At 45.3% G+C, this 115,343-nt stretch carries 100 protein-coding genes (2 of these 100 running past the window's edge); 47 read left to right on the top strand and 53 right to left on the bottom strand.

What is annotated here, in order from left to right; genetic code table 11:
- The 3 genes from FN124_RS12105 to FN124_RS12095 form a co-directional block, all read left to right on the top strand.
- Positions 1-908 carry the 3' portion of a serine hydrolase domain-containing protein gene (locus FN124_RS12105; RefSeq protein WP_142684974.1) on the top strand. The gene continues 229 nt to the left of window position 1, outside the view, so the window shows 908 of its 1,137 coding nt (coding positions 230-1,137); the start codon falls outside the window, past its left edge; its stop codon occupies positions 906-908.
- A 118-nt stretch (positions 909-1,026) separates the two neighbouring features.
- On the top strand, positions 1,027-1,485 hold the full coding sequence (locus tag FN124_RS12100) for a helix-turn-helix domain-containing protein (protein ID WP_142684973.1): 459 nt from the start codon (positions 1,027-1,029) through the stop codon (positions 1,483-1,485).
- Positions 1,482-2,057: a VapC50 family PIN domain-containing toxin gene (locus FN124_RS12095; protein ID WP_142684972.1), complete on the top strand. Its 576-nt coding sequence runs from the start codon at positions 1,482-1,484 to the stop codon at positions 2,055-2,057. The genes FN124_RS12100 and FN124_RS12095 overlap by 4 nt, the downstream gene beginning before the upstream one ends.
- A 247-nt stretch (positions 2,058-2,304) precedes the next feature.
- On the opposite strand, the gene FN124_RS12090 is transcribed toward FN124_RS12095, so the two are convergent.
- The 4 genes from FN124_RS12090 to FN124_RS12075 are packed head-to-tail and all read right to left on the bottom strand — an operon-like array spanning position 2,305 to position 7,342.
- Positions 2,305-3,321 (bottom strand): zinc-binding alcohol dehydrogenase family protein, encoded by a 1,017-nt coding sequence (locus FN124_RS12090; protein WP_142684971.1) that lies wholly within the window; start codon positions 3,319-3,321, stop codon positions 2,305-2,307.
- Positions 3,322-3,358: 37 nt separating this feature from the next.
- Positions 3,359-4,618 carry an L-fucose:H+ symporter permease gene (fucP, locus tag FN124_RS12085; RefSeq protein WP_142684970.1) on the bottom strand — a complete coding sequence of 420 codons (1,260 nt, stop codon included), beginning with the start codon at positions 4,616-4,618 and terminating at the stop codon, positions 3,359-3,361.
- A gap of 22 nt (positions 4,619-4,640) precedes the next feature.
- The gene (locus FN124_RS12080; protein ID WP_142684969.1) at positions 4,641-5,657 is read right to left on the bottom strand and encodes an aldo/keto reductase; all 1,017 of its coding nucleotides are present in this window, start codon (positions 5,655-5,657) and stop codon (positions 4,641-4,643) included.
- A 38-nt stretch (positions 5,658-5,695) separates the two neighbouring features.
- Positions 5,696-7,342: an alpha-L-fucosidase gene (locus tag FN124_RS12075; protein WP_142684968.1), complete on the bottom strand. Its 1,647-nt coding sequence runs from the start codon at positions 7,340-7,342 to the stop codon at positions 5,696-5,698.
- Between the two features lie 531 nt (positions 7,343-7,873).
- Between FN124_RS12075 and FN124_RS12070 the strand changes: the two genes are divergently transcribed.
- A complete protein-coding gene (locus FN124_RS12070) occupies positions 7,874-8,212 on the top strand; it encodes a glycoside hydrolase family 97 C-terminal domain-containing protein (RefSeq protein WP_142684967.1) in 339 nt (112 codons plus the stop codon).
- A gap of 1 nt (position 8,213) precedes the next feature.
- On the opposite strand, the gene FN124_RS12065 is transcribed toward FN124_RS12070, so the two are convergent.
- Complete coding sequence (locus FN124_RS12065) at positions 8,214-10,652, bottom strand: outer membrane beta-barrel family protein (protein WP_142684966.1); 2,439 nt, start codon at positions 10,650-10,652, stop codon at positions 8,214-8,216.
- A gap of 181 nt (positions 10,653-10,833) precedes the next feature.
- On the opposite strand from FN124_RS12065, the gene FN124_RS12060 reads away from it, so the two are divergent.
- The 4 genes from FN124_RS12060 to FN124_RS12045 all read left to right on the top strand — a co-directional run bounded on the left by FN124_RS12060 (position 10,834) and on the right by FN124_RS12045 (position 17,582).
- Positions 10,834-11,862, top strand: coding sequence for a sensor histidine kinase (locus tag FN124_RS12060; protein ID WP_142684965.1), 1,029 nt, complete (start codon positions 10,834-10,836; stop codon positions 11,860-11,862).
- Between the two features lie 3 nt (positions 11,863-11,865).
- Positions 11,866-12,588: a LytR/AlgR family response regulator transcription factor gene (locus tag FN124_RS12055; protein WP_142684964.1), complete on the top strand. Its 723-nt coding sequence runs from the start codon at positions 11,866-11,868 to the stop codon at positions 12,586-12,588.
- Between the two features lie 634 nt (positions 12,589-13,222).
- The gene (locus FN124_RS12050) at positions 13,223-15,649 is read left to right on the top strand and encodes a glycoside hydrolase family 2 TIM barrel-domain containing protein (RefSeq protein WP_142684963.1); all 2,427 of its coding nucleotides are present in this window, start codon (positions 13,223-13,225) and stop codon (positions 15,647-15,649) included.
- A 7-nt stretch (positions 15,650-15,656) separates the two neighbouring features.
- Positions 15,657-17,582, top strand: coding sequence for a glycoside hydrolase family 97 protein (locus tag FN124_RS12045; protein WP_221887759.1), 1,926 nt, complete (start codon positions 15,657-15,659; stop codon positions 17,580-17,582).
- Between the two features lie 92 nt (positions 17,583-17,674).
- On the opposite strand, the gene FN124_RS12040 is transcribed toward FN124_RS12045, so the two are convergent.
- The 3 genes from FN124_RS12040 to FN124_RS12030 form a co-directional block, all read right to left on the bottom strand.
- On the bottom strand, positions 17,675-17,959 hold the full coding sequence (locus FN124_RS12040) for a hypothetical protein (protein ID WP_142684961.1): 285 nt from the start codon (positions 17,957-17,959) through the stop codon (positions 17,675-17,677).
- A 315-nt stretch (positions 17,960-18,274) separates the two neighbouring features.
- The gene (locus FN124_RS12035) at positions 18,275-18,793 is read right to left on the bottom strand and encodes a hypothetical protein (protein WP_142684960.1); all 519 of its coding nucleotides are present in this window, start codon (positions 18,791-18,793) and stop codon (positions 18,275-18,277) included.
- A gap of 21 nt (positions 18,794-18,814) precedes the next feature.
- On the bottom strand, positions 18,815-19,246 hold the full coding sequence (locus tag FN124_RS12030; protein ID WP_142684959.1) for a chorismate mutase: 432 nt from the start codon (positions 19,244-19,246) through the stop codon (positions 18,815-18,817).
- Positions 19,247-19,363: 117 nt separating this feature from the next.
- Between FN124_RS12030 and FN124_RS12025 the strand changes: the two genes are divergently transcribed.
- From FN124_RS12025 to FN124_RS12005, 5 genes are all read left to right on the top strand, one after another.
- Positions 19,364-19,939 carry an RNA polymerase sigma factor gene (locus FN124_RS12025; RefSeq protein WP_185937171.1) on the top strand — a complete coding sequence of 192 codons (576 nt, stop codon included), beginning with the start codon at positions 19,364-19,366 and terminating at the stop codon, positions 19,937-19,939.
- A gap of 42 nt (positions 19,940-19,981) precedes the next feature.
- Positions 19,982-21,127 carry a FecR domain-containing protein gene (locus FN124_RS12020; protein ID WP_142684957.1) on the top strand — a complete coding sequence of 382 codons (1,146 nt, stop codon included), beginning with the start codon at positions 19,982-19,984 and terminating at the stop codon, positions 21,125-21,127.
- 101 nt (positions 21,128-21,228) lie between these two features.
- Entirely contained in the window at positions 21,229-24,564 is a 3,336-nt protein-coding gene (locus FN124_RS12015) for a TonB-dependent receptor (protein ID WP_142684956.1), read from the top strand.
- 11 nt (positions 24,565-24,575) lie between these two features.
- Positions 24,576-26,225, top strand: coding sequence for a RagB/SusD family nutrient uptake outer membrane protein (locus FN124_RS12010; protein WP_142684955.1), 1,650 nt, complete (start codon positions 24,576-24,578; stop codon positions 26,223-26,225).
- 60 nt (positions 26,226-26,285) lie between these two features.
- Entirely contained in the window at positions 26,286-27,443 is a 1,158-nt protein-coding gene (locus tag FN124_RS12005; RefSeq protein ID WP_142684954.1) for a beta-1,2-mannosidase, read from the top strand.
- 86 nt (positions 27,444-27,529) lie between these two features.
- Here the strand turns inward: FN124_RS12005 and FN124_RS12000 are convergent, their stop codons facing one another.
- Positions 27,530-27,736 (bottom strand): hypothetical protein, encoded by a 207-nt coding sequence (locus FN124_RS12000; protein ID WP_142684953.1) that lies wholly within the window; start codon positions 27,734-27,736, stop codon positions 27,530-27,532.
- A gap of 498 nt (positions 27,737-28,234) precedes the next feature.
- On the opposite strand from FN124_RS12000, the gene FN124_RS11995 reads away from it, so the two are divergent.
- The 4 genes from FN124_RS11995 (at position 28,235) to FN124_RS11980 (ending at position 32,566) form a co-directional block, all read left to right on the top strand.
- Positions 28,235-28,822 carry an AraC family transcriptional regulator gene (locus tag FN124_RS11995; protein ID WP_142684952.1) on the top strand — a complete coding sequence of 196 codons (588 nt, stop codon included), beginning with the start codon at positions 28,235-28,237 and terminating at the stop codon, positions 28,820-28,822.
- A gap of 77 nt (positions 28,823-28,899) precedes the next feature.
- Positions 28,900-31,167: a heavy metal translocating P-type ATPase gene (locus FN124_RS11990; RefSeq protein ID WP_142684951.1), complete on the top strand. Its 2,268-nt coding sequence runs from the start codon at positions 28,900-28,902 to the stop codon at positions 31,165-31,167.
- A 27-nt stretch (positions 31,168-31,194) separates the two neighbouring features.
- Positions 31,195-32,253: a flavin reductase family protein gene (locus tag FN124_RS11985; protein WP_142684950.1), complete on the top strand. Its 1,059-nt coding sequence runs from the start codon at positions 31,195-31,197 to the stop codon at positions 32,251-32,253.
- A gap of 100 nt (positions 32,254-32,353) precedes the next feature.
- Positions 32,354-32,566, top strand: coding sequence for a heavy-metal-associated domain-containing protein (locus FN124_RS11980; RefSeq protein ID WP_142684949.1), 213 nt, complete (start codon positions 32,354-32,356; stop codon positions 32,564-32,566).
- A gap of 72 nt (positions 32,567-32,638) precedes the next feature.
- On the opposite strand, the gene FN124_RS11975 is transcribed toward FN124_RS11980, so the two are convergent.
- The gene (locus tag FN124_RS11975; RefSeq protein WP_142684948.1) at positions 32,639-33,598 is read right to left on the bottom strand and encodes a tryptophan 2,3-dioxygenase family protein; all 960 of its coding nucleotides are present in this window, start codon (positions 33,596-33,598) and stop codon (positions 32,639-32,641) included.
- A gap of 8 nt (positions 33,599-33,606) precedes the next feature.
- Complete coding sequence (gene kynU / locus FN124_RS11970; protein ID WP_142684947.1) at positions 33,607-34,905, bottom strand: kynureninase; 1,299 nt, start codon at positions 34,903-34,905, stop codon at positions 33,607-33,609.
- Positions 34,906-35,168: 263 nt separating this feature from the next.
- Here kynU and FN124_RS11965 point away from each other — a divergent pair, with 263 nt between their 5' ends.
- Positions 35,169-35,594 (top strand): hypothetical protein, encoded by a 426-nt coding sequence (locus tag FN124_RS11965; protein ID WP_142684946.1) that lies wholly within the window; start codon positions 35,169-35,171, stop codon positions 35,592-35,594.
- Positions 35,595-35,756: 162 nt separating this feature from the next.
- On the opposite strand, the gene FN124_RS11960 is transcribed toward FN124_RS11965, so the two are convergent.
- From FN124_RS11960 to FN124_RS11915, 10 genes are all read right to left on the bottom strand, one after another.
- The gene (locus tag FN124_RS11960) at positions 35,757-39,059 is read right to left on the bottom strand and encodes a TonB-dependent receptor (RefSeq protein ID WP_142684945.1); all 3,303 of its coding nucleotides are present in this window, start codon (positions 39,057-39,059) and stop codon (positions 35,757-35,759) included.
- 11 nt (positions 39,060-39,070) lie between these two features.
- Complete coding sequence (locus FN124_RS11955; protein ID WP_142684944.1) at positions 39,071-40,003, bottom strand: fasciclin domain-containing protein; 933 nt, start codon at positions 40,001-40,003, stop codon at positions 39,071-39,073.
- A gap of 11 nt (positions 40,004-40,014) precedes the next feature.
- Complete coding sequence (locus tag FN124_RS11950; protein ID WP_142684943.1) at positions 40,015-41,049, bottom strand: fasciclin domain-containing protein; 1,035 nt, start codon at positions 41,047-41,049, stop codon at positions 40,015-40,017.
- Positions 41,050-41,056: 7 nt separating this feature from the next.
- Positions 41,057-42,268, bottom strand: a complete 1,212-nt coding sequence (locus tag FN124_RS11945) for a fasciclin domain-containing protein (RefSeq protein ID WP_142684942.1) — start codon at positions 42,266-42,268, stop codon at positions 41,057-41,059.
- Between the two features lie 18 nt (positions 42,269-42,286).
- Positions 42,287-43,330 carry a fasciclin domain-containing protein gene (locus FN124_RS11940; protein ID WP_185937169.1) on the bottom strand — a complete coding sequence of 348 codons (1,044 nt, stop codon included), beginning with the start codon at positions 43,328-43,330 and terminating at the stop codon, positions 42,287-42,289.
- 11 nt (positions 43,331-43,341) lie between these two features.
- A complete protein-coding gene (locus FN124_RS11935) occupies positions 43,342-44,607 on the bottom strand; it encodes a hypothetical protein (RefSeq protein ID WP_142684940.1) in 1,266 nt (421 codons plus the stop codon).
- Between the two features lie 5 nt (positions 44,608-44,612).
- Positions 44,613-46,430, bottom strand: a complete 1,818-nt coding sequence (locus tag FN124_RS11930; RefSeq protein ID WP_142684939.1) for a DUF4397 domain-containing protein — start codon at positions 46,428-46,430, stop codon at positions 44,613-44,615.
- A gap of 5 nt (positions 46,431-46,435) precedes the next feature.
- Entirely contained in the window at positions 46,436-49,876 is a 3,441-nt protein-coding gene (locus FN124_RS11925) for a TonB-dependent receptor domain-containing protein (protein ID WP_142684938.1), read from the bottom strand.
- Between the two features lie 77 nt (positions 49,877-49,953).
- Positions 49,954-50,934, bottom strand: a complete 981-nt coding sequence (locus FN124_RS11920) for a FecR family protein (protein ID WP_142684937.1) — start codon at positions 50,932-50,934, stop codon at positions 49,954-49,956.
- 130 nt (positions 50,935-51,064) lie between these two features.
- Entirely contained in the window at positions 51,065-51,631 is a 567-nt protein-coding gene (locus tag FN124_RS11915; protein ID WP_142684936.1) for an RNA polymerase sigma factor, read from the bottom strand.
- A 349-nt stretch (positions 51,632-51,980) separates the two neighbouring features.
- Between FN124_RS11915 and FN124_RS11910 the strand changes: the two genes are divergently transcribed.
- From FN124_RS11910 to FN124_RS11900, 3 genes are all read left to right on the top strand, one after another.
- Positions 51,981-53,084 carry a glycoside hydrolase family 88/105 protein gene (locus tag FN124_RS11910; RefSeq protein ID WP_142684935.1) on the top strand — a complete coding sequence of 368 codons (1,104 nt, stop codon included), beginning with the start codon at positions 51,981-51,983 and terminating at the stop codon, positions 53,082-53,084.
- 422 nt (positions 53,085-53,506) lie between these two features.
- Positions 53,507-56,797 (top strand): SusC/RagA family TonB-linked outer membrane protein, encoded by a 3,291-nt coding sequence (locus FN124_RS11905; protein WP_142684934.1) that lies wholly within the window; start codon positions 53,507-53,509, stop codon positions 56,795-56,797.
- Between the two features lie 10 nt (positions 56,798-56,807).
- On the top strand, positions 56,808-58,730 hold the full coding sequence (locus tag FN124_RS11900) for a RagB/SusD family nutrient uptake outer membrane protein (protein ID WP_142684933.1): 1,923 nt from the start codon (positions 56,808-56,810) through the stop codon (positions 58,728-58,730).
- A gap of 29 nt (positions 58,731-58,759) precedes the next feature.
- Here the strand turns inward: FN124_RS11900 and FN124_RS11895 are convergent, their stop codons facing one another.
- Positions 58,760-59,524: a response regulator transcription factor gene (locus FN124_RS11895; RefSeq protein ID WP_142684932.1), complete on the bottom strand. Its 765-nt coding sequence runs from the start codon at positions 59,522-59,524 to the stop codon at positions 58,760-58,762.
- A 1-nt stretch (position 59,525) separates the two neighbouring features.
- Entirely contained in the window at positions 59,526-62,711 is a 3,186-nt protein-coding gene (locus tag FN124_RS11890; RefSeq protein ID WP_142684931.1) for a ligand-binding sensor domain-containing protein, read from the bottom strand.
- 326 nt (positions 62,712-63,037) lie between these two features.
- Between FN124_RS11890 and FN124_RS11885 the strand changes: the two genes are divergently transcribed.
- Positions 63,038-63,334, top strand: coding sequence for a hypothetical protein (locus FN124_RS11885; RefSeq protein WP_142684930.1), 297 nt, complete (start codon positions 63,038-63,040; stop codon positions 63,332-63,334).
- A 169-nt stretch (positions 63,335-63,503) separates the two neighbouring features.
- Here FN124_RS11885 and FN124_RS11880 read toward each other — a convergent pair whose 3' ends face one another.
- The 3 genes from FN124_RS11880 to FN124_RS11870 form a co-directional block, all read right to left on the bottom strand.
- Complete coding sequence (locus tag FN124_RS11880; protein ID WP_142684929.1) at positions 63,504-64,919, bottom strand: serine hydrolase domain-containing protein; 1,416 nt, start codon at positions 64,917-64,919, stop codon at positions 63,504-63,506.
- A 320-nt stretch (positions 64,920-65,239) separates the two neighbouring features.
- Positions 65,240-67,609, bottom strand: a complete 2,370-nt coding sequence (locus FN124_RS11875) for an ABC transporter permease (RefSeq protein WP_142684928.1) — start codon at positions 67,607-67,609, stop codon at positions 65,240-65,242.
- 268 nt (positions 67,610-67,877) lie between these two features.
- Positions 67,878-68,198, bottom strand: a complete 321-nt coding sequence (locus FN124_RS11870) for a TolB family protein (protein WP_142684927.1) — start codon at positions 68,196-68,198, stop codon at positions 67,878-67,880.
- Positions 68,199-68,454: 256 nt separating this feature from the next.
- Between FN124_RS11870 and FN124_RS11865 the strand changes: the two genes are divergently transcribed.
- A complete protein-coding gene (locus FN124_RS11865; RefSeq protein ID WP_142684926.1) occupies positions 68,455-69,345 on the top strand; it encodes an AraC family transcriptional regulator in 891 nt (296 codons plus the stop codon).
- Between the two features lie 91 nt (positions 69,346-69,436).
- Positions 69,437-70,336 (top strand): NAD(P)-dependent oxidoreductase, encoded by a 900-nt coding sequence (locus FN124_RS11860; RefSeq protein ID WP_142684925.1) that lies wholly within the window; start codon positions 69,437-69,439, stop codon positions 70,334-70,336.
- Between the two features lie 73 nt (positions 70,337-70,409).
- Here the strand turns inward: FN124_RS11860 and FN124_RS11855 are convergent, their stop codons facing one another.
- From FN124_RS11855 to FN124_RS11845, 3 genes are all read right to left on the bottom strand, one after another.
- The gene (locus FN124_RS11855; RefSeq protein WP_221887758.1) at positions 70,410-71,618 is read right to left on the bottom strand and encodes a cation:proton antiporter domain-containing protein; all 1,209 of its coding nucleotides are present in this window, start codon (positions 71,616-71,618) and stop codon (positions 70,410-70,412) included.
- A 6-nt stretch (positions 71,619-71,624) separates the two neighbouring features.
- On the bottom strand, positions 71,625-72,122 hold the full coding sequence (locus tag FN124_RS11850) for a hypothetical protein (protein WP_142684924.1): 498 nt from the start codon (positions 72,120-72,122) through the stop codon (positions 71,625-71,627).
- A 116-nt stretch (positions 72,123-72,238) separates the two neighbouring features.
- Positions 72,239-72,691 carry an Hsp20/alpha crystallin family protein gene (locus FN124_RS11845; protein WP_142684923.1) on the bottom strand — a complete coding sequence of 151 codons (453 nt, stop codon included), beginning with the start codon at positions 72,689-72,691 and terminating at the stop codon, positions 72,239-72,241.
- 626 nt (positions 72,692-73,317) lie between these two features.
- On the opposite strand from FN124_RS11845, the gene FN124_RS11840 reads away from it, so the two are divergent.
- Entirely contained in the window at positions 73,318-73,707 is a 390-nt protein-coding gene (locus tag FN124_RS11840) for a hypothetical protein (RefSeq protein WP_142684922.1), read from the top strand.
- A gap of 936 nt (positions 73,708-74,643) precedes the next feature.
- Here the strand turns inward: FN124_RS11840 and FN124_RS11835 are convergent.
- The 3 genes from FN124_RS11835 to FN124_RS11825 form a co-directional block, all read right to left on the bottom strand.
- Entirely contained in the window at positions 74,644-75,000 is a 357-nt protein-coding gene (locus FN124_RS11835; protein ID WP_142684921.1) for a hypothetical protein, read from the bottom strand.
- A 119-nt stretch (positions 75,001-75,119) separates the two neighbouring features.
- Positions 75,120-76,040: a helix-turn-helix domain-containing protein gene (locus FN124_RS11830; RefSeq protein WP_142684920.1), complete on the bottom strand. Its 921-nt coding sequence runs from the start codon at positions 76,038-76,040 to the stop codon at positions 75,120-75,122.
- A 100-nt stretch (positions 76,041-76,140) separates the two neighbouring features.
- Positions 76,141-76,992: an SDR family oxidoreductase gene (locus tag FN124_RS11825; RefSeq protein WP_142684919.1), complete on the bottom strand. Its 852-nt coding sequence runs from the start codon at positions 76,990-76,992 to the stop codon at positions 76,141-76,143.
- Positions 76,993-77,265: 273 nt separating this feature from the next.
- Here FN124_RS11825 and FN124_RS11820 point away from each other — a divergent pair, with 273 nt between their 5' ends.
- The 11 genes from FN124_RS11820 to FN124_RS11770 all read left to right on the top strand — a co-directional run bounded on the left by FN124_RS11820 (position 77,266) and on the right by FN124_RS11770 (position 86,663).
- Entirely contained in the window at positions 77,266-78,249 is a 984-nt protein-coding gene (locus tag FN124_RS11820; RefSeq protein ID WP_142685543.1) for a helix-turn-helix transcriptional regulator, read from the top strand.
- Between the two features lie 95 nt (positions 78,250-78,344).
- Positions 78,345-79,412, top strand: coding sequence for an alkene reductase (locus tag FN124_RS11815; RefSeq protein WP_142684918.1), 1,068 nt, complete (start codon positions 78,345-78,347; stop codon positions 79,410-79,412).
- Between the two features lie 24 nt (positions 79,413-79,436).
- A complete protein-coding gene (locus FN124_RS11810; RefSeq protein ID WP_142684917.1) occupies positions 79,437-80,324 on the top strand; it encodes an NmrA family NAD(P)-binding protein in 888 nt (295 codons plus the stop codon).
- Positions 80,325-80,509: 185 nt separating this feature from the next.
- Positions 80,510-81,085 carry a ligand-binding sensor domain-containing protein gene (locus FN124_RS11805; protein ID WP_260607401.1) on the top strand — a complete coding sequence of 192 codons (576 nt, stop codon included), beginning with the start codon at positions 80,510-80,512 and terminating at the stop codon, positions 81,083-81,085.
- A 147-nt stretch (positions 81,086-81,232) separates the two neighbouring features.
- The gene (locus FN124_RS11800; protein ID WP_142684916.1) at positions 81,233-81,550 is read left to right on the top strand and encodes a hypothetical protein; all 318 of its coding nucleotides are present in this window, start codon (positions 81,233-81,235) and stop codon (positions 81,548-81,550) included.
- Positions 81,551-81,571: 21 nt separating this feature from the next.
- A complete protein-coding gene (locus FN124_RS11795) occupies positions 81,572-82,696 on the top strand; it encodes a hypothetical protein (RefSeq protein WP_221887757.1) in 1,125 nt (374 codons plus the stop codon).
- Between the two features lie 42 nt (positions 82,697-82,738).
- Positions 82,739-83,167 carry a carboxypeptidase-like regulatory domain-containing protein gene (locus FN124_RS11790; protein WP_142684914.1) on the top strand — a complete coding sequence of 143 codons (429 nt, stop codon included), beginning with the start codon at positions 82,739-82,741 and terminating at the stop codon, positions 83,165-83,167.
- A gap of 205 nt (positions 83,168-83,372) precedes the next feature.
- The gene (locus FN124_RS11785; RefSeq protein ID WP_142684913.1) at positions 83,373-84,758 is read left to right on the top strand and encodes a hypothetical protein; all 1,386 of its coding nucleotides are present in this window, start codon (positions 83,373-83,375) and stop codon (positions 84,756-84,758) included.
- Positions 84,759-84,791: 33 nt separating this feature from the next.
- The gene (locus FN124_RS11780; RefSeq protein WP_142684912.1) at positions 84,792-85,310 is read left to right on the top strand and encodes a hypothetical protein; all 519 of its coding nucleotides are present in this window, start codon (positions 84,792-84,794) and stop codon (positions 85,308-85,310) included.
- A 233-nt stretch (positions 85,311-85,543) separates the two neighbouring features.
- On the top strand, positions 85,544-85,891 hold the full coding sequence (locus FN124_RS11775) for a hypothetical protein (protein WP_142684911.1): 348 nt from the start codon (positions 85,544-85,546) through the stop codon (positions 85,889-85,891).
- Between the two features lie 217 nt (positions 85,892-86,108).
- Positions 86,109-86,663 (top strand): hypothetical protein, encoded by a 555-nt coding sequence (locus FN124_RS11770; RefSeq protein WP_142684910.1) that lies wholly within the window; start codon positions 86,109-86,111, stop codon positions 86,661-86,663.
- Between the two features lie 827 nt (positions 86,664-87,490).
- Here the strand turns inward: FN124_RS11770 and FN124_RS11765 are convergent.
- The 5 genes from FN124_RS11765 to FN124_RS11745 form a co-directional block, all read right to left on the bottom strand.
- Positions 87,491-87,982 (bottom strand): hypothetical protein, encoded by a 492-nt coding sequence (locus tag FN124_RS11765; protein ID WP_142684909.1) that lies wholly within the window; start codon positions 87,980-87,982, stop codon positions 87,491-87,493.
- A 29-nt stretch (positions 87,983-88,011) separates the two neighbouring features.
- Entirely contained in the window at positions 88,012-89,403 is a 1,392-nt protein-coding gene (locus tag FN124_RS11760; protein WP_142684908.1) for a hypothetical protein, read from the bottom strand.
- A 351-nt stretch (positions 89,404-89,754) separates the two neighbouring features.
- On the bottom strand, positions 89,755-90,642 hold the full coding sequence (locus tag FN124_RS11755; protein ID WP_260607400.1) for a HipA domain-containing protein: 888 nt from the start codon (positions 90,640-90,642) through the stop codon (positions 89,755-89,757).
- 43 nt (positions 90,643-90,685) lie between these two features.
- Positions 90,686-91,012, bottom strand: a complete 327-nt coding sequence (locus FN124_RS11750) for a HipA N-terminal domain-containing protein (protein WP_142684906.1) — start codon at positions 91,010-91,012, stop codon at positions 90,686-90,688.
- Complete coding sequence (locus tag FN124_RS11745; RefSeq protein WP_142684905.1) at positions 91,005-91,214, bottom strand: helix-turn-helix transcriptional regulator; 210 nt, start codon at positions 91,212-91,214, stop codon at positions 91,005-91,007. Before FN124_RS11745 ends, FN124_RS11750 begins: the two co-directional genes overlap by 8 nt.
- Positions 91,215-91,630: 416 nt before the next feature.
- Here FN124_RS11745 and FN124_RS11740 point away from each other — a divergent pair, with 416 nt between their 5' ends.
- Positions 91,631-92,224 carry a 2'-5' RNA ligase family protein gene (locus FN124_RS11740; protein ID WP_142684904.1) on the top strand — a complete coding sequence of 198 codons (594 nt, stop codon included), beginning with the start codon at positions 91,631-91,633 and terminating at the stop codon, positions 92,222-92,224.
- Here FN124_RS11740 and FN124_RS11735 read toward each other — a convergent pair.
- The 7 genes from FN124_RS11735 to FN124_RS11705 all read right to left on the bottom strand — a co-directional run bounded on the left by FN124_RS11735 (position 92,221) and on the right by FN124_RS11705 (position 97,002).
- Entirely contained in the window at positions 92,221-92,544 is a 324-nt protein-coding gene (locus tag FN124_RS11735) for a hypothetical protein (RefSeq protein WP_142684903.1), read from the bottom strand. The genes FN124_RS11740 and FN124_RS11735 overlap by 4 nt on opposite strands.
- Before the next feature lie 53 nt (positions 92,545-92,597).
- Positions 92,598-92,945 (bottom strand): DoxX family protein, encoded by a 348-nt coding sequence (locus tag FN124_RS11730; RefSeq protein ID WP_142684902.1) that lies wholly within the window; start codon positions 92,943-92,945, stop codon positions 92,598-92,600.
- Positions 92,946-92,957: 12 nt separating this feature from the next.
- Positions 92,958-93,710 (bottom strand): SDR family oxidoreductase, encoded by a 753-nt coding sequence (locus FN124_RS11725; protein WP_142684901.1) that lies wholly within the window; start codon positions 93,708-93,710, stop codon positions 92,958-92,960.
- A 40-nt stretch (positions 93,711-93,750) separates the two neighbouring features.
- A complete protein-coding gene (locus tag FN124_RS11720; RefSeq protein ID WP_142684900.1) occupies positions 93,751-94,491 on the bottom strand; it encodes an SDR family oxidoreductase in 741 nt (246 codons plus the stop codon).
- Positions 94,492-94,576: 85 nt separating this feature from the next.
- Positions 94,577-95,515 carry an AraC family transcriptional regulator gene (locus FN124_RS11715; protein ID WP_142684899.1) on the bottom strand — a complete coding sequence of 313 codons (939 nt, stop codon included), beginning with the start codon at positions 95,513-95,515 and terminating at the stop codon, positions 94,577-94,579.
- Positions 95,516-95,590: 75 nt separating this feature from the next.
- Positions 95,591-96,535 carry a polysaccharide deacetylase family protein gene (locus FN124_RS11710; protein ID WP_142684898.1) on the bottom strand — a complete coding sequence of 315 codons (945 nt, stop codon included), beginning with the start codon at positions 96,533-96,535 and terminating at the stop codon, positions 95,591-95,593.
- Positions 96,535-97,002 carry a DoxX family membrane protein gene (locus FN124_RS11705; protein WP_260607399.1) on the bottom strand — a complete coding sequence of 156 codons (468 nt, stop codon included), beginning with the start codon at positions 97,000-97,002 and terminating at the stop codon, positions 96,535-96,537. The genes FN124_RS11710 and FN124_RS11705 overlap by 1 nt, the downstream gene beginning before the upstream one ends.
- A gap of 17 nt (positions 97,003-97,019) precedes the next feature.
- Here FN124_RS11705 and FN124_RS11700 point away from each other — a divergent pair, with 17 nt between their 5' ends.
- Positions 97,020-97,865, top strand: a complete 846-nt coding sequence (locus tag FN124_RS11700) for an AraC family transcriptional regulator (RefSeq protein ID WP_142684897.1) — start codon at positions 97,020-97,022, stop codon at positions 97,863-97,865.
- A 51-nt stretch (positions 97,866-97,916) separates the two neighbouring features.
- On the opposite strand, the gene FN124_RS11695 is transcribed toward FN124_RS11700, so the two are convergent.
- The gene (locus tag FN124_RS11695; protein WP_142684896.1) at positions 97,917-98,198 is read right to left on the bottom strand and encodes a hypothetical protein; all 282 of its coding nucleotides are present in this window, start codon (positions 98,196-98,198) and stop codon (positions 97,917-97,919) included.
- 147 nt (positions 98,199-98,345) lie between these two features.
- On the opposite strand from FN124_RS11695, the gene FN124_RS11690 reads away from it, so the two are divergent.
- Positions 98,346-98,933, top strand: a complete 588-nt coding sequence (locus tag FN124_RS11690) for an SMI1/KNR4 family protein (RefSeq protein ID WP_142684895.1) — start codon at positions 98,346-98,348, stop codon at positions 98,931-98,933.
- Here the strand turns inward: FN124_RS11690 and FN124_RS11685 are convergent.
- Entirely contained in the window at positions 98,921-99,919 is a 999-nt protein-coding gene (locus FN124_RS11685; RefSeq protein ID WP_142684894.1) for an AraC family transcriptional regulator, read from the bottom strand. The two genes, FN124_RS11690 and FN124_RS11685, sit on opposite strands and share 13 nt — an antisense overlap.
- Positions 99,920-100,061: 142 nt before the next feature.
- On the opposite strand from FN124_RS11685, the gene FN124_RS11680 reads away from it, so the two are divergent.
- The 3 genes from FN124_RS11680 (at position 100,062) to FN124_RS11670 (ending at position 101,577) form a co-directional block, all read left to right on the top strand.
- Positions 100,062-100,457: a nuclear transport factor 2 family protein gene (locus FN124_RS11680; protein WP_142684893.1), complete on the top strand. Its 396-nt coding sequence runs from the start codon at positions 100,062-100,064 to the stop codon at positions 100,455-100,457.
- Between the two features lie 421 nt (positions 100,458-100,878).
- Positions 100,879-101,172, top strand: a complete 294-nt coding sequence (locus FN124_RS11675) for a hypothetical protein (protein ID WP_142684892.1) — start codon at positions 100,879-100,881, stop codon at positions 101,170-101,172.
- A 78-nt stretch (positions 101,173-101,250) separates the two neighbouring features.
- Entirely contained in the window at positions 101,251-101,577 is a 327-nt protein-coding gene (locus FN124_RS11670) for a hypothetical protein (RefSeq protein ID WP_142684891.1), read from the top strand.
- Between the two features lie 4 nt (positions 101,578-101,581).
- Here the strand turns inward: FN124_RS11670 and FN124_RS11665 are convergent, their stop codons facing one another.
- The 7 genes from FN124_RS11665 to FN124_RS11635 all read right to left on the bottom strand — a co-directional run bounded on the left by FN124_RS11665 (position 101,582) and on the right by FN124_RS11635 (position 110,426).
- Positions 101,582-102,802 carry an ABC transporter permease gene (locus tag FN124_RS11665; protein ID WP_142684890.1) on the bottom strand — a complete coding sequence of 407 codons (1,221 nt, stop codon included), beginning with the start codon at positions 102,800-102,802 and terminating at the stop codon, positions 101,582-101,584.
- A gap of 12 nt (positions 102,803-102,814) precedes the next feature.
- Positions 102,815-103,564, bottom strand: a complete 750-nt coding sequence (locus tag FN124_RS11660; protein ID WP_142684889.1) for an ABC transporter ATP-binding protein — start codon at positions 103,562-103,564, stop codon at positions 102,815-102,817.
- Positions 103,561-104,796, bottom strand: a complete 1,236-nt coding sequence (locus FN124_RS11655; RefSeq protein ID WP_142684888.1) for an efflux RND transporter periplasmic adaptor subunit — start codon at positions 104,794-104,796, stop codon at positions 103,561-103,563. Before FN124_RS11655 ends, FN124_RS11660 begins: the two co-directional genes overlap by 4 nt.
- A gap of 13 nt (positions 104,797-104,809) precedes the next feature.
- Positions 104,810-106,105, bottom strand: coding sequence for a TolC family protein (locus FN124_RS11650; protein ID WP_260607453.1), 1,296 nt, complete (start codon positions 106,103-106,105; stop codon positions 104,810-104,812).
- Between the two features lie 439 nt (positions 106,106-106,544).
- Positions 106,545-107,006 carry a DUF983 domain-containing protein gene (locus FN124_RS11645; protein ID WP_142684886.1) on the bottom strand — a complete coding sequence of 154 codons (462 nt, stop codon included), beginning with the start codon at positions 107,004-107,006 and terminating at the stop codon, positions 106,545-106,547.
- A 15-nt stretch (positions 107,007-107,021) separates the two neighbouring features.
- On the bottom strand, positions 107,022-107,900 hold the full coding sequence (locus FN124_RS11640) for a helix-turn-helix transcriptional regulator (protein WP_142684885.1): 879 nt from the start codon (positions 107,898-107,900) through the stop codon (positions 107,022-107,024).
- Positions 107,901-108,029: 129 nt separating this feature from the next.
- Positions 108,030-110,426 (bottom strand): S9 family peptidase, encoded by a 2,397-nt coding sequence (locus FN124_RS11635; protein ID WP_142684884.1) that lies wholly within the window; start codon positions 110,424-110,426, stop codon positions 108,030-108,032.
- Between the two features lie 487 nt (positions 110,427-110,913).
- Between FN124_RS11635 and FN124_RS11630 the strand changes: the two genes are divergently transcribed.
- The 5 genes from FN124_RS11630 to FN124_RS11610 form a co-directional block, all read left to right on the top strand.
- The gene (locus FN124_RS11630) at positions 110,914-111,588 is read left to right on the top strand and encodes a FadR/GntR family transcriptional regulator (RefSeq protein ID WP_260607398.1); all 675 of its coding nucleotides are present in this window, start codon (positions 110,914-110,916) and stop codon (positions 111,586-111,588) included.
- 47 nt (positions 111,589-111,635) lie between these two features.
- Positions 111,636-112,856, top strand: coding sequence for an MFS transporter (locus tag FN124_RS11625; protein WP_142684883.1), 1,221 nt, complete (start codon positions 111,636-111,638; stop codon positions 112,854-112,856).
- A 66-nt stretch (positions 112,857-112,922) separates the two neighbouring features.
- Positions 112,923-113,795, top strand: a complete 873-nt coding sequence (locus FN124_RS11620; protein ID WP_142684882.1) for an EamA family transporter — start codon at positions 112,923-112,925, stop codon at positions 113,793-113,795.
- 66 nt (positions 113,796-113,861) lie between these two features.
- Complete coding sequence (locus FN124_RS11615) at positions 113,862-114,512, top strand: tetratricopeptide repeat protein (RefSeq protein WP_142684881.1); 651 nt, start codon at positions 113,862-113,864, stop codon at positions 114,510-114,512.
- A gap of 109 nt (positions 114,513-114,621) precedes the next feature.
- On the top strand, positions 114,622-115,343 hold the beginning of the coding sequence (locus tag FN124_RS11610; protein ID WP_142684880.1) for a TonB-dependent receptor plug domain-containing protein. 1,225 nt of this gene lie beyond the right edge of the window; the window shows 722 of its 1,947 coding nt (coding positions 1-722); it begins with the start codon at positions 114,622-114,624; the stop codon falls past the right edge of the window.

Here is a 115,343-nt window from a genome sequence, read left to right as displayed (position 1 = left end):
AAGCAGGGAACAATAAACTCCCCCGGAACAACACGCTTTACGAGATTGGCTCAACCACAAAAACCTTTACCGGCATCTTACTCGGACAAGCGGTACTGGATAAAAAGATAAGGCCGGACGATGATATACGTAAGTACCTGAAAGGCGCCTATCCGAATCTTGAGTATAAAGGCATTCCTATCCGGGTAAAAGACCTGAGCAATCATACTTCAAGGATCACCCGTATCTTTCCGAATATGTGGGAGCGGCCGGAGTACGACTCGCTCAATCCACTGCATGACTATACCCGGCAATTATTGTACGAGGGCCTGCACAATATGAAAATGGACACCTTCCCAGGAAAGATATCTTCCTATTCCAACATGGCAGTAGCATTACTTGGCACCCTGCTGGAAGATGCGTATGGTCTGTCTTATTTTTCGCTCATTTCAAAAAATATCCTGGAACCGCTTTCTATGAAGGACACCCGGATAGATATTACCGCGTTACCGGCAGATGCAATTGCCTGGCCACACAATGAAAACCGCCAGGTGGTGCCCTTATGGGACCTGCACCACCTGCCTGCAATGGGGGCATTGCGATCAACCACACGCGACCTGATCTCCTTTATCAAAGCCAATAACACGGATACTTCACCGGCCATAGCTCTCTCTCACCAGCCTACTTTTGGAACAAAGCAGGAAGGTATGGGAATGAACTGGTTTATACATACATCGCACGAAGGCTACCGGATACTTGAACATGGCGGAGGTACGGGCGGCTCACGCAGTTCCCTGGAATGTTTTCCTGGTCTTCATTCAGGATTTGTTATTCTTACTAATAGTCTTGCTAATCGTAACAGGCTGGAAAAAGAGCTGGCTGCTATTGTGGTTGCGGAAGCGGAGAGATCTCTCCTCATTTCAAAATAGATAGTTTAAAAAAATTCATATTTGATTGATTATATTTCACTTATAACATAATCTATTTAAATTATTGTTTCGTTTATTTCGTTTACGTATCTTTGATCTATTAAAAATATAAAGGATTATGGAAGCCATCATAGAAAAAACCAACAAGAAAGATCAGAAATTAGCGAAATCTTTCCTGATGGAACTGCAAGAAACCTTCCAAATGATCATAAAGACTAAACGTGAAAGTGTAACTATTAGAATAGACGATACAAAAGGAACCCGGCAGATTCCTAAAAAAGCATTTGCGTTGCTTTACAACATACTCGATCTTATGGCAGAGGGGAAATCTGTTACGCTGTTTCCCAGTGATGCAGAAATCAGTACCCAGGAGGCGGCAGATTTGTTAAACGTATCCAGACCTTATGTAGTAAGTCTGTTGAAAAAGGGAGACATCCCATTTACTAAAGTGGGCACACACAGAAGAATTCTCCTGAGCGATATTATTGCCTACGATAAACAGCTGCAAAAGAATCGAAACAGCAAGCTGAACTTCCTGGCCAAACAGGCACAGGAGCTTAACCTCGGATACGAATGACCAATACGACAGGGCTAATAGCTGTATTAGATGCGAATGTTTTATACCCCGCCCCGATAAGGGATATCCTATTGCATTTGGCAGATGCTAAACTATTTCAACCTAAATGGACTGACCTGATACACGATGAATGGATCAGGAACCTGTTAATAAATAGACCCGACATCAAGTCTGACAGCCTGAAAAAAGCACGTACCGCTATGGAAAGTGCCTTTCCGGATGCCCATGTATCTTCATATGAATCACTGATAGATGAAATAACATTGCCTGACGTAGATGACAGACATGTATTGGCTGCAGCCATCAAAAGCAGAGCTACGATAATTGTCACCAATAATGTGAAAGATTTTCCCGCAAAAAACCTACGGTCATATCATATAATGGCTATGACAGCAGATCATTTTGTCAAAAAACTAATAATGCTCGACGAAAGCCGGGCGCTTAATGCATTTCATTCACAGGTGCGTAATATGAAAAACCCACCCTTGTCAGCAAACCAGGTATTAATTTCGCTGGAAAAATGCAGGTTAACTGATAGTGTATCAGCACTAAAATCATTACTAAAACTTTAATGCTATTTGCTCCGGAATAAATGGTTATTGTACGCCAGGCCCATCGCCAACCGGCGCCGCTAAATATGCCGGAAGCGCAAAGCTTCCGGCCGGGGCAATCATTCTCAAATTGTAATAAGAAACTGTTGTAGGAATAAATAGTACATCTGGAACAGCATACAAAGCTATAGCCAAACCCCCGTATTGATGACGCTCTATTGTTTCAAATAAGGGGCCGGTTTGTTACCAGGCCTATTCAGGGAAAACATTAATCCATGCTTACCATTGCCTTTATCACTCCACTGGAAGGATCCAGCCAACTTTCAAACGTGTCTTTTACCTGTTCCAGTTTAACACGGTGGGTGATATACGTTTTAGGATCAATCAATCCTTTTTTCATGGAGTCAATTACATGTTCAAAGTCGGCCGTAGTAGCATTGCGGCTGCTCATTAAAGTTGCCTCACGCTTATGGAATTCCGGGTGGCTAAAGCTGATGGACTCTTTTTGTAAACCGATCAGCACATACCTGGCCCCGTGCGCCATATAGTTGAAAGCATTGTTGATGGCTTTCAGGTTGCCCGTTGCATCCATCACTACTGTTGGCATGTCTCCATTGGTTATCGTCATTAATGCTTCACTCACATTATCTTTCAGTGCATTGATCACATGCGTGATCCCTAACTTTGCCCTGCAGAAATTAAGGCGGAGATCATTTACATCCAGGGCAATAACCTTTGCACCGGCAATTTGTGCAAGCTGCATGGTTCCCAAACCGATAGGACCAGCGCCTACTACCAGCACATACTCTCCCGGCAGGATACCTGCCCGTTTTACCGCATGTGCGCCAATAGCCAGCGGCTCCACCAGTGCAAGCTCATCGAAGCTCAGTCCCTGTCCATGCACCAGCGAGTACGATGGCACTGCCAGGTAATCAACCATCCCTCCATCCTGGTGAACGCCACATACCTTAATACGGCTGCAACAATTCTGTTTACCATTGCGGCAGGCTATGCAGGCTCCGCAATAGAAATAGGGTATAATAGTGACCGGCTCGCCGGCAGTGAAACCAGGTGCGTTATCAAATTCCACCAGCTCCCCGGCCAGTTCATGACCAAGGATCCTGGGATATTCAAAAAAAGGCTGCGTTCCTTCAAAAGCATGCAGATCGGTGCCGCAAATGCCCACCCGCCTGATCTTCAGTATGGCATGCGATTGTTTTAGCTCCGGGGTTATACCATCCAAATATTCAAAATTTCCCGGTTGCGTACATACAAGTGTTCTCATCTCTACTTTTTTATAAAACCTTAAAGTTTACTGGCTTTTAGTGTGAGGCAGATAAATCTACTTTAGTGACTGCAATATTCTTTATTCCAAAATACAATACTGCAATAAAGCAAACTACCGGAACAATATATGCCTGCTGTATATTACTGGCGTCTGATACGCGTCCCATAACCACCGGTAAAATTGCTCCCCCAACAATAGCCATGATCACCAGGGAAGATCCCTTCTTCGTTTTTGCGCCAAGATCTTTTACGCTTAAAGCAAAAATGGTGGGGAACATAATAGACATAAAAAACTCCACCGCCATCAACGCGTATACAGCGGTGATGCCTGTTGTTGAGATGGCAACAGCAAGCAGCAGCATTACCAGTATACTGTAAATGACCAGTAGCCTGGGCGGCGCCATAAATCTCATTAATAAAGTTCCTGCAAAACGCCCTACCATAAACATCAGCAAAGCCGCAGATAAAAGATAGGCCGCCTGCACTTCTTCAATACCTGCTACCCGTTGTGAAAAGCGGATAAAGAAACTGCTGATACAAACCTGTGCGCCCACATAAAAGAACTGTGCGCCCACACCCAACAGAAGATTTTTCTCATTCAAAACAGAGCCGTTGGCGTTACCGGTCTCTTCTTCCTTGATCTCTGGCAAATAAGTTTTCCATACCAGTACCGCCACGCTCAACACTACCAGGGCTATAATCAGGAAAGGCAGCTGCACGGAGGAAGCTTCTGCTTTCAGGTAGTCATCCAGCTGACGGGCAGACATACCGGCCTCCTGTGATGCCGTTAATGCTTTCCCCGACAATATATAACGCCCGCCTATGAGCGGCGCCATGAATGCGGCAAGGCCATTGAACGACTGTGCAAGATTCAACCGGTAGGCGCCTTTAGCGGGGTCGCCCAATACGGTGATATATGAATTGGCAGCCGTTTCCAAGAATGTAAGCCCGCTGGCAATAATAAATAGCGCACAAAGAAAAAAGAGATAGGAGCGCGTAGCCGCCGCGGGGTAAAATAAAACGGCGCCTGCAGCGAACAATAATAATCCTAAGAGAATGCCTCCTTTGTAACCATATTTATACATGAACCTTCCGGCTGGCAAAGCAAGCAAAAAATAGGCGATGTAAGATGCCGAATCAATAAAGGCGGATTGAACATCACTGAGACGGCAGGCTTTTTTCAGGTGAGGAATTAAGATGGGATTCAGGTTCAGTGCAAAACCCCATAAAAAAAACAAGGCGGTGATAAGCCCTATGGCAAGGGTTGTTTTATTGGCTGATAATGCTTTATTCATATAGCGTTAGTTCTTACGTGGATTAATAATGAACAGTGGCTTCTCCCGTTAAATTTATCAGCTGTTTTTCCTTCATCTCGTCCCAGAATGCAGGTGGTATAGGCACATTGGCAAGTTCCAGGTTTTCAGCTACCCTTTGCGGGTGAGTAGTATTCAATGCTACGCTTACCACTCCCGGCGCTTTTAAGGCAAACTGCACACAGGCGGCAGCTGGTTTAACTGCATGCGCATGGCAAACTGAAAAAAACTCATCCCGCCATTTCAAATGCTGCTGATGTGTTTCATCAGCAGCATTGATCAATTGATAATCGTAATAATTCCCACCGGTAAGAAAGCCCGAGTGAAAAACTGCAGAGTTAATTACCTGCACTCCTTGCTGTTGCAATTGTTCCAGGAAAGTATGTAAGGGCCTGGGATGTACTTTGATGGTAAAACTGTTGGCAATCATTACCCAGTCCAACGCCACTTCCCTGCTGATGCGCTCTATCACCCGCCAGTTTTTGGCGCCGATACCTACAGATTGCACCCTGCCCGACAGCTTCAGCTCACGCAGCGCTTGATAGGCGCCCATAATATCCGAAAGCAGTTGTTCCTCTTCCTCTTTATTACGGGCTTTGGCCAGGTATTCGTCGGGATCATGTACGGATACCATTTGCGCGGTGTAATTTCCCAGGAGGGAATTTCCCTGCTCAAAACATTCCAGTATGCCATCGTAACTGATACGTTGTACCGCATCGTAGCGCAGGTTTTTCCATACGCCCGGTTCAAAAGTAGGTTCCGGTGTGGTAAGTGGCACGCGTAACCATCCCAGTTTGTTACTGATCAGTACTTTTTCAGGAGCAATATCCGCCTTGCGCAAAGCCGCGCCCAATGCTTCCAGCGCCAATCCGGCGCCGTATTTACCGGCAGTATCAAATACAACCTGTGATTGAGAGCGAACCAGGCATTCCTTTACAATCGCCTCTTTTGTAGCTTCCTCCAGAACGGTAAACAAATTTCCCAACCCGCTGGTGCCAAATACAATCTTTGGGAATGTCATATTTTTTTTATTCAGGTCTTAACTTCTTTGATAAATACTTATGCGGGCAGTACTTTCAATACCAGGGCATCTGCATTGAGCTTCTGCTCCGGCAGCTTTACCAGTAATCCCTTATCGCCACGTTCCACCTGCAGTGATTTGCTTCCTCCCAGTAATTCCACCTGTCCTATCCTGCCGGGATAATGGCCGCTACCGGATGATAGCGATCTGATATTCACTTCACCGTTTTCAGGCCAGCCCATTACAATGCAATACAACGCATCGCCTTTCACCGTAAAACGGATATCCTCCGCTCCCATTGGCTTGCCTTTGCCTTCATTGAAGCCCGGCCCGTTTAACGGCGCCACGGATTCCACTGCCGGTCCTTCCCCGAATATTTTCCAGGGCCTTGTGTCGTAGATCGCTTCCTTGTTGATGTCCATCCATGCCGTAATGCCGGCCACTATGTTGCGTTCTTCACTGTCGATAGTACCATCTCCTCTTACCGGGATATTCAGCAACAGGTTCCCGTTCTTGCTTACCACATCGGCCAGTGTGTGGATCACGGTTCCGGCTGTTTTATAACGACGGTTGTTGTAAATGCCCCGATCGTAATGCCAGCTGCCTATACAGGTATCGGTTTGCCACACGAAAGGTTCTATCTCGTTGCTTTGCCCGCGTTCTATATCCCATACCATACATTTCCGCTGTTCTTCGTTCAGTATTTTTCCATTCAATACCGCTTCCAGCTTACCATGCTTTTTGATGCTGCTGTTGTACAGGTGTGCGGCGATCCTGAGCCCTGCATCACTGATGGGCCATAAGGGAAGCGCTGTGTCATCGAAATACACCAGGTCGGGCCCGTACTTATTGATCAGGTCCATTGTGCGGTTAAAGAACTGCTCACAGTAGGCTTTATCGGGAACGGTACATCCTTTGGTGGCATCCCAGTCCCACACTTTACTAATATCCCTGGAACCGGGAACATGGCTTTGTGCATATAATACCTGCGGATCGAGGCCTTCCCACCAGGTACCTTTTCCATCGGCTTTGGTTAGTTTACCATCATAAGGCACGCCTGCCAGCGGGCCGTTCTTATCTGCGCCCTGGGCGGTTTCATAAAATGTCCACGCATGTGCAGCATGAACGCTCACGCCAAAGGGAAGCCCCTGGCTACGTGCCGCTTTCTCCCATCCTCCGATGATATCTTTCTTCGGTCCCAGTTTCGTGGAATTCCAGGGGTGATATTTACTGTTGTAGTTATCAAAATTATCGTGGTGATTGGCCATTGCCACGAAGTATTGGGCGCCTGCTTTTTTATATAAGGCCACCAGCTCTTCAGGGTTCCAGTTCTCTGCCTTCCATTCACGGATCACCTCTTTGAAGCCTGATTTAGAAGGATGACCATACTCTTTCACATGAAAATTATATTGCCAGCCGCCCTCTTCATACATACCCCTCGCGTACCAGTCGCCATGCTCCGGCTGGCATTGCGGCCCCCAGTGCGCCCATATACCGAATTTGGCATTGCGGTACCAATCCGGTACTGTATATTGTTTGAGTGATTCCCATGATGCTTTAAACGGGCCTTTGGCAACCGGTTCCCCGGGTGCTGCTATTTCAGCCAGTCCATTACCCATTGCCTTTGATATCCAGAGTGCAGGCAATGCTCCTGCCAATCCTTTTATTACGGTTCTGCGCTTCATAAAGTATGAAAGTTATTTAGGAAGATGAATAAGTTTTATTTTATAGCAGGGATTTATTCCTGTAAAGGGTACTCCATGCGCCAACGGAAAACATGAATTCTTTGTGGCAGGTTCCCCGTGAACGGACCTGTATAATTTTTCTGCCGGAATTTATTAAATAGTCAATATGACACTTATAAATGAAACATGACGACAGGCAGCAATTCGATCATAACGTGATAAGAACTCTCCTGCTGACTCTTTGCCTGTCATTTTTTTGGTTTAGCAAATATAGAAATTTGAAATCGATTTCAAAATTTATTTTACTAAAACGGGGAAATAAATGCAAACAATCTATAAATTACCTGCCTGTATAAGCAACCTGGCATTCAAAATTTAGTTTTGCAATCGTTTTCAATATTTCAGACTGAAAATAACCGTGCCACCTATGTTTCTCTGATAAAAATTCCGGAAACAACAATTGCTCTGATGTTATGATCTTTAAAAATAATCAGGCATCATAGCATTAAAATCCAAAAAAGCATTCCCCGTATGAAATCGACTATTGTCCTTATTTTATTTTTTGCACTTAGCGCCTCTTCTTTATTTGCCCGGCTGGTCGACGGATACCCCGGCCTGGATGTTGTCATGGCCCGCCGCAAAGGCAGTTCATGGTACATTGGCGGTATTAATGCGGAAAGAAAGGAAAAGAAGAAGAATATACAACTGGACTTTCTTCCGGAAGACGTAAAATTCAGACTGGTGCTGATTACAGATGGCCAGCATGATAAAAGCTTTGCCACCCGGTATATGGTAGTAGATAAATCTGATACAATAGAAGTGAAACTGCTCCGTTGCGGTGGTTTTGCAGGGTATTTAACGCCGATGTAAATTACCTGCTTCTTCTCCGCCGGCCCGGATACTCTGCCTGTCCTGCTTTCTTTTCTTCTTCATTTTTATGCGCTCTTCCAAACTGCCAGTTAAATGCAATGGATAAAGACTGGTTATAATAACGGGTAACTGCATGGCTTTGAAATGTTGGAGCAGTGGCTACGCTCTGCTGTTTTAGATAGTTCCGGAAAGGATTGTTAAATGAAAGCGTAATACTTGCTTTCTTCTGCATAATTTCTTTCTGAACAACCAGCCGGTAGGTATAGTCCGCGGTGTTTTTACCTTGCAGGGTGATAAAACCATTACTGTAATCGCCGGATAATTCAAATATATAACCACCGGGAGCAGTATAGGAGGTGTTGATATTAAAAGCGTGAAAGGACCCGCTATTACCAATTTGCAACGCCGGGCTTTTAAACCATACCTGGTATAATTCCAGGCCGCCACTGATGGCCCAGTTATCGTTCACAGCAGTATACATATTGATATTTGCGCCTAAACGCCTGTTGGATGCAATATTCTGAGGCATGGTCCTGGAAATGCCATTACTGTCGGCCGCAGCGAGGGATTCTATTGAATTTGAATTGAAGCTGAAGTAAACACTACTGATCAAAGTAAAACCTGAGGGCATATTGTATGCGTGGGAAACTTCCAGTAGACGCGTAACTTCCGGGCGTAAGCGGGGATTGCCTGTTGTTAAATTACGGGGATCACTGGCATCCGTATAAGGATTAAGATCCCATATAAAAGGCCGGCGGATGCGTTCTGTATAATTGAATTTAAGCTCCTGTTCTTCATTTATATCTTTTGCCACCAGGATACCCGGCACCAGGTTGCTGAAATGAGTGGCAAAGGACGGTGCTGTTCCCCTGAAGCGGGCGCCCAGCCTTGTGTACTCGTAACGGGCGCCCAGCCGGAAACGCCACCTGCTTTGGGTTTCAAACGATGTACTTACATATGCAGCTGTAATATCCTGGAAATAATTCATCGAATCACTGCGCTCAAGGTCCTGCTTCAGATCACTGCTACCTGGATTATGAAGGTTATTAAATACGGTATAGTTGCTGGCCGCATTATTCTTACTCCAACGCATACCTGTTTCCAGGAAGCTTTTGCCTTTTTTGCTGAGCGGATGGGTATAATCCAGCTGGAAACTATAATCCCCGGACCGCCCTTTGTTAGGGCTCAGCTCCCGGAAAAAATGACGGCCGTCAGGGCTGAACTGATCTGTGGTATAGTCGGACCTGTCTGCCGAACGGCTAAGATTGCCCAACAACTGCAGCTCCTGTTTTTTACGCTTAAAACGTTTCACATAGCTGAGCGTAAGATCATAGTAGTGATACCCACCCTTCTGATCTGCAAGCTGGTTGTATTCAGCAATACCTTTGGCATCTTTATAATAATTATACAGGCTGCTTTTTACGGGCCATTGCTCCTGCCAGTAAGAGAGTGTAGCGCCTATCTTTTGTGATGAATCGGGGCGGTATTCAGTGCCCAGCTCTATACCTGTGCCCTTTGTTTTCTGTGTAACATCGGAACGCTGGATAAGATTGCCTGTGTTTTGCACGTTGTGCAGCAAGCTCCTGTCCAGGTTATTTTTCTGTTGTTCCTTTTCAAAACTGCCGCTTGCCATGAGCGTAACATCAAACTTTTCCCTGGACAGGCTGAGGCCCAGGTTGGCCGACTGCTCCAGGTTGCCTGCGCTCAGGTCCAGGTTGCCCGATGTTTGTTTTACTTTTCTTCCTGTAATGATATTAATGACGCCAGCCGCACCTTCTGCTTCATACCTGGCCGAAGGCGCAGTGATCACTTCTATAGACTGTATAGAACTGGCCGGGATCATTTTCAACGCCTCTTTGAGATTTTTGGCGAAGATGCCGGATGGGATACCGTTGAGCAATACCTTAACACTGGCGTCCCCCCGGAGCTTTACAACACCATCGGAGCCCACGGTTACCATAGGCGCCCTGCGCAAAACATCCGCAGCCGATCCGCTTTTATTTCCAATATCAGCAGAGGCATTGTACACCAGTTTATCACCCTTGTTCTGAAGCAAGGCTTTGCGGTGCTGTATCACTACCTCGTTTAACTGTTTGCTTTGCCTGGTAAGAATAAATTTTCCCATGTCCGTTTCCGGCACATTCATCTCTATAACCCTGGAATATGGTTCATAACCGGTATGTGAAATACTCAGTACATAAGTTCCCTTTACAGGCGTCGTTAAAACAAACCTGCCCTCATTACCGCTTACAGCGGTTTTAACCATGGCGCTGTCTTTACTCCGCAAAAGAACGGTTGCCCGCTCCAGTGGCTTTCCGGAAGTATCCACCACCAACCCTTTCACTTGAAAGGAAGCCTTTTCAGCGGAAACAACAGATTGGGCATTAACTGCCAACGGGAATACAGTCACTAATAATAAAGCAAGAAATTTTCCAGCCATCAGACATACCTGTTTTTAATATTAAAGTTTTATCTGCCGGCAAAGGAAAATGTTTAATTTTCCAACAGGAAAAGAGAATGAGCAACACTGCTATCCAAATGACGAACGACGTTCGTCATTTGAATTTTTCCTTTCTATATGGAAAAATGATCTTTGGGTTTCCCGGAAAATCTAACAGAAAATGGCACATACGATCAATTGGTTCAGCAAACATTACCTGCAGGAAATTGGAATTTTTGCAGCCATGTTCATTCTGACCATGGTGAACCAATGGTTCCAGCTGGATTCATTCATTGCAGTTGTAAAAGGGTTGGTTTTCTTTGTGGTGTTGTATGCACAGGCAAAATTCCACTGGCACTTTATATTGCCGTTATTCTGGAGCAGGCAATACGGGAAATATGCCATAGCAACGCTCTGCGCTTTAATCATAGGAACGCTGGTGCTTTTTCCCATAGATAGCTTTTGGATAGAGCCGGATATTTTCCAGCAGGAAAGCGTCATTTCTATATTACTTTATCATTTTGTTATCAGCATTGCCAGTATAATCACTATCATGTTCCTGTTCCTGGTAAGGCAGCATGCTTCGCAGATCCGGAAGCGGACGGAAGATAAGCTGCTCCTCGCTGAAATGAATATAAGGTTGCTTCATGCCCGGTTGAACCCGCATTTTCTTTTCAACATGTTCAACAATCTGTATGGCGTGAGCTTAACGGAGCCTGAACGCGCCCCTGATTTAATTTTGAAGTTATCTAACCTGATCAGGTATCAGCTTGAAGAAGGGCGCAAGCCGCTCGTTTCCCTGAAGGAAGAAATAGCTTTTATAGAAAACTATATAGCGATAGAAAAGGAACGGATCGGGAAGCGCTGTGAAATATCCTATACTGTACAGTGCGGAGACGGGGAACCGGAACAGCTTTCCATTGCTCCCCTGATCCTTGTCACGTTAATTGAAAATGCTTTCAAACATAGTATTACCACTGCCCGGAAATGGTACGTACATATAAACATCCGGCTGGAACAAAGGACATTGCTGGTTGATATTGTAAATTCCTCAGGAGATAGCCTGCCGGGCAGGAGCTCTACAGGTATTGGGCTGGCCACCATCCGTGAACGCCTGGAATTGTTGTATGCCGGGGATTACCAGCTCGGTATTTCCCGGGATGAGAACGAATTCAGGGCTGTTTTAGAAATACTATTAAATCGCCGGTAGTTTATGGGATCACTACGTTGCATAATTGTTGATGATGAAGAAGGAGCGCACCTGGTGCTTGGTCATTATATAAAAGGAACCGGCAGCCTCGTGCTGACAGGAAATTTTTATAACGCTGCAGACGCCATGGATTTCATGTTTAAGAACCCGGTAGACCTGCTATTCCTTGACATCAACATGCCGGGTCTTTCCGGGATGGAAATGCTGGAGGCAATGTCGCATCCGCCTTTAATTGTACTGACCACCGCTTATACGCAGTATGCGCTGGATGGATATAAGTACCAGGTGGTGGACTATCTTGTGAAGCCTTTTGAATTTGCCAGATTTATGGCTGCCGTAGATAAAGTATTTACCCGTTATAAACCGCCTGTTGCCAGCAATGCGGCTCCGGCAACAGGACAGCAGGCAAACAACTTCCTGATGCTGAAAGTTGATACCGGGATAACCAGGATCATCACCAGTTCCATCTCGCATATACAGAGCTATGGTAATTATGTCAAGGTATTTACAAACGAAAAAATGTACCTGAGCGCATCAACTACTATCGAGATAGAACAACAGCTGGACAAACGGTACTTCAGGCGGATACACCGGTCCTATATCGTTGCGCTGTCGGGGATACAAAAGCTGGAAGGCGCCCGGGTACACTTGGAAAATGGGTTGATACTGCCTGTAGGGAACACCTATAAGCGGGAGCTCATGGAGCATTTTCTGAACAGAAGCTAGAAACACTGTGAACTATACCCAATAGGTGCTTTATGTAGTGGCAGCCTATATTGGAGCGAATTAACCACCTGCTTTGCAACTCAGTACTGCCTTTATGTCCGCCTGGAAGCTGGCTTTCATATGGCTGCCTTTTTTCAGGTGCAGCATCAGCACAGATATAAAAAAGAACAACGGGAGTATATAACCGCACCGGAATAGCAACAAGGTAGGCGCATTACCTAACCTGCCCTCCGGAGATACATAAACAATTGATCCCGGTTTTTACAACAACCTCCTCCTGCAATTGCAACATTTTATACCCTAATTCAAAACATCCGCACCCCCTTATTCTTCCGGAAGCTGTGTAAATTTGATACATTGTTCCACATTAATAATTCTTCGTTATGAATGCATTAATACGGTTATCCATACTTCCTGTTGCCTCTTCTTTTAACTGTCATTTTGACACTATTAAAATTCAGGAGTGATCAGTAATAACAACCCGGACATCTATTCCTGTTAAATGACTTTGCCCAGGCAGGCCCGGCCGGATAATTTGTTACCGCAGTGAAAGATCTGTTACCGGCAAAGGGTAATAATAAGTACAAACCATAGATCTGTGTCCTTTAGCAATCAATTTGATAAATTATAGAAAATGATCAGAACTTTATACCTCCCGTTGCTGGTGGTGTTTTTTGCAATAATAACATGCAAAGCAGAGCAGAAGATCCCTTTCGATTTTGACTGGAGGTTTGCTTTAAATGATCACCCCGGCGCTGAGCAGGCTGGCTTTGATGATTCCGGATGGCGTTTGCTGGATGTTCCCCACGATTATAGCATTGAGCATCCTTTTGATTCCACCTACACTTCAGGTGCAGGCGGAGGCTATACCTACAGCGGCATCGCCTGGTACAGGAAACACTTTAAAACAGCGGCAAAATTTTCAGACAGGAAGGTTTGGATGTTGTTCGACGGTGTTTACCGTAACAGCGAAGTATGGATCAACGGGCATTACCTGGGTATTCGTCCATATGGCTACTCTTCTTTTTATTATGACCTCACACAGTACCTGAATCCTGCAGGACAGGAAAATATTATCGCCGTAAGAGTGAATACCAGCGAACAGCCTAATTCCAGGTGGTACACCGGCTCGGGTATTTACCGGCATGTATGGCTGGTTACAAAAAGCAAACTGCATATTGATCAATGGGGGGTTTTCGCCCGCACGGTGAAAGCAGACAATGATGAGGCCAGTGTAAACATCTCCATAGATCTTCGCAATGAAAATAATGCTGATCAGTCCTGCACGGTAATAACAAAACTCATAGATGCTGCCGGTAAGGAAGCAGGAAGGGCGGAGTCGAATGTGAAAGCCACACCCGGTGAGCCACAGAAAATCGAACAACATATCAGGATCAGCAGGCCCGTGCTATGGTCTGTAGAACATCCTGCTTTATACCAGTTAAAAGTAGAAGTAAGATCAGGCGGAAAGATAACCGATAATTATGCGGCGGCTTTTGGTGTAAGAACATTCCGCTTCGATCCTGATAAAGGATTTTCGTTAAACGGGAAACATGTAAAGCTGAAAGGGATCAACATGCATCATGATGGAGGCCCCCTGGGCGCTGCCGTATTGGATGACGCGTATAAACGCAGGCTGGAAATTTTAAAAGGTATGGGCTGTAATGCGCTGCGGATGAGCCACAATCCCCCATCGCCGGAGTTGCTTGATTATGCAGACCGCCTTGGTTTTGTGGTGATCGACGAAATATTTGATGAATGGATGGATGGAAAAACACCGGGAGGATATGCTCCTCAGTTTGCAAACTGGTGGGAGAAAGATGTTGAAAACTGGATCAGGCGCGACCGGAACCATGCCTGTGTAATTGCCTGGAGTATTGGGAATGAAGTAAGAGAACAGTACAACAAAGAGAACGCCTTAAAAATAACCCGCATGCTGGTGGACGCTTCGCGTAAATACGATAATACCCGTCCTTTTACCGCAGCCTGTAACGAAATCCTCAAGGTCAATTCCTTTGGGATGGGAGAATTACTTGATATGGTTGGTTACAACTACCAGGAAGCCTGGTATAAAGCGGATCATGAAAAATATCCCAACCGGGTGATCTTTGGCTCCGAAACGGTGATCTATCCCTATCACCCTGGCAAGTGCTGGCAACTGCGCTCTTATGAACAATGGCTGGAAGGGCAACAGGAAGATTATGTGGCAGGGGAATTCCTCTGGACAGGGTTTGATTACCTGGGTGAAGCTGGCATAGGTGAAGTAGGTAGCGGTTGCGAGTTCTGGAAAACATGGCCTACATGGCCATCCCGTGGCGCCTCCTGTGGCGTGATTGATATGTGCAATTTTCCGAAAACGGGGTACTGGTTCAGGAAAGCGCTCTGGAATGATACCCCTATGGTGCATATTGCCGTACAAACCGATACCTCCGCCAGGAACAGGGAGCTGTGCTCTTTCTGGAACTGGCCCAAAGTGGAAACCCACTGGAACCATCACAAAAAAGGCGATACCCTGGCCGTGCATGTGTATACCAATGTACCGGAAGTGGAGCTGAGATTAAATGGCAGATCGCTGGGAACCCGTAAATGGGATCTAAAAAATGAAGCCTTCCTTTTCTGGGAAGTACCGTATGAACCAGGTAAGCTGGAGGCCATCGGGAAAACCCGGGATGGCAAAACAGTATCCTTTGCAGTTCAAACCGCTGGTGAACCCGCTAAAATAGCATTGTCGGCCGATAAGAAAGTGCTTACAGCCAACCGACAGGACCTCAGTTATGTTGCCGTGCAACTGCTTGATGCCAATGGTATACCTCTGCCTTTTGCCGGCAATAAGATCACTTTTGAAGTAACCGGGGCAGGTAAACTGGCAGCTGTGGGCAACGGTAACCAGCAAAGCCATACGCCGTTAAAAGGCGTGCAGATGGAAGCCTGGCAGGGAAAGTGTCTGGCCATCATTCAATCGACCAGCAGGGAAGGCAGTATCACCATTACTGCCAGGAGCGGCTCACTTCCCGTGGCAACTACTACTTTACGTTCAATAGCTATTAATGTTACTAAATAATAAACTGATGAGAAGAATCACAATACTGATGGCATTGTCCATATTACTTTGCCTGCAGTCATTCGCTGTAAACCGTATCTCCAGTCCTGATGGAAAGATTAGCGTTACTGTATTTGCAGATAATAACGGTATTCCCAAATACGCTGTTACCTACAATAAGTTAACTGTACTGGAGCCATCGTCCCTTGGAATTGAGCTGGACGGGATCAATTTCTCCAATGGTTTACAATTGATCAATGTATCTGCTGCCACCAGTGTGCACGATCATTACAATATGCTGAGCGGTAAAAAGCTATCCATTCAGTATGATGCAAGAAAGAGCAGCTTTACATTTCAGAATAAAGACGGCAAAAAGTTTTCCGTGGTTTTCCAGGTATCAAATGATGGAATTGCCTTCAGGTACCAGTTTTTGGATGGCCGGGAAACAAAGATTGTCCGTTCGGAAAATACTTCCTTTCAACTTCCTTCTTCCGCCAAAGCATTTATACAACCCATTGCCGTTACCCAATCCGGCTGGGAAAAAGCAAATCCGTCTTACGAAGAGCATTACGACCAGGATGTTCCTGCAGGCACGCCCTCAAAATTCGGCGCCGGCTTCATTTACCCGGCCTTGTTCAAGGTGAACAATACCTGGTTGCTGATCACAGAAGCCGCAGTAGGTGCCGATTGGTGCGCCACCCGTCTCAATTGTGAAGCAGGCAGCCCTCTGTACCAGGTAAAGTTCCCTGATCCCAGGGAAGTGATGTATAAGGATGGCTTGTTGCCACAACAGCAGATGAATGGTTTTTCTCCCTGGCGCGTTATCACCATCGGCTCATTAAAAACCATCGTGGAATCAACGCTGGGCACTGATGTGGCCGCCCCTTCTGTTATTGCCAATACTTCGTTTATAAAGCCCGGAAAATCAAGCTGGAGCTGGATCAATAGTAAAGATGATTTTATTGTTTACGATGAGCAGAAGAAATACATTGACTTTGCCTCCTATATGCATTGGCCGTATTGCCTGGTAGATGCAAGCTGGGATCGGAAGATAGGCTATGAGAAGATAAAGGAGCTGGCGGATTATGCCAGGCAAAAAAATATTGGATTGATCCTTTGGTACAATTCTGCCGGCGACTGGAATACGGTAAAATATACTCCCCGGAATATACTGCTTACCAAAGAAGCAAGGGAAAAGGAATTCTCCAGAATACAGGCAATGGGCATCAAGGGAATTAAGGTTGATTTCTTCGGCGGCGACGGGCAATCAATGATAAAGTACTACCACGATATCCTGCAGGATGCGGCCCGTTATAACCTGATGGTCAACTTTCACGGGGCCACATTGCCAAGAGGGCTGTCGCGCACCTATCCCAACCTGGTGACTGCCGAGGCAGTGAGGGGTTTCGAGTACATCACCTTCAGCCAGGATGATGCCAACCTGGAAGCAAACCATGCCACCATGCTGCCTTTCACCCGGAATGTGTTCGACCCGATGGACTTCACGCCCATGAATCTTTACAAGATAGGATCTGCAAGTATCCGTAAAACCACCACTGCGTTTGAATTAGCGACTACTGTTGTGTTCCTGTCGGGCATTCAGCATGTGGCGGAGTCGCCGGAAGGCATGGAGCATGTACCGGAGTTTGCTAAAAACTACCTGCGCACCTTACCCGATACATGGGATGAAACCCGCTTTATAGATGGCTATCCAGGCAAGCTGGTGGTGATTGCAAGACGGAAAGGCACGAAATGGTTTATTGCAGGAATGAATGGCGAGCCTGTAGCAAAAGACCTTTCGCTTAATTTATCTTTCCTGAAAAATAAAAATGTAACACTGATCTCAGATGATGATACAAACCTCTTAAAAGAAACGAAAACAGATATACCGAAGAAAGGCATACTTCCCGTTTCCATCAATGCAAACGGAGGATTTGTTATAGTAGCTGGATAATAGATAACCGGCAAGCCCGGTTCCCTGAGAGGATCAGTTTTTATCTCCTTATCATCTCAGGGAACCGGGCTTGTTTATGAGTACCTTTCCCGCTACTTCTCTGCCCAATCCTTTTTCAGGTAATAATCCAGGTAAATATCTATCAAACGCGTGCCTCCATATGCCGGGTAAGCCGCCAGCAGTTTGGCCTTATACTCCGCTTTGGATCTGGATGCCGCCAGTGTTTTATTCACAACATCCAGGTATTCCAGGTTTTCTTTAATAACGGAGCGATCAGCAGGGTTTCCATGCCCCGGAAGTATGATTGTATACTCCTTTTCCTCCCCTGCTTTTTCTAGCGCCCTACGCCAGCCATCTGTATTCCCTGATATAAACAAATGTATTTTATTATAAATGATATCCTGGGCGATGTAGGCGTACAAAATTGGAAGGGGCGGAAAAGTTATGCTCATAGCCGATTTCAGCTATGGTTTTATTGCTTCCCAGCAGTTCGTTTTTACAGGACTGCAGAAGTTCACCACGTATAATTATATGGGCGTCTTTGCCGAATGTATCATGGCATAGCTGGTTTAACCGGTTGCGGTTCATCTTTAGTAAGTCCGCGTACTCTTTGACCGTTTGCTTTTCCCTTATATATTTTTTGAGGAAATCCCTGAATTTCAGCATATCCGTGTTCTGGTAGAGATTCCCTTTTAGCTGATAGAAACCGGTATAGTGGCGGTTAAGCTGTATAAGCAGCCGGTATAGATATGCCTTAACAGCTGCTGGCTGTCGAACGACTGGTTTTTTATTTCTTCCCTTATATTATCCGTCAGCTGCTGAAAAATGTTTACATCGTTCTTTTGCAATGGTAGTATAGGTGGACAATCATAGTTGCCGAAATAATGCAAGCGGTGAAGGAACAGGTGGTCTTTCAGGAAGGTTTCCATAAACTCTCCTTCAAATATGACCATGCCGCAATCGGGCCGGGTATGAAGATCCCATTGCCGAGGGCGGGCCGGCGGCAGCAGCACAATGGGGCTTTTAAAATCCAGCCGGCTGCCTTCAAAAATGATAGCACCCTCGCCTTCAAGAAAGAGAAAGATTTCATAAAAGGTGGTAGCATGCAGCTCCTTCAGTGAAATACTCCGACCGGCTATTTCCGAAATTTTGAAGCGGTCGACCAGCAGCTCTTTTCCATATTTATACTTATGAAAATGAAATTTCAACATAAAACAGGCTGGGATCAGCAGTTAGTTACCGGGCAAAATAAGATATAATTTTGTACCCCCCGCTAAGGATTTGTCATCCGAGATCGCCTCTTCTATTCTCAGGCTTTCCTTATGAATAGCATTGAGCATTTCAGTGACAAATTCTGCCGACAATCCTTCTTTCTTACCTGCCTCAATCCCTCTTTCCAGCACCTTCTGAAAGCGTGCTGCCTGTAATGGGGCGATATGATGCTGCGCTTTGTAAACGCCTATTTCACGGACAACCCTTTCTCTTGCGCCCAGTACCTCGAAGAGCTTTCTATCGAGCGAGTCAATTACCTTCCGCTTGTTTTCCAGGGTAGTATCGGTGGCACTTGCCACAGGCTGTTGTCCGTTTGCTTTGCCAACAGTGGCCGTGGCAGCCAAAGCAATAATAAGGAGCATTTTTCTTTTCATAGCCGGAGACGCCTCCATTTTAATGCCATTTTTCAGGCAGACAGCATTTCACTGCATGATATCTCTCCCCAAAACGCGAATTTTTAAGGGGTAGAAATTTTTATCTATTTTTAGCAGTCAAAGCTTGCACTTATATTGCCAGAGAGTTTCCTACATACAGAGAAAGATATTTTCCAACAGATTGCCAACGGCGATCATGATGCCTTTACCCGGTTGGCAGATCAATATTGGAATAACCTGTATGGACAGGCGATGGCCTACCTGAAAGACTCTCACAAAGCCCAGGATGTAGTCCAGGAAGTATTTCTTACCATCTGGAAAAACCGCAGCTCCCTACCGGATATAGAACGGCCGCAGCACTACCTATATACAATGGCAAAGAACAGGATCCTGAGTGAATTCAGAAAGAAGCTGATGATCCCGATCCCCGATGATGTGGAGCAGCTGCAACCAGCAACCGACTTACCGGCCGATGAACGGCTGGCGACCAAGCAGCTCCGGGAACTGGTGCAGGCAGCAGTGAACCAGATGCCGCCGCAACGCCGGGCCGTTTTTGAACTGAGCCGGCAGGAAGGGTTAAAGTATGAGGAGATTGCTGCAAGACTGGGAATTTCCCGGGAAACGGTGAAAGGCCATATGATAAAGGCCCTGGCACAGGTACGGACCTTTATACGGCATGCACTGCGGCTCCTGTTCCAAATTTTTTTTTAAAGGGAGCAACCCTCTTTTTACGTTGGTGCGTCTTTATAGTATATGCATATCGACGAATTCAAGGATCTGTTGGAAAAATACCTGGATGACAGGATCTCCGCGGAGGAACGCCGCCGGCTGGCGACTGCGCTGGAAGATCCCGCGTGCGCACAGCTGCTGGATGAAACCATCTACGGGGAACTGGTGGCCCGGGCCTATGAAGGCACTCCCGATGAAGGGATCAGGCAATTGATTATGCAGCGGCTCGACCAGGAAGCGGTCCCTGTTCGTACCATCAGGCTGCGGAAATACCGGTGGGCTGCAGCTGCCGCCATACTCGCGCTTGTGGCGGGAACCTACTTCTGGCTGCAACGGCCGGCCAAACATCCGGCGGCGCAGCAAACCATTGCCAATGCAATACCAGGCTCCAACAAGGCCATCCTGACCTTATCGGATGGGTCTATCATAACATTGGACAGCACCGGCAACCAGGTGATCCGGCAGGGCGCAACGGCTATCCACCAACAGGGCGGCCAGCTAAAGTATGATGCCCAAAGCCCCTCTGCCGCTGTTCAGTATAATACGCTGGCAACTCCAAGGGGAGGCCAGTTCCGGGTTACACTCCCCGATGGCACACAGGTTTGGCTGAACGCGGCTTCCACGTTGCGCTACCCTACCGCTTTTACAGGTCCGGAAAGACTTGTAGAGGTTAACGGGGAGGCTTATTTTGAAGTAGCAGCCAATGCTGCTCAGCCGTTCAAAGTGAAGATCAGGAATGCAGAAATACAGGTACTGGGAACCAGTTTTAATGTGAATGCCTATGCTGATGAACCAATCACACAAACTACGCTGCTGGAAGGCTCCATTAAATTATCTGCCAATAACAACCAGGTATTGCTTAAACCGGGACAGCAGGCAACTTTAGCCGCTAACAGGGAGCTCCATATCAATGAAGTGAATTCCAACGATGCCATTGCCTGGAAAAACGGCTATTTCCTTTTCAGGAATGAGAGCATCGAAAGCGTTATGCGAACCATAGCACGCTGGTATGATGTAGACGTTAGCTACCAGGGCGATGTAATGAAGCAACGCCTTGGCGGAACCGTTTCCCGTTACGAAAAACTGGAAGATCTGTTAAAAACAATTGAATTAACCAAAAGCTTAAAATTTAAAATTGAGGGAAGGAAGGTGACAATTATGCCTAACTAACCCGCCAGCTAGTTTATAAAACCAAACATTTATTTGTACGATATCCCCAATGTATATACGTGCAGGGGGTATTCTATGCGCTCTTTAAACATTCCTCAGTTATGAAACTTACAATGATTCTATTGCTTGCAACAGTTTTGCAGGTCAGAGCGGCAACATTCGCTCAATCGATTAATCTGAAAGTTAAAAATGCATCCCTCGAAGAAATATTTACCCAGATAAGGCTGCAGACCGGGTTTAATTTCTTATACAATCCCAGTGCACTGGAGGAAACAAAAAAAGTTTCAATAACAGTCACCAACGCATCGCTGAAAGCGGTGCTTGATCAATGTTTCAAAGATCAGCCGGTAGTATATGTGATCACCCAGAACAATGTGGTGATCAGCCGTAAAACCCCGGCGCCGGAAACACATGCCGCCCCGGTGGCAGACATCAGAATAACCGGGCAGGTAAACGACAGCAAAGGCTCACCTGTTCCCGGTGTATCCGTAACCGTTAAAGGCGCTGCTACCGGCGCCATTGCGGATGGTAATGGCAGGTACAGCATTTCGGTGCCGGATAAATCTGCTATCCTGGTATTCCGCTCTGTTGGATTTATCAGCCAGGAAATAGCGGTGAATGACCAAACGGTGATCAATGTAACCTTAGCCGAAAAGCCATCGGCTTTGAACGAGGTAATTGTAGTGGGTTATGGCTCACAAAAGAAAGCGGATGTTACCGGCTCCATCGCATCTATAGATGAAGAAGCGATAAAAAGCGTGCCTGCAAGCAACCTGGTAAGCGCGCTGCAAAGCCAGGCGCCGGGCCTTGATATACAAAAAACCGGCGGCAACAGTCATCCCGGCGCCACCCCATCTATCTCTATCAGGGGACAACGTTCCCTGGGCGCCGCCAATGATGTGCTTTATGTGGTAGATGGTATACCGTTCAACGGCACCTATATCAATGACCTCAACCAGGATGATGTAGTAGCCGTACAAATATTAAAAGACGCATCCGCCACCGCCATTTATGGCTCAAGAGGTGCAAACGGCGTAATACTGATCACTACCAAACGCGGCAAAACAGGCGCACCGGTAATTACCTACAGCGGTTATGCCGGCGTGGTAAGCCCGCTTGGTTACTACGATGTGATGGATCCCCAAACCTATGAAACCTACAAGAAATGGGGTAACTACAATGCAAACAACCCAAACACCATAGGCACACCCAATCCTTATAACGGAATAGATGATCCAAAATTCTATACGGATGGTATCACCTTCCTGCCTGCTGAACTGGCCGGTATGAAAAACAGAACTGCTACCGACTGGCAAAAGCTGATTTTTAAGAACGGTTTTAAAACCAATCATCAGCTTGGTATATCCGGTGGTACACCATCAACAAAATATGCGGCTTCCGCCGGTTTTTATGACGAAACCGGCCTGTTTCCCGGCCAGTCATTCAGGCGTTATACCTTCAAAGTAAGTATTGACCAGCAACTGGGTAAGATATTTAAGATTGGCTTAAGCTCACTGAATACCGTGAGTAAAATTAACGGGGAGAGTATCAACCCCGTGGGCCAGGCGCTTACCTCCAGCCCGCTTACCGTTCCCTACGACGAAAAAGGCAATCTTATTCCATTCCCCGGAGGCGGTTCCCTGGTGTATAATCCCCTGGCCAACCTGGTACCGGGCGCGGTTGTTCAAAAACGTTCCAGGTATAATACTTTTACAACAGCTTATGCGGAGGCACAGATCACCCCACACCTTAAATACCGTTTTAACGGGGGCGTGGAAATTACGCCGGAAACCTATGGCGAATTTTATGGCAGCGCTACCTACCAGAACCTGAGCGGCCCTTCCACTGCCAAAAACACCAATTATGACTACTACGACTATACGCTGGAAAACCTGTTGATATATGAAAACACGTTTGCCAAAAATCATCACTTAACAGCTACCGGCCTGTTTAGCTACCAGGAGGATTATAAAGCTTCTACCAGCTTCAGCTACAACAATATCCTGGCAGATTATATCCAGTATTTCAACCCCGCATTAGCCGCCAATCTCAAGGGCGAAGGCAGTTATTCGAAATTTAGCATCGTTTCATTCATGGGACGTGTGAACTACGACTATAAGAGCAAATACCTGTTAACCCTCACCATGAGATCCGACGGTTCCTCTACGCTGGCGCCGGGGAATAAATATCATGTATTCCCTTCTGCAGCGGTTGGCTGGAACATTACACAGGAAGACTTCATGAAAAACATTCCCGCGATATCCAACCTGAAACTGCGCGCCGGTTACGGAACAGTAGGAAATGCTGCTGTAAATCCCTACCAGACGCTTGGCGGGCTAACATCGATCAATTATAATTACGGCTCCACAAATGTTACCGGTACTTATCCCAATAATGTACCCAATCCCAAACTGGGCTGGGAGTATACCGCTACATTGAACCTGGCCGTGGACTTCAGCTTGTTTAATGACCGTATCAGCGGATCTGTGGATGCTTACCAGCAGCGCACCAGTAATCTTATCCTTCCGCAAAACCTGCCTATTACAACGGGCTACACCTCACAGTTCCTTGCCAACGTAGGTAAAACCGAAAATAAAGGCCTGGAGATCAATATTGCATCTATCAATATCAGGGCCGCAGACCGGAAAGATTTTGGCTGGACCACCAACTTTAACATCACCTTTAACCGCAATAAAATTACCGCGCTGCAAAATGGGGTAACACAGGACATTGGTAATAACCGCTTTGTAGGAGCTCCTATTAATGCGCTTTATAACTATGTACGACTGGGCATCTGGCAAAATACAGCAGCCGATTCTGCCCTGGCCAGGAAGCTGAACCTCACAATGGTCGGATCCGGCTCCGTGATCGGTACCATAAAAGTGGCCGACCTTAATGGGGACGGCGTAATCAATTCAAACGACCGCACAATTGTTGGCTCACGCCAGCCAAAGTTCTTCGGCGGCCTCACCAACCGCTTTAGTTATCGTGGCGTTGACCTGACCGTAGTAACTACCTATCGTGTAGGAGGCACGCAGATCGCTTACTGGCTCCAACCAGGCAGCAATGTAAACGCGTTAAACGGGAAAATGAATAATCTGAATGTTAATTACTGGACTCCTTATAATAACGAAAACACTTACCCTAAACCTAATTTTAACGTAGGCACGCCCACCTATGGCGATCTCCTGGGCTATTATGATGCCACTTACCTTAAAATAAGGACTATCAATCTTGGCTACACGCTGCCGTCTCATATTATCCGTAAAGCCGGCATACAGGCACTCCGGGTTTATAGCAGTTTAAATGATGCCATCATTTTATTTTCCCCGTTACACAATCGATTTCCGGGTGTAGATCCTGAATCGGCTGGCACCCTGGGCGTGGATACACCACCGAATAAATCTATACTGTTTGGTTTAAATGTTACATTTTAATTTTTATCACGATGAGATCTATCATATATAAATCTATTCCACTGGCAGCCATCATTTTTTTAAGTTTGAGCTGTAACAAACAATTAATTGAAGAACCCCATTCAGGGCTGATCCCTCAATACTTCAATACCGCACAGGGCTTTCAGTCGGGCCTGGATGCAGCATATGCCGGTAACCGGAATATATGGGGGACCGAAAACTTTATGACCATGACCGTGCCCGGTACCGATGAGTTCAAATCCGGTGGGGGCGGCAACAATGATTTCAATATTTATTCAAGCAGCTTCGACGCCAGCAGCGGCTGGGTAAACGGCATCTGGAATGCCTGCTATACCTTCATCAACAATTGCAATGGTATCATCGACAACGGAAGCGTAGTGACAGGCCTTGATCCGGCCACTGTTAAACAAAAAGTTGCTGAAGCAAAATTTCTGCGTGCGAATTACTATTTCGTACTCGTCCGTTTCTGGGGCCCTGTTACACTTAACACGCATTTTATTACAGAGCCAAGTACAAGCGCTACCAGGGCGCCTCTCGCGGATGTTTACAATTTTATTATCCAGGATTTAAAAGATGCCATTGCCGGGTTACCGCCAAGCCCTGTGCAAAACGGCGTATTGCCAGGTAAGGCTACCGCGGCGGCAGCATCGCACCTGCTGGCAAAAGTATACCTCACCAGGGCATACTCTGATGCTAAACAACCTGACGATTTTCAGAATGCATATTCCACCGCGAAAGGCCTGATTGATAATAGCGCAGGCCTGGGTCTTGCCCTGCTGCCGGATTTTGCATCCGTATACGCGGAAGGCAACGAGGCAAGCAAGGAGGTATTATGGAGTGTGCAACATACTTCCAACCTGACTTATAACAACAACAGCAACGAATTAAACTTTCACTATGTAATGGGGTATGAGAATTTCCCGGGCCTGGTTCGCTCCATGGCCTACGGACGGCCGTTTGCACGCGTGGAGCCCACCCGCTGGATGAGCGATACCTGCTTTGCCGATAAAACCAACGACACCCGCTATTACAAAACATTTCAATCAGTATGGCTGTCTAATTCTGCCGATAAGATCCCCAAGGTAAATGGGGTTCCCAAATATGCACTTGGCGATACGGCTATTTATATGCCGGGAGTGGATGTGAGCGATGCTGAGATTAACTCAACACGCTACCTGCTGGTGCCGCCAAGAAAGTACACCCTGCAGTTATTTCCCACCATGCTCAAATACCAGGATACTAAAAGGGCAAGTATAAATGATCCATCAGTAAGACCGGTGATTGCCTATCGCCTGGCCGAAACCTACCTGCTGGCTGCAGAAGCGGCTTTCAATATTGGTGATAATGCCAGTGCCGCACAATATATTAATGTTGTACGCGGGCGCGCGGCATATCCTACCGGGAACGCCGCAGCCATGGCTATTACGCCGGCTGATGTAACACTGGACTTTATCCTTGACGAACGCGCACGCGAGTTGGTAGGTGAACAAACCCGCTGGCTGGATTTGGTGAGAACAAAGAAACTGATAGAGCGTGTAAAATTACATAACCCCGATGCAGGGGCGAATATTAAAGACAAGCATATGCTGAGGCCAATTCCTCAAAGCCAGATAGACAGGACCATTACCGGCGACAAGTATCCGCAAAATACAGGTTACTGATCAGAAAATCCCGGCACTGGCCACTGCCGCATTTAATTCAAAAAGTATAAAGATTCAGTTATGATTAAAAGATATTTCAGCAGCATACTTTGTTTGTCGTTTTTCATCACTCAAATAACATTTGCACAGTCTGCCTCTCCCCTGCCGGATTGGGCTCTGGGAGGTTTTGTAAGACCGCCCGGGAAGAATCCCATCATCTCGCCCGACTCTACTACCCGGTTCACAGATCCAATGAGTAAGTCAGTAATTAAATGGGAGATCAACGATACCTTTAATCCCGGGGCTGCGGTTAAAGAGGGCAAAATAGTGGTCCTTTACCGTGCTGAAGATAACTCGGGGGTAAAGATCGGCAGCCGTACATCCCGCCTCGGCTATGCCGAAAGTAAGGACGGGGTACATTTCAAACGGAAAAAAGAGCCCGTTCTTTTCCCGGCAGAGGATGAGCAAAGAACATTTGAATGGCCCGGAGGTTGTGAAGATCCGCGAATAGCAGTAACTGAAGACGGTACATACGTAATGTTGTATACCCAATGGAACCGCAAGGTGCCCCGTTTGGCGGCAGCCACTTCAAAAGACCTGGTGCATTGGACAAAGCACGGGCCTGTTTTCCAGGACGCTTATAACGGGAAATTCTTTGACATGGCTACCAAATCGGCATCCATCCTCACGCAGGTGAAGGATAACAGGCAGGTGATTGCCAGGATAAACGGCCAGTATTTTATGTATTGGGGCGAGCGGCATGTGTATGCTGCCAGCTCAACTAATCTCACCGACTGGCGCCCTTTAGTGGACGATAAGGGAGAGCTGCTGATCCTGGCATCTCCACGCAAAGGTTATTTCGACAGCGACATGACCGAATGCGGCCCTCCTGCCCTGCTTACAGATAAGGGCATCGTTTTGTTATACAATGGCAGGAACATTGCCGCCAAAGGCGATAAACGTTTCCCGGATGGAATATACAGCGCCGGGCAGATGCTGTTTGACAAAACCGACCCCACCAAATTAATTGCGCGACTTGACCTGCCATTTTTCAGGCCCCGGGAAGCTTTCGAGAAACGGGGCCAGTATTCAAGCGGAACCGTTTTTATTGAAGGCCTGGTATGGTTTAAAAAGAAATGGCACCTCTATTATGGCTGTGCCGATTCCAGGGTAGGGGTAGCCATTTATGATCCAAAGCACCCGGCAAACCCGGATCCTGTAGAAGACACTGCGCGGTAAATCGCTAATGATAACAACAAGGATGATTATAAACAGACGCTCCCCTTAAAGGGGAGCGCCGTTCTAAGCATGGTTGGCGAAGGTGGTCATCCGGCCACCCCGCCAACATCTTTTTTCATTCTCCTGAAAATCCCGCCAATACTATATGCTACACTCATAGTAATACACAGAGGGCATACGCCTAAACGGAAAAATGTTAAGACTATTTCCTTATACCAGGGCAGATGAGCGGGAATAACAGGGCAGCTCTTACCATCTCCCTTATATCCCCGGATATTGAGAGCTGTTTTCATTTTAACTGTTTTTATCAACCAAAGAAATGATAAAGGCAAATGCCCGCTAATACAACAGAGACAATACAAAGAATGATTTTTGTTCTTGCAGACATAATGAAACGGTTTTAAAAGTGGTTTCCAGTTAATACCGGTCCATAAAATTTATCACCCTTCTTCCCTTGCCTTTATTTTCTTAACCTGCTGAATGCATTTATATTGCTGGTTGGCAGCTGTATGCCTGTTCCCCCCCCCATTTTCTTCATTACTGTCTCCATGGGTTCCCGGTAAAAGAAGATACCTCAAAAGAAGCGCTGTCCTCACTTCTGAGCATATTAAGCAGGGTATTGTCTGATATTGTTTGCATACAATTGTAAACTTAGTCAATATTATATACCGGGAAAAGCGTTTTATCACCCGTCACCATTGCTGATAATTATGTAAATTTTCTCCATAATTGTATAACAGCATCTCCCATGGGTTACCAGACTTTTGTATAAGTTCAAATAACTGTGCTTTATGCTGAATAATTATAAGATCTTAATAAAAGGAATGGTTTGCGACAGGTGCATTCTGGCCATCAGGGAGGTGTTCCGGGAGCTTAACATCCCGGTGACGCGCATCCATCTGGGGGAGGTTACCACTGTGTCTGCCTTATCGGCCCCGGATATTGCCATGCTCAGTAAAAAACTGGCGGACCTTGGGTTCACGCTGCTGGAAGATAAAAAGACCAGGCTTGTTCTCGATATAAAATCATTGATTGAACAGGTTTATTCAGGCAATTATGATTTCCCTGATAATTTCCGTTTCTCCGACCTCGTAGTAAATAAGCTGAATAAAGATTATAACACCGCCAGCAGCATTTTTTCAGCCGCTGAAGATGTGACCCTGGAAAAATACATCATGGAGTACCGGATTGAGAAAACAAAGGAACTGCTGGTGTATACCGATGCCACCCTGGCGGATATTGCATTTAAGCTGGGATTCAGCAGCGCAGCGCACCTGTCGCGGCAGTTCAAATCTACCACTGGCCTGAACCCATCCTATTTCAGGGAGATCCGGAAAACCAAGCTGTCCCTTTCCCATGACCAGGGCCCCCGGTCTTAAAATTATATACAATTCACAGGTAATAGTATAACATCCCTGCCTCAGGCCTGGTGTAGCTTTGTAAAAAATCAGGAAATATGTCAGCAGCTATATCAGCACAGCAGGAAACAACTGCTGTTAAAAAGAAGAAAACAGGAAGTATAAAAGAAACCTTTCCTGTACTGGAAATGACCTGCGCAGCTTGTGCCGTTAGCGTGGAATCGATGTTGAAATCGGTGCCTGGTGTACAAGATGCCGGTGTTAATTTTGCCAATCAAACCGCCTGGGTACAATATAACCATGAAAGCGTTACCCCTGAAGCCCTGCAAAATGCTATCCGCTCCATAGGCTATGATTTGCTGATCGAAAAAGAAAACCAGGAAGCGGCTAAAGAGGAAGCGCAGCACAGGCATTACCAGGAGATCAAAAGGAGAACGGTCTGGTCGTCTGTGTTGTCCCTGCCGGTTGTTATCATTGGTATGTTCTTTATGAATATGCCTTATGGTAACTGGATCATGATGGCATTGGCTACCCCGGTGGTGTTCATCCTGGGCCGCAGCTTTTTTGTGAATGCCTGGAAACAGGCCAGGCATGGAAAAGCCAATATGGACACGCTTGTAGCGCTCAGTACCGGTATAGCCTGGCTTTTCAGCGCATTTAATACAATATACCCACAGTTCTGGCACCAGCGCGGTTTGCACCCGCATGTTTACTTTGAAGCTGCCGCAGTTGTGATTGCCTTCATTTCACTGGGTAAACTGCTGGAAGAAAGGGCCAAATCCAATACTTCTTCTGCCATAAAAAAACTCATCGGGCTTCAGCCTAAAACAGTATTGTTAGTTGGCCCCAACGGGAATACCAGCGAGGTGCCCATTGCAGGCGTTAAAGCAGGTGATCTGCTGCTGGTAAAACCTGGTGAAAAGATCCCTGTAGACGGTAAGCTGGCTGCCGGCGAATCTTATGTAGATGAAAGCATGATTACAGGCGAACCTGTGCCTGTAGCCAAGAAAGAGGGAGATAGCGTATTTGCAGGTACCATCAACCAGAAAGGCAGCTTCCGTTTTACGGCAGAAAAAGTAGGTACTGATACGCTCCTGGCGCAGATCATCAAAATGGTACAGGAAGCGCAGGGCAGTAAAGCCCCGGTACAGAAACTGGTGGACAGGATCGCGGGAATATTCGTTCCCGTAGTAATTGGTATTGCTATCCTGACCTTTATCTGCTGGATGATATCTGGTGGAGATAACGCATTTACCCATGCATTGCTGACTTCCGTTACTGTGCTTGTTATAGCCTGTCCCTGCGCGCTTGGCCTGGCTACGCCAACAGCCATTATGGTAGGTGTAGGCAAGGGAGCGGAAAACAATATTCTTATCAGGGATGCCGAAAGTCTGGAGCTTGCACATAAAGTGGACGCCATCATTTTGGATAAAACAGGTACCATTACTGAAGGCAAACCGGTAGTTACCAACATCATCTGGAATAGCGGGGATACTGATCGCCAGGTTCAGCAATCTATCCTCTACGCGCTTGAGCACCATTCCGAACATCCGCTGGCGGAAGCGGTAACGGGGTATTTATCAGGCGCCGGGCCGGTTGCATTAAAAGGCTTTGAAAGTATTACCGGGCAAGGTGTAACAGGCATTTATAACGGGCAGTCCTATTTTGTGGGCAATAAACGCCTGCTTGAAGAAAACAATATTGTTGCAGACAGCGGGATGGCCGCCCAGGCTGCCGGTTTACAGGAAGAGGCCAAAACGGTTATTTATTTTGCCGATACTAAAAAGCTGCTGGCTATTATTGCTATTGCTGATAAAATAAAAGAAACTTCCAGGCAGGCTATCCATACCCTGCAGCGTGATGGCATTGCAGTGTATATGCTTACTGGCGATAACCAGCATACTGCTGCAGCCGTGGCGAGAGAGGTAGGCATACAAACCTATAAAGCGGAAGTATTGCCTTCTCATAAAGCAGCCTTTGTAAAAGAACTGCAGCAGGCAGGTAAAGTGGTGGCAATGGTGGGAGATGGCATTAACGATTCTCAGGCGCTGGCCCAGGCCGATGTAAGCATTGCCATGGGAAAGGGCTCAGACATAGCCATGGATGTTGCAAAAATGACGCTGATCACTTCCGATCTTAACAGCATTCCAAAAGCGCTCCGGCTTTCCACGAAAACTGTGAGCACAATTAAACAGAATCTTTTCTGGGCCTTTATATATAATGTTATCGGTATTCCCATTGCTGCCGGTGTTTTATTCCCGGTAAACGGGTTCCTGCTGGATCCTATGATAGCCGGTGCTGCCATGGCTCTCAGCTCTGTGAGCGTGGTGAGCAACAGCCTGCGGCTGAAGGCTGCAAAATTGTAATACAGAAAATAAAAAAATGTACGGAGAATGAGTTCACAGATATGGAGCACTGCAGCAATTATCCCTGAAACCGGTAGTGCAGTAACTATAGTATTTAATACAAATGGTTATCCTTTTGAGTATAAACCAGGACAGTTCATCAATATTACATTGGAGATCAACGGTGCTCCTGTTACCCGGTCCTATTCCCTCAGTTCATTGCCCGGTGAAGATGCCAGGCCGTCTGTTACCGTCAAAAAAATAAAGGGAGGCGTAATGAGCAGCTATATTGTTGATAATGCCAGCCTGATTCAGCACTGGCAGGTAACGGGCCCTTTTGGCTCATTTACGCCGGCGCCGGGAACTTATCATAAAGATCATGTTGTATTGCTGGCAGGCGGTAGTGGTATTTCACCATTATTTTCCATAGCCCGTTCGGTGATCAATACGTCTCAACATACTGCTGTTACGCTTATTTATTCCAGTCGCACAAAAGAAGAAATCATATTCCGGGAGACAATTGAAAAATGGGCCACCCGGCACCAGGGAAGAGTGAATGTTTACCATGCTATTTCGCAGCCCGGTGATAATGATGTTACACATCCTGCTGTTATTAAAGGAAGAATAAACAAGCTTGTTACCAGGAAGCTCATAAAATCAATTGTGGGAGATGCAATTGATGCCGCTCATTATTTCCTTTGCGGCCCTGCTGAATTGATGAAAATGCATAAAGATATGCTGGAAGCTCAACAGGTGCAGGACGATAATATTTACATGGAGTGGTTTGCGCCGGGGCAGGAGGCCGATCATGATTCCCTACCAGGTAATATGCAGGAGGTACTGCTGCATTTCTTTGAACAATCCAACCTGCTGGAAGTACACCCAGGGAAGTCTATCCTGGCTGCTGCCCTGGAAGAAAAAATCCCGCTCCCCTACTCCTGCAAATCCGGCACCTGCGGGAGATGTGCTGCCAGGCTAACATCCGGGAAGGTGAACATGACCGGTAATTACGCGCTCAGGAAGCCGGACCTGGAAGCGGGGCTTATCCTGCTTTGCCAGAGCTATCCCGTAACAGACGATGTAACAGTGGAAATTGACTGGGAATAATTATATAAAAGTTACAGGCAATTGTATAAGGCACAACACCGGTACCTGCAATAACTTTACATCATCAAACTAAGAATAATTAACTTTTAAAGAAATAAACATGGAAACAGTTCAGTTCAAAACAAACATTAAATGCTCAGGTTGCATTGCCGCCGTTACGCCTGTATTAAATGAAGTAGCAGGACAGGATAATTGGGAAGTAGATCTCCTCAGCCCGGATAAATTATTGGTTGTTTCTACAGATAAGGCAGGAAAAGAGCAGATACAGCAGGCCATAGAAAAGGCGGGGTATAAAGCGGAAGCAATAGCATAAATAAATATTGCTTTAATTTTAAGCAACCAGCCCGGTAGCGGACCAGGGAACGTATACCGGGCTTCCTGGTTGCTAAATCCTGTAAGTCTTCAATACGTTCATCACCCAGGATTTCCCCCATTGTTCCACCTGTTCTTCCGTCCACAGGTACGGGTAAAAAATTCTTTTCTGAAATCTTGGCGGCAGGTATTTCTGCCAGTTGGTGCCGCCTGTAGCGGCAATGTCTACCGGGTCGCGCTCCAGGTATCTTACGGCGGATTTATAATGCGATAAGGGCCATTCCACGTTTACGAACAGGTCCAGTTTCCTGAGTTCTTCTTCCACAGCGCTCATGTCTTCCCCCCGTTGTTGCAATGTTTTGTACAGGGAGGAAAAATTACGGTCTGTATTGTTTTGCGCCAGCTGCAGAAGTTGCCCGGCATATTTTGCAATAAACTGTTGCAGGGTAAGCGTCTGTTTGCCGGTAGATAATTCTGAAGCACCGTATTTCCAGTAAATGTATTCAAACTGCTCCGCCAGTGAGGCATGTTTTAATGCGTCTCTTTTACCCGCTGTTGCAAGTTGAATAAGCTCGGTTGAATAAATCTCGATCATACGGTATTGCGCAGACTGGAAGCCGCTTGCAGGAAGCAGCGACATCCTGAATTTCAGGAATTGTTCTTTGTCCATTCCGTCTACCATGATATCGAAAGACGATACCAATGCCGTGAAATAGGCATTGATCCTTTTAAGCCTGGATGCAAAAAAAGCAGGGGTCAGTGAGGTATGGTTGCTTATCTGTTTGCATTCATGCAGGGCCAGTTTAAAATAGAGTTCGGTGATTTGATGATACATGATAAAGATCTCCTCATCCGGATAGGAAGTTTTCGGATGCTGGAGGCTCAGTAGTGTATCCAGGTGGATATAATCCCAATAAGTGAGGTAATCGGCATACAGCAGGCCATCGAGATATGCGGTGATGTCCTGTCCCATCGCGGCATACTTTTCCTGCAACAGGGACAGTCTGTCTTTAATTTCAGCTGTTATTTCCATACTGGTAGTTATTGTTTTGGCGTGATCAGTTCTTTACTTATGGTCAGCAGCTGCGCTGCCACCAGGAAAACATCTTCAAAACTGTTATACAGCGGCACGGGACTAAGCCTGATTACATCCGGCTCCCGCCAGTCGCCCAGGACATTGCCGGCTACTAACGCGTGAAAGATCTCTTTGGCTTTGTATCTGGCTACGACAGACAGCTGTGCGCCTCTTTCCGTTTCGGCCGCCGGGGTGATGATCCTGTATTGTTCAAAGCCCAGCGTTTTATTTACGTCATTGATAAGATGATGCAGATAAGCGGTTAGTTTCGTGCTTTTTTCCCGGAGCGGGCCAATGAAACCGGCTTTTTCAAAGATCTTGAGTGAGGCATGATACAACGCCATTGGTATCACCTGTGTGCAGCTTACCTGCCAGCCATCGGCGCCTGCTTCGGCAATGAACCCTTTTTCCATTTTAAATCGCTGCTGTTCCTGGTATCCCCACCAGCCTGCAAAACGGTGGAGCGAGGTATCGGAAAAGTGCTTTTCATGTACGAAGATCCCGCTGATTCCTCCAGGGCCTGCGTTCTGGTATTTATAAGAGCACCAGCATGCAAAATCAATATCCCAGTCGTGCAATTGCAGTGGTACATTACCAGCAGCATGCGCCAGGTCGAACCCCACCACTGCGCCGGCGCTATGCCCTGCTTTGGTGATAGCCGGCATATCGAACCACTGGCCCGTAAAATAATTTATACCGCCAAATAACACGAGTGCAAGCTGATCGCCGTGATGGGCAATAGCAGCCAGTATATCTTCTGTCCGCAAAGTTGCCTCACCTGCACGTGGCCGCACTTCAATAATGGCTTCTTCCGGATCATAGCCGTGGAACCTGACCTGGCTTTCCATTGCATACTGATCGGAAGGAAAAGCGCCGGCTTCCATAATGATCTTAAACCGGTTTGCAGTGGGCCGGTAGAAGCTTACCATCAGCAGGTGCAGGTTTACCGTGAGTGTGTTCATGGGGCATACTTCCCTGGGACTGGCGCCAACGATACGGGCCATCAGATCCTTGAGTTCTTTGTGATAGTACATCCAGGGAGTTTTCCCTTCAAACCATCCCTCAACGGCCAGATTTTCCCAGTTGTTCATTTGCTGATCAACATAACTACGGGCAGCCCGCGGCTGTAATCCGAGCGAATTACCGCACATATAAATGAACGGCGTGCCGTTCTGCTTCGGGAAAAGGAATTCGTCTCTCAGGTGATGTAACGGATCTTGCCTGTCCAGGCCCTGTGCGAAGGCCAGATTGTTTTCTAAAATCATACAGATAAGTATGTTAATGATTGGAAATCGCGTACACAGACATGGCTGTCAATGACGTCGGAAAATACATGCTGATAAGGTGGATAATGGCAGCGGAATGCTACCGGCAGGAGGAATGCCTGCTAAGAAGGTCGATTGATAATATTTTTATAAATATTCTCCATTAGTTGTAACGATGGGGCAAAACAAATATAAATTGCCTACACTACCAAATAAATTTGGAAATGCTATAATTTCACCCACATTACCGGAATAAACCGCTTATGTACGATATAAAAATACAATCGCCATTTACCCGTTACCCTGTAGCCTATGCAGGTTGCAACAGCGAAGAAGCCATCAGGCTTTACCAGGAGATCAATTGGGAGGATCTTTACCAGCAGATCGAAGCGAGTGGAAGCAGTCCTGAAAATTCGTTTTATTTTTTTGAAATAACCCGGCAGAATAATCTTGGCGAACAGGAAACCCTTTGCATTTCAGGAGGCCTGTGGGGGTGTGTTGGGATAGGATATATGCGGCCTAAAATGGAACGTAAAGGATTTTTTAAAAAGAAAGATGTGCTCAATCCCCAATTCAGTACACAGATGGATGGCATGGATACCTCTTTCGCACGGTCATGCCTCGACGCTTTTATGAAAGGGAATAGCAGTTTCCTGGAACAAAGACTGTATAATAAGGAGGAAGACTGAAGAAATTAGCAGTTACTTAAAAAAGGGAGGCTTCTTTTTTGAAATGAAATGTCCTCAAAAAGTTAAACACTTTTTGAGGACATTTCATTTCAAAAAAAGGTGTCTTTTTTCTATTGCCCCTCAACTGATTTATCACCTCTTATCACTATGCTGCGCGATCTGTTAAAATGAGTAACGGGCGCTCACCTGCATTTGCCACCTGGAAGCAAATGGATCAACGGAATATGGCTTCCCTGGGTCTACGAACTGGTATAACGGATAACTCTGGGAGGATTTGGCAGGTACATAAGGCAACAACCCTACGCTTGCCGTTGAGTTATAGGTATTGGGAGAAAAATAGGCTTTACCCCAGTTCGTATTCAACAGGTTGGTGACGTTCATAATATCCAGACCCAGGGTAATGGTTTTGATTTTGGAGGCATCATCAATTCCTGCATTCAAATGAAGATCCTGCGCAAAATGGAAGTCTGCATTGGTATTCCACGGTGTTCTGGCTGCATTGCGTTCAGTGAATGATCCTCTTCTTGAGTGGAGATATTTGTTACCGTCAATAAACGCATCAAAAGCAACTGCCTGCTCCTGGGCGGTTTGTGTTGCGGTGGGCGCGAAGAAGTTTATGGTTTCTCCTTTTGCCGGTATATAAGCGAGGGAAATCTGCTGTGGCGTATTTTGCGGCGTATAGTTCACAAAGCCGTAGGTAAAGGGAGAGCCGGACTGGGCAGATACAAACAGTGAAAAGGAGCTTACCCATGTTTCACTCCATGCCTTGCGGTAACTGACATTGCCCACAATACGATGGCGGATATCAAAGTTGGAATAAGCCAGCTGCGGGTCGTTGGGATTCAGTGCCTGGTTCAGCTGCCAGTTGGATTCAAAGGAGTTGCGGATGCCGTTGGCCACATCTTTAGACTGGCCATAAGTGTATGCAATGGAAAAACCGAAGCCGGATTGAAAGGCACGGGACATCTGACCCGTGATACTATAGCGGTAGCCGGCCGTGGTATTAGACATTTCATACACATTGGCAAATTGCGGGTTCAGGCCATTCTGCCCGGGGAATACAGGCTGGTACTGATGATTTACGGCTGAATCAAAAACGGCATAGGCAGGACGGTCTGTAAGATTGATCTGACGGAACATTACATCCCTGATGGTTTTGGTGTAGATGCCTTCAAGGGTATATTTAAATCCGTATTTGTCTTTAAAGTCGATGGCAATGCTGCCGCGTAATACTTTTGGCATTACGAAGTTATTATCTACTACGTCCACTTGTGTTTTACCGGCATTCTTATCTGTGATCACCTGTCCGTTCTGACCGGCGAAATAGCCGATTCCTCGCCCCGGCTGATGTTGCAGGGGATTGCCCTGGAATACATAGGGTGGATTGCCATCTGTTTTCTGATCGTAAGCACCGTAGGTATCACCGTTGTTATAGAAGGCGTAACCCAGCCAGGCGAATGGAATACGGGAAGTGAACATACCCAGGCCGCCTCTCAGCACCAGTGCCTGATCGCCATGGGCATCAAAGCGGAAGCCTATCCTGGGAGATATCTGGATCTTCCCAAGATAATTGCCGGTGATCTGGTTCAGCGGCGTGTAGGTATAGGTAGTGCCAAAAGCAGGATCTGTGAAAGCATTGCGCGTCTTATCGCTCAGGATCTGCTTAGTGGGCACGTCTGCCAGGTCAAACCGGATACCCTTGGTAAAAGTAAAACGATCTGTGAGCTGTACTTCGTCCTGCAGATAGAGGCTGTAGAAATTGATATTAAATACAGCTGTGGGATTAGCCAGGATGTAATCCCGGTTGTTATTGAAATAGTTGTAGCTGCCTTGTACACGCTCAGGATTGTTGTTCAGGAAATCGTTTATACCCAGGTAAGTGACCCTGCCATTCCATGAATTTACAAAGCCGTAGTTGATCTTGTATAATTCATTGTGTGTGCCCAGGGTTAGTGTGTGCCTGCCCAGGTTCCATACCAGGTTATCTGTTATTTCGACGGTGCGCTGACGTTGATTAAAAATAGAGGCTTCCCTGTCTGTGCCGAAGAAGATGGTTGTGCCGGGAGTGCGGCCCACTATCTGTACCTGTGGAAAAGAAGGATCGCTGAGCGGGTTTCGATAATCATGGATGCTGGTAAAACCTATCATAGCGCTGTTGGAGAAGTTGTTACTAAAGCGGGTTTTCAACTCCGCTACGGTGGAGCTCTGGTTATTAAACTGCTGGTAAGCAATACTGCCAAAGCGGAAGTCGAACTGATCACGTTCCATGTTGATAGCTTTGGAGCGGATGGTATTGTTGCGGATAGCCAGCTGATTCCTGTCATTAATGTTCCAGTCCAGGCGATTAAAAAACTTCTCAGAGTTGGAGTAAGCATAATACAGGCCTGCTGTGCCGGGATTAAAACCGTAATTCTTTATGGAGTAGTCGATAATGGCCTGTGCATCTTCCGCATTGAGAATACCGGCCGTTGAAGGGCTGCCGGCCACCTGCTGCACAGGATCCTGGCGCCGGGTGATCTCTTCATTTGTAAAGAAGAACAGTTTGTCCTTTATAATGGGAAAGCCTACACGAAAACCTGCCTGATAGTCGTGAAAACCGGAAGGCATTTTTTTTGTAAGCTCAGCACCTGTATGGTCTGGTCCAACCAGGGATGCATTCCTGCCATAAACATATACAGAACCATGCACCTCATTGCTGCCGGAGCGGCTAACAGCGTTGATGCTGCCGCCGGTAAAGTTACCGATCTTCACATCATAGGGCGCCAGATACACCTGCATATCTTCGATAGCATCCAGGGAGATAGCATTGGTACGGGTAGATGAACCGGGCATACCGGAGGCGCCGGTTTGACCGCCAATTGAAGGGCTGAAGCCAATTGCATCGTTATTAACAGCACCATCGATGGTCACGTTGTTATAGCGGAAAGAGGTGCCTGCAAAAGAGTTATCCTTGTTGCTTTGTGGCACTGCCTTCGTGATATCTGTGATGCTCCGTGAGATGGTAGGTTGATTACGGATCTGGTCACGGCTGATATTCTGGCCTGCACCAAAATTACTGGCTTTGGGCCCGGCCTTCTGACCTTTAACGGTAATGCCAGACAGGTTACGGGTATTGTCCGATAGCACAAAATTGAGCGTCATGATCTCACCCAGGGCGATTTGCGCAATGTTACGGGTTTCCGTATTCATGCCGAGGAATTTCACTTCAACAGCATAAGGCCCTCCTACCCTCAGGCCGGGTAGGTTATAACGGCCGTCATTACTGGTAGTGGTGCCATATTTTGTACCGGAAGCGGTATGTACTGCGATAACAGTAGCGCCGGGGAGTGGCTGACCTGAAGCATCTTTGATCTGTCCGCGTAAGCCTGCGCTGGTTTCCTGGGCAGCTACCCGGCTGCCTGTAAAGCAGAGCAGCATACAGAAGCAGCTGAATAAAAAATATTTTATGATGTAGTTGTGTTTCATTTCAATCATTATTATCTAAGTAAAATAACCTGGTCCACCTCCTGTATTACACCATTGACACCCATAATATCCGGGCGTATGATGTGAACAGGCGCTATGTTGCCAATGGCAGTGATGGTGAATCCATCAGCGTTCACGTAGAAGTAATCATAGTTAAATGAATATCCTCCTAAAAAATCGGCGGTAAACAGGCGGGGGCTCCGCACCATTTCCTGCATTGGCGCCTGAAGTATAAAGAGGTCCGCGTTATTAATGGCATCCAGATCAGTATATCCCAGTTTTTTATACGCCTCATTTACCGGTGCGAACACCAGCTTCCCCAGCGGATCTGTATTGGCTACCTGTGATGCATAACCGGTACGGTCCAGCACTGCAGCAAAGAAGGTGAGCTCCGGCTGCCGGCGGATCCAATCCATAAGATTAGCAGATTGTGGAAAAGGCACTCTTGCGAGTTCGTGTAAAACACCGTCTGCCAGCGTAGCGCTCTTTTCAGGCAGCAAGGGTATACCATTAAAGAAAATGCCATAGTAGTTCTTGTTAAGCCTTGGTTTTAACGAAGGATGCCTGCTCACCATATCCTGCGAATAAAATCCCATGAGCGTGCTGCTGCTGATGCGGCCATAAAGCATACCGTATTTAAGCACCAGGGCCAGGGAATCGGGGTTGTATTTATTAATGCTGTCCAGGGTAAGACCTGCATTCATAAAGGCGGAATCCACCGGCGCAAACACCGTATAGGGGCCACTGTTAGCAAACGTAGCGGCATCCAGCATACCTGCCCGTTTGAGGGCCGCCTGGTACAGGCTAAGCTCTTTCTTTCCAAGTATTGTCTCAAACAGGGAGGCCCCGGGGTTGTTGGTATATACCGGTTCATCTTTGGTGCAGGAAATTGCAATCAGCAGGAACAGGCAGCATAGCAAACGTTGTATATGTTTAGGTTGCATATTGGACTGATTTAAGGGATAAGCACCTGGTTAATGATGTGAATGACGCCATTGCCAACGGGTATGTTAGCATTGTTTGAAGCGGGCGAATACTGGGAAGGCACTGATATCCCGGCGGGTAGCCCGTTATTGCCGGCGCCCAGGAAGGTGATCCCTTTAAATTGGGAAGGATTACCTCCAATCATCAGTTTAGCACCGTTCATTGTGGTAATGCCTTCCGGGAAAGCGCTGGCATAACGGTACAGGTCTCCTTCAAAATACCGTCCCCTGATGATATGATATTGCAACAGGGTTGCCAGCTTTGCAGGATCGGCATTTAATATACCATCCAGGCTGCTGAGGTCAAGGCCATTAATGGAAGCCTGTATAAAAGCGGTGTTGGAGGGCGCCAGCACAGTATATTCATCTTTACCGGAAAGCAATGCTGTAAGCCCGGCGCGTTGCATGGCGGCGGCAAATAAGGCGGTGGTGGTATCGCTGCGCACTTCTGAAGCAGAGGTGCTATACAGCTCCGGGTTCAGTAACTGGGGCAATACCTGGATAAAACCATTTGAAGCCGCATTATCCCGGCTAACAAGTTTGAAACCGTTTACCATTGTTATCGTATCTCCCGCTTCTACCAATGTTTTTATATAAACATTGCCGCCGCTGATGGTTTTATATGCCCGTACAGTATTCAAGGGAAGGCTTCCCAGGGCAAGGCCTTGCGGGATGACCGCATAACGCATTGCCTGCCGGAACCAATCAGGCGCAAAAAACTGAAAGCTATATGCGTTTGTGGGATAGCTGATTCCCTGCAGGCTGAAAGCATCATTATTGGGCGCCAGTACGGTATACGGTCCATGTGCAGCCAGCGTGTCCAGCAAGCTGACCATATTAAAACCTGCATATAGCACGCCGAAGCTAAAGTTATCTTTCAATACAAAGTTGATCGTGCTGCCATCTGTTTCCATACCGGGAGCGTCTTCTTTACCGCAGCCAGCGGTCCCCAATGCCAGAAGCAGGATAAAGATCACCTGCCGGCGTAAACTGTTCTCCATAGTCATAAGCTGCTTATTTTACAATGGGATAAAAAAGTTTATTGATCTTGAACAATGAACCGTTCACTGCTACGTAAGCTGCATTACGCGGCAAGGGATAGGAAGGCGCCGCAGTGCCACCATAACTCACATGGGCTTCTCCGTTTACATCTGAAAAACTTAGTGGCAGGCTATATCTTACAACGGCGTCAATGATGTTGCCTGAACCTGCTGCATAGGTATTCAGCTTACCATTATTGAATGCAGGATTCAGCAGGTCGTTATAAAAAACCCTTACGGTGCTGTGGGTGTAGTAGAAACTACCTGCTACCTGCCCGTTGAAGATGATATGCCGTTTGAGCACGGTGTCCAGCGGCGAAAAATAGAAGGTTACAAAGCCGTTGGGATCAAACCCTACATAGCTGCTGGTAGCATAAGTCCTCAGATCATCCAGGGTATGAAAACCAGCATCTTCAAACGCTTTGTTAGTGGGCGACAGAACAGCAGGATACATGCCGGTCTGGGTCCTGTCGTTAAAAAAGCTGATATCCCCCGACAGGTAATTGACGGACAGTATGCTGTCTTCCAGTAACAGCGCCTGATAGTACATGCTAAGATCCGGGTCGTCCTTGATAAGATCCAGCAGCGTGTTGCCGGTTGTAATTTCTATGGCAAGGGCGCTTACGGGGTAAATATAGCCGTTGGTGGCGGGTATTGCGTCGCCTTCCTTTTTCACGGGCACACCATTAAAATACAGCTTATCACCTTCTTTCACATATAGTGCAGCGTACTGGTAAGATGCAAACCCTCCGGGCTTTGTGACGAGGGTTCTTTTAAGTGTGGTCAGATAAGTGGCAGTTACCGGTTGCGAAAGGGATTGATCGTCCAGTGCGCCGGTAACCACCTGGTAGCCTACCAGGCTGCGCAGGCTATCGATATTCATCTTATCGATAGTTGCTTCGTTAAGGCCGGCTGCTTTCATAGCAGCATCAGTAGGTGCGAAGATCGTATAGCCTGCTCCGTTATTTATGTCCTGCTCCATTGAAGCACGTTTGAAAGCGCGGTTAAACAACTGCAGGGAACTTTCCTGCGCCAGGGTGCCTGCGAGGTCTGCTCCCTTAAATGGAAGGGAACTGGCCGGTGTTACCGGTGCATCAGAAGCTTTGAGGCAGGCATGTAACATAACAACAGCACTGCAGGCCAGTAATGCCAGCGATCGTTTTATGGGAGTAGATAGATATTTCATCGTGTTTTTTCCGATTGTTTAAGGATTTATTCTTGCGCTGTCCGGCCTCATTGGCAGATCACTCAGGCCGTGTACTATACCATTCCCCGTGAGATGATCACTGTTAACTAAACTTGCGGCCGGGCCATAGATGTATGGGTCACCCCAGTAAGGCGGTCCTACGAGGTCGGTTATCTGTTTGTAGTAAAGTGGCCAAACGCCAAAAGTCTGATTATAGCAGTTTATTGTCTGAAGGAATTCCGGTGTGAGGATACCTGGCTGCGCGTTATCCAGCGGGGCATCCAGCAAGTCTGTAGAAAAAAAACGGTGTCCGTTCACGATATAGGGAGTAACCATCATCTTCCGGTAGTGGGCGGGATCCAGCCCTGCTTCCGTAACGCCATATTGATCAAACAGTTGATTAGCCGGCGCCATTACGGTAAAAACACCCGGTTTTCCCAGCTGGTCCCACAAACCAAATTCCTTGAGGGCATGCACAAAATAGCTGTATTGTGGATCCTTGTCCAGCGCATCCTGCACGGAGGCGGCGGGGAGTCGCAGCACCCGGCTAAGGGCATGTATGACCCCATTACCTGCCAGTATATCAGTTTTACTAACGGATACGCCATTGATGTGCAGTATATTTATAGTAAGGTTTTGAAATTGCCTGGGCCCGGGTATGGGCACGCCTGTATATACCGGAAGTCCGGCCAGCGTTTCATAGGGAAAATCAATAGCCTGTGGTACCGCGGCATACCTGATCTGCTCCGGAATGATGTGGTAACGCAGCAGCTTTGCCAACGAAGCAGTGTCCATAGCAGCGAGACTGTCTGCAGTGATCCCGGAGGTTGTAAATGCAGTGTTATCCGGCACCAGCACGGTGAACGGCCCCTTGCCCTCCAGTGTTTTATCCAGGCCGGTACGTTGCACAGCGTTATAGAACATACTGAAGTTATAGTTGTTCTTCAGAATGGTGAGGAGCGGCCTGTCATCTCCGTTCTCCTGCGGCACATCCACCGGCTCTTTTACGCAGGCGCTTATCAAAAGCAGTAAGGGCAGGATATATAATTTATTAAGCTTCATGTTCATTCGTTTTAAGGTAATTGTTCAAACCCGCGCGCTATCTGCATCATAAACACACGGTCATAAACGATCTCCATAATGTTCACAGTGGGATATACATGGTAAGCGCCCTTGTTGTTTACCACCAGGTTCAGATTAGGCGCATAACTCCTGACACTTGTAGTGAGGGGATTATAGTTGTTATACACGACAGGATCTGCAGAACAGTTCGTTAAAAACACGCTTCCGGTTGACGCATCGGGCGCCGGCACATCCGCATCCAGGTATTGGAATTTGAAGTAAGGTAAAGTTCCCTGCTTCGAAGGTTCCGGCGTCATAACGTTGACATATGTACGTAGTAATCCCTGGAAAAAAAAGTCGCTTTGCGGCAGCATAGGCAGCGGGTGGTAAGATATAGTGGTATCCATCCTGGTGCTGAGGGTAGTTAAATAAGTGTTATTATAACCCGGCACCGGTGTATAAAACACATTACCACCCAACCCTGATGCGGGGTCATTATAGCGAAAGTAGGATGCCGTTATTTTGATCTTATCCGGGAACACCTTCACGAAACCGTTTTTAGCATCTTCTGTTCTTTCGCCTGACAGGTTCACAAAGCCCACATACAGCTTATTTGCATCAAATGGCTGGTGAATGAACTGTTCTTTCCTGATATAGAGGCCGTATTTGCCATTGTCCAGGTCGCGGGACACTACTTCCAACGTATATACTTCTCCTTTTTCCAGGGTAATAGTAGTATCCAGCAGGATACCGCTGCGGATAGAAGAAGACAGGTCTGTGAATACGATCCCGTTCTGCGGCCGGATCACAAACATAATGCGGTGTTTACCGGAAGGCACCTGCGCCCAGGCAGAGAGGTCAAATCCATTGATCACCGGGGCAGTGAGCACGTGCGCATTGCCCGGATATTCATATTTAATTGGCGTAAGGTTCGGCGGATCAGGATGAGGCAGCGGCCCGCCGGTGGTGTTATTACCCACAGAGCTGTTAGCTTCATTGGCGGCATAGGATAAGCTGAACAGTTGCCGGGTACCCAGGAAATCCCCTACCACCGCAGCATCTACAGGGATGCCCGCGGCATCTGTTTCCGGGTCCATTAAAAAAGTAAGGAATGGCGTAACCTGCTGTCCGTGGGCAAGATCTGTGGTAGATGTAAGATCATTGAACACCCGGATGTAGGCGGGATCTTTTACCAGCGGTTCGATCTCATATTTCTTGCACCCTGACCATGCAGCCATACATAAGCCTGCGAAGAGTATGGAGATATATCTTTTCATATGCACTACTTGTTATGTTTGATGACAATGATCCTGGCCTTTTCCGCGGCAGGAGCAGTTTTGGATGTTCTCCCCACCACGGCCACCGTGTATACGCCTGTTTCCGGGTTTTTAAACCGGGGGTCTGTATACAGGTTATCATTGGCAATAAAGGCCTGTTTGGTATCCAGCGGTATTATATCCGGTATTACTGCGCCGGGTATTTCCGGTGCAGGGCCGGAAACGGATTGGTAAACCCGGATCTGGCGCGGGAAATAGCTGATTTCTGAATTACCGTTAACAGCGTCCGGCTGAAATGGCCCGATGAAGGGCAGTGAGTAGATCATGGATACATCCTGGAGCGGTTGCACACATGAGGGCAGGTTCACATAAGCAGCGGTATACCTCATTGTGTCCTCAAAACCGGCTCTGGCAGCGGGCAAAAAGAGCTGATAGCTGTTGGTGAAGGTTGCATAGGGCAGATCCGGGCTGAGGTTCAGGAACCTTGATTCCCAGGCATAGGGATATCTTGTACGCCGTGGACCGCCATTGGTGCCATCATCCGGGATAACGCCGCCTCCCGGGCCATCGGGATGATAGCTGGAGGTATAGAGGGTGCCTGTCATTTCATTGGCTTCAAACAAAATGCCCGGCCTACCGTCTGGCTGTTCACAGGCCCATATCGTATAATGATCTCCCGGATACAGAGTGATATTTTTATTCACCAGCTCCTTACCGGATGCATCTGTTACCTGTACATGATGATTGCCCTGTACATACATATCTCCCGGAGGCTGCACCAATTTTCCCGGACTGGTTTGCCCTATGTAAGCCAGTTGTCCGCCCAGCGGGTGGCCGTCCACCGATATGGTTACCTGTTTGCCGGGCATTGCATTCACCGCCTGCATACGTGCAAAAACGTAGTTGGGAGCAGGACTTAGCTCTGTTATTACCCTGTAACCGTTTACGATGGCTCCGCCACTCTGTTTGTCGCAGGTAAGGCTTTTGTAATAGTTCTCTGTAACAACAATGCTGTATACCCCGCCAGCCTTGAATGTACGCAGCTGTGGCAGGATTCCCTGCTGTATAATATCTGAGGGATCGCAGGAGTTAATATAGGGATACAACGGCTTTTCCGCCAGTTGTTTTCTTACATCTACAGCGCTGCCATTGGCAAGGAACATCTTGAACTGGTAAGCACCAAATGGCAGCTCTATATAGGAGCCGATGCTGCCGGGCATAATATTGCTGAGTAACGGATCTACCAGGCTACCGTCGGCATAGGTTAAGGAAACAGGACCATTGAGGCCTAAAATACCGGGCAGGGGATTGCCGAAATTGATCACGCGCAATTTGAAATAACCTGCGCGGGCAGATGGAATATTGTCTCTTTCCAGCACTTTAAGGCTATTATCTCTCAGCAGATAATAATCTTTAGGATGCACCACATCATCTGCAATAACGGTATCCAGCAACACACTGCCACCCAGGCTACTAAACACAATATGCGCCTTCCCTTCTTTATCCAGTAAGCTGGCAGGTACGGAAAAAGGATTACCATTATCACCGCTGGTCCATATACCCGATGGGAAAAGCGACAGCCCCAGGGGCGTGCCGCTACCGGTGTTGTTATTTTGTCCTTTGTAGGACGTTAACGGTACATTACTGATAGTTACTTCCGTTCCGTCAAAAACTCCGCTGGCGAAATTAAACATACGGATACCGGAAGCGGTAGTATTAGTGACATCCAGGAAAGGGATCCTGGCATCTTCTTTTTTCTTCATACAGCCTCCTGCCAGTAAACTTCCCAGTAGTAAGGCTACGAACGTAAAATTCTTCTTCATATACATCAGAATAATTTATAGGTAAGGCCCAGTGAAAATTCAGCCCCTTTGTGATATTGACGGTAGATATATTCAGTGCCGTAGTACTTGCCGTTGTTACCCGGGTTCGTATATACCTGTTTGAATGCGGGATCGAAGAGGTTCTTGGCAAAACCCTTTGCCAGCCATTTCTTACCCAGGTGCTGGCTGAATACCAGATCCAGAACGGGCGCCGGCCGGTCATATAAATCCGGTGTGCCATCCAGTTGCACCTGTATAAGCCTGGCTCCAACGATATTGAAACTGGCAGTAACGTTGGTGCCTGAACGTGTATTGGCATAGTCCAGGTAAGCATTCAGTGCATAGGGCGCCTGCTCAAATACAGGGCTGGTGGCTGGAGCGCGCCTGTCGTTAATGCGGGATGCATCCAGGCGTTCGGCGTTCTTATCAATGCTGCTTACATCCAGCAACAGGTTTGTACCAATGAACAGATACCTGAGCGGCCGCCACAATTTGCCGAGATCTTTACGGACTTCCAGCTCCAGGCCATATACCTTACCGTTGTTAGGATCATTCTGGTAGATGATAAGCGGAAACTCCGGCGCCGAAGACTGATTACCCTGTGACCTGTAGATAAATACACGCTGTAAAGGATCGATGATCGTTTTGGTGAACAGGGAAGCTGATAGTACTTCACCGGGATTGGTGAACCATTCCCACCGGAAGTCCGCGCTCCTGGTGGTCTGATTCTTCAGCCCTGGATTACCGCCTATGACGGCAAACTGGAAGGGATCAAATTCATATACATTGGTGAGCTCCCTCAGCTCAGGCCTTGCCAGCGATGTGCTGTAGGCAAACCTGAAATTCATATTGCGGATGCCTGAGTATACGAGGTTAACGGAGTAATAAGGTTTGTAGGTGCTTACATAACGGGTATGCGGCGTTTTAGTGCTGTAGCTTACAGATTCATTGGGAAGACCGGTAAGTGCGTTCAGGTTCTGCGGCACAAATACATCCGCGGTATCCACATTGGCCTGTATGTTTGTAGATTCGAAACGCACCCCGCCAGTAACGCGGATATCTTCCCTTACATGAGCATCCAGCATTCCATAGAAAGCACGCGTTTCATAAGAGCCGCTATAGTTATTGGGCGCTTTCTTAACCTGGTAAAGGAAACCACCTACTCTTGGCTCTCCCTGGCCATCGTATTGAGTAGGGTTCTGCAGGCCGATATTTGCCGGGGACACCAGCTGGTCTATATTGCCTTTAGCATTATTCAGCAGCTGTATACCGCCTCCACCCAGGGTGGAACCGGGAATGCCAAGGATGTTCTCTGTAAAATCCCTTTCCCTTCTCAGGAAGTTGACACCAAATTTCAATAGCTGATCCAGCTTACCTATCTTAAAGGGCTGGCTCAGATCTGCCCTGGCGTTATAGTTGGTTTCCTTCAATTTGCGATACTGGCGGCCGTTGGGATCTGCCACAATAATGCTGGCGTTATCATTATCCACGCCGTGCACAAGGCCACTTACGAAGGCGTAGGTATCCTGTCCTACCCCTACCCCGTTTGGGTCCTGGAAGCGGGTAGTGCGCAGGTTGGCCACATCTGTAGAACGGAAATCAGGATCTGTTTGGGTACTGCGGGAAGAGCTCAGGTTATAGGTTAACCGCGGCGACCAGGATTTGTCCAGTAACTGGTGCTCTCCCTGGAAGTTATAGGTGTCGAAAGTGCGATAGGTGATGCGCAGCTGGTTAATTACGTTGTATACCGGGAAATTAAGACCTGTATTCTGCCATGCTCCTGTAAGGTTACTGGCTTCGGATTCCGCCCCCCTGCTGCCCATATATTGAGCCTGGATCTCGTTACGCTTATTAAACTGGTAAGTTAATCCCAGCAGGCCACCATAGCTGAGCATACGGGTGCCGGTATTTTCCGTATAGCTTAGGTAGTTGTTCAGCCTGCGATAGTTGGGCGTTACAAAAGCGGGTATACGCAGCGGGTTGAAGATAGCAGGAGAACCTGTTACAATACCCTGAAACAGGCTATACTGGTTCCTCCTGGCATTATACACATCGTTGGTGCGCTGGTAGTAGTTAGCGCTGGCTATCAGCCCCAGGGCATGCCCGTTAAATACTTTAAAGGTATTGCCATAGGATATGTTGTATACCTGGTTAGGGCTTGCCTTCTGGTATTTAGTGGTGAGCACAGGGTCAAAGCTTTGCATAATACCACTTACACGCATGGCCTCTGCCGCCAGCTCCGGGCTGTTACGGCTTTGGATGAACATCTTTTGTATCTGCTGTAAACCGCCCGGGTATTGTTTACCAAGATCAATAAAATCCTGGCGAAGGTTATGTTTGCTTACTTTTTGCCCCAGGAAGCCAAGATCATTATTATAGAAACCGTTATACTGCCCATTGAGGCCTACATTAGTGTTAAAGCCTGCCTGGGCTGTAAACTCCAGTATCTGGGTTTCCGGTACTGCTTTTGTTTTTAGTTCTATAAGACCTGCGGACGCATCTGCAGAACGGTCTGGCGTAAGGGTTTTATAGATGGTGAGGTTTTCCAGCAAACCGGCCGGCACCAGGTCTAAGGGCACAGCGCTACGGTCCGGATTGGAGGAAGACAGCCGTGCACCATTCAGCTCTGCGATCACGCTACGGTCGCCCAATCCCCGTACTGCCACATATTTTTCATCCGTAATGGTTACACCAGTAACACGCTGCAACGCCTGTGTAGTAGTTAAGCTGGCCGTTTTTTCGATTTGCTGGGCGGAGATCGCGTCAGACACCACGCTGCTATTCCTTCTTTCTGTCAGCAACGCCATTTCTGTACCGGCCCTTCGCCTGGCTTCCACTGTTACAGCACCCAATATTCTTGTATCCGGCTTCAGGCGGATGGCAAGCCGGGTTTTACCGCTCACAGGAGTCATCTGTACAGCGTACCCCACAAAAGATGCAGTGATCAGCGCGTCATCTTCCACATCCAACGCAAAATTTCCATCATTGTCCGTTTGCGTGCCGCCCATAGTTCCTTTTACTATGATGCTGACCCCGGGTATAGCCTGCCCGGATTGTGCATCACTAACGTGACCGGTTATACGTATTTTCCTTCCACTGCCGGTTGCTTTTTCAATAAACCAACCAGCCCCCTTTTTCTCCACGGTAAATGGCAGATCGCGCAGCATTGCTTTCAGGATGCTTTCCACGGGCTGCAAACGGAGATCCTGCGCGGGAATACTGATGCCATTGATATCTTCTTTATGAAAAACGATACTGGCGCCGGATATGCTTCTTACTTTAATAATGGCCTGTTCCAGCGAGCCCTTCTCAAGCCGGATGCTGTATTGTTTTTCCTGTGCGTGTAACGCCAACGGATATACCTGCATCAGCAGCAGCCATAAGCATAGGGATAGATAGCGTGCATAGCACACCCCGACGTATTGTAGTAAACGTCTTTTCTTCATACATTTGTTTTTTATTCCTCTAATTGAAAAGCAACAGCCCTGTTACAGCAGGGCTTTGCTGTTTAAGACAGGTACTGTCAATAAATTTCTACTGTTGTATGATCCTGCCATTTGTAATGGCAGCCGGCAGTGATACAAAAGATGTTAACAATATCTTCTGCTGCCTGACGGTTCGTGAAGTTCATACTGGCATTGGCCACCAAATGCTGTGTGGCGGTCCCCCGGGCAATCACGCGAATGTTATAATAGTTAAACAGTAACGCCTGCAATTCCTTCAGCGACATATTCTCGTACTCCCATTCACCATGGGTCCAGCCGGCCTGCTTACCGGCATCGGCCACTACTTCGTGATAGCTGCCACCAGCTGACCGGTTATAAGTAACCCGTTCATTGCGGCCCAGTATGCCCAGTACCGTATTTGCATGCTGTACCTGAATACGCCCGCTTATTACCATTATTTGTGTTTCCGGTAAATTATCATAACTGCGAATGGTGAATGAGGTGCCCAGCACCTTTGTTTGTATGCCGCCGGCGGTATGTATAATAAAGGGATGCGCCTGGTCTCTGCTTACATCAAAAAGGGCTTCGCCGGTTAACTTCAACTCCCTGTGCCTGCTGAAGTCTTCCGCGTAACTAAGGGTGGAATTGGCATTCAGTATCACCACGGAACTATCCGGCAACACCACTCTCGATACAACCCCTTTAGGATTACTGATCTGTTTATACGCTATCATTTTACCGGAACGGGATATTCTATCCCAGCTCCAGAAACCCAGCAGCAGCAACAACACGGCGGCGGCCTGCCAAACGGCTACCTTCCATAGCCGGTAACTGCATATGGTGGCCACTAAATTCCTTTTTGCGGGCTGCTCCCTGAAACGAGGTGAGTCCCGGAAGGTCGTGAACATCCGTGCCTGGTCCTGTTCAGAAAGGTATACCTGCTTTTCCTGTTCACCGCTTTGTTCAAAAAAACGGGCCAGCAAAGCCTCTTCCTCCGATGTACAGCGGCCTTCCAGGTAACGATCCAATAAAGTTCTAAAATCAGGATTTTGATGCATACTATCTGTTTCTGAGAAAGCCAGTTTCGTTTAGTGCCTTCCTGAAAGAATAGTACAGAAATGTGTAAGTTGAAGTAGTTTGAAAAACGGGCTTAACATTAAGTTAATATTACGGTATATAAAGAAGGTATTAGAACAGCCGCAAGGCCATAGTACGCAGTCGCCTTTTGATATTTACCAGGTGCTTCTTAACGGTGTGTTCTGAAATAGTGAGCCGGGAAGCTATTTCCGCCGTGCCCATTCCATCTTCAATATTGAGCTGGTAGATCTTTTTCATTTGTGGGGGCAGCTTCTCAATTTCCCTGCTTATATTGGCTTCCAGCCGTAACATTTCCGCTTTCACAAAAACTTCCGGTGCTGTACCGGGAGTATGATCCAGGTCCAGGAAATGTTCCCATTGCCGTTGATAAAGTTCCGTCCGCCCTTTATCGCGATTATACCGGAATGTTTTATAACGGGCAACACTATATAAATAAGAAAAGATTCTTTTCTGCAATACGATCTGTTTCCGTTGTTCCCATAAGGTTAAAAAAACGTCCTGGGTTACATCTTCCGCATCATCACGGTTATCGATATGTTTGAATACCAGCGCAAAGATCACTTCCACATAAGAACGGTATATGCTTTCAAACGCCGGCCTGTCATCCTGCTGAACGCGTCGCCATAGATCCTGATCATTGCTGTCATCCATTTGCATAACTGCAAAGATAAGCGCCTAATATTACGCTATTGTTATATTCCATTGCGGTTCCCCCATGCACTCCTGTATGAATCTGGTTTCTTCTCCGGAGTGGCAGCATGTATGCAGGCATTGGTATAGTGCTATATACTCCCCGCACTTTTGCCCAGGCTCATTTTTAGGATCGAATCGACAAAAAAGTGAACAAAATTTAAAGAAGATATTTTATTTCTTCGCACAACTCCGGTTTCAGCCCTTTCGCGCCACTTTGTACCTGGCTCATGCCCAGGTTGAAAATATAGAAGCCGTTGTTCATAACATTGGAAATATTCACTAAAATTTAAATAAGTTCTACAAAAAAAGCGTTATGAGTAAATTATTTTTATCGTTGCTGGCGGTTATATCTTTTCAATTCCTTTTTGCACAGCAGGATCTTCTGACCCAATTTCCAAAGGGATCTGCACCCGGCGACGTAGGCAAGCGATTGGCCTACCACTTCGTGGACGGCAGACATGAGCTCTATGCAGGAAAGTATATTCACTATGCTGAAGTTTGCACCTGGAATGGTGCGCTGGACTATGCTGTAAAAACAAAGGATCAGAAGCTCATCAAACTTTTACGGGATAAATTTGAACCCTTCTTCGCCCTGGAAAAAGCATTGCTGCCACCTATGAACCATGTGGACTACAATATGTTTGGCAGCATTGCCCTGAAACTTTACCAGGTAACAAAAGACGAACGCTACAAGAAAATAGGATTAGCCTATGCCGATTCACAATGGGAAGTACCGAAGGATGCGAAACCGGATGAAAAAGCCTGGGCAGATAAAGGGTATTCATGGCAAACCCGCTTGTGGATCGACGATATGTATATGATCACTGTTGTTCAAAACGAGGCCTATAAAGTAACCGGCGACCGCAAATATATTGACAGGGCTGCAAAAGAAATGGTGCTTTATTTGAACGAGCTGCAACGCCCCAACGGGCTTTTCTACCACGCTCCGGATGTTCCCTACTATTGGGCAAGAGGAGCCGGCTGGATGGCGGTAGGCATGCCTGACCTGCTTCGTGACCTGCCTAAAGATCACAAAGACCGTCCCCGTATTATGGAAGGTTATCTTACCATGATGAAAAGCCTGAAAGAGCACCAAAGACCAGGTGGAATGTGGAACCAGCTTATTGATGAAGCAGATTTCTGGACGGAAACATCCGGCTCCGCTATGTTTACTTACGCATTTATTACAGGCGTTCAGCAGGGATGGTTAAATGCGGCGGAGTATGCTCCGGCTGCGCGAAAAGCATGGATGGCCATGGTTTCGTATATAGATGCACGTAATAATGTAACCGAAGTTTGTGTTGGTACAGGCAAAAAGAACGATAAACAATATTACCACGACCGCCCGCGTAATGCAGGCGACCTTCACGGACAGGCGCCCTATCTGTGGTGCGCAACCGCACTTTTAGGAAAATAGCCGGATAGTTAATGCTGCCGTTGGCGCCCTGCAGGAAGCGCCAACGGCTTAGCCTGAAAACCAGGTTCCCTTTACCTATGATTTAACAGCCCTCCTTTATACTTCTTTACTTTGGAATGATTCGACAAAAAGTTGAATAAAACGTACGAGAAAAGAATTTTTACTTCGTACAACAATATTAAGATTAATGATTCCACAAAGACAGACCACGTAGATCAGGTGTGTAGTATGCTGTTAGTTTTTGAAAGGCTTTTATACAGTTTTCCACTACTCAAAAGGGAAAAGCGCGTCCACTTATGATAAAGCATGCATCAGCCAATCATGAACCTTCCGCTCATTAAACAAGCGGGGATGGTATCCTATCTGCACAAACCAATATATGCTATTATAAATTTCATCGCGATAGCGACTAAATGATCATTATGGAAAAAAACTATACAAAAACCAGGAAGACCCAGCCCTCTTCTTTGTGCACGGGGCTCTTACTGCCCGGATTACTCGGGGCTTTATTGTTTTTACTGTTTCCTTTTTGTACCCATGCACAGCAGCAAACGATAACAGGCAGAGTTACAGACTCCCTGGGTAATGGGATACCTGGTGTCACAATTGCCGCTAAAGGAACAACAGTAATTGCCAAAACGGACGCATCGGGTAATTTTAGCATCCAGGCCGGCAAAGGGGTACCGCTGAGAGCATCGCACGTAAGCTATATCAACAGGGAACTCACACCGGATGGGAAACCTCTGGTTATTGTACTGCAACAAGCTACCAACGACCTGAATAATGTGGTGGTGATCGGTTATGGTACCATGAAGAAAAAAGATCTTACCGGAGCAATAACTTCTATCCGCCCAAACAAGATTGCAGACGAGAATCCTAAAACGGTGCAGGACATCATCCGCGGAACACCCGGTGTGAGCGTAGGTTTTGATCCTTCTGCAAAAGGCGGAGGCACGATACGGATCCGGGGCCAGCGCTCCGTTTACACGGATGGCGGACATAACGATCCCTTGCTGATTCTGGACGGTATGATTTTCTATGGAGAACTATCTGAAATCAATCCTGATGATATTGAGCAGATTGACATCCTTAAAGATGCCTCCGCTGCCGCCATCTACGGGGCAAAATCAGCTAACGGGGTACTTATCATCACCACTAAAAAAGGGAAAAAAGGAAAACCTACCATCAATATGACCACTAATTTCGGGCTTTCCGACATGGCCGCCAACAGGAAAGTTTTTGGACCCGATGGTTATATGCAATACCGGCAGGACTGGTATACGGCTGCCACCTATGGTATCAATTCAGCAACGGGGGCTTATGAGCCTTACATATCAGAAGCGGCAACAGCAGGGAAACTGGGGTATTATGAAATGCCTACCAGCGATATGTTGAAAAAATATGGGATCAGCATTGACGAATGGAGAGCCTATTCAACGAATACAATTAATGCATCTGATAATGAAATATGGGCTAAACGGTTAGGTCTTCAATATACAACATTGGATAACTATCTGAAAGGTAAAACCTTCGATTGGTATGATCATAGTTTCCGTACCGGTTTTAACCAGGATTATAACCTCAGCGTATCGGGAGCCAGCGATAAAATAAATTATTACCTGTCTGCAGGCTACTTATCTAACCAGGGCGTGGTTGTGGGTGATAATTACAGGGCAGTACGTTCCAACTTAAAGGTGGAGGGCAAAGTGACCGACTGGCTGGATATCAGCGCCAATGTTAACTTCCAGGACCGGTCCGACGGAAATATTGCGGTTAACTGGGGATCACAGATCATCAATAACAGCCCTTTTGCATCTTACAGAGACGAGAATGGGAACCTGGAAGTACATCCTATGGGCGATGAAATGACCGCCAGCAAAGGTTATAATTTTGACTTCAATAAACAGTATATGAAACTTGAAAGAGGTTATACTGTACTAAATACCATCCTTTCTGCCAAAGTAAAACTACCTTTTAATATCACTTACTCCTTTAATGTTTCTCCCAGGTACCAGTGGTATTATAACCGTTATTTTGAATCGGCCGAACATCCCGACTGGCTGCCAATTAACCGTGGTGTGGACCGGAACTGGGGAAAACGTTTTGACTGGTCGTTGAATAATACCATCACCTGGGAAAAAACGTTTGCCGGGAAGCACAAGGTAAATGTAACACTGGCCCAGGAAGCAGAAGAGAGGCGGTATTGGAGCGATGCGATCAATGCACGCAATATTTTACCAAGTGATGCATTAGGATTCCATGAAACTTCCACCGGCGATAAGCTTAACAGCAGTTTTGATACGGACGATTCTCATGAAACTGCCGATGGTATGCTTGCGCGCGTGTTTTATTCATATGATGACCGTTATATGTTAACAGCCTCTGTGCGCCGCGATGGCTATTCTGCTTTCGGTACCTCCAATCCGCGGGCTACCTTTTTTTCAACAGCTTTGGCCTGGACATTTACCAACGAAAAATTCTTTAAATGGAATGTGCTGAGCAATGGCAAATTGCGTTTGTCTTACGGACAAAACGGGAACAGGTCGCTTGCCAATCCTTACATCGCATTGGCCAATCTCGCCAATGGCGCAACTACCCAGGGATATGTAGACGCCAGCGGTAATTATATCCAGTATTACTATTTAAGGATCGACCGTATGGAAAATCCACATTTGCAATGGGAAAAAACTACTGCATATAATATCGGGCTGGATCTTGCTTTCTTAAATAACCGGATCTCCACTACGCTCGATTATTATTACATGCCCACTACCAATATGATCATGAGCCAATCGCTGCCTGATTTCTCCGGATTTACCAGTATCACTACCAATTTAGGAGAAGTACAAAATAAGGGTTTCGAAATTTCAGTTACCTCACAAAATATAAGAACGCCCGGTTTTAGCTGGAATACCACTTTTGGGTTCTCGAAATATAAAAATACCATCAGGCATCTTTACTACCGGTATGAGGATGTGCTGGATGCCAGTGGAAATGTGGTGGCTTCCAAAGAATCTGATGATATATCCAACGGATGGTTTATCGGGCAACCGGCCAGCGCTATCTGGAACTACCGTGTAACAGGAATATGGCAGGTAAATGAGGCTGCTGAAGCCGCCAGATACGGCCAACGCCCCGGCGATCCTAAAGTAGCCAATAATTACACGGCAGATGATATTAAAAACGCTGATGGAACCACAAAGCCGGTCTATAATAATAATGATAAGGAATTCCTGGGCCAGACTACACCACCCGTTATGTGGTCGTTAAGAAATGATTTTACCTATAAAGACTTTAATTTCTCGTTCAACATCTATTCTTACTGGGGTAATAAAAGCTTAAGTACTTCTTACCTGAACCAGGACAATAGTGTTTCACTGGTTACATATAATGCCAATACATACGACAAAAGATACTGGACGCCCGATAAGCCGGACAATTTCTTTGGACGGCTGGATGCGAGGGGCCCGGCCGGGGTTGCCGCACCCAACAGGGTATTTGACCGTTCCTTTATCAGGCTTGATAACGTAACAATTGGCTATAGAATGCCACACAAATTTACTTCACGGGCAGGGATTGAAAACCTGAAATTATATGCGACGGTCCGCAATGTGGCAGTCTGGAAAAAAGATAAAAACTGGAATTACTGGGATATAGAAACCGGTGATATTGCGCCGAGAATATACACGCTTGGATTAAACCTGACATTCTAAAATTTTACGCATGAAAAATAACTATATAATAAAAATCTTCTTCGTGGTGATCGCATCAGCAATGATTGCCTCCTGCAGTAAGAAATATCTTAAACCGGATCCCCTGTCTTTTTATGAGCCTGAAGCTACCTTCACCACCAGGTCGGGGCTGGATGCTGCAATAGCAATGTGCGACAAGCATCTGAGAAGCTATTGGAGCTATATTACAACAAGGGATATATCAGTACCTATTAACACCGAGTATATGTTATCAGACATGGCAGTATCGGGTAAAACGGATGACGGAAGTATTTTTGCGGATGTAGCTACCCGGCTTACTCCAACAGACGGGATGTATACTAATGATGTGAACATGCTGAGCTACTTCTGGGGGGAAACCTATAATGGCATTAAGTATGCCAATACAATTACTTCTTATATTGATAAAGTTCCCGGCCTGGATGAAGCTACAAAACATGAATATATCGGCAGGGCCTACTTTCACCGATCATTCCGTTATCTTGCCTTGTGTTTTCAGTTCAACAATGTTCCCCTGATAACCCGGATTCCATCTTCTCCAAAACAAAACTATAAGAGCACCAGTCGTGAGGCCATTTTAGAAATGATCACCAAAAATATGGAAGATGCCGTACAGTGGGTGCCTGATCAGTCCGGTATGGCTTACATAGGAATGGTAAATAAAGGCGCCTGCCGCCAGTTATTGATCAAATGCTACCTTGCTACCGGCCAATGGGATAAAGCTATTGCGCAAGCCGATTCTTTAATTAATAATTCAGGCTATTCCTTAATGACGTCCACATTCGGTACGTTTGAGAGCCCGCTGGAAGCTACCTGGCATATTACGCGCAATGTGATATGGGACCTGCACCGCCCGGTGAATAAATGTATCATGTCGAATAAAGAAGCCATTCTTGCCATGCCCAACCGTGATGGTACCGATGCTGCCATAAAAATGCGTACAATGCGGAACTGGGGCCCGATGTGGAATATTTCTACATTGGTTTCACCCGCAGGAAAATCTATGCAATGCTATGCTTCCTCCAGCGGTTCTTACCGGGCCAACGTGGATTATAATTCTGCTGTGGGTCGTGGTATTGCGATGATCAGTCCTACCTATTTTGCGCAACATGATCTCTGGAACGTAAACGGGATCAATGATACCGCAGATCTGCGACACAACAGCCGTGTCGGCAACTGGGCAAGAATGGATTCCATGAAGTATAATGATCCCTCTGATGTATTGTATTTTGGTAAAAACCTGCGACTTTATAATGGCAACAAAATCTTATGCACCGACACCGTGCGTAACTGGTTTGACTGGCCGCACTATAAAGTTTTTGCAAATGATCCCGATCATATTGGCAACGCTGCCAGTAATAACAACAAGGGCGGGTCGGCCGACTGGTACTGCTATCGTCTTGCAGAAACCTACCTGCTTCGTGCGGAGGCTCAATTTTATAAAGGGAATATTGCCGCAGCCGCAGCAGATGTGAATATTGTAAGACAAAGAGCAAAATGCCAGCAGTTATACACCACAGTTACTATTGGCGATATTGCCAATGAGCGTGCCCGTGAATTATGGATGGAAGAATGGCGGCACATGGAGCTAAGCCGTATGTCGTACAGCCTGGCCTTAAGTGGCAAAGCAGATGAATGGGGCAATAGCTATAATGTGAATACCCTTTCAGACAACAGTTACTGGTATCAGCGTATACAACATTACAGCAACTACTACAATAAAAATAAGGTAACTGTAAAGGGCAGGTCCTACACCATAGCACCACATAATATCTATTGGCCAATTCCCCAATCGGCTATTGATGCAAACCTGTATGGGAAGCTGCGACAGAACCCCGGATATAACGGTTATGCCCCTGGTGTAGAGATGTGGACTAAATGGGAAAATGCGGTTGACGATGAGGACAAAGATTAAGGAGTAGAGTAATCTTATTACTACTCCGCTTATTCCCTTGGCAATGAATTAAAATATTCGATGGGCGACATTTTAAAATACTTCTGAAAGTTCCGACTGAAAAGGCTTTGCGAACTGTAACCTATCATCTTTGAAATTTCATAAAACGAGAATTCATTCCTGGCAATTAAATTCGCGGCTTTTTTAAGACGCGTAATATCTATTAGTTCTTTAGGGGATAGTGAGGATAATGATTTGATCTTTCGATATAACGTAGTTCGGCTCATGAACATGTGTGCAGCAAGCATATCAATGTCAATATTGGGGTCTTTGATATTTTCCCTGATATATTCATCAAGCTTCTTTAGAAAGGCTTCATCTGTTTTTGAATGCGCCATTACCCTCACATCCTCAAAAGGCGAACTGGCAAAATGCTCTTTTATTTTGCGGCGGTTTTTAAGCAGGTTGGCAATCTGCACCTGCAGTAATTCCGACGAGAACGGCTTTTGTATATAAGCGTCTGCTCCTACTTCCAGCCCTTCGATGTGGGCCTTATATGTATTCTTGGAAGTTAATAAAATGATAGGGATATGGCAGTATTCCACATTGGATTTAATCAGCCTGCACAGTTCAAACCCGTCAATTCCCGGCATCATAATATCCGATATGATGAGGTGAATGATTTCTTTGCTTAAAACGGCTTGGGCAATTTCCCCGTTGTTTGCAAGGTGCAACTTGTAGGCATCTCTCAAAACAACAGATAAGAACTCCAGGATATCTTCATTATCATCAATAATAAGAATACTTTCAGTCATACTACTTTATCTTTTTCCAACTGCTCAATTGAAATTCAATTTTTTGGTGTATGGGCAGTTGCAGTTCAAATATAACCAGATCTGCTTCCCCGGAAATCAATCGCAGCGATCCGTTGTGCAGCTCTGTGAGCGATTTTGCCAGCGACAGCCCGATACCGGTTCCAGGCGTGTCATTTCCACGTACCCTTACAAAGGGCTCAAATATCTGGTCCTTAAACTCTTCCGGTATGCCTTTGCCATCATTGTTAAACCTGATTGTAAAATATTCATCGGCATCGTTTACCGTGCTTATGTTAACCGTGGCCCTGGTTGCTGCGTACTTAATGGCATTTGACACTATATTAGTGCATATTTTAATGAGCGCCTCCCTGTCTACAAAAGCCGTAAAGTTCTTGTCCGGTAACGTTACAGTCAGATCAATATTGTTGCCGGCTGCCTGTCCTTTAAAGCCTGTTACCAGGTCGGTTATCAGCCCGACAATATCCGTTTCTACAAAATTCAGGCTGAACTGGTCCGCTTCAGTTTTCCTGAAATCAAGTAGCTGGCTGGCCAGTTCTGTCAGGCGCCGGGTGTTTCTTTCAGCTATTGCCAGGCTTTTCTTTACATCAGGATCATTGTGAAACTTTTTGCTCAGCCACTCTATAGGCCCCGCTATAAGCGTAAGCGGGGTCTGTATTTCATGTGTGATATTGGTAAAAAATTCTATTTTGGCCTGGTAAATTTCCTTTTCTTTTTCGTGCTCAAACAACTGCAGCTTCCGCAAATTTTTATGTTCAAGGTATTGGCGGTATAAACGGTCAGTGATGAATATAATAGTGCCTAAGAGCAGCAGGTATACAATATAAGCGGAGTTGCTTTTCCAGAAAGGTGGAAGAATTTTGATGACCAGCCGTCGTTCCCTGCCCGTCCAGCTTCCGGTATTGCTTTCGGCCTGAACAACAAATTCATAAGTGCCATGGGTGAGATCGGTAAAATAGGCTTTGCGATTGGTATTGAGATAAGTCCAGGGTTGGTCAATACCTTTCATCAGATATTTGTAGCGCGTTGCCCGGGGTGAGGAGAAGTTCAGCGCGGCAAATTCAATACTGAAATTATTTTGATCGTATTTTAATATAACCGTATCCGTATATAAAATAGATCTGGAAAGGGGGCTGTTATGCCCGCCGGGTACCGCTTCTATATTATTAACCTGGAAACCTGTAATATATGTAGGCGGGCTGGATTCTCTTTGATTGAATAAAGCCGGGTCAAAAGCAATCATTCCTTTAACGGAGCCGAAGTACATCTTACCATCGGTATGTTTATAGGCCGAGTTGTAGTTGAACTGATCTGTTATCAATCCGTTGGCCTGTGTGTACACTTTTACCTGTTCTGTTTGCAGGTCAAAACAAATAAGGCCTTTGGACGAGCTGATCCACAGGTGTTTTGAACTGTCTTCCAGGATGCTGTACAAGACATTGCTTGGCAATCCGACTGCGGTTGTATATCTTTTGATGGTTTTCCGGTCAGGGTTTAACTTTATAAGCCCGGAGCCGGTTGTGGCAAACCACAAAGCATGGTTGCTGTCTTCAAAAATATTATACACAGGAAATTCGTTAATGGTCTTTCCCTTTGTAGTATCGCCAAAACGTAAATTCCCATGCCGGCCAGTTTCAGGATTATAATAAAAAGCGCCTTCCTTTACACTGCCTGTCCAGATATTTCCTTCTGAATCTTCAAATATATCATAAATGTAAGTGTTGTATGGTATCTGACTAATGCGCTTAAATGTTTTATGTTGCGTATCATATTCAAATAGCCCGGCATTACGATATGCTGTACCCACCAGCAGTTTATTGCTTCTTGTCCGGTAGATTGAAATGACAAAATCACTTACCAGTCTGTTTCTATCGCCAATAAGTTTAAACCGGTCTGTAACCAGGCCTGTATGTGTATCCATTATTTCCATACCCTGCAAAAAGGGGCCGATAAACAACCTGTTTCCCCAGGAAAACAGGCCATGTATATTATCATAAGAGATACTTCCCTTTTTGCCTGTTGCAGTATAGTTTGTAAATGTTCCTGTTTTTAAATCCAATTTATTAATCCCTGCATCTTCAGTACCGATCCATAAATGGTTGCTGCTATCGGCACATATTTCTCTTACTGCATTTCCCGAAATAGAATTAGCATCCGGTACTGGATAATATTTTTCGAACCGTGCATTATCCTTTGAATAATAATTTAAGCCACCAAAAAAGGTACCGGCCCACATACCGCCCTGTTTATCCCTGCATACTGCATACACAGCATTGTCTGCCAGGGCGTAAGGGTCGCCCGCCCGTTTTTTCAGGCTTATGCTCTTGTTGCCGGCTAAATTGTAAATGTAAATTCCTGATTCGGTGGCAATCCAGTATTGCCCATCGTTGCCTGCGGCAATATCGCGGACAAATATGTCTTTATCTCTATCATCATCCAGTGACAAGGACCGGACGATGCCGGTTTTAGTATGATAGCTTTTCAGTCCCTGCTTAAAACAGCCTATCAGGAGCCTGTTATTACCAATAGGGTATATTTTGCTGATGGACCGCGCATTTGGAGGCAAACTTCTGCTAACAATCCTTATCCTGGCATCAGGCTTTTTTTGAGGGTTATAGATATGAATGTTACCGTCATTATCTCCCATCCACAAATTCATATCTGAATCCAGTGCGATACAGGATGCCTTTGTTTTTAAATCCTCTACCCTGTTCTCTGCCTGTATGTATTTATACAGGGAAAACCGGATGAGAAACCATAGGTTATTATCATTGTCTACAACAAGATTGTTGGTATATTCTTTTGGAACGGATTCCAGCTCCGTGAGCACTTCTTTGTACGGGTTATATTTAAAAAGACCTTTGCCCGTAGCTATCCAGATCATCCTGTTCTTATCTTCAGCTATACAATTAATAACATCATTTCCCAGGCTGCCGAATTGATCATTATTGTTTTTATATGCTTTAAAAGAGTACCCGTCGAAACGGTTCAACCCACCACGGGTTCCCACCCATATCAAACCCGTACTGTCCTGTATTACAGCGGTTACTGCATTGTGCACCAACCCATCATCCACCTGATAATGCTTAAAATAATACTGCCCATAACATGAAGAAATGGCAAACTGTAACAGTAAATTCAGCAACGCGATATAACCGAAGAATTTCATAACTACCAGGTCCAAATATAAATAATGATATCAAAATCCTATAGGTTTTAAATAAATTGTATCATCTGTTGGAGTGCGTACTACAATTCGTTAAAGATGGAACCTCCGGGAGATGTGTATCGCCCAATCTGCATGTGAGGCAGGACATGAATACTTTATCTATAATGATACAAATTGTCGACAATCTGATACAAATTGATGAATCGGTTAAAAAAAGTCTCATTAACTTTTAGAAAGTTTCATCACATTAACCTTCTAAAAATTATCTTATGACCAAAAGGACTCTACTTTTGACCGCGGTAATCCTCCTTAGCTGCGGCCTTAGCATGAAAGCAACTTCCGCGTTAAGACAGCCGGCTTCCCTACCTGGCCTGCATTCACCTGCTTTCGCCTGGAATTTCATCTATGCCTTCGGTAATGGCCCCATACCTGGCTTAAGCTGGTCGGGCAATTATTTGTATGTTTCTTCCGGCAATTACATAGTATATTCTGCGAACGGGTATGGATTTCTTTCACCGTCTAACCCGGTTTACTGTAATGCTGCAGACAATGCAAATACTTATGTAGAGGTTTCTGTAAGCGGCGGTGGCAGCCCATCGTATTATGACTTCCAGGAATACTAATAAAAAAAGAAGAGGCTGTATCAAAAGTAATTTTTACTCGATTTTATTCGGGTACCTGATGGAGAGAATTTTCGTTTACGCAATTCTCAGGACTTTCAGATTACTTTTGATACAGCCTCTTCTTTTCCCCGGCAATTTTATCTGCCGGAGGTATATTCTTTTCAACATATTATTGTTTGGCAGCCAATAATATCTGATCAACCATTTCCGCAATTTCATCATCTGCAAGGTCTGATCGGTTGGAAAGCCAGATCATACCGATCTTTTTATCAGGCACAACAGCACAGTAACTACGGAAACCCAGCGCACCTCCGCTTTTCCAAATGCGGGTGCCATTGATGGTATTCCTGGAAATCTGCCAACCCAGGCCCAGTGTAAAATTACCGTCAGTAAAGGTCTGCTTATGGGAAAGCCGGATCGCAGGCTGCGATTCATCAATATTTGCTTTCACATAATTTGCCATGTCGTGACTGTTGGAAATAATCGCCGCGGCGCCGCCGAACATATTCCAGTTTCCATGCGGCATGGTGATGCCATCGCCGCTATAGCCTTTGGTATAACTGGTTGTATCACTAATCAGGAGTCCTGTCCGCGTTGCCGGCATATCCAGCAGACCTGTAATATATTTTTTCAGCAATTGCTGGTACGACAGCCCGTAAGCCTTTTCAAGGACAATGCCGAGCAGTTTCATGCCCGCATTGGAATAACCATATCTGACACCGGGCAGCGTGTCGATTTTCACGGAGCGCAGGTCTGTGAAGAACTTGTCATTGGTATAATGATCGTACATCTTCATCACATCAAACTCATTTTTGAAGGTATCCAGGTTGGGCAACTCCACCGGAAGACCGGAAGTATGGTTAGCGAGATTAACGATCTTTAAAGGAGCTCCCTGGTATTGCAGGTTTGGAAAATCGCCAGGCATAAATTTCCGGATATCATCGTCCAGCGAAATTTTATGGTCCAGTACCGCCTGTGCCAGTAAAATGCCCGTAAAGGTTTTGGCGATGGAAGCCAGCTCAAATACTGTCTGCGAAGTGGGCAACTGCATTTTGTCCTTCTCCACAGTACCGTAATTATAAAAATGCTTATGACCGTTGTTAACTACGCCGACCGACAGACCTATTAAATGATGTGTAAGCATAAAGTCTGTTGTACTGTAATGGACAGCTGAATCCAGGTGGGTTTTCAGCGGGTTATCATTTGAAACGGGTGCAGCATACGCCATGGATAGCGGTAAATGATAGGGTTGAAAATCAAATCCCTCAAAACCACCCGTATCCGATAGGATTAATTTAAAGCTCAGCATCTTTTTAGCGCCGTCCCACTTAAAAAATTGTGCTTTCCCGGAGTCTGTTGTTAAAGCACTGTGCATGATCGGCCCGGTTTGGGACTTCATATACTGCAGCCACCCGGCGATCCCATCTGGGTTGGTATTTGATCTCCAGGAAGCGGAACCGAGATTATAAACGCCACTGAAGTCATTCCGGTTGTAGCGGGCAACCAGCGAATCCTGGAGGACAGATTGGGCTTGCAGGGCATTGTACAGGAAAAGACCGGATAAAACGGCGAATATTATTTTCATAAAAGAGATGATATATCGGAACAGATTAAACACGATACAATTTCCAGTATTCCCTGAATGCAGTTGCCTGTAATAATTTGCCAGACCTTAGGTTTTCAGATTACCGTGCCACGACCATCTTTTGGCTTTTATCAATATCTTCTATACGGCCAATTATAATAAAAGTATAATTTTCAGGAAAAGGGACCGGGCTTGTTTCATGTGAAATTAATCGCATCCCCTGTCAATTCCCAGGATTTCTTCTACCTCGATAACCTGGAAGAATCAGCAAGAGAGTATCCGGTAATGTATCCCACAGCTATATTTCAGGTAGCTATATCTCACTCGGCTTTCAAGCTGTTTATCGGGTTTATTATTGCCGCTTTTATAGCCTGATAGCTGACTGTTGCCAAAGTGATCATTAATGCCCCTATAATAGCAGCTGCAAAAATCCACCACGATATTTGTGTACGGTATTCATATTGTTGCAGCCATTGATACAGGAAATACCAGGCCAGGGGAATGGCTATGGCACAGGAAATAATCACCAGGGCCACGAAATCTTTTGACAACATTTTCCATAGATTGAATACGGACGCTCCCATTACTTTACGTATACCTATTTCCTTGGTACGCTGTTCCGCTACAAATGATGCCAGTCCAAATAAACCCAGGCAGGAAATGAAGACAGCCAGGACTGCGAAGAAGCTGCTTAGGTTACCGATACGTTTTTCATCCTCAAACTTTTTAGCATATTCATCATCTGTAAATTTATACACGAAAGGACTTCCGGGATTATACTTTTTGAATACAGGCTCAATTCTAGCCAGTCCTTCCTGCATGGGCATGCCGGGCTTTATGCGTACTATGATCAAACGGGCCCAATTGGGATTCAAATGAAAGATAGTGGGCCGTATAGGCTGATAAGGCGATTCCATTACCATATCCTTCACCACCCCGATGATAACATGATCCTGGTCCAGCCACCTGATAGTTTGCCCGATAGGCTGTTTAAAACCAGTGAGACGAACCGCTGATTCATTTAATATAAAAGCGCCGGTATCTGACGGATAGCTGCGAGAAAAATCGCGTCCTTCTTTTATTTTCCAGCCAAGTGTGTTTCCAAAATCGTGTGAAACAGCAATGGTTCCGGGGCTTACTGTTATACTTGGGTCCTTACCTTTCCAGTCAACAATATTATTAGACCATACGGTTGTAGGCGCGCTGTTTGATTGCGCCATATCGGCCACTGCTCCTGTTTCCAGCAGGTCGCTCCTCATGGCGTCGTAATGCCCCAATATATCTGGGGTATTCATATCTACCGTGATCAATCCCTCACGGGTATAACCAACCGGCCGGTTCCGGGCATGTTGTATCTGCCGGTAAACGATGAGGGTACCTATGATCAGTGTAATGGATACCGTGAACTGTACTACCACCATTACTTTGCGGGGAAGGGAGGCCATGCGCCCTGCCCTGAAAGTTCCCTTCAGCACTTTTACAGGTTTGAAGGCCGATAAATAAAAGGCGGGATAGCTGCCTGAAACAAGCCCGGTAAAAAATGTAAAGCCCAGTATTAGTAACCAGAACAAGGGGTAACTCCAGGGAATAAACATTACTTTATCCGACAACCTGTTGAAAAAAGGAAGCGATAACTGTACTAACAGAATGGCCAGTATAAGCGCCAGGAACGTTATGATCAGCGACTCGCTGAGAAACTGGCCAATGATCTGCCAGCGTAACGAACCAATGGCCTTACGTATCCCCACTTCCTTGCTACGCTTCTCACTTCTGGCGGTAGACAGGTTCATGAAATTAATACAGGCCAATAACAATACGAATACACCGATAATGCCTATGAGCCATACCATGCGTATACGCCCGCCCACCTGTTTGCCATTCTTAAATTCGTTGTATAAATGCCATTTGGCCATGGGTTGCAACAGCAGCTCTTCCCTGGTATATTTGATATACGGAGCAGGTATACTTTTGATCTTTGCATTTATTTTGTCAGGATCCGCATGATCATTTAGCTGTACATACAACCTGCACATATGGTTGTCCCATTGTGTCTGTGATTTTTTCACCCCGTCCTCGATGTTAACATATCTATCCCAGGGCAACAGGAGCTTCAGATCACGTATGGTCGTATTGTAAGGCAGGTCTTCATATACCCCCGCAACTTTCATATCCGTCTTATTATCTATCCGTATTGTTTTATCCAAAGGATCGGCATTGCCAAAAAGGGCCCGGGCCACCGACTGCGCTATCAATACAGAAGAAGGGTCTTTCAATCCGTTGGCGTTGCCGCTTAACATTTTCAGGGTGAACATAACAGGAAAAGCCTCTTCAGCCCACACTCCTGTTTGCGATATTTTTTTATCGCCCACGGCCAGTATGTGTGCCGACGGATGGGAAACCAGGGATACGTATTTAAAGTCAGCGGCATACTTGCTGTGTAGTTCATTCCCCATCGGTATGGATGTAGTAGTACCGGTATAGATGTTATTTCCTGCGGTTGTACTGACCATTACCTGTGCCAGCCGGTTGTATTGCCGATGGTAGGTATTAAATGAAACCTCATCCCAGATCCACAACCCTATCAGTAATGCTACCGCGATACCGGTAGCCAGGCCGGCTATATTGATGAAGGAATATAATTTGCTTTTCTGCAAATTGCGCCAGGTGATCTTAAGATAGTTCTTCAGCATTGTTATCAACTGGTTTTGATCTACGGCGCTAAGAAGATGCCAGACTACCGCATTATTTCAACCAGCTATATATACATAATATTATTTTAACAACTGTCCGCTTTTAGTACACGAATGTGCGGTTTTAGTTCTTTTATTGCCGACCTCACAAAATCTTGGAATTGATTTTAATAAAATGCGCAATAAGATGGCTATATAGGCTCCTTACCTCCATATGAAATCGGCTACGATCGCTTTGCCGCCCCCCTGGAATCGAAGCCTTCTCCTTTCACAGCCACTTGCATGACCCGGCTATCCTCACCCGGATACACTTTGTACACCTGCCCATCGGCAGGCACCAGACACAAATGTGCAGCTGTTGTACCGCTTCCTGGCGTACCGGCCCTGGAGTTAGCCAGAATGGCCAGGTATTTACTGTCGGTGAAAAGCAGGGGTTTGTTTCCCGCTGATCACCTTCGGTGATCTGGTGAAAATCGCTGCCATCAGCATACATTAACCAGATGTGCTCACCTAACGGCAACGCGATCTTCTTACCATCGGGGCTGGCACTGGCGTAACCCTTCCAGTCGGAGAAGGGAATGTCGCGCACCTTGGAAGCCCTGCTGAAATCGGCTGTTGTACGCCAAAGACCGCCGTCTTTCTTAAACAGTTTTGCCAGAAATCAGTTCTATGCAAAAGAATACAGAATTAGCCTAACTAGCAATCAGGGGAAACCTTGCTTTTTTTCTCATGGTTTTCCATGAGATTTCCGGGAGCAAATATTCATACTTCTCTTTTTGCTTCCCGGGGAACGGGCTCTTTCTTATGGGAGGATCATTCTTCTGCTAATTTCATTAATTTGCAGTATGCCTGTTATTAATAACTATACAGATATAAACGAGTTCCTTACTGCATCTGATATTGATATCCAAATGCGGTTCAGGGATTTTGTGATCTTTCAATGGGATGACAGGAAAATATATAATTGCCTGAATGATATTCCCTACAGAAATCATTTTTTTGAAATCACTTTTCAGCAGAACGGGCATCCGGTTAAACTGGATCACTATAATTTCTCAGGGGAAGGTAATAAGCTCTTTTTTGTGAACCCTTACAGGTTGCAGTCCTGTGATGCCGATGGTACCTATTCTGTTAACGGTTTCACGATCCTTTTTACACCGGAATTTCTTCATACCGCATCAATGGGGCATTACAAACAACAGGAAGTTCCATTATCTAATTATTTCAGCAACCCGGAAATAGTGCTTACAGAAAAGGCTACTGCAGGATTTACAGAGCTGTTTAAAAAGATGAGTGAGGAATACCAGCAGGAAGATAATTCTTTCAGCAGGTCCATTATTCAACACTATCTGCAGATCGTATTCCTGTTAGCTCAAAAATATGCCGAACCGGAGCCTGTAACCGGACCTGTTGCCAACAGGCCGCAGGAAATTTATAATAGGTTCATGAATCTCGTACAGCAGTATTCCCGGCAGCAATCAGGCGTCAGGTTCTATGCTGATAAGATGCACCTGACCACCAAACATCTTTCCTCAACTATCAAGACCATCAGCGGTATGACAGCCCTGCAGATCATCCATAATGCACGTATTCATCATGCCAAATCATTGTTACGTCAAACCAGTTCTACCATTTCGGAAATTGCCGATAGCCTGCACTTCGAAAACCCTGACTACTTTTCCGCCTTCTTTAAGAAACATGCCGGCATCAATCCATTAAAATACCGGCAGTCCTGATCCATTTTCCGACATTCTCTAAGTTAAATCCGACAATTGCAATGCCGGGTAAGTGGCTGCCCGTTTTAACTTGCATTATAAACTTAATGTAATGGAAAACAAACAAAACAATGCAGAGGCATTAACAGTGATCGGGCTGGGCCCTATGGGGCAGGCAATGGCTGCCGCTTATCTCAGTAAAGGATATAAAGTAACTGTATGGAACCGTACCACTTCAAAGGCGGCACACCTGGTAGAACAGGGCGCTATACTGGCCCCGGATATTACAGCTGCAGTAGAAGCCAATGAACTGCTGATCATGAGTCTTACGGAATATGCCAATATGTACACCGTGCTGGAGCCAGCAGAGGCTACCCTTAAAGGAAAGACTATCATTAATATGGGCTCCGATTCGCCAGGCACCGTAGCGGCAGCAGCCAATTGGTTGGAGCACCTCGGTGCTTCCTTTCTTTCCGGCGGTATTATGGTACCACCGCTTTACATTGGTAAAGAAGGCCCTGAAATATATACCTTGTACAGCGGTAAAAAAGAAGTTTTTGACCGGTACCAGCCGGTATTATCAGTAATGACCGCTACTGATTTCCGGGGTGAAGATCCCTGTCTCGCCATGATGTACTACCAGGCGTTGCTCGACTATATGTATATTTCGGCAGCAGGTGTACTACATGCTATTGCCATGGTGCAATCTGCCGGTATCAGGGCGGCAACGTTTGAACCTTATCTGAATAAATTTATGCAATTTATGCCGGTGCTGATAGCAGAATCTTCAACTTTCAGGGAAACAGATGAAGGTACTTACAGTGGTGATGACAACAATATGCTGATGCTTAAAGCCAGTGTAGAACATACCTTAAAAGCGAGCAGGGAGGCTGGTATTAACACTTCGCTTCCGGAAATCATTTATAGTTTGTATAGTGCCACTGTTGACCAGGGTTTTGAAAAAGCGGGGATCAATAGTTTGATTGAAATACTCCGGAAACCTGCAAGTTAACAGGCCTTGAAGTAAAGCCTGTTAATATCCTTTGAAAATAGCTTTTCGTATGCGGCCGGGCCATATGAAAATTTCAATCACCTGCATGCTTTAAAATTCGCCCTGCATTCCGCAAGGGATTTTTTCCCCGCCGGTTCGCCAGCCCCTTCAGCAGGCCAATCCAGATTGTAGAAAGAAGCAACGAAAGCGCTGTGATAGCGATGCCTGCTTTAAACAATCCCTCTCCTATTACGTGTAAGCTATGCGCCACTGTTAAGGCAAGAATGCCAAACTCTCCGGTTTGAGAAAGCAGCGCGCCGCCATAGAAGCTTTCTTCCCAATCGTACCGAAGGAACCGGAACACCAGCGCTGAAAGCACACAGTTGCTAAAGAGAATAAAAAAGGTGCCACCAAAGACGACGGCATAGTTGCTTTTCAAATAAGAGATATCCAGCCGTAAACCTACAGAAACAAAAAACAGGGAAACAAAGAAAACCTTAAAGGGTTTCAGGGAATGTTCCAGCCAGCTAAACGCGGGTAACCTGCCAATGATCATCCCTGCGATAAAGCTGCCAACGGACCCGCTTAAACCATTGAGCTCAGCCAGTACTCCGAAAGACAAACAAATGGCAGCGCCGGCAAAGACCTGGAAATCGTGATCTTCCTCATCGTTAATCAACTTGCCGGTAAATAAACCCGGGCCTTTACGATTACGCAGGCTCTTTAATATTAAAAAGATAATAAGCGAAAGGGTCAGCGGCATTATTATCTTTATAATGTGAAATTCCTTATTACCTAAGAACTGGAACAGGGTGAGCACAGGCGCAAGCAGGATATCCTGGGTGATCAGTATATTGAGGATCGTGGTACCAAAATCTGAATGTAGCTCTCCACTTCGCTTGAGATATTCGCTAACTACTGCGGTACTGTTAAAGACAAACAAAACGGAGAGCATAATAATATCCACAAGTGACCATCCCTTCAGGGAACCTATTAATAGCGCAAAACCAAAACCCAATATCATTTTTGTCCCCTGCGCTATCAACGGCTTAATCAAATGACTTTGTTTGCCGGGAACATTGATCTCCATTCCAAGGAAAAACATCAGTAATAATATGCCAATCTCCCCTACAACCGCCGTTTGCTCAGGGCCAGAGAAAATATGTAGCATGTATGGACCAAGCAATATACCCGCAAGGATATAAGCGATCTGGTAGGGTTGTTTCAATCTCTTCAACAAAAAAATCAGCGCAAAAATCACCACGCACATTTCCGCGACAGGAAGTAGCGACAGTCCGTTCATCTGCTATCACTTATTTTTATTTTCCGGCTTCTTTTCCGGCGCTTCCAATCCGGGAAAGTAATCTTTTAAAAAGGCATTCCGGGTTGAGTCCATTTGCGAAATGAAATTATTTATATCCAGTTCATTGTTCTTCCACTTGTGCATAAAATAGTCCGGGTCTGTGAACTTCCTGTAAAATAAACTGTCGTTCCACACCGGCGTTCCGAAGTTTTGCCTGAACAGGTTCTTAAACTGGGTGTCAAACCTGCTTTTAAACAGGTTCATCACGCTATCAACCTTTACCTGTTCATGTGTGCCTTTATTCGTGTAGGACCACACATAGGTTGAATCATACCTGATAATGTTGCCATTACTGTCGATTTCCTTATTGACCTTCCAGGATACTTGCGGTTGATTTTCTATTGTTGTATCACCTTTGTGATAGCTGTATTTTTTTCTGTTCTCCTGGCCATTGCATCCAATACTGGACATCATGAGGAAGGTCATGAACACAACGGTTTTCATCTCTTTAATTTTTTATTGTTAAAACTTACATGGGATGATGAGTGAGCCTGATGTCTATCCGGCTGCCAGGCAGACCTGTAATTTCAGGCCTGCTTCAACCGGAGCCCTGTAGCTGTTTAGCCAATACTGATCAACCGCGGAGGTTTTTGTTTGGCTTCTTCCCGCTTGGGGATAGTGAGTTGCAGCAAGCCGGCGTCATATTTCGCTGTAACCCGGTCCTGGTCAACCACATCTTTGGGTAATAGTAAAGTTCTTTGAAAAGCCTGGTAACTGAACTCCCTGCGGGTGAACCTTTCATTCTCATCACTTTCTATACTGGATTCTTTGTCGCAGGTGATGGTCAAGGTGTTACCGTCCAGTTGGATCTTGAAGTCGCTCTTCTCCATACCCGGTGCTGCCATCTGTACTTCAAAATTATCTGCAGTTTCTTTGATATTAACTGCAGGAATGGTAGTACCACTTGATGAACCGTTTAAATTGTCCCAATTAAGGAATTCACGGGTAAATGAATCATCAAACAGATTAAACAATGACGGGAAAGTTGCCCATCTCTTTTGGATACCTGACATACTTACCTCCTTTTTTATACTGGTTATCACTACACGGGGATGTTATTTAACCCGTTAAAAAAACCGCCATCAAGTGCTGTGCCGGAGCAACATCCTAGGAATTTTCGTCATTTTTTTCTGCCAATTTTTCAATAGAACGAAAAAATTTCAGGCGCAGGTAGTCTGCTATTCGAAAAATGACGGGGGAACCGGTTATTTACATGATGTGAGCGTCTTCATCACATAGTATGCCTATCATATAGTGGAGTTCCTTAGCGCCATATCCATTATGCCCGAATACAGAAATTATGTGCGCTTACTTAATAAAAATAAATTTGCCTCGTACCGGGAAAAATCCCCCCTTCCGGGACTCAAAAAGATCCGCAGGAATCACTCGTTAATGCAAAAAACAATATACATTGCATTATAACCTTGAAGATCATAATGATCTCATGTTTATGGAAGCCAAACCAAATTTATCAACCATTTCTTTCCTGAAAAACTACATAACCGGGCATTTAGTTTACAGTTACAATTAGGCTAAACAACCAAAATAGCTATTTACCGCTCCGGCAAATAAGAGAAACGAGTATTATTTATAGTTATGCGCAGATGCTATTCATTATTCATATAGATAAATCGTGTCCATGAATCAAAAGGAAACGATCAAAGAGATGAAAACTATTTGTATCGATATTGCGGCCAATTTTGAAATACCACCAGCATTAGTTGAAATCATCTTGATCAAAAGGTTGTCAGAGCTTCAAAAAACAAGGCAAATGATCCCGGAATACATTAAAGAAGGTCATCTATACAGACTTCTGGTCAACTGGAAAGGGAGATTCCTCTCAATAGGCCAGGCTGATCAGGTTTGGCTTCAATTTTCAGATGGGACTATTGTTGGCGATAAGAAAGGTGATAATCTGCACATATTTAGCTGGGATGAACTGACCAGAATTATTCACCTTAAGCCGAATTCTGCTCTGTATCGCAGGATCAGAGAAACTTTAATTGCACGTATTACCGCGCTGGTATGAATGGATTTTTAATCTATAGTGGTAGATACAAATTTGCCTCCAGCTGGCAGACCCTACAGCCCAGATAATATGAAGATGATTTTTTAAAAAAAGGAGCTTCCAAAGTAAATATCTGACACAACTTATTGCTAAATGTGGGCATGATTGGATTCGAACCAGTGGCTTCTTCGTTCTGGATCAGAATTGTAATTTAAATGATTAAGAAGGTATGCAGCTATATGTGTGTTGCTGCTAAGAGTAGCATCCGGTTATCTATTCAGATCGCAGGCTCTTAACCGGATTGGTAAATGCTATTCGAATTGTTTGAGAGCTTAATGTAAGCAAAGCAGTAAACAACATCCCCACCCCGCTTAACACAAATATTCACCAGCTGATAGACGTGCTTACTCGCTCCTTTGACAAAGAACACATCTTCGAAATATTTATGCAACAAGGACGAGATGCCGCGTTACGGCAAATAGCTGAAAAGGAAAATTGTTTTTTGGCAAACTTTAGTCAACCGCAACCCGGACCAACGCTGATAGCTGCAGGTCCATTTATACCAATGCAAACAGCGTGGGGGCACTTATGTCGCTAAAATTCAACCGTTTATTATACACCTAACAGTAAGTCTTGAAGATGTTTATGAAGGCTTGTTGTATAGGAGGCAACGCCATGGTGCCATGGTGGACCCGAATCATGAACTTTTCGGAAGCTGGGATAAGGATATCATGACTGCCTGGAATGGACATAGGTATTCTAAGTTGCCCAAAGCTGTAGCTATTGAAAACATATCCCGTTCAATGGCAGCAGTGGTACCAACGTATACTCACCACCAGCATATTTCATTTCCGGGCGGCCATCTGTCAGATAAGCAAGTCATTAAAGATGAGATTTTAAAGCAGTTGAAAATCGACTAGTGCCAATGGAAGCTTTTTGGAGTATGCTCTGATGTAATTAATTTAAAAGCTTTTTACCCAATGGTGTACTTGTATAATCCGAGCCGAATGCCTCAATACATTTTTTACATTGGGCACGGATTATATCCTGTTCGGATTGGCCGTCTTCCAATGTAATTTCATAGGCAGGTCGATTTTCAAATACAAGCTCGGCTTTTAACCAATTGTATTGTTCATTTTCCACCCTATGTGAAATTTTATAGCGAGTTATAGTTAATGGTACGTTGTCCGCCCAAATGGTTAAATCAATGGTAAATTCACCGCTGTATCGTCCAAATTTCACCGGTGCATAAACTACAAACTTGCGGTAAATCGGCATACTATTAAAAAGATTATGGGGGGCTTTTATCTTCATGGAAGTTTTATGGTCGCTAAGATTCTCATTTCCCAATTCGTCTTCTAACAACAAGCCGTTTCCCGGCACTCTAACCTGATAAGACAGATTTGCCCCTGGGATGGATCCGAACCTTAGTTTTAATTTAGCTTTCTGAACTCGTTAGGCGTTGTCCCAGTTTTATTTTTGAAAAGCTTATTGAATGATTGTGGATATTCAAACCCGAGTTCGTAAGCAATCTCTGAGACGGACAAATTGCTTTGCAATAACTTGTTTTTGGCAAGTTCAACAACATGATTATGTATATGTTGCTGCGTTGTCATTCCAGTAAGACTCTTTAATAAATCACTTAAATATTGAGTAGAAACAAACAGTTTTTCAGAGAAGTACTGTACTGCCGGAAGCCCTTTCTTTAGCCCTTGCTCATTCTCAAAATAATCCCTTAGATACACTTCAAATTTAGATAATACATCGTTATTGATCTTTTTCCGGGTAATGAACTGGCGGCTGTAAAACCGATTACAATAATTAAGTAACAGGTCAATATGAGAAACAATGACATCCTGACTAAATTTGTCGATATTACTTTGGTATTCTTGCTTAATATCCTTCCATATTTTTTCGATCGTTTGCTCTTCGCGGGCAGAGAGGTGTAAAGCTTCACTTAGAGAGTATGAGAAAAACCCATATTCCTTTATCTTGTTAAAGAGTGGATATGATCTTATGAGATCAGAATGAAATATTAACCAATCGCCCATTGCACCATCATTCTCTGTTATTTCAGTCGCGGTTACCTGACCAGGTGCAAAGAAACTGAGCACTCCGGAATCGTGATCATAATTGGTTTGACCATACTTCACCTTTCCTTTGAAGTCTTTTTTAATGCAAATTGAATAGAAATTATATACTACAGACTTGCCATTTAAGTCTTCAAAATTATCCCGCCTGATCAATCCGTTTACACTTATTAATGGATGTTCCGGCTCGGGCAGTCCAAGTATTTTGTGTAATTGAGGTATTGAGTTGATGATCTTTACATCATCTTTTACTTTCCTGTTCATTGATAATGTCATTTACGGGAGTTGTCAATTAGCAAATATAATTTAGTATCTGCATAGCCAAAAATAGTAGTCCCCTATACCAGTAGCATGCGAAAGCGGACTAATTAGCGCTGGATTCTTCCTTCTTTTGCTCAAAAATGCTCCTGGTGAAGGTATGGTACTCAGCCTCAGAGGTGCTACGACGGGCATCCAATATAGGTTTGATGTCATTGGTTGGGGTGTAACGCAACTGATCGGTATTATCAGTTGCAGCAGTATAGATAGCATCTACCACTTTGTCTACAGCATCAGGATCAGAATTGCCTTGCATACCTCCATACATTGCGCCTGTATGTTCCAGGAACGGCAGGTAATCTTCAATGTATTGCAGCCGCCCGGCTTCGCCGCCAACACGCTGCATAAATTTAGTAGCTCCTGCGCCTCCCGGTTCAATGATTTTTACTTTGATACCCAGAGAAGCCAGCTCATAGCGTAAGCCCTCAGACCAACCTTCCAGCGCAAATTTTGATGAGCTGTAAATCGAAGCCATCGGAAATCCAATAACACCTGCGCCTGAGCTAATATTGATGATAGTACCTGATCGATTCGCACGGAAGTGTGGAAGAATTGCGCGAACAACATCCATTGCGCCGAATACATTCACTTCAAATTGTTGTTGAATTGCGTCACGGGAAGCGCTTTCGAAAACTCCGAATAAACCGTAGCCAGCGTTGTTAACTACTACATCTATTTTGCCGAAATGCTCAATACCAGTGGCAATTGTAGAATCGATAGTTGTATTGTCCTGTACATCTAACTTTTCAATAAGTACATCTTTGCTATTTTGCAGATCGCCAGCTTTGCTAATGTCACGCATGGTGGCAATGACGTTCCAGCCATGATTGACAAAAAAATTGGCAGCTGCGGCACCAAAGCCTGAAGAGGTTCCTGTAATTAATACTGTTTTTTTCATGTTTCTACCTGTTAAAGTTTTATTGAAGATCTGTTGATAGTTTTATGCTGAACAAAATTGCGGAGAAAGACAAGGCCCGAAGTATCCAAAACAAGTATTGTTGTATCCAAAAACAGATCATTTTAGTTTAAGCAGGTTCTGTCGGATACAAAGGTTTTTAAATCTTGCAGAAAGGGATCCGAAAATTGTCCTGCCAGAACAGCCAGAAAATGTAACCCCACCATGACCGGTTTTTCGTATTTTGCAACTACGCAACCAACGCACTTAACGTTAATGATATTCAGTTTTTCCGCTACTCCTGATTTCGACTTTCTGACGCAGTTTGCCCGTCACATCCAGGCGCCGGTGCATAACGATCTGATGACAATGCCCGGGCAGCTGGGGCAAGGACATATTCGCAGGCTGGCATTCGGCCCTGAGTTCAAGATCACGATCCATCATTATTTACTCCAGGAAGATCTCATCATCAAGCGCAATTCATCGGGGTTGGGGAATGAACTGATCACCGTGTTTTTTTACAGCAATGAACAGTCACTCGGAATTGCTTTCAATGATAACCCCCTGGTACTTTTCTCCAACCGTGATGATTCGGCTATCCAGGTAACATCCAATGATCTCAGCTCAACCATACGCTTTCCCGCAAATCATTATATTAATTATGTGGTGGTGGCCATTACACCGCCCTATTTAACGGCATTATTAGCCGTTAAAGATCTCAATTCGGTACTACAAACAATTACCGGCAGCGGTAATTCCTTTCTTTTCTTTGAAAGCATGACCGCCGAAACAAAGCTGCTCCTTAAAAATATTGCCGCGGTGAATATGAATGATAACCTGAGCCGCTTCTACATACAGATCAAGGTACAGGAACTGCTTTACCTGATTTTTCATCAACTGTCTTCGCGTGAAAGCGCAGCGTATCAAAGCATCAATAGTGCAGATGCGGAAAGATTGCTGTATATCCGCAACGAGATCCTCAGCGACCTGAGTGTGCCACCAGTGCTGCGTGAGCTGGCACAAATTGCTGCTATGAGCGAAACCAAGCTTAAACAGCTTTTCAAACAAACTTTTGGCAGTACTGTCTATAATTACTATCAGCAGGCCCGGATGGAAGAAGCGGCCTTCCTGTTAAAGCAAGGCAAGCGTTCCGTTGCGGAGGTGGGCTATGAACTGGGATTTTCCAACCTGAGCCACTTCAGCCGGCTGTTTGAAAAACATTATGGCCTCAATCCCAAACGATTTTCCACCCAATCTTAACCCCTCCACCGGATCCGACTGATTTTGCGTCCTTTTGCGCTATTATCAGCTCTCCATAAGACTCAACTTTGCTATGTCAAACAACACATAGCAAGATGAAAAAGTTATTCCTGCCGTTCCATAACGGCGCACTGCAATTAAAAAACCACATCGTAATGGCTCCGATGACCCGGAGCCGGGCCCTGAACAATATACCCAATGAGCTCATGGCCTCCTATTACAAACAGCGTTCAGGCGCCGGGCTGATTGTTACGGAAGGTACCTCCCCCAGCCCTGAAGGATTAGGTTATCCGCGTATTCCAGGGATCTTTTCTGAGGCACAGGTGGAGGGCTGGAAAGCTGTAACCAGAACGGTGCATGAAAGCGGTTCCAGGATCTTTTTACAGCTGATGCATACCGGCAGGATTGCCCATACTTCCAATTTGCCGGAAGGCTGTCAGCCGGTTGGTATGTCGGACATTAAAGCAGCCGGTGAGATATATACAGATACCGGCCTGAAGGAATACTCCGTGCCTGCAGCGCTGAACGCACAGGGTATTAGCCGCGTGATCGATGATCATGTTAAGGCCGCGGAAAATGCCATAGCGGCCGGCTTTGACGGTATAGAGCTGCACGGTGCGCACGGTTACCTGCTGGAGCAATCATTAAACCCCCATATAAACAATCGTAACGATCACTATGGCGGATCGATCGAAAACCGCAGCCGCTTAACGCTGGAGATCGCAGAAAAGATCGCAGCTGCCATCGGCGCAGAAAAGGTAGGTCTGCGCATCTCACCATTCTTAACATCGAACGATATGCCGGCGTATGAAGAGGCGGAAGTACATCAAACCTATGTTCGCCTGGCCACTGAATTAAACCGCCTGGGCATCGCTTACCTCCATATATCCAATAACCCGGGCATCCCGGAAAAAACGCACCAGGCTATACGAAACACATTTTCAAAGGTGCTGATCTACTGTAACGGATTGACCGCAGAAACAGCGGAAGCAATGTTACAGAACGGAACAACAGACCTGGTGGCCTTTGGCAGGAGCTTCCTTTCAAATCCCGACTTCATAAAACGGATGGAAAAAAACGAGCCCGTGAATGAAATTGATTATGCAAACCTATATACCCCCGGTGAAGCAGGGTATACAGATTATCCGGTACTTAATTATTAATCCCCACACAAAACATACAGCACCATGAAAATTACAACAACAGGCTCATTAGGAAATGTAGCCAAACCATTAGTAAAAAAGCTGGTAGCAGCAGGACACCAGGTAACCGTTATAACTACCAAGGCCGAACGCAAAGACGAAATTGAGGCTTTAGGCGCAGTAGCGGCCGTAGGATCGATCAGCGACGTATCATTCTTAACCAGTGCTTTCAGCGACGCCGATGCAGTTTATGCCATGATGCCGCCCTCAATGGGCCCCTCAAACATGATCCAGAACATTGCAGATGCAGGGCAGGCTTATGCCCAGGCCATTAAGGCGGCGGGTGTACCCCGTGTGGTTATGCTGAGCAGTGTTGGCGCAGATGCCGCTGAAGGAACAGGTCTCGTACAGGGCGTACACCGCGTAGAACAAATATTCCGGGAGCTGTCCGGTGTGAACATCACTATCTTGAGATCGGGCTTTTTCTACGTTAACTTTTTCAGAGATATACCACTGATCAGAAACATGAACATCTTCGGCAATAATTACGGCGGAGATGACCAGCTGGCACTGACACATCCCGATGATATCGCCGCGGCTGCAGCAGAGGAACTACAGGCAAAAGGAAATGGCTTCGAGGTTAAGTATATCGTCAGTGATATCTCGACCGGAAACAAGATCGCCGCCCTGTTTGGTCCGGCAATCGGAAAACCGGAATTAACCTGGACCGCTATTCCTGATGAACAGCTGAAACAAGGCATGCTGTCTGCAGGATTACCACCTGAATTAGCTGGTCTGATCACGGAACTGGGACAGGGTGTAAGAGCCGGTATTGTTACAAAAGACTTTTTTGCCACTAGTGGAAAAGCGAGGGGCCAGATTAAACTTGAACAATTCGTTGAAGAGTTTAAGAGCAGATATCAGCAGGCTTAACAATGTACATACTGGATATCAAAAATATATTAGCCGGCCGGGGTTTCCTAACCGGCTTTTCTAATATTGTTCAATGTTTTGACGAATCGTACCAATATATAAAAGGCATTGCAACAGGTGATACAATTTTCTTTTAAAACCCATAGTATTTTAATCTCATTATTTATATTTGGATTGATGGGTTAGTGCACAATGCAGTAACCGCTGTAATACAGGATAGTACAGGTTTGATATGGGTAGGAACCCGTGGTGGACTAAACCGTTTTGACGGGTACTCTTTTAAAGCCTACAAAAACAATAATGATAAATTCGGCAGCTTAGGGAATGATGTTATTAACTGTATAGCCGAGGATAAAAACAGGATGATCTGGATAGCTACCGGCAAAGGCATTTTTAAATATAACCTCTACAAGGAAGTGCTCACTGAGCTGGAAACCGTCCCGAAAGAATATACCAACAATATTGTAATAGACAAGGATAATAACCTATGGTTCCTCATTCAGTTCTCCCTGTATAAATACATACAGGCAGAGAACAGGGTTGAGGATTTAAAAACAAAGGCATCCTATATTGCGCTGGATTCAAATATGAATTTATGGATGGGAGATAATGATGGCAATATTCATATTTACAACCCAAAAAAAAAGCCTGCTGCCAGGATAAGGATCATTAATAAAAATTTGCCCGCAAATGCCCGGTCTATCAGCAAAATATACCCCCTAATCCACTGGTTTAAAACGGTATCATTTGATATCAATTGATATGATTTCAATAAACTGATATTCAAATAAATATGTCATTTCCAGGAACTAAAGTAACTGGCTTCAGATCACCCTTTTTTATCCCTCGCCTGTCATTATTAGGTTATTGTTAATCTAATATTTATTCAAACACCCAAATCCTAAACTATGTTAAAGTCTGTAATACCCCACTTTAAATTGGCAATTGCTGCCATTCTTATTGTTTTACTGGCTATTTCCGGTTGTCAAAAACAAACAACGGAACCGCCAGCTGTTAAATCAGCCGTAATATCGGTTGAGGAAGCAAAAAATTGGTTATCAGCAGGGCCTTCAGGCCTGCAAACTGTGTTTAGCCAACACCGCGATCCCGGAACCCCAAATTGGGAAGATGCCACAGTAATAGCGTTCCCGGATAAATCCAGTATCTTAAAAGTGCCATTAACTGGCTACAAACTACCAGTAGGCTACAGGGATCTTCTTTTTTAGAAGGATTCCAATGGTGTGGTATTGGGAGCTATACAGGAAATAAGGCCAGAAAATAACTATCTGTTGGCGAAAGGTCGTAATGAAGGCGAGAACATGAGGCAGTTTGTGAGTAATGAAGATTTCACAGGTGACATAATAATTTTTGATCCATTTAATAATGCCCTCCTTAGAGGTAGACGTTTCAAAGACGGCCTATTGACCGGGGAACTGAAATACCGGCCACAAGCATTGATAGTAGATGACCCGACTGGTCCGGTGGATCCAAAGAAAAAGCCAGGCGATCCTGATGGCGATGACGATGGTCCAGCCTTTGAAATTGACCTTCCTGCAGTGGAAATAACCGCACCCCGACCTGGCACTCCGAAAACCCCTGGTACTAATATTCCTTTTCCTTCAGAGCCGGTACTGCCTAAGCCTGGAGGGCCGGCAACTCCTAATAATCCAATTCCTATTGGCGGAGGAGGTGGTGGGTCAATACCTGCATCCTTTACAAGGAAAATTGATGATTCAAAACTCCCCCCCTGCATGCAGAAGATTTTGGCTGCTTTAAAAACTCTATCTAAAGGCTCGGTTGCTAATATTGTAACTAAATTTGCGGGTAATACACCAGGATACAATTGGACTGTGCAAGATGGGCGTCTGTCATCAAATACAAATGGCGAAACAAATAGCTTATATGACTCCAAGACTGGAACAGTTACTACTACTATTGATTCAAAAAAGTTTACTAGTGCAACAGATCTCTCAATAGCAAGAACAATATTACATGAATCTGTTCATGCCTACTTAGTTTCATTTTTTGGATACGAAGCATTAAATGCGAATGCAACATATCCTACTATGTTGCAAGATTGGATGAAATCTAAGAAACCCAATCTTAATACAGTTCAACATAATGAAATGGTAAGAAGTTTTATTATCGATATTGCTAATGCATTAGAAGAATATGGACGTAACAAGGGGTATAATCTCTCCCGTCAATTTTATGATGATATGGCTTGGGGGGGATTAACCGGTACTTCTGCTTTTAAGGCACTCTCGACATCAGAACAAGACAGAATTAATAACATACTAGTAACAGAACAATCAGGTCTGGATACAAATGGAGACCAGACAAAGCAATCAGGCAAACCAGGGGGATGTTAATTGAGAAATCCAACCGAATATATAAAAACAAATACTTAAAGAATGAAAAATAACTTAGTCATAGCCTTTTTTGCATGCTGCTTAATTAACCAGTCCTGCAAAACACAAAATGCGTTTTTAACAAAAAGGAATGTTCATAATTCTGATTGTGGAGGATTCCAGATTACTTATGATAGAAACTTAAATTCAGAAGATAGCATTCTTATATGGGGTACTGTCAAAGAATGTAAATTTGGTAAGAACGTACCATTTACCTGGATAAAAATATTGAATGAAAATGATAAAGTAATAGATACGGCTATAACCAATACTACGGGAAAATTTAAAATGAGTGTCATTCCAGGCACATACAGCATATCTGCCTTATGTATAGGTACTGGTGAGTTTCAATCAGGATGGATAGATTTTGGAAAGGGAAATTCTTTTGAACTTAATATATTTCTAAATCGAAGTCCAAGCTCAAAGGATTGATGCTTATACTTGTAAGTTGAAATACGTTTTAAATCATCATAAGAAGGCACCGCTGGCCCCCAATTCTATTTACTATAGGCAATAGTCTCAAATGCAATAAATTTATCTAGTGTATGATTCATTTTGTCATATCAGTCGAAACAAGTTATTTTGATGCAAATTTTGTTTGAGAGTAATCTTTTAATTAACCCACCCCACCTTAATTATGATTAAGATTGTTATGCAACCCTTCAAGTCGCACGTGGCTGCGCTTGTTCTTTTGGTTTTAGCTATGTCCGGCTGCCAAAAAGAAACTTCTGAATTAACCCAAAATCGGACAACCGATATTTCGATTGAAGAGGCGAAGAACTGGCTTTCACCCGGACCATCAGGTATTCAGCCGATAACCCTGCAACACCGTAATCCTGGAACTCCGGATTGGGGAAATGCTCAGTTTTTTAAATTTCAAGACAAATCGAGCATTCTAAGAGTTCCATTAATCGATTATTATCTTCCGGTCGGCTACCGGGACATTTTGTTTCAGAAAGATTCAAATGGGATTATCTTGGGAGCTATTCAAGAAATACGGCCAGGTAAAGCATATCTGGCTGCAAAAAGCAGGGATGGAGATGAAGACATGAGGCAATTTGTGACCAATGAGGATTTTACCGGTGACATAATTATTTTTGATCCATTTGACAACGTTCCTCTTAGGGGCAGGCGTTTTAAAGACGGCCTTGTGACTGGTGACCTGAAATACAAATCACGAGCTTTGATGGTGGATGATCCCATAGATCCGCCGAAGCCAAAGAAAAAACCAACAGGCCTTGATGACGATGGTCCAGCCTTTGAAATTGGCCTTCCTACGGTGGAAGTGACCGCACCAGGACCACGCACTCCAAGTACCCCTGGTACTAATATTCCCTTTCCTTCAGAGCCGGTACTGCCTAAGCCTGGAGGTCCGGTAACTCCTAACAATCCAATTCCTATTGGTGGTGGGGGCGGGGGAAGTACATCTACAGGGGCAGGAAAGAATTCTATCAAAGAAATTAAAACAGATCAAATGACTAATCAATGCTTATCTGAAGCAATAAGGCTAGCCCTTGATAAAGGATTAAAGAATGAAATAACTATCACATTCAATAATTTATCCTCTGGTACAGACGGTTTTGATATAACCTTTAAAGAAGCAGCATTGGCTAAATCAACTTCTGCGCAAACTGAAACAGTTAGTCGCTATGACATTGGAATTACGCTAAATAACATTACACTACCAAATTCATCTAAAGAATTCATAACAGCAACCATTTTGCACGAAGCTGTTCATGCTATGTATGATGCCAAAGGCGTTTCTACTGGCGCCAATAGATTAAGCTTTTCTGAATATGTTCAACATAATTTAATGGCTGATAGATACGTGAAGGAAATCGCTTCAGCCCTTCGAGCAATATTTCCTACACTCCCTGAGGATGACTCTAAAGCATTAGCCTGGGAGGGCTTACAAGACGGGGCTTCATGGAAAGCAATGAAACCTGCTGAGGCCAACAAGCTACTGTTATTAGGAGATGAATATGATCAGTCCCATAAAAAAGGAACAAGGTGTTCAAAATAGATTGATACTTAACTAAACTTAAATTGGAATGCTATGAAACTAGTTAAATACATTATTCATAATATACTGATCGTGAATGCATTTATTTTTCTTATAAATCCCGTTCACGCGCAGAATAAATTTAATACCACTGAAGTAAAAAAAATTGAGAAAACAATATCGAAGTTGGTCAAACTCCCGGCAGATTTTAAAGAAAGAAAAAATTCTGCATGTTTTTCAATAAAATTCACGTTTGCCCACGACTATGTGCTCACGCAAATCGCCTCCTCTTCGAGATCCCCATCTGGATTGGATTCTGGTTTATTTAATATAAAAAATTATTCAAATATAAACTGGTATAAGTTATTTAAGGCTAATATTAAAAAAGCTAGTGAATTGATAATCGTAGTTTCAATACGCCCAGATGATAGCATCGATGAAGTGCCAAATATTACACACTACCAAGTAGATGATCTCTTTAACTTTAATAATAATAATAATAATAATGATGCAAGCAGTGTCTATATTTTGCCCAGAACTTTCGCAATTCAATACGGTCGAGTTATAAAATAATGTCGGATTGAATTAACACCGTTCTTCGGAAAATGTAATGTACATCACAAAAACGTTGGTTTTTGAAATAATTCCATTCCACTGATGTAAGATAACATAAAACTATAGCTTATGCTTAATAACGTGGTGTTAGTGATGATAAATTTTATTTTATTTCAATGCGTATCTCTCCGACCAGTGTACTTGTTCGAGGGATATGTATTAATTGGTTGAACCCAGCAGCAGCGTAATATATGAAGCTATCTGACATAATAATCATTTCTTTCCTTTCCATTCTTTCTTATGGGGCCTTTGCTCAATCTAAAACTGAACAACCTAAAGAAAGGGTAAAGTTTTACAAAACATTGGATTCTCTGGTAGCCCCATTAACAAAAGGAAAATATGATGAATTTTCATACATCTTCCGAATAATGCTTGATTTTGACAACAGTGAAAAATTGAAAGTAGTTAAGACCTCTGATTCATCCCCACGCGATCTTTACAAAGTGGTAGATACATTAAAGATCTACGGATTAACTGGAAAAAAGTCTTTGATGACAATATCAGAAATAGAAAAGCAATTATTACAGTTTACTATATGAAGGAAAGAGATAATGGGTCAGTATTGTTCCAGTATGCTGATGATGCGTCAGTATATATTGATCAGTTTGGTGAAGACGTGATTACTAAAAAGAAAGGGTACAAGGTATCTTAACCTTTCGGTACATATAAAAAGATTTGCAGGGAAAAACCGACCATTTTAGAGGTCGATTAACAACTGAATATCTTTTATCTTATCAGATCTTATTATAGTAGTGTATGGGAGAACTCAAAAAAAGGCGAAAGATATTTACAGGATTATTGCTTTGCTTTTTGTGTTTGATTAAAACTACAGTAGCTCAAAAATATTCCGAATCAGAGCCAGAAATATCTAAATTGTTGGATCTGATTGATTCAGAGAGAAAAGAACTCAGAAAAGAAAGTTGCCCTGATTGCTCATATATTACATTGATTAAACTGACTTTCAAAAAGAATGAATTAGACAGTGTTTCACTTTCTTACTCGACTCCGCTTTCTTTGCTTCCGTTAGCCGACAAAATAAAAAAACTCCAGATAAACTGGAAGGCCATTCTAAAGAAAGCTGGTGGTAAACAGAAAATCATATTGCCTGTCATTTATCTAAATAATCGATCAGGGGGATCCGTATTATTTGCGGATGGAAATGATCTCCTTAAGGGTATGTTTGAATTTGAGAAAGGTGACATATTAAGTATAAAAGAGGCTATGTATTGGTGGTCGCCAGTCTGGATTATAACTGATTCTGGTGCGAAGGAGGGTAAAATGGTACCGGATAGCACGCAGCTTCATCGGTAATGATCCGATAATGTTTTCACAATGCTTATGTTTAATAACCTCGACGTTAATGATAAAAATCAAAGTGAGTGTTAAGATAACTGTGTAAACTTTATATGGTGATCATAGCTGCAAGTTACATTGGTCTTGACCCAAAAGATTTATAAATTGTATTAACATAATGGGCCAGTCTCTTTGGGACATGGTCCATTTTTTTGAGCTTGCATCAGGCCGAGGTAGACCACCTGTAGGACGTGCAGGATATGTTGCCTAAAATTTACTGCTGATGTACCCCAATGTGTACCCAAGGCTTAAAATAAATTCACAAATAAATATCAATCTGTTATGATCACAAAAATCACCTTGACGAGGCTACAGATAGAAAAACGCGGTTTTCTATTTTAACCGGTTCGTGGATGTAATACAACTATTATCTGTAATAGCTACTACTTAACCATACAAAATCCCTTGTACTGTCCACGTAGTAGCTATTACATTAAATATAATCGATGAGTATGATTATTCTCTAATATCCTCCCTCGGCCACCGTATAACCATCGGGTTTAGCCAAATAAACGAAAACTGGAGTTAAATGGAAAATCGTCTTTGCTAAATGTCATGTCCTCTCAAAAACTACCCTCCCTAAAAAACATGCGAAAATAAGTGCGGGGGTAGGTCTTGATCAGGAAGACAGTAATCCAGCTCCTTCTTTTTTTGAAACAAGTCTACAAGTAACCGATGAGTATGATTATTGTGTATTATACTGTGTAAAAAGATAATATGATTGGAGACGGCGCGGGGAGTATCCCAATCGGGATCGGACGCAAGTTTCAAAATATGAAATTATTTTAATTTATTGTTTCGCCAGCTTTCATGATAAAAGGCTGCAATAGCACTCCATTCATAATAGGGGTTCTTTTTTCGGAAAAGTTGAAAAGATCATCTATGGTATATTCAATAATAGTAGTTGAGTTATCATTTTCTCTGTACAATGCGATGGGAAGTATTATATAGTCTCCCTGCCTGATTTTCCTGTTAAAAAATGATTGCCAGTCAATGCCACCATATAGCGTTTTATCCATTAGTTTATCCTTCATCCCGTCTGGTGTATATTTTGAAGGAATAATATCTTCCAGTTTATTTTCCGGGGAAATGAGATACTTAACAGAAAACAGTGATGTTGATTTGTTGTCGTAAAGTTTTTGCGGATACCTAAGGTTTTTACTCAAAATTTTATACAGCCGTTCTACCCCTTTTTCTCCACGTGTGTCGTCTTGTTGTGCGCTGGCAGTTAGAATGAAAAAAAAACAGATAAGAAGAACGTTAATCAATCTTTTCATATTCAGAATTTTAAGCTTATAGTTAAAGTTTAATTACAGCGGGTACCTTTTGTATGTCCAGCTTCATACTGATCTCCTCTCAATAGCATATCATTAAAGTCTTTTGGCTTAGTGGTCTTCCAGCTTTCCCAAATTAAAGTGCCGGAGAGTCCTCCCCATGCAAGTGCATCAGCATCTTCTTTAACTAAATTAGGAAATACTTCCCTCAAGCCAATGCTAATTCTTTCAACATAACTACTGGACAAAATCTGATGTTGGAATTTTTCGTTCCAACTCAGTGGATCATTATTCTGAACTTTATTAGCGACGAACATACCATGTATCATTTCATGATACATGGTAGCTACCATAATTTCCTTTGATGCGCCTTTTAACAGATTTTTATTCAAAGTAATTTGAATATCCCAATAACCATTACCCTTATTTATTGGCTTAGCGGCGCCAAAAACATCGTTTGCAAGAATGCCGTCTTCTATATAGACAGTGAATTGTTCACTTCCTGAAAATAGTTTGTTGAAAGTGGTTTGAATATAATTTTGCAAATTTTTATTTGTTGCCATATCTACGGCATCCTTTATACATGTATCAGAGATATTGATGTTAATTGTCTTAACGCTATTGTTTCCACCTCTGTTGGAGCTAGTTCCACCACCACCTATCGGAATAGGGTTATTTGGTGTAACTGGCCCTCCAGGAACGGGCCTTACCGGCTCTGTCGGAAACGGTATATTAGTACCCGGTGTTTTCGGAGTACCCGGTGCGGGTGCGGTAATTTCCACCTGTGGCAGGTCAACTTCAAAGCCCGGACCATCATCATCAAAGCCCCCTGGTTTCTTCTTTGGACGCAGCGGATCTATAGGATCACCCACCATCAATGCTTGCGATCTGTATTTCAGGTCGGCATTCAATAGGCCGTCTTTGAAACGTCTGCCTCTAAGGGGGAGATTATTAAACGGATCAAAAATTATTATGTCACCTGTGAAGTCTTCATTACTCACAAATTGCCTCATGTTCTCCCTTCCAGTGCGACCCTTTGTCACCAGATAGCTATTCTCTGGCCTTATTTCTTGTATAGCTCCCAATACCACACTATTGGAATCTTTCTGAAAAAGAAGATCTCTGTAGCCTATTGGAAGTTTATAGCCAGTTAATGGCACTTTTAAGATACTAGATTTATCCGGGAACTCTATTACTGTGGCATCTTCCCAATTTGGAATACCAGGATTTCGGCGTTTGTTAAACACTGTTTGCAACCCTGAAGACCCTGCGGATAACCAATTTTTTGCTTCCTCAACCGATATTACAGTTGACTTAATAGTTGGCTGTTCCGTTGTTTGTTTTTGACAACTCGACATGGCCAATAAAAGAATAAGAATTGCGGCAATTGCCAATTTAAAGTTGGGCATTACAAACTTTAACATAGTTTGGGATTGGGGTTTTGAATAAATATTAGATTAACAATAACGTAATAATGAGAGGCGAGGATAAAAAAAGGGTGATCTAAAGCAACAGTTTTTTTTACTTAAAGAGAATACTAATAAGATCGCTCTCATTTACAGACTTCGCCCCATTTATCTGCTTGATAATCTTTAAATGTAAGTATCCGGTAAAATACATCTAGTGCGCTATTATAGATAAATGGCGTGACATATTAAGAAAACAGATGTATTTTACCGGTAGCATACCGATGTCCGGAGAAAAAGCTTCGTCTGTTAGAATATAGTATTGTTCTCATTCTCCCAATTGTCGGATCAAATCGGAGCTACCACATATTATCTATCAAATATCCTTTGTTTTTGATACCATATTGATTTGTACTTATTCTTACTATCCTCGTCCAAAAAAGAAGCATCAATAAGCGACTCAACTTTATCATTATTTGACTTGAACTTCAGAAATACATTCTCTCTGACTTTCGCGGGGATACTTAAACTATCTGCGAATGCAATGAAGTCCGACAGTTTTAATCTTTTCTTTTTAGCATTTAGCGTTAATGCAAGATCTTCTTCATCAAGGGGATTAACCAAGTTTACATTCAATAAATCATATGGCGGGCACAATGATATTCCATCTTCAAGATGCAGTACGGAGAAATTTTTCAGATGCATATCATTATTCCCTGTTAGATAAGAAAATAATACCAGTTCAAAATAATTCAGTAGATCAAGCCCCTTGTTGGTACAAAACTTCATTATCAATTTCCCGATTTTCTCATAAGAGCCTTTGTACTTGTTTTCTGTCAGAAATTCCGACAGCTGACAAAAATCCTCCATATGGATTTTCCTGCCGTCTTTTCTATCAAGTCTTCGGGCTAAATAAACCATACTACCATCAGTTGCCCTAAGTAAAGTATGCTGACACACCTGTATATTAAATAAAGAGGCCAGATGCATGGTTAAATCTTCATTTTCAGGCATCATATGATAGCCATCATGCTGTGGTTTCAGAATATAGTCTCCCCACAACCCTACTTTTGTGTCCGGGCTGCCTTCATTGGTCTTCTCAAAGGCAACAGATAGCTTAGGCTGCACCCCTGTAACAGCAATTCTCTGGTTAATGGTTTGTTCTGCCAGCTGATTCAGCAACTGCTTACTAAATACTAATTCCGGTACCTTCCTTTTTCCAAAAAAATTCTCACAACATCTGGTATGATATTGCATATTACCTGCGTCTTTATAGCAAAACCAACAATTGGCCATCGTATCAATTATTATCATCAGGAATTATACTAACTGCTCCTATTGCATCCCTACATGTTTGCAAAAGCAGCTCAAACCGGTCATTACGTTTTACCTTCCAGTGATTTGTAGCTATATCCAATAACCATCCCTCCAGTATTAATCCATCAAAAAAAGGAAACAATACTTTACTTAAATATGCTCCATTTGTTAAAGGTATCGTAAGACTAACTGGTTTTGCGTTACCACTACTCAGGTATTCACTATCATAAATAAAAGTATAGCCATCATCAGTTTCGGAAATAATACCCGCAAGTTTATCCCCATAAAAAACTTTTCCTTTTTTACTCATTATGATATTTTTTCGTACCCGGAATAAGTTCCATTCCAAACAGCGCCAATAGTTGATTTACTTTATCCATTCTCATGGTAGTTTTTCCCTGTTCTATTTCTCGTATCAACCTTAACCCTAATCCTGATTTTAATGCAAGGTCATGTTGAGTCAGACCATGCTGTTTACGTTTGGCTTTAATTAATTCGGATAAAGTATTCATATTATACCCTTTAGGGTATAAAAATACGAAAAATTAGTACAATTATACCTTAAAGGGTATAAATTAAATTAGAGTCCTCCCAATTATACCCTAAAGGGTATAATATCAATAGCTACAATATCCCATCTTCACTGTTAAAGGCTCATGTATACTATCGCCATCTATCTTTCAGACCATCCTTATACTTTACCAGGCGGTAAAACAACAATAAGCCAACAGCTAAAGGATTGGCTAATATGCGGCGCAAATACGGCCTAAACGTGGGTTATATCCGGCGAAACCCGGGAGTATCCATACAGCAAGGTGCCAACAAACAGGCGTACATTATAAATGTATAACAGTTCTTTCATATCAGGCTGCTATTTTATATAAATAGCCGGCTAAACCAACCCTACGCGCATTTTGTTATTCCTGTTATGCCACGCCGCTATAATCCTGATCAGCTGCCACTTTTTCCACCGGACTCCATTCCTTCCAAAATGGTCACCTATTTCATTATCATCTCTCCGCCCCAAAATATAACAGATGATGTTAAACTCCTGGAGCACGAACTTTACAACCTGATCCCAGGCGCTAAAAGCGACCAATTCCTAAAAGCGCATATTTCTTTGCTAAAATTAAACTGCGAAGAAGCAGATACGGAAATCATTAACCTGGTAAAAAAAGCGGTTGAAATATGCGGGCTGGCCCGCTTTGAAATTGAGTTGAAGGGATATGATATTTTCCCGCATGGATATACATCAGATTCACTCGTTTTAAAAATCCGTTATCCTTATCCAATAACAGAATTGCATAAGTGGCTGTTCAATGCGTTTAAGCCTAAGCATGAACGCAAAAAAATAACACCACACCTGACAATAGTGAAAGATATACCACATAATAAGCTGAATGGAATAAACCTGTCCGGCTTTGATTATCACCATTCTTTTTTGTGCGATAAAATTACCATCCTGAAAAAATCTTCTACAGATACTATCTATAAACCACTTTTTGAAGTGCCATTACCCTAATATTCCGCCTGTCCTATATCCAGCCTGTCGATCTTACCATCCTTATCAATATGAAATTTAAAATAGGTTTTGAAATCACCCCACTGGTCGCTATGAAAGCGGCCATATACATCCAGTCCGTTGTTCTCCACTTTGTCGATACTGGTAAAGCGTTCATGCCCTATTGCCTTCTGCCAGAATGCTTTAAAATCCATCTTATTCCCGTCATCATACAGTGTTGCCTTATCAGTGAATAAAGCAAACCATGCTTTGCTGTCATTTGTTTGAAGGGCGTTCACCGCCTGCTTTACGGTGGCGTTGGTAAGTTTATCTGTATTCATACTAGGTTTGTTTTGCTGCACAAAAAGGGCTGTGATGATCAATAATAAGATTTTCATTTCGCGAGCGGGTGTTGTAGATAGATGATAACAAGATTCAGGAGAAAGAAGGGCACTTCTATAGCTGCTCCCTTCAGATCCTTGCCGTATAATGAAAAGCAGATAATCATCAGGATAGATGCTGCCATCAGGAAGTTGCCCAGTAAGAATGTTCTGGGATACAGGATCATTAAAGCACTCAACACTGTAATTACCCCGTTAATAATGATGGCTGTTTTGCTGAAATGCCAGCGGCTGAACATGGCGACCATTTCCGGCTTCTGGCCGATCATGGCCAGGCCTTGTTTCAGGCCCATAAACACGGTAAAAATAATCAGGACGGCATTGAGTACTTTAAGTATCATAATAATAGATTTTTAGTTGGTGGCGCCTCCGTTTACCAGCAGGTGCTGGCCGGAAACAAAAGAGGATAAATCGCTCGCAAAAAACTCAGCCAGGTTAGCCACATCTTCTACCTCTGCGAGCCTTCCCATAGGGCAGCTATCCAGTAATTGTTTTCTCAGTTCAGGATAAGCCACGGGGTCAGCGAAAATACCGGAGTGATCTACCGCGAATGGGATGATCGAATTTACGGTAATTCCTTTATACCCGATCTCTTTGGATAAAATATCTACCAGGTATCTTGGAGTGGTTTTGCTGCCTCCATAAACGGCCATACCGGGTACGGGGAAAGAAGTGGTGCTGGAAGCAATGTAAATAATACGGCCATTATTTTCCACATGTTTTGCTGCCTGTTGCATAGTGAAGTAAGTGCCTTTTGTGTTAATGGAAAATACTTTGTCGAACTGCTCTTCTGTAAATTCCGTTACCGGTACTTCTACCATTTCTATACCGGCATTGGCTACTACGATATCAATTTTACCAAAAGCTTCTTTTGCTGCTGCAAACAGTTTCTCAAGATCGGCTACCTTACTAACGTCTGCCTGTACGGCAATTACGCGCGCACCCATAGCAGTGATGTTGCTTACTACTTCATCTGCAGATGCTTTGTCTTTTGAGTAATTCACTACTATATCGGCGCCCAGGGCGGCATAACGTTCTGCAATGGCTTTACCTAGCCCTCTTGCTGATCCTGTGATCAGCGCCACTTTATTCTTTAAGCTGTTCATGATATTTGCATTTATTTTTTTGAGAGATGATATTGAATGATCAGGCCATACCACCATTTACACCGATGTTCTGGGCATTGATCCATTTGGCGTCGTCGCTGGCGAGGAATACCACTACGCGGGCAATATCGTGAGGCTCGCCAATACGGTTGAAAGCAGAAAGAGATGCCAGCCGTGCGATCAGTTCTTCAGATTTGCCATTGGTAAATAATTCCGTATCGGTTGGGCCGGGTGAAACGGAGTTTACATTAATGCCCCGGGCGCCTACCTCTTTGGAGAATACGCGGGTGAGCTGTTCCACTGCTGCTTTAGTGGCTACATAAGTGGCATAGGCAGGCAGCATTATACGGTTTACAGAGGTGGAGAAGTTAATGACGCTGCCGTTGTTTGCCAGGCGGGTGGCCGCTTCCCTCATAGTGTTGAAGGTACCTCTTACATTGATATCGAACTGACGGGAAAAGTCTTCATCGGAAGTATCTTTGATCAGTTTGGTGATCATGATGCCGGCATTGTTCACCAGTACATCTATGCGGCCATAATGTGCAATGGCTGCATCAAACAGGGCTTTTACCTCATTGCTTTTACTTACATCGGCCTGAAGCGCAATGGCATCGCCGCCTTGCTGTTTAATGCCGTTTACTACCTGCTGTGCTGCATCTTTGCCGCCTGCATAGTTAACAATCACTTTTGCACCTGCGGCGGCCAGCTGCCGGGCAATTTCAGCGCCAATACCCCTGGAGGAACCGGTAACCAGGATGATCTTATCTTTTAAAGTGCTCATATTTTTGTGTTTTAATTTGATAACACAAAGATGAGCCAACGGTTGCCCGGAAAAATATAAGAATTACACTAATAGTTACAAATTTCTAAGATGCATGCTGTTTCCTGTAAAGCACCGGGGAAATGCCGGTTTGTTTCTTGAAGTAATTACTGAAATGGGTAGCTTCTGTAAATCCCAGCTGGCTGGCAATTTCCTTAATGGATGCAGGGGAATGCTGCAGCAGCGAGCGGGCTTCTGTAATGGTCTTTTCTGAAATCCAGGTACCTATAGGTTTCCCTGTTTTGCTTTTGATCACGTTACTGAGATAATTGGGATGCAGGTGCTGGGCGTCCGCATAATCCTGTACCCTGAATACTTTGTCGGCCTTGCCACTTACCAGGTCGCGGTAATGCTGCTCCAGCGTCCTTTTAAACTGTTTCACGATCTGCGAGCTGCGGTTCCCTTCATAGATAGGGTTATAATCTTCCCAGAAATATTCTTTGATCTTCAGCAGCAGCACTACAAACAGGTTGCCTATCATCCTTGTTCTGTATGTGGAAGAGGATAAATATTCCTTTTCTATCTGCAGGTATAATTGTTCAAACTCCGCAAACACCTTCGGTTGCAGGGTTCTGGGCGGTACAGTTTCCGCAAGAAGAAAAGGGAACTCTTCAAAGATCTTCGGATGTACATTCTCCTTGAGAAAAGATTCACTGAGAGTAACCAGGTGCACATCATTGATCTGCTGCCATTCGAACGACTTAAAATGCCCCGGGTTAGTAAAATAAATAGTTCCGGGAGAAGTGTTAAAAGTTTGTTCATCGGTGGTATACCGGCCTATGGCATCTTTCACAAAAACAAAAGAAAAGAAGTTGGTACGGTATACGATAGAAGTATAGGGCAGCTCATGATGAATATCTTTCAGGTTGTGAATGGTAAAGGCGGTTTTCGCATCGATATTGTCTACCGGCAAACCCTGGTAGAGATACTGATCCAACAGGCTGTTAAAAATGATCCTTTCCTTGCGTGCTTTCCTTTCTGGCATTGGATATTGCTTTGTGTGAAATTAAATAAAAAAAGACAGGCAATAATACCTGTCTCTCTTATTTAACTTCATATCTTACTCTCTGGCTGTTCCCTTATCCGCCAGCGCCATCTTCGCTATATCGTCCTTTCTTTTAAACACCACGCCTGCATGTTTCTGCATATAGGCAAACAACTCGCTGGTGGCTTTCACCAGTTGCGGGGTACCGCCAATCCTGTCGTGAAAACTAATGGACATCATCCGTTTACGGCGGGCAGACTCTTCATACAGCTGATCGAATTCCATTTTTATCTGTTGCAGGAACTGGTCGGAAGAGAACCACTGCCCTGCTACCAGCTGTATGTCATTGCAGCGCAAAGTATAGGGCACTACTACAAAGTCGCTCCCATTCACTTTTGTAATAAACGGCTCATCGCGGCTCAGGTCATCTATATGATACAGGAAACCCAGTTCCTGCAGGATATTGAGGGTATTATCGCCCCGGCGCAGCCAGTTGGCGTTATATCCTACCGGGGCAACGCCGGTGGCTTTCCTTACAGCTTCCACGCCATCTGCAATGAACTTTTTTTCCTCTTCATAGGGCAGCATGTACTGCGATGACCAGTCGCGCCCATGTGCCGCGGCTTCATGTCCACGTTGTACAATTTCCCTGGCCAGCGCAGGATGTTTTTCCACAGCGCTGCCTACCATATGCGAGGTTACTTTGATGCCATGCTTATCCCAGTTATCGAGCATGCGGGGAATGCCTTCCTTGTAGCCATACGCGTACCAGGTGGCCGCAGGAAGATCCTTAAAGCCTTTCAGCATATTCTGCGGGAATGGGCTCTCGGGCCTGTCCGGCTGCCCCCCGGCTTCAAACTGCATAGACACAGATACTACCAGCCGGGAACCATCTGCCCATCCGCGAAAGGTTGCGGCTGCGGGGGCTGCTTTGGTTTGTGCCAGTGCCGTTCCCGGGAGCACCATGCCTGCCAGGCCCGCCAGGCCGGCTGTTTTCAGGAATTCTTTTCGTGTAGTCATTATTTTTTTATGAGATGATCAACCGCAATAGTGTTGTATTGAATAAAAGCCAGCAGTACTGCGAAGAAAGCGGCATGGATCAGCTGGGAGGGCAATGCTTCCCAGTTTTCTATCATAGCAGTTCCAAATATGAGAAGCACCATTACCACCCCGCCGGCAATAAGGGAAACCCTGGTAAATAAGCCCACCAGGAGCAACAGCCCGATCACAAATTCGGCAATAGGCAATACATAGCTGAATGGTACCACCAGCAGGTCTGGCAGCATAGATTTCTCAAAACTTTTAATCATCCAGGCGCTGAAGCCATTCAGCTTGGGAAGCCTTACAAGGCCGTGGCCAAACATACTGGCGGCTACTGCCAGCCGGAACAACAGAAATGCGATAGCGTTATTTTCCATTTGTGTGAGATTTTGTACAACAAAGATCAGGTGGAAGCCGGCAAATAATTTGTACTTTCTTAGGATCATTCTGTACTTTTGCAGGTATGCTACAGGAGAATTTATATCAGCCTTTTGAGATTGAATACCGGGAATGCACAGAATGCCCGATAGATCCGCATAAACACAACTTTTTTGAGCTTGTATATATAGTGGAAGGCACTGGCATGCAGTGCGTGAACAAGAACCAGCTGCCCTACAGCCCCGGGAAACTGTTCCTTGTAATGCCGCAGGACTGCCACTCGTTTGATGTACAGGAATCCACCAAGTTCTTCTTCATCCGGTTTAATAACATCTATCTTCAAAATCAGCATAAAGACTGGATACAGCAACTGGAATTCATTTTTCAGAACAATAACCATATGCCGGGGTGTATCTTAAAAAACAAAAATGATAAACCACTGGTAAAAGCATTGGTGGAAGCGCTGATCCGTGAACTGGTAAACCAGCAGCCTTATCACCGGGAAATGGCCCAGCAGATTGTAAATACCATGATCATGGTGATTGCGAGGAATATCCTGCTGCAAATGCCGGAACAGCCTAAGCATCCGGCCAAACAGGATGCTTCCATGAATATACTGCATTACATACACGAAAATATTTACACGCCTGAAAAGCTGCGTGCGGAACAGATTGCGGCCCACTTTAACATTTCACCTACTTACCTGAGCGAATATTTTAAACGTAACAACGGCGACAGCCTGCAGCAGTATATTACCCAGTATAAACTGAAGCTGGTGGAAACAAGACTGCAATACAGCAGTATGCGGGTGGGGGAAATTGCGGATGAACTGGGATTTACAGATGAGAGCCACCTGAACAGGATGTTTAAAAAATATAGAGGCGTAAACCCTTCCGCCTACCGGAAAGAACTGCAGCTGCAGCATAACTAAAAAAAAGCGCCCGCAATGTGCAGGCGCTTTTTACAATAATTTTTTCCGTCACTATTCTTCGTCCTCTTCTTCTTCACCATCGTCTTCCAGCCACTCCATGTAAGAGTAGTACCAGTCTTCCAGCTGTTCCAGCAGTTCCTGTTTTTTTTCCGGAGCGTTCTTATAAAATTCTTCTACATTGTCGATTTCATGAATGATATCGATGTAGGCAGTTTCTTCATCTTCTTCTACCCGTTTGGCAAAGAAGCGGGGTTTTTCGGTATGAAAAATATATTCATTTTCCGGATCTGTTACAGGGTCGTCTGCAATGAGAAATTTAGGTAGCTGTGCCATAAAGGAGTTATTTACTTTTAATGATGTTGTACGTATTTACAAGAGGTACAAAATTATTGATAATTAGCTTATAAAAAACATGCAGCAGGAATGAATAAATTTATTGATTAAATTTCACATCTTTATAGTCGTTAAAACCCATACCATATGCAGCAATATTGGCTCAGATGGGAAGAATGGATGCAGCGGAACGCCCCCCGGCTGCTTAATATCCTTCATCCCGGTGTTACTTTTGAAGCGGTGGAATCCCTGGAAAAACTCATAGGAACGGCTATGCCGGCTTCTTTCAAAGCATTTTATGCTGTTCACAACGGCCAGCAGAAAGCCAGGGCTGGCCTGATAGATGCAGATCAGCTGCTGAGCGTGGAAGATATCATTACGCAATGGCATCACTGGAAAGACCTGCTGGATGCCGGCACTTTCAACTATCATGATGAGCCCATACTTTCCACACCGGATACCGGCATTAAAAACGATTGGTGGAACCCGCTGTGGATCCCTTTTACCGGCGATGGCTTTGGCAATCACCTGTGTATTGACCTGGACCCCGCACCGGAAGGAAAACAAGGGCAAATCATCACTTTCTGGCACGACGACAGCCATCGCGCTGTTATAGCCGGTTCGTTCGAAGAATGGTTGCAGGACTATCTCAGCGCCCTGGAAAAAGGAGAATATATTTTTGTAAAGAAATGGGGGATCGTACACAAAGACACGTTCCTGAACTACAACGATTGATGATACTGTACCGGTGAACTGCCTGTCCACCGCTTGAAGGCCCTCGTAAACGCACTTAGCTCATTATAACCAAGCATCCAGGAAATATCTTTCAAAGGGTAATTACCGGAAGAAATATAATACACCGCCAGTGAGTGCCGCACCGCATCTGCAATATCCTGATATTTTACGCCTTCTTCTTTCAGTTTACGCTGTAAACTGCGCGGGCTCATATTGAAATTATGAGCCATATTGTCCAGCGACGATACGCCAAGATAAGAGTTGGCCAGCAGGTAATTATAGATCCTGTTCTGCAGGGTTTGCGGCTGCCCCTGTGTTTTAGGCAGACTGCTTACTTTTTGCAGTAAAAGGCTCTGAAGCTCGTAGTTTGCTGTTAACAACGGCTCGTCCCAATACCTGCTGTCAAATACCAGCATATACTCCCCTGCCCGTTTCGACGGCCTGCAACGAAAAACACGCTCATATTCCGCCGGATCAGGAACGGTATAGGCCAGTCGTGCTGCCTGCGGCACAATTTTCTCCAACAGCAAACCATCCAGCTCATGGATCACCATCATCAATAAAAGATCGATCAGTTGCCTGAAAGCGTAAGGCGGCGCCGCTCCGTAATCCACTACCGGCAGCAGCCGTACTGTAAAGTTCCTGGCGGTACGGGTTACTTCCATCCTGCACTGGTCTGTAACCAGGTGCGTTAAGGCGGCAGCATGTGTGAGCGCTTCCCCGACGGTGGCGCTGCTCCTGATAATTTCACCCACTACACCCAGGGCAGCAGGTTGCAATGATTCACCGAAATGCAATCCAAATAAGGGATCGTTGGTTAGCCTGCCGGCATTCAACCACAGGTCCTGCAGCTGCTGCGCGGTAACAGGCGCTGCATGATTTTTTTTTAACGCCGCCAGGTCGATGCCTGCCAGCTTACAGAGCTGTGCCGCATCTACATCACGTTGCACAGCATATGCGATAATACTTAATACCAGCTGTTTCATATAACAAAGGTATTGGCTATGCAGATTACAAAAATCACAGTGTCGTAAAATGGTAAGTATTTGTCGGGTAAAGATAAATGATAAAGGACAGCCGGGTAATAGCTTTGCATTGTCAATTCATTAACAACAAAAAATTATAAAAATGGAACAACAAACATTACAGGTAGTAACAGACTTTGTAAATGCTGTACAGCAGGTGAACCTTGAAAAACTGGGCGCATTGCTGCACCCTGAAGTAACCTGGGAGCAACCGGGCAATAACCGCTTCTCCGGTATCAAAAAATCAAGCGGGGAAGTATTCCAGATGGTAGGCGGCATGTTTGAAGTATCACAAAATACCATGTCGCTCCAGGCTATAAAAACCATTGCTGTAAATGGTAACCAGGCATCTGTTGTACTTACCTGGAAAGCATCCAGGCCAGGTGCGGAACTGCATACAGATAACGTAGACGTATACACGGTAGAAGACGGGAAAATTGTGGCGGCAAAAATATATGCGGAAGATATCCTGCAGGAAAATACTTTCTGGGGCAACTGATCAAACAATTTATCACGGGCAACACCTTCCGGGCAACGGGCAGCCTGGAAGGTGTTTTTTATTTACAAATACTTCCCCCTGCTGTTACGGATAACAGTTAATTTTTTTCAGCATTTGTTAATAAGGAGAAATCAACTACCGGTTGTATTATGGCTACGCGTTACTTTTATTCTCCCCGTGAGGTGTAGGAACAGATAGATACAGACCAATCGAACTACTTCACAGGCAGAGGGTTTACCGTACATGAATATACGAAAATAAAATGATCCCGTACGGGGAAAATCCCCGGTATGTACCTGGTAATACGGTAAAAAGAACATTTGTAAGGAACTGTATTTCAATAAACAAATCAAGTGGCATTATTGTTGAATAATAGATAGTATAAGGCAATCTTTTTTTTAAAAATTAAAAAAACATAAACATGAAAACTCCAAAATTTCTGATAGCTGCGGCGGTTGGTGTGGTGTTAACGTTGGCGGGCCAGCACACTTTTGCGCAGGGAATAGACAGTACCGCCAAAAAAGTAGGGCATAAAACAGCATCTATTGCCGTTAAAGGGGCCTCCGCCATTACGGATAAAATTTATAAAGGCAAGGAAGGACCAAGCGGAGAAACTGTCTACATCGATAAAAAAGACAGGAAATATATTGTAGATGAGAAAGGCAAGAAGATATATCTGAAGAAATCGCAGATACATGATAAAAAGAAAGACTAGATCTACACCGCCATAAAATAAGCCGGCCAGGGAAACCTACCGGCTTTTTGTTGCCTGTAATCTTAAAAACTCCCCCTTATGCAACTGAAGCCAGGCACCTGCTATAAGGTTAATAGCAAAACCATTGCGACATTGCAGCAATTCGGCGAATATGAATTTGTAGTAGCCGTGATCCATGCCAACGATACTTCCGACAGCGCAGTTTTTGAGCTCAAAAGGCTCCTGGGCCACTATAGTACCGAACAGGAAATAGCCACCCGCCAGGCTGTGGAAACCCATGCCGATGGATTTTCACTGGAAGATATTACCGGCCGGCAACTCAACCTGCCGCAATTTGAAAAGGAAAGCGCCTTTATAAAATGGATCAGTGAAGGCATTGCCACGCCCTACGATTGCAACGCTTAAAAAACTACTCGTAACGCAATGCTTCAATAGGATCCAGCCTGGAAGCCGACTGGGCAGGATAATAGCCAAAAAACACCCCCGTAAAGGCACATACCACAAAAGAGAGCACAATAGAAGACTCAGACACCAGCGTAGGCCACCCCAGTGTAAGGGTAATTACTTTGGCAGACGTAATTCCCAATACCACTCCTATCAGGCCGCCGGTAACGCTGATGATAATAGCTTCCACCAGGAACTGCAGTAAAATGTCGATGCCCCTGGCGCCGATAGACATGCGCAATCCTATCTCCCTGGTACGTTCTGTAACAGAAACATACATGATATTCATGATACCGATACCGCCAATCACCAGCGAAATACCTGCAATTGCTGTTAACAGGATGGTAAGCAGACTGGTGGTTGAGCTCAGTGTTTTTATCAGCTCTTCCATAGTTCTCACCTGGAAATTATTTTCATCGGAGGGCCGCAGGCGATGCGTTGTTCTGAGGATGTCTGTAATTTCATTGGTGGCCTGTTCCGAAGCGCCTTCGCTTACGGCGGAAGCATAAATACTCTGGAAATAAATAGTAGCCAGGATACGCTTCTGTACCGTGGTATAGGGCGTGAGAATAATATCATCCTGGTCTTGCCCGAAAGAGCTTTGTCCTTTTGGCGCCAGCGTTCCAATTACCTGCAACGGGATAGACCCCAGCCGGATCACTTTCCCTACCGGGCTTTCCCCGCTTGGGAACAGGTTATTGATCACTGTCTGACCCAATACGCATACCTTGGCTGCAGTGGCCACATCAGCATCTGAAAAACTGATCCCTTCATTTATCGTGAGCTTACGTATATCGAAGTAGGAAGGCGCTACTCCCTGCAGGGAGGTGGGCCAGTTCAACGCTCCGTAAATGGCCTGTCCTTTGGTGGATGCCACCGGTGATACCGCGCTCACATACTCCGCATTCTTTTGTATGGCCAGCACATCTGCAATGGTGAGCGACTGAAAGCTCTCTCCTCCTATCCTTACGCCGCCGGCCACATTACTGCTGGGCAAAATGGTGATCATATTAGACCCCATACTGCTCAGCTGCGACTGGATGCTTTCCTTGGAGCCCTGCCCTATGGCCACCATCGCAATAACAGCGGCCACACCGATGATGATGCCCAGCATGGTCAGGAATGCCCGCAACTTGTTGCGCTGCAAGGCTTTTAACGCTATCATTATGAGATTGACTGCACTCATGCTTTCGGTTAATTAGTAGTCTTCAGCCGGAGGCAATGCTGCCAGGGCTTCCTTTGCCGACCGTATGTTCTCATTTTTACTATCCTTCACCACTTTCCCATCGCGCAGCATCACCGTTCTACTGCTGAAAGCAGCTATATCCGGTTCGTGCGTAACAAACACAATTGTTTTTCCTTCCTGGTTCAGATCCTGCATCAGGGCCATAATTTCGTAAGAAGTACGGGTATCCAGGTTACCGGTGGCTTCATCTGCCAGTATCATTACCGGCTGGTTTACCAGCGCCCTTGCGATGGCCACCCTTTGTTGCTGCCCTCCGGAAAGCTGGCTGGGAGTATGATCTTCCCTTTCGGCCAGCTTCACTGCCTGCAAGGCATCCATAGCCCTGCTTCGCCTTTCCTGTACAGACAGCTCCGGGTTGTAAAACAACGGAAGCTCCACATTTTCCAATGCTGATGTTCGCGGCAACAGGTTATACGCCTGGAACACAAACCCTATTTTATGGTTCCGCAAACGGGCCAGTTCATTCCTCGACAGGTTGCTTACATTCACTCCATCCAGCAGGTAACTGCCGGAAGTAGGTTTATCAAGACAACCAAGAATATTGAGCAGGGTGGTTTTCCCCGAACCGCTGCTTCCCATAATGGTCACAAACTCGCCCGCAAATACATCAAAAGACACGCCTTTCAGTGCGCGTACTATTTCAGTACCCATCACAAATTCACGCTTGATTTGCTGCAGTTCTAATATTTTGTTGTTGCTCATCGTCTTCGCCCTCCCATTTTTGGTAAAAACGGACTGCTGTTGCCGGTTGCGCCGGCCACGGCGCCACCCGCGCTGACACCAGTTATTACCACATCATTTTCGTTTAGCCCTGAGAGTACTTCAATATGGGTGTTATCGTTCAGCCCTGTTCTGATATGCCTTTGCACCAGTGTATCGCCCCGCAGCAGCCAAACGTAATTGGAAGAGCCTATGCGGGCGGTACTTTTGAACCTGCCACCGGTTGTATCCTTTGTTTGGGCAGTAGTACCGCGGTTTCTTCTCACAGCGCTTTGTATCACATAATCTTTGAGCTGCACGGAATCAGGAATAAATTTCAGCGCTTTCACCGGCAGCAGCAATGCTGTATCTTTTTCTGCCGTATAAATGGTAACGTTGGCCGTCATGCCCGGCTTCAGTTTCATGTTATCATTAGGCGCATTGATAATGGTGTTATAGGTAACCACGTTGGAAGAAACAGATGGCTGCAGCCTGATTTCCTGGACGCGGCCTGAAAACACATCTTCCAGGTAAGCATCAACAGTGAAGGTTACACGAAGTGAATCTTTTACGTTGCCTATATCCGCTTCATCCACACTGGCTTCTACCTGCATCTTTGTAATATCCTTTGCGATCACAAACAGCGTAGGCGTATTAAAACTGGCGGCCACTGTTTGTCCTACGCTTACATTCCTGTTCAGCACTACTCCATCAATGGGGGAGTGTATTTCTGTAAAAGAGAAGTTCTTTAATGCTGAATTCAGCTGGGCTGTTACGCTGGCTACGTTTGCTTTGGCCTGTCCTATCTGGTTGGAGGCAATATCGTAGTCGGCTTTACTGATGGCGCCTGTTTTATACAGCAGCTCCTGCCGCTGGAAATTGTTCTTCTGGTACTCCAGGTTGGTTTGGGCCACCTGTACATTGGCACGCAGCTGATCTACCTGTGCCTGGAAAAGATCTTTGTCCAGCTCCGCCAGCAATTGTCCTTTCTTCACCTTCGTGTTAAAATCCACATACAGGTATTTGATAGTGCCCGACACCTGTGTACCAACGGCAACGGTATCTACCGGCTGTATGGTACCGGTGGCCGTTACAGTAGTGGCGATATGCCCGTATTCCGGTTTGGCGGTATCAAACCTGACTGGTTCTTTTTTCTTCCTGATGAAGAAAAACCAGATCGCCACCAGCAGCAGTACGATCACCACCGTTATGATAACACCTTTATTTTTTCTCATACCTCATTTACATTTATAGTTTTACCGGTGCGCCCCTGTAAAAATCATATATCCTGATGTTCAGGGCAGCATTGTATTTTGCCTGTATATAAGATTGTAATGCCTGTATATATAAATTCTTCTGCTGAAGAAAAACCACCACATTGGCAGCCCCTACTTTCAGTTGTTCGCTGGCGATCCTGTAGCCTTCCTGCGAATATTTCAGCTGTTCTACCGCGGCATCGTACTGCGATTGTGCATTGAGCACATTGATATATGCCTGTTCAATGGTTTGAGTAAGATTGGTTTTTGTATCCTTCAGCACCAGTTTCGACTGATCTACTTCTATTTTTGCTTTTTCCACATTGGTTTTTACGACCCGGCGAGTGAAAATGGGAACAGATAAAGTGATTCCTATCTGCTGGTAAAAATTATTATCTATTTGCTTGAAATAAGCGCTGCCTGCCCCTCCGCTAACATAAGAAGATCCCAACGCGCCTCCCGCGGTAAGCGTGGGCAGGTAGCCGGCTTTCGCCTTTGCCAGGTCGAGGTTAGACACTTCTATACCCAGCTCGCTGCTCTTAATTTCCGGCCTGTTGGCCAACGCGGAATCCTGCGTTTCCTGCAATGCATACAACCGGTCATTACTGATCAATGTATCCGGTTCCTGGATCTCGAAATTGTAACTGCTGGGCAGCTGCAACAGTTGTTTCAATACCAGTTTGTTCTGGCGGTGCTGGTTTTCAGCATTCACCAGCGTATAGCGGTCGTTGGCCAGCTGCGCCTGTAGCTGCACCAATCCTATAAGGGCCATGCTGCCCACATCATATTGCTGTTGCCCCTGTTTTACCTGCGCTTCGGAAGTGGCTACCACATCCTTTACGTACACGATGTTTTCCTTTGCCAGTAAAATGTTCAGGTAAGCCTGCGTAATCAGCACCGTGATATCATTGATCTGTGAGGCAATGTTCAAGCCGGCTATCTGCGTAAGCAGATTCTTTTGTTTAATATCATTATTAAGATACCCGCCCTGGAAAAGGGTGACATTTGAGTTAACACCGTAATTGCCGGTGGTATTCACCCGGTATGACGAACTGCCCGCGGCAGTAGTTGATTTTCCACCGTTAAGATCCTGGGAAACGGTACCGGTAAGATTAGGCAGCTTTGCCGCACGCGATAGCAGCAGGTCCTGTTCGCTGCTCATCCTGCTCAGGCGCAGGCTGTTCAGCTGGATATTATTTCTCAGCGCATAGTCGAAGCACTGCTGCAGCGTCCATTGTGCGGGAAGATCCTGCAGGGTACTGTCCTGGGCGTTTAGCCGGAACCTCACTGACAACAAAAAAATGAAAAGGATTACTAATCTTCCGGGCTGTCTGAAAAACATCATCGTATAATCATTGATGTTAGTAAAGGCTACAACTGGAATAAGGGGCCAAATGCTGATACAATATACTCAATTATTCATCTTCCAACATCAGCAATACCTCCTGCTCTTCTTTCTCCGTTCCCTTGCAAGGATTATTTTTTTTGCCGTAATCCGCGACTGTATGCGATCCGGACCTCAACACCCGCCCTGTGTTAAGTACTGTTAATTATTGTTAAACCCCGTAGCGATACTTATTTAAGGAGATCCGGCAACTGCTTTGCAATAACAAAAAAACGGATCTACAGAAAGATAATAACGGATAAGTCGTCCGTTTGTTCTCTCCATAGATCCGTAAATTACCATCTCCGTTCTATCGGTTGCTTAGTCCTGTCTTTTCAGCGCCCTATATAGCATTTTTAAAAGTAGCATTTGACCTGCCGGTACCCTGTGGCGGGCCTTGTTGCCAGTTCTCATCGTAGTACACGAAAAAGGCCATCCAGATGGTACGGGACCACCGCATCAGCAGGGGTTGCAATATTACCAGCAGCAGGGCATTCACTCCCAGCCACCAGAAGATGCGGTTATCATAAATGGAAAAGCCTATGAACAGCCACCAGGCGATAAGACTGGCCACACATACTGCTATCGACAGCGCATAACTGACATAGCCGGTGCCGTAGTAAAATCCTACCTCTACTTCCACCGGCTGGCCGCATACCGGGCATGTATCGGGCATCTTCAGGCAGTTTTTCAGGTCGTAGGGATTTGTTGTAGTATAGATAGATCCCCTTCTGCAACGGGCGCACTTATTTCCCAACAGGCTTTTCAGCAGGCTGGGTTTTACATTATTTTTATCTGCACACATAAAATGAAATTTTTATCAGGAGATATGTTTCCGGAATTCCTCCGGTGTTGTTCCTGCGTATTTTTTAAAAAACTTGGTGAAGTAAGAATTGTCTGCAAAATTGAGCTGGTAGGCAATAGTAGCTATACTCATATCTGCATTGATCAACAGCCGTTTTGCTTCCAGCAGCACCCTGTCGCGGATAATTTCCCCTGCCGATTTTCCCAGCATATGCCGGCAAAAAGCATTGAGATAATTGGGTGTTACATACAGCAGGGAAGCATATTCTTTTGGCAACCGCAACTGCATATAATGCTGTTCTAGCAGTTTACGGAAATTGCGCAGCAATACATAGTTGTGAGGCGGCTCCTGCCTTGCCGCACCCTGCCTGCTGGCACGGCTAACCTCAATAAACATTCCCAGTACGTGCAGCCGCAGCATATCCTGGCTATATGGCTGTTCTCCTTTTATTTCTTTCAGCATTGCCTCAAACTGTGCAGTAACCACCGGGATCGCTGCTTTAGGCAGCTGCACCACTCCTTCCGCGCTAACCCCGCTGAAAAAAGGAAACCGTTCCACGTAGTCTGCGTTCTGCAGAAAAGCATTAAAGAACCCGGCAGATACATTCATCACGTAACCTTCTATCCCACCGGAAAAAAACCAGCTGTGTACCTGCCCGGGTGTCATAAAGTATAACTGTCCCGGTTTAACGGGAAACTTTTCAAAATCGATAGTATGACTTCCGCCTCCGGCAGTAAAAAACGCCAGGTGATAAAACGAATGCCTGTGTGGGAAATGTATATCCCGGTGAGCTGCCAGGTATTCAGAGAACCTTGCTACCAGTATATCTTCAGATGCCGGCTTTCCCATAGCCAGGGAACAGATATCGTATGTTGGAATGAGCGCCTTTGACATGATGCAACAAAGGTACAAAGGAAGTAAGAAGGGGGGTTGTGGTATTAGGGGGTTTAATGGTACTTTTTACTTATTACGATAATTTTTGTGATGATCCGGGCCGGATCATCACAAAAATTACAGCGCTTACTATTGTTTCACATATTTCATCAGCCACTCGTCCATTTCCCACAACATATGCAGGATGCTTTCCCTGGCGGCGTAGCCATGGCTTTCCTGGGGCAGGAATACCAGGCGTGCGGTGCCGCCGTTTCCTTTAAGGGCATTGTACAATCTTTCGCTTTGTACCGGGAATGTACCGGAATTATTATCTGCTTCCCCGTGGATCAGGAGTATGGGCGTTTTCAGCTTATCAGCGTAAGAGAATGGCGACATTTTATAGTATACTTCCGGCGCCTGCCAGTAGGTGCGTTGCTCGTTCTGGAAACCGAAAGGCGTTAAAGTGCGGTTATAGGCGCCGCTGCGGGAGATGCCTGCCTTAAACAGGTTCGTATGTGCCAGCAGGTTAGCCGTCATAAACGCGCCATAGGAGTGCCCTCCCACTGCAATACGGTCTTTGTCGCCAATACCCATTTCTGTGATCTTGTTCACCGCCGCTTCCGCATTCATTACCAGCTGGTCAATAAAAGTATCGTTGGGCTCTTGATCTCCTTCACCTACAATAGGCATTTCGGTGGCGTCCATTACTGCAAAGCCGCGGGTTACCCAGAATACGGGCGAGCCATAGTTCACACGGGTGAACCGGTAGGCGGAGCCGCGCACCTGTGCGGCATCGCTGGCAGATTTGTATTCCCGGGGGTATGCCCACATCAATACCGGCAGGCGGCCGTCTTTGGCAGGGTCATATCCTTCCGGCAGGTATAACATAGCGGTGAGGTCCACGCCATCTTTCCTTTTGTATTTCAGCAGTTGTTTCTGCACACCTTTCAGCTGCGGCTGCGGATGGGGAAAGGCAGTAAGCGCCACGGATGATTTCTTTTTAAGATTTTGCAGGTAATAGTTTACGGGAGATGATACTGATTCGCGTGCAATTACCACTACAAGTTTGGCCGGATCAATAACGTCGGCTACCTGCTCATAGTAAGGCGCTGATGAGCGCCAGAGGATCTTTTGTTTGTTGTTGTTTAAATTAAAAGAAGACAGGAAAGGCCGGTCTCCTTCAGGAGAAGCACCGGGAGCCGTCATCAGTAATTCCTGTGAAGGCGACACATATAATACAGACCTGTTGTACTGGTTCCTGATGGTTACCGGTGATCCGGGATCGTTGTAGCGGTCATTTTCGGAGCGGTCTATCAGTGTAACCGGCGCCTGTGAAGGATTAGCCGGGTTAATACGGCTCACCTTTATTTTCTGTTGGGTATTGTTGGCGTCGTATACCAGTGCCAGCTGATCGTTTGCCCAGCTGATGCCCGCAAAGCGGTTCACTGTTTTCACCAGCTCCTGTGGCGCAGCGGTGAATGGTGCAGGCAGGATATTGATCACATCACGGAAAGGCACTTCCTTTTTAGGATCGCCTCCATCCAGGGCCTGTACCCACCAGATAGTGGCCGGTGCATCATTACGCCAGGCGAAGTGTCGGGGATAGTTGCTGGTAGCATCAAATCCTTTCGGCCGTACTTCATCCAGCGGGTTGCTGGCCAGTTTCTTTACCAGCTCTCCATTCATTTTCCACACTTCCACTTCTGTAGGAAAACGGCTTGAGCCTACCAGGTAGGAATAAGGGCGGTGCAGGCTTTCCATCAGCAGGTACTGATTATCCGGCGATGGGGAGGCGGTTACATACACTGCGGGTTTGCCGATCACCTGTTCGCTGCCTTCGCCGATGATCACCGGCTCGGACCGGAAGTAATAATCAAACAGCTGCTCGTCGTAAGGATTTTTCAGCATGTCCTGGTAAGTAGCTGCAGGAGCGGCTTTACCGGTGGTTTGCTGTACGGTTGGCCCTTCCGGCGCCAGTGGTTTCTCGGGCGCTTTGCCAATGGAGGCAGGTACCGCCAATACCAGGATACGGTTATCATCGATCCAGGTAAACGCAGGTCCTGCTATATCATTCAATGCGCGCGTGCTTTGCTGTGTGGCTGCACCGGTAGCAATGTCTGCTTTCCACAAGGTGATGCGGCTGTTGTCTGTAATGGTAAAAGCGATGCTTTTTTGTGAAGGCGACCAGCTGATGTTGCTGATGCGTGCATTGGCAGGCAGGCCGGTAACTGCGTATTCATTGTTGCCTTTGATGTTTTTGATGCGGATGGCAGTGATATAGGCAGCGCGGCTGGGGCCAAAGTTGGCCGGGTTGATGCGGGCTCCTGCCAGCCGGTATTCCGGCTGCGACAGCTCTTCAATAGAAGGGTAACTGGTTCGCTCCATGATCAGCATTACATCTCCCTTACTGTTAAAGTCGGTTGACGGCGAAGGGGCTGCCATAGCCAGTTCCATGATACTTTTTGGAGGGACCTGGTATTTCAGCGCATCCTGAGCCTGGGCCTGGAAGGTGATGAATAAGGATAGCGACAGTATTAATTTTCTCATAGCGGTTGATGTTGATATTGATACCTGATCCGGCCAAAATAAACTTATTGCCACAGTCTGCAAAGCAGAAAATGATGAGTGAAAAAAAGGAAGAACCTTGTTGTAAACCAGGCACAGGATTTAAACCTTTTATTGGAATAAAATCTGCCACTAAATTACCATCCGGGCAATAGGCGGCAAAACCAATCCGCCGGTTTTGCCGCCTATTGCCCGGATTTCGTAGCCGTAAATCGGGGTAAGTGCATGCACTAAGCATTGGAAGTGCATCATGAGTGCATTGCGGGCGTATGGGAGTGTATGAGAACTGTATGATGAGTACTACACATAGACAACTCCTAAGTATCCGAGAAGCATCTGTACGCCCATTCATTCCTTAACCTGACAATACTGAATTTTTATTGTAACCTCTCTGACCCGGCTTCTCATCTCCCGAAAAAAAAATATAAAAAAGTAAAAAGTTCCATTACCTTTGCAAACATCAGATGATATGATGAATACAAACAGTTCTCCTTTAAAACGACTCAGCCTGGCAGAAGAGGTGGCAGACCGCCTCCAGGAGCTGATCAGATCCGGTAAGTATGCGGTGGGCCAGCAATTGCCCACAGAGCCGGAATTGATGTTGCAGTTTAGCGTAGGCCGGTCCAGTATCCGGGAGGCAGTGAAAATACTGGCCCATCGCGGGCTGGTGCGGGTGCAACAGGGGTTGGGCACTTTTGTACTGTCGCAATCCGGCTCAGGAGAAGCATTATCGCAGCGGTTGCAGCGGGCCGATTTTGAAGATCTGAATGAAGTGCGTTTCCTGCTGGAAGTAAAAATTGCGGAGAAAGCTGCTATTCACCGCAGCAGTAAGGATATTGAGAAGATGAAGGGCTTTCTGAAAAAGCGATTTGAATACGCGTCCAATAACCAGCTGGAACCCTGTATCCAGGCGGACATTAATTTTCATAACGCGCTGGCGGAAGCAGGTAAAAATGAAATCATGCGCGACCTGTACAGAACTGTGGCAGAGCACCTGAAAAAATCTTTCCTGCAGCGTTTTGCCAATACAGACAGTTTTGTGCGCACACAGCATTATCATGATGCGCTGCTGCAAAGTGTTATCGATAAAGATCCTAAGAAGGCGCTGGTTTGGGCAACGAAGATCAGTGACCAGAACAAATAATTTTTTTACCCTTAAACATCAGATGATCTGATCTTAAAAGAACAGAAATGGAAACAACATTATCAGAACAGCATAAAACAGCCGCTCAACAGGCAGCTCAAAACACAGTGCTGTCTATCCTATTGGCATTAAGTTTTACCCACTTCCTGAACGACACGATGCAATCGCTCATTCCTGCCATGTACCCTGTGCTCAAAGATTCGCTTAAATTAAATTTCACACAGGTAGGGTTAATTACCCTTACATTCCAGATGTCTGCCTCACTGCTGCAGCCACTGGTGGGCCTGTATACCGATAAAAAACCGCAACCTTATTCGCTGGCTATCGGCATGACCTTCACGCTGATCGGGCTGGTATGTTTGTCGTTGTCGCACAACTTCCCTATGGTATTGGTATCCGTAGGATTGGTAGGTGTTGGTTCCGCCGTATTTCATCCCGAAGCATCGCGGCTGGCGCATATGGCTTCCGGCGGAAAACATGGTATGGCGCAATCGCTGTTCCAGGTAGGCGGTAATGCCGGCAGTTCCCTGGGACCGCTGCTGGCGGCCATGGTGATTGTTCCTTTCGGGCAGTTCCATGTGATCTGGTTTTCCGTGGCCGCTTTGCTGGCTATCGTGGTAATGCTGAACATCAGCAAATGGTATCTTTCCAATACACACCGCATTAAACCGAAAAAGGCGGCGCCGGGGCTCGACAGGCCGAAGCTGTCCAACTCCAAGATCATATTTTCGCTGGGCATCCTGCTGGTGCTGATCTTCTCCAAATATTTCTATATGGCCAGTATGACCAGCTACTATACCTTTTATCTGATGGACCGCTTCCATATTTCCACGCAGGCATCGCAGGTGTACCTGTTCATCTTCCTGTTTGCAGTAGCGGCGGGTACTTTCATTGGCGGCCCTGTGGGCGACCGCATCGGGCGTAAATATGTGATCTGGATCTCTATCCTGGGCGTAGCGCCGTTCTCCCTGCTGCTGCCGCATGCCACCCTGTTCTGGACAGCTGTGCTTAGTGTATTCATTGGCGTTATACTCTCCTCCGCATTTTCTGCCATCCTTGTTTACGCACAGGAACTGGTGCCGGGTAAAGTGGGCATGATTGCCGGCTTATTCTTCGGGCTGGCCTTCGGGATGGCCGGTGTAGGCTCTGCACTGCTGGGCCGCCTGGCAGATGCCACCAGTATTGCCTATGTATACCAGGTTTGCGCTTATCTTCCGTTAATAGGACTCCTTACCGGGTTCCTGCCCAACCTGGAGAAAAAGAAATAGCAGCGTTTAGCGGAAGCCCATCGCCTCCGCTAAATTCGCATACATTCGCACACTAAAACAATGGTTATGTGGAAAGGCATACTGCTTGTGCTGCTTGGCGCATGCAGCTTTGGAATTTTATCAACGATCGTTAAATCGGGTTATCAGCAGGGATATACATTAGGCGAATTATGCAGTGTACAGGCGGGTTTCGGGATGGTGGCGCTATGGATCATCCATGCGCTTTCCGGTAAAAGAACAGTCGGGCCAGGCAACAAGGCTGTCCGTACCTGCTTTATCCTGGGCAGTTCCACCGGCCTGGTAAGCATCACTTATTACCAGAGCGTACAATATATTCCTGCCAGTATTGCCATTATACTACTGATGCAGTTCACCTGGATGAGCATGCTGGCAGAATGGATCATCTATAAAAAGCGGCCCTCTACCTTACAATGGGTGGCCGTATTTTTCATTCTTGGCGGCACCCTGCTGGCGGGAGGCTTATTTAACCATGGCCACAGCGCCCTGAACTGGAAGGGCATTGGCTTTGGCCTGCTGGCGGCCATGTGCTATACCGTGTTCATTGTGATAAGTGGCCGCGCAGCCGCTTCATTGGGGCCGGTGCTGAAGAGCGCGTGGATTGTTACCGGTGCATTTGTGCTCATCAGTCTCATTTTCCCGCCGGTATACCTCTATAACGGCCGCTTTACCGGCACCAGCCTGTGGATATGGGGCATTCCCCTCGCCCTTTTTGGTACCGTGCTGCCACCTTTCCTTTTTTCAAAGGGAATGCCTCAAACCGGTGTGTCGCTGGGCGCTATCCTCAGCGCTGCCGAGCTGCCGGTAGCCATGCTGGCTGCCACCATTTTCCTGCACGAACCCGTATCATCCCTCCAGATACTGGGTGTAGCCATCATATTAGGAGCTATTGCCATGGCAAACGGAAAACGCCGGAAATGAAAACCCATGAGGTGTTTTTTTTATTTATCTTTGCTCCCTCATTAGTGATTTACGAACTGTTTTTTCATGAAAGCATTTAATTTTTTTATTCTATATCGCCTCCCGATCGGTATCCTGTTACTGATAGGCGGTATTGCGCTGGGCCTTACGGTTGGCTGGTGGGAAGCCACCATTGTACTGGTACTGGCAGTAGTGTGTTTGGTAACGCATGTGATGTTTGGCCCGATGAGGATAGTTCAGGAAGCCGTGGAAGCCGGCGATATTGAAAGGGCTACCGCCCTGATGAACCAGGTGAAGTTCCCTAAACTCCTGTACAAACCTATCCGCTCTGTATACTACTTTATGCAAAGCAACATGGCCATGTACTCCAACGATCTCGATAAAGCTGAATCCACTATACGCCAGAGCATTAACTCCGGCAGCCCTATGAAGGAATACGAGGGTATGCAGTATTTTCAGCTGGGTACGATCGCCTACCAGAAAAACGACCTGAAAACGGCTGATCAGAACCTGAAAATAGCGATGCGCAAAGGCTTACCGGACAAGGAAAACTCGGCTGCGGCCCTGTTAACCCTGGCGTCTATTGCCATGAGCCGCCGCGATTTCAAATCGGCCAAAGAATACTTCCGCAGGGCAAAAGCTCAGAAGCCCACCACTGCGCAGATTGTAAGCCAGATCAAAGAAATGGATAAATATATTTCCCGGATGCCGGGATAAGCAACCTGCTTCCGGCAGTTTGCCTCAGAAAATGCAGTGGCGATAAAGTAACCTAAACCTTTGTCCCCGCTGCATTTTTTATTTTATAAATCGCTAACCAACATCGCGGATGCAATTAAAACTTTACACGTCCCTTTTTCTGTCTGCTGCACTGTATACTGCTGCTGCCGCACAGGATACCAGCCGTATCAGCCAGCTGAATGAAATCACCGTTACTGCCGCCAAAGGCCCTCAGAAGGCCGGGGAAACCGGCAAGGTAGTCACTATCCTTTCACATGAATACCTGCAGCGTAACAGCGGCAGGAGCATTGCCGGTATCCTGAACCAGCAAACCGGCCTGATCATCAACGGCGCTGAAAACAACCCCGGCACTGTATCCAATGTGTACATGCGCGGGGCCTCCAACGGCAATACCCTTATCCTGGTAGATGGCCTCCCTGTAAGCGATGCTTCCCAGATCAATAACACTTTCGATCTTAACTTCATTACCCCCGACCAGGTAGAACGGATTGAAATACTCCGTGGCAGCCAGTCGACCCTCTATGGCTCCAACGCCGTAGCAGGAGTGATCAACATCATTACCCGTAAAACGGGTGATAAAAAATTTGGCGCAGGCGCCACCGCCAGCTATGGCAGCTACCACGATTTCCAGGGTAACGTAAATGTGCATGGTAATATTAACCGGTTCTCCTACCTGGTAAGCTATAAACATGAAAACACCAGGGGTTTCTCCGATGCCTACGACTCCACCCGCAAAGCAGGGTTTGATAAAGACGGTTTCCGGCAGCATAATGTTTTTGCCAAACTGGGGCTTACTGCCGGGAAACGCTG

Origin of the sequence: Chitinophaga polysaccharea (assembly GCF_902150045.1) — a bacterium.
GTDB classification, from domain to species: Bacteria; Bacteroidota; Bacteroidia; order Chitinophagales; family Chitinophagaceae; genus Chitinophaga; species Chitinophaga polysaccharea_A.
The sequence above is the reverse complement of the archived record's forward strand: the minus strand, read 5'-3'. Positions and strand labels throughout refer to the sequence as shown.

Bases quoted from the DNA above. Each gene is read 5' to 3' on its own strand.
- FN124_RS11985 (WP_142684950.1), top strand. From the start codon at position 31,195: ATGAGTTCACAGATATGGAGCACTGCAGCAATTATCCCTGAAACCGGT.
- FN124_RS12070 (WP_142684967.1), top strand. From the start codon at position 7,874: ATGAAATCGACTATTGTCCTTATTTTATTTTTTGCACTTAGCGCCTCT.
- FN124_RS11735 (WP_142684903.1), bottom strand. From the start codon at position 92,544: ATGAATACAGATAAACTTACCAACGCCACCGTAAAGCAGGCGGTGAAC.
- FN124_RS11880 (WP_142684929.1), bottom strand. From the start codon at position 64,919: ATGAAAATAATATTCGCCGTTTTATCCGGTCTTTTCCTGTACAATGCC.
- FN124_RS11885 (WP_142684930.1), top strand. From the start codon at position 63,038: ATGAAAGCAACTTCCGCGTTAAGACAGCCGGCTTCCCTACCTGGCCTG.
- FN124_RS11625 (WP_142684883.1), top strand. From the start codon at position 111,636: ATGGAAACAACATTATCAGAACAGCATAAAACAGCCGCTCAACAGGCA.
- FN124_RS11635 (WP_142684884.1), bottom strand. From the start codon at position 110,426: ATGAGAAAATTAATACTGTCGCTATCCTTATTCATCACCTTCCAGGCC.
- FN124_RS11830 (WP_142684920.1), bottom strand. From the start codon at position 76,040: ATGAACAGGAAAGTAAAAGATGATGTAAAGATCATCAACTCAATACCT.
- FN124_RS11895 (WP_142684932.1), bottom strand. From the start codon at position 59,524: ATGACTGAAAGTATTCTTATTATTGATGATAATGAAGATATCCTGGAG.
- FN124_RS11820 (WP_142685543.1), top strand. From the start codon at position 77,266: ATGATATTCAGTTTTTCCGCTACTCCTGATTTCGACTTTCTGACGCAG.
- FN124_RS11720 (WP_142684900.1), bottom strand. From the start codon at position 94,491: ATGAGCACTTTAAAAGATAAGATCATCCTGGTTACCGGTTCCTCCAGG.
- FN124_RS12060 (WP_142684965.1), top strand. From the start codon at position 10,834: ATGGCACATACGATCAATTGGTTCAGCAAACATTACCTGCAGGAAATT.
- FN124_RS11990 (WP_142684951.1), top strand. From the start codon at position 28,900: ATGTCAGCAGCTATATCAGCACAGCAGGAAACAACTGCTGTTAAAAAG.
- FN124_RS11945 (WP_142684942.1), bottom strand. From the start codon at position 42,268: ATGAAATATCTATCTACTCCCATAAAACGATCGCTGGCATTACTGGCC.
- FN124_RS11975 (WP_142684948.1), bottom strand. From the start codon at position 33,598: ATGGAAATAACAGCTGAAATTAAAGACAGACTGTCCCTGTTGCAGGAA.
- FN124_RS11645 (WP_142684886.1), bottom strand. From the start codon at position 107,006: ATGTGTGCAGATAAAAATAATGTAAAACCCAGCCTGCTGAAAAGCCTG.
- FN124_RS11910 (WP_142684935.1), top strand. From the start codon at position 51,981: ATGAGTAAATTATTTTTATCGTTGCTGGCGGTTATATCTTTTCAATTC.
- FN124_RS11630 (WP_260607398.1), top strand. From the start codon at position 110,914: ATGATGAATACAAACAGTTCTCCTTTAAAACGACTCAGCCTGGCAGAA.
- kynU (WP_142684947.1), bottom strand. From the start codon at position 34,905: ATGATTTTAGAAAACAATCTGGCCTTCGCACAGGGCCTGGACAGGCAA.
- FN124_RS11850 (WP_142684924.1), bottom strand. From the start codon at position 72,122: ATGAAAACCGTTGTGTTCATGACCTTCCTCATGATGTCCAGTATTGGA.
- FN124_RS12090 (WP_142684971.1), bottom strand. From the start codon at position 3,321: ATGAGAACACTTGTATGTACGCAACCGGGAAATTTTGAATATTTGGAT.
- FN124_RS11955 (WP_142684944.1), bottom strand. From the start codon at position 40,003: ATGCAACCTAAACATATACAACGTTTGCTATGCTGCCTGTTCCTGCTG.
- FN124_RS11845 (WP_142684923.1), bottom strand. From the start codon at position 72,691: ATGTCAGGTATCCAAAAGAGATGGGCAACTTTCCCGTCATTGTTTAAT.
- FN124_RS11920 (WP_142684937.1), bottom strand. From the start codon at position 50,934: ATGCATCAAAATCCTGATTTTAGAACTTTATTGGATCGTTACCTGGAA.
- FN124_RS11890 (WP_142684931.1), bottom strand. From the start codon at position 62,711: ATGAAATTCTTCGGTTATATCGCGTTGCTGAATTTACTGTTACAGTTT.
- FN124_RS11640 (WP_142684885.1), bottom strand. From the start codon at position 107,900: ATGTCAAAGGCGCTCATTCCAACATACGATATCTGTTCCCTGGCTATG.
- FN124_RS11925 (WP_142684938.1), bottom strand. From the start codon at position 49,876: ATGAAGAAAAGACGTTTACTACAATACGTCGGGGTGTGCTATGCACGC.
- FN124_RS11935 (WP_142684940.1), bottom strand. From the start codon at position 44,607: ATGAAAAGATATATCTCCATACTCTTCGCAGGCTTATGTATGGCTGCA.
- FN124_RS12035 (WP_142684960.1), bottom strand. From the start codon at position 18,793: ATGTTGAAATTTCATTTTCATAAGTATAAATATGGAAAAGAGCTGCTG.
- FN124_RS11790 (WP_142684914.1), top strand. From the start codon at position 82,739: ATGAAAAATAACTTAGTCATAGCCTTTTTTGCATGCTGCTTAATTAAC.
- FN124_RS11860 (WP_142684925.1), top strand. From the start codon at position 69,437: ATGGAAAACAAACAAAACAATGCAGAGGCATTAACAGTGATCGGGCTG.
- FN124_RS11705 (WP_260607399.1), bottom strand. From the start codon at position 97,002: ATGATCCTAAGAAAGTACAAATTATTTGCCGGCTTCCACCTGATCTTT.
- FN124_RS11835 (WP_142684921.1), bottom strand. From the start codon at position 75,000: ATGAAGATAAAAGCCCCCCATAATCTTTTTAATAGTATGCCGATTTAC.
- FN124_RS11995 (WP_142684952.1), top strand. From the start codon at position 28,235: ATGCTGAATAATTATAAGATCTTAATAAAAGGAATGGTTTGCGACAGG.
- FN124_RS11965 (WP_142684946.1), top strand. From the start codon at position 35,169: ATGTACGATATAAAAATACAATCGCCATTTACCCGTTACCCTGTAGCC.
- FN124_RS11770 (WP_142684910.1), top strand. From the start codon at position 86,109: ATGGGAGAACTCAAAAAAAGGCGAAAGATATTTACAGGATTATTGCTT.
- FN124_RS11810 (WP_142684917.1), top strand. From the start codon at position 79,437: ATGAAAATTACAACAACAGGCTCATTAGGAAATGTAGCCAAACCATTA.
- FN124_RS11815 (WP_142684918.1), top strand. From the start codon at position 78,345: ATGAAAAAGTTATTCCTGCCGTTCCATAACGGCGCACTGCAATTAAAA.
- FN124_RS11700 (WP_142684897.1), top strand. From the start codon at position 97,020: ATGCTACAGGAGAATTTATATCAGCCTTTTGAGATTGAATACCGGGAA.
- FN124_RS12055 (WP_142684964.1), top strand. From the start codon at position 11,866: ATGGGATCACTACGTTGCATAATTGTTGATGATGAAGAAGGAGCGCAC.
- FN124_RS11615 (WP_142684881.1), top strand. From the start codon at position 113,862: ATGAAAGCATTTAATTTTTTTATTCTATATCGCCTCCCGATCGGTATC.
- FN124_RS11960 (WP_142684945.1), bottom strand. From the start codon at position 39,059: ATGAAACACAACTACATCATAAAATATTTTTTATTCAGCTGCTTCTGT.
- FN124_RS11900 (WP_142684933.1), top strand. From the start codon at position 56,808: ATGAAAAATAACTATATAATAAAAATCTTCTTCGTGGTGATCGCATCA.
- FN124_RS11755 (WP_260607400.1), bottom strand. From the start codon at position 90,642: ATGCAATATCATACCAGATGTTGTGAGAATTTTTTTGGAAAAAGGAAG.
- fucP (WP_142684970.1), bottom strand. From the start codon at position 4,618: ATGAATAAAGCATTATCAGCCAATAAAACAACCCTTGCCATAGGGCTT.
- FN124_RS11730 (WP_142684902.1), bottom strand. From the start codon at position 92,945: ATGATACTTAAAGTACTCAATGCCGTCCTGATTATTTTTACCGTGTTT.
- FN124_RS11875 (WP_142684928.1), bottom strand. From the start codon at position 67,609: ATGCTGAAGAACTATCTTAAGATCACCTGGCGCAATTTGCAGAAAAGC.
- FN124_RS11840 (WP_142684922.1), top strand. From the start codon at position 73,318: ATGAATCAAAAGGAAACGATCAAAGAGATGAAAACTATTTGTATCGAT.
- FN124_RS11620 (WP_142684882.1), top strand. From the start codon at position 112,923: ATGTGGAAAGGCATACTGCTTGTGCTGCTTGGCGCATGCAGCTTTGGA.
- FN124_RS11670 (WP_142684891.1), top strand. From the start codon at position 101,251: ATGCAACTGAAGCCAGGCACCTGCTATAAGGTTAATAGCAAAACCATT.
- FN124_RS11785 (WP_142684913.1), top strand. From the start codon at position 83,373: ATGATTAAGATTGTTATGCAACCCTTCAAGTCGCACGTGGCTGCGCTT.
- FN124_RS11680 (WP_142684893.1), top strand. From the start codon at position 100,062: ATGGAACAACAAACATTACAGGTAGTAACAGACTTTGTAAATGCTGTA.
- FN124_RS11800 (WP_142684916.1), top strand. From the start codon at position 81,233: ATGTTAAAGTCTGTAATACCCCACTTTAAATTGGCAATTGCTGCCATT.
- FN124_RS11940 (WP_185937169.1), bottom strand. From the start codon at position 43,330: ATGAAGCTTAATAAATTATATATCCTGCCCTTACTGCTTTTGATAAGC.
- FN124_RS11745 (WP_142684905.1), bottom strand. From the start codon at position 91,214: ATGAATACTTTATCCGAATTAATTAAAGCCAAACGTAAACAGCATGGT.
- FN124_RS11665 (WP_142684890.1), bottom strand. From the start codon at position 102,802: ATGAGTGCAGTCAATCTCATAATGATAGCGTTAAAAGCCTTGCAGCGC.
- FN124_RS11825 (WP_142684919.1), bottom strand. From the start codon at position 76,992: ATGAAAAAAACAGTATTAATTACAGGAACCTCTTCAGGCTTTGGTGCC.
- FN124_RS11980 (WP_142684949.1), top strand. From the start codon at position 32,354: ATGGAAACAGTTCAGTTCAAAACAAACATTAAATGCTCAGGTTGCATT.
- FN124_RS11950 (WP_142684943.1), bottom strand. From the start codon at position 41,049: ATGACTATGGAGAACAGTTTACGCCGGCAGGTGATCTTTATCCTGCTT.
- FN124_RS12095 (WP_142684972.1), top strand. From the start codon at position 1,482: ATGACCAATACGACAGGGCTAATAGCTGTATTAGATGCGAATGTTTTA.
- FN124_RS11750 (WP_142684906.1), bottom strand. From the start codon at position 91,012: ATGAGTAAAAAAGGAAAAGTTTTTTATGGGGATAAACTTGCGGGTATT.
- FN124_RS11725 (WP_142684901.1), bottom strand. From the start codon at position 93,710: ATGAACAGCTTAAAGAATAAAGTGGCGCTGATCACAGGATCAGCAAGA.
- FN124_RS11675 (WP_142684892.1), top strand. From the start codon at position 100,879: ATGAAAACTCCAAAATTTCTGATAGCTGCGGCGGTTGGTGTGGTGTTA.
- FN124_RS11930 (WP_142684939.1), bottom strand. From the start codon at position 46,430: ATGAAGAAGAATTTTACGTTCGTAGCCTTACTACTGGGAAGTTTACTG.
- FN124_RS11685 (WP_142684894.1), bottom strand. From the start codon at position 99,919: ATGAAACAGCTGGTATTAAGTATTATCGCATATGCTGTGCAACGTGAT.
- FN124_RS11915 (WP_142684936.1), bottom strand. From the start codon at position 51,631: ATGCAAATGGATGACAGCAATGATCAGGATCTATGGCGACGCGTTCAG.
- FN124_RS12020 (WP_142684957.1), top strand. From the start codon at position 19,982: ATGCATATCGACGAATTCAAGGATCTGTTGGAAAAATACCTGGATGAC.
- FN124_RS12065 (WP_142684966.1), bottom strand. From the start codon at position 10,652: ATGGCTGGAAAATTTCTTGCTTTATTATTAGTGACTGTATTCCCGTTG.
- FN124_RS11690 (WP_142684895.1), top strand. From the start codon at position 98,346: ATGCAGCAATATTGGCTCAGATGGGAAGAATGGATGCAGCGGAACGCC.
- FN124_RS12045 (WP_221887759.1), top strand. From the start codon at position 15,657: ATGAGAAGAATCACAATACTGATGGCATTGTCCATATTACTTTGCCTG.
- FN124_RS12100 (WP_142684973.1), top strand. From the start codon at position 1,027: ATGGAAGCCATCATAGAAAAAACCAACAAGAAAGATCAGAAATTAGCG.
- FN124_RS11775 (WP_142684911.1), top strand. From the start codon at position 85,544: ATGAAGCTATCTGACATAATAATCATTTCTTTCCTTTCCATTCTTTCT.
- FN124_RS11710 (WP_142684898.1), bottom strand. From the start codon at position 96,535: ATGACTACACGAAAAGAATTCCTGAAAACAGCCGGCCTGGCGGGCCTG.
- FN124_RS12005 (WP_142684954.1), top strand. From the start codon at position 26,286: ATGATTAAAAGATATTTCAGCAGCATACTTTGTTTGTCGTTTTTCATC.
- FN124_RS12080 (WP_142684969.1), bottom strand. From the start codon at position 5,657: ATGACATTCCCAAAGATTGTATTTGGCACCAGCGGGTTGGGAAATTTG.
- FN124_RS11715 (WP_142684899.1), bottom strand. From the start codon at position 95,515: ATGCCAGAAAGGAAAGCACGCAAGGAAAGGATCATTTTTAACAGCCTG.
- FN124_RS11655 (WP_142684888.1), bottom strand. From the start codon at position 104,796: ATGAGAAAAAATAAAGGTGTTATCATAACGGTGGTGATCGTACTGCTG.
- FN124_RS11760 (WP_142684908.1), bottom strand. From the start codon at position 89,403: ATGTTAAAGTTTGTAATGCCCAACTTTAAATTGGCAATTGCCGCAATT.
- FN124_RS12050 (WP_142684963.1), top strand. From the start codon at position 13,223: ATGATCAGAACTTTATACCTCCCGTTGCTGGTGGTGTTTTTTGCAATA.
- FN124_RS12030 (WP_142684959.1), bottom strand. From the start codon at position 19,246: ATGGAGGCGTCTCCGGCTATGAAAAGAAAAATGCTCCTTATTATTGCT.
- FN124_RS11765 (WP_142684909.1), bottom strand. From the start codon at position 87,982: ATGAAAAGATTGATTAACGTTCTTCTTATCTGTTTTTTTTTCATTCTA.
- FN124_RS12015 (WP_142684956.1), top strand. From the start codon at position 21,229: ATGAAACTTACAATGATTCTATTGCTTGCAACAGTTTTGCAGGTCAGA.
- FN124_RS12075 (WP_142684968.1), bottom strand. From the start codon at position 7,342: ATGAAGCGCAGAACCGTAATAAAAGGATTGGCAGGAGCATTGCCTGCA.
- FN124_RS11865 (WP_142684926.1), top strand. From the start codon at position 68,455: ATGCCTGTTATTAATAACTATACAGATATAAACGAGTTCCTTACTGCA.
- FN124_RS12010 (WP_142684955.1), top strand. From the start codon at position 24,576: ATGAGATCTATCATATATAAATCTATTCCACTGGCAGCCATCATTTTT.
- FN124_RS11740 (WP_142684904.1), top strand. From the start codon at position 91,631: ATGCCACGCCGCTATAATCCTGATCAGCTGCCACTTTTTCCACCGGAC.
- FN124_RS11905 (WP_142684934.1), top strand. From the start codon at position 53,507: ATGGAAAAAAACTATACAAAAACCAGGAAGACCCAGCCCTCTTCTTTG.
- FN124_RS11855 (WP_221887758.1), bottom strand. From the start codon at position 71,618: ATGAACGGACTGTCGCTACTTCCTGTCGCGGAAATGTGCGTGGTGATT.
- FN124_RS11695 (WP_142684896.1), bottom strand. From the start codon at position 98,198: ATGGCACAGCTACCTAAATTTCTCATTGCAGACGACCCTGTAACAGAT.
- FN124_RS11660 (WP_142684889.1), bottom strand. From the start codon at position 103,564: ATGAGCAACAACAAAATATTAGAACTGCAGCAAATCAAGCGTGAATTT.
- FN124_RS12000 (WP_142684953.1), bottom strand. From the start codon at position 27,736: ATGAAAACAGCTCTCAATATCCGGGGATATAAGGGAGATGGTAAGAGC.
- FN124_RS11780 (WP_142684912.1), top strand. From the start codon at position 84,792: ATGAAACTAGTTAAATACATTATTCATAATATACTGATCGTGAATGCA.